Annotated in this window: 117 protein-coding genes, 1 tRNA gene, 1 pseudogene and 1 riboswitch (2 of these 120 cut by a window edge); of the genes and pseudogenes, 57 read left to right on the forward strand and 62 right to left on the reverse strand. The window is 34.6% G+C overall.

Annotated elements, in window-relative coordinates:
• Window positions 1–10 carry the 5' portion of an aminotransferase class I/II-fold pyridoxal phosphate-dependent enzyme gene (locus H602_RS0100290; RefSeq protein ID WP_026976217.1) on the reverse strand. 1,193 nt of this gene lie to the left of the window's left edge, so only the first 10 of its 1,203 coding nucleotides appear in the window; its start codon is at window positions 8–10; the stop codon falls past the left edge of the window.
• A gap of 161 nt (window positions 11–171) precedes the next feature.
• Here H602_RS0100290 and H602_RS0100295 point away from each other — a divergent pair, with 161 nt between their 5' ends.
• Both H602_RS0100295 and lpdA read left to right on the forward strand, forming a co-directional pair.
• Window positions 172–630, forward strand: coding sequence for an Lrp/AsnC family transcriptional regulator (locus H602_RS0100295; RefSeq protein ID WP_026976218.1), 459 nt, complete (start codon window positions 172–174; stop codon window positions 628–630).
• Between the two features lie 78 nt (window positions 631–708).
• Entirely contained in the window at window positions 709–2,112 is a 1,404-nt protein-coding gene (gene lpdA / locus H602_RS0100300) for a dihydrolipoyl dehydrogenase (RefSeq protein WP_026976219.1), read from the forward strand.
• A gap of 70 nt (window positions 2,113–2,182) precedes the next feature.
• Here the strand turns inward: lpdA and H602_RS0100305 are convergent, their stop codons facing one another.
• On the reverse strand, window positions 2,183–3,085 hold the full coding sequence (locus H602_RS0100305) for a DUF4349 domain-containing protein (protein WP_026976220.1): 903 nt from the start codon (window positions 3,083–3,085) through the stop codon (window positions 2,183–2,185).
• A gap of 497 nt (window positions 3,086–3,582) precedes the next feature.
• On the opposite strand from H602_RS0100305, the gene H602_RS0100310 reads away from it, so the two are divergent.
• The 12 genes from H602_RS0100310 (at window position 3,583) to H602_RS0100365 (ending at window position 16,501) form a co-directional block, all read left to right on the forward strand.
• Window positions 3,583–4,050: a hypothetical protein gene (locus H602_RS0100310; RefSeq protein ID WP_026976221.1), complete on the forward strand. Its 468-nt coding sequence runs from the start codon at window positions 3,583–3,585 to the stop codon at window positions 4,048–4,050.
• Window positions 4,051–4,289: 239 nt separating this feature from the next.
• Window positions 4,290–5,849 (forward strand): hybrid sensor histidine kinase/response regulator, encoded by a 1,560-nt coding sequence (locus H602_RS0100315; protein WP_026976222.1) that lies wholly within the window; start codon window positions 4,290–4,292, stop codon window positions 5,847–5,849.
• A gap of 19 nt (window positions 5,850–5,868) precedes the next feature.
• Window positions 5,869–9,429, forward strand: coding sequence for a response regulator (locus H602_RS0100320; RefSeq protein WP_026976223.1), 3,561 nt, complete (start codon window positions 5,869–5,871; stop codon window positions 9,427–9,429).
• A 17-nt stretch (window positions 9,430–9,446) separates the two neighbouring features.
• A complete protein-coding gene (locus tag H602_RS0100325; protein WP_026976224.1) occupies window positions 9,447–9,812 on the forward strand; it encodes a response regulator in 366 nt (121 codons plus the stop codon).
• Window positions 9,813–9,815: 3 nt separating this feature from the next.
• On the forward strand, window positions 9,816–10,625 hold the full coding sequence (locus tag H602_RS0100330) for a CheR family methyltransferase (RefSeq protein WP_026976225.1): 810 nt from the start codon (window positions 9,816–9,818) through the stop codon (window positions 10,623–10,625).
• The gene (locus H602_RS0100335; protein WP_026976226.1) at window positions 10,607–11,197 is read left to right on the forward strand and encodes a chemotaxis protein CheB; all 591 of its coding nucleotides are present in this window, start codon (window positions 10,607–10,609) and stop codon (window positions 11,195–11,197) included. The genes H602_RS0100330 and H602_RS0100335 overlap by 19 nt, the downstream gene beginning before the upstream one ends.
• Window positions 11,198–11,284: 87 nt before the next feature.
• Complete coding sequence (locus tag H602_RS0100340) at window positions 11,285–11,821, forward strand: pyridoxamine 5'-phosphate oxidase family protein (protein WP_026976227.1); 537 nt, start codon at window positions 11,285–11,287, stop codon at window positions 11,819–11,821.
• Window positions 11,822–12,021: 200 nt separating this feature from the next.
• Window positions 12,022–13,152 (forward strand): NAD(P)/FAD-dependent oxidoreductase, encoded by a 1,131-nt coding sequence (locus H602_RS0100345; RefSeq protein ID WP_026976228.1) that lies wholly within the window; start codon window positions 12,022–12,024, stop codon window positions 13,150–13,152.
• Window positions 13,149–13,862 carry a methyltransferase domain-containing protein gene (locus H602_RS0100350; RefSeq protein WP_026976229.1) on the forward strand — a complete coding sequence of 238 codons (714 nt, stop codon included), beginning with the start codon at window positions 13,149–13,151 and terminating at the stop codon, window positions 13,860–13,862. The genes H602_RS0100345 and H602_RS0100350 overlap by 4 nt, the downstream gene beginning before the upstream one ends.
• Window positions 13,859–14,911: a type III polyketide synthase gene (locus H602_RS0100355; protein ID WP_026976230.1), complete on the forward strand. Its 1,053-nt coding sequence runs from the start codon at window positions 13,859–13,861 to the stop codon at window positions 14,909–14,911. The genes H602_RS0100350 and H602_RS0100355 overlap by 4 nt, the downstream gene beginning before the upstream one ends.
• A 74-nt stretch (window positions 14,912–14,985) precedes the next feature.
• Entirely contained in the window at window positions 14,986–16,263 is a 1,278-nt protein-coding gene (locus H602_RS0100360; protein ID WP_026976231.1) for a beta-ketoacyl-[acyl-carrier-protein] synthase family protein, read from the forward strand.
• The gene (locus tag H602_RS0100365) at window positions 16,256–16,501 is read left to right on the forward strand and encodes a phosphopantetheine-binding protein (protein WP_026976232.1); all 246 of its coding nucleotides are present in this window, start codon (window positions 16,256–16,258) and stop codon (window positions 16,499–16,501) included. Before H602_RS0100360 ends, H602_RS0100365 begins: the two co-directional genes overlap by 8 nt.
• Window positions 16,502–16,534: 33 nt before the next feature.
• Here the strand turns inward: H602_RS0100365 and H602_RS0100370 are convergent, their stop codons facing one another.
• Entirely contained in the window at window positions 16,535–17,128 is a 594-nt protein-coding gene (locus tag H602_RS0100370; RefSeq protein ID WP_026976233.1) for a 3'-5' exonuclease, read from the reverse strand.
• A 1-nt stretch (window position 17,129) separates the two neighbouring features.
• Window positions 17,130–19,040: a DUF294 nucleotidyltransferase-like domain-containing protein gene (locus tag H602_RS0100375; protein ID WP_026976234.1), complete on the reverse strand. Its 1,911-nt coding sequence runs from the start codon at window positions 19,038–19,040 to the stop codon at window positions 17,130–17,132.
• A 171-nt stretch (window positions 19,041–19,211) separates the two neighbouring features.
• On the opposite strand from H602_RS0100375, the gene H602_RS0100380 reads away from it, so the two are divergent.
• The 9 genes from H602_RS0100380 (at window position 19,212) to H602_RS0100425 (ending at window position 27,223) form a co-directional block, all read left to right on the forward strand.
• Window positions 19,212–19,721 carry a DUF2911 domain-containing protein gene (locus H602_RS0100380; RefSeq protein WP_026976235.1) on the forward strand — a complete coding sequence of 170 codons (510 nt, stop codon included), beginning with the start codon at window positions 19,212–19,214 and terminating at the stop codon, window positions 19,719–19,721.
• A gap of 835 nt (window positions 19,722–20,556) precedes the next feature.
• On the forward strand, window positions 20,557–20,862 hold the full coding sequence (locus tag H602_RS0100385; RefSeq protein ID WP_026976236.1) for a hypothetical protein: 306 nt from the start codon (window positions 20,557–20,559) through the stop codon (window positions 20,860–20,862).
• Window positions 20,863–20,864: 2 nt separating this feature from the next.
• Entirely contained in the window at window positions 20,865–21,596 is a 732-nt protein-coding gene (locus tag H602_RS0100390) for a DUF2931 family protein (protein ID WP_026976237.1), read from the forward strand.
• Window positions 21,597–21,653: 57 nt separating this feature from the next.
• Complete coding sequence (locus tag H602_RS0100395; protein ID WP_026976238.1) at window positions 21,654–22,166, forward strand: L,D-transpeptidase family protein; 513 nt, start codon at window positions 21,654–21,656, stop codon at window positions 22,164–22,166.
• A gap of 128 nt (window positions 22,167–22,294) precedes the next feature.
• A complete protein-coding gene (locus H602_RS0100400) occupies window positions 22,295–22,906 on the forward strand; it encodes a hypothetical protein (protein WP_026976239.1) in 612 nt (203 codons plus the stop codon).
• A 105-nt stretch (window positions 22,907–23,011) separates the two neighbouring features.
• A complete protein-coding gene (locus H602_RS19200) occupies window positions 23,012–23,665 on the forward strand; it encodes a hypothetical protein (protein ID WP_051224051.1) in 654 nt (217 codons plus the stop codon).
• 40 nt (window positions 23,666–23,705) lie between these two features.
• The gene (locus tag H602_RS0100410) at window positions 23,706–24,773 is read left to right on the forward strand and encodes a DUF6688 domain-containing protein (RefSeq protein ID WP_026976240.1); all 1,068 of its coding nucleotides are present in this window, start codon (window positions 23,706–23,708) and stop codon (window positions 24,771–24,773) included.
• A gap of 297 nt (window positions 24,774–25,070) precedes the next feature.
• Window positions 25,071–25,841 carry a toxin-antitoxin system YwqK family antitoxin gene (locus H602_RS0100415; protein WP_157504781.1) on the forward strand — a complete coding sequence of 257 codons (771 nt, stop codon included), beginning with the start codon at window positions 25,071–25,073 and terminating at the stop codon, window positions 25,839–25,841.
• 281 nt (window positions 25,842–26,122) lie between these two features.
• Window positions 26,123–27,223, forward strand: coding sequence for a hypothetical protein (locus H602_RS0100425; protein ID WP_157504784.1), 1,101 nt, complete (start codon window positions 26,123–26,125; stop codon window positions 27,221–27,223).
• A 382-nt stretch (window positions 27,224–27,605) separates the two neighbouring features.
• Here the strand turns inward: H602_RS0100425 and H602_RS17890 are convergent, their stop codons facing one another.
• The 3 genes from H602_RS17890 to H602_RS0100440 are packed head-to-tail and all read right to left on the reverse strand — an operon-like array spanning window position 27,606 to window position 29,889.
• Window positions 27,606–28,448 (reverse strand): ankyrin repeat domain-containing protein, encoded by an 843-nt coding sequence (locus H602_RS17890; RefSeq protein WP_051224054.1) that lies wholly within the window; start codon window positions 28,446–28,448, stop codon window positions 27,606–27,608.
• A 6-nt stretch (window positions 28,449–28,454) separates the two neighbouring features.
• Window positions 28,455–29,228 (reverse strand): hypothetical protein, encoded by a 774-nt coding sequence (locus H602_RS0100435; protein WP_026976243.1) that lies wholly within the window; start codon window positions 29,226–29,228, stop codon window positions 28,455–28,457.
• 19 nt (window positions 29,229–29,247) lie between these two features.
• Window positions 29,248–29,889, reverse strand: coding sequence for a hypothetical protein (locus H602_RS0100440; RefSeq protein WP_026976244.1), 642 nt, complete (start codon window positions 29,887–29,889; stop codon window positions 29,248–29,250).
• Window positions 29,890–30,374: 485 nt separating this feature from the next.
• On the opposite strand from H602_RS0100440, the gene H602_RS17895 reads away from it, so the two are divergent.
• The 12 genes from H602_RS17895 (at window position 30,375) to H602_RS17915 (ending at window position 40,518) form a co-directional block, all read left to right on the forward strand.
• Window positions 30,375–31,103, forward strand: a complete 729-nt coding sequence (locus H602_RS17895) for a sterol desaturase family protein (RefSeq protein WP_051224060.1) — start codon at window positions 30,375–30,377, stop codon at window positions 31,101–31,103.
• Window positions 31,100–32,968, forward strand: coding sequence for a beta-ketoacyl-ACP synthase III (locus H602_RS0100455; protein ID WP_026976245.1), 1,869 nt, complete (start codon window positions 31,100–31,102; stop codon window positions 32,966–32,968). Before H602_RS17895 ends, H602_RS0100455 begins: the two co-directional genes overlap by 4 nt.
• An 11-nt stretch (window positions 32,969–32,979) precedes the next feature.
• On the forward strand, window positions 32,980–33,867 hold the full coding sequence (locus tag H602_RS0100460; protein WP_026976246.1) for a DUF6999 family protein: 888 nt from the start codon (window positions 32,980–32,982) through the stop codon (window positions 33,865–33,867).
• Window positions 33,868–34,459: 592 nt separating this feature from the next.
• Window positions 34,460–35,719, forward strand: coding sequence for a tyrosine-type recombinase/integrase (locus H602_RS0100470; RefSeq protein WP_026976247.1), 1,260 nt, complete (start codon window positions 34,460–34,462; stop codon window positions 35,717–35,719).
• A gap of 357 nt (window positions 35,720–36,076) precedes the next feature.
• Window positions 36,077–36,256 carry a helix-turn-helix domain-containing protein gene (locus H602_RS0100475; protein WP_026976248.1) on the forward strand — a complete coding sequence of 60 codons (180 nt, stop codon included), beginning with the start codon at window positions 36,077–36,079 and terminating at the stop codon, window positions 36,254–36,256.
• Window positions 36,240–36,608 carry a helix-turn-helix domain-containing protein gene (locus H602_RS19205; protein WP_169516009.1) on the forward strand — a complete coding sequence of 123 codons (369 nt, stop codon included), beginning with the start codon at window positions 36,240–36,242 and terminating at the stop codon, window positions 36,606–36,608. Before H602_RS0100475 ends, H602_RS19205 begins: the two co-directional genes overlap by 17 nt.
• Window positions 36,595–37,566 carry a hypothetical protein gene (locus H602_RS19780; protein WP_169516010.1) on the forward strand — a complete coding sequence of 324 codons (972 nt, stop codon included), beginning with the start codon at window positions 36,595–36,597 and terminating at the stop codon, window positions 37,564–37,566. Before H602_RS19205 ends, H602_RS19780 begins: the two co-directional genes overlap by 14 nt.
• 37 nt (window positions 37,567–37,603) lie before the next feature.
• The gene (locus tag H602_RS19785; protein ID WP_157504790.1) at window positions 37,604–38,158 is read left to right on the forward strand and encodes a primase-like DNA-binding domain-containing protein; all 555 of its coding nucleotides are present in this window, start codon (window positions 37,604–37,606) and stop codon (window positions 38,156–38,158) included.
• The gene (locus tag H602_RS19210; RefSeq protein WP_051224068.1) at window positions 38,139–39,275 is read left to right on the forward strand and encodes a DUF6371 domain-containing protein; all 1,137 of its coding nucleotides are present in this window, start codon (window positions 38,139–38,141) and stop codon (window positions 39,273–39,275) included. Before H602_RS19785 ends, H602_RS19210 begins: the two co-directional genes overlap by 20 nt.
• Window positions 39,276–39,328: 53 nt before the next feature.
• The gene (locus H602_RS20405; RefSeq protein ID WP_281170755.1) at window positions 39,329–39,463 is read left to right on the forward strand and encodes a hypothetical protein; all 135 of its coding nucleotides are present in this window, start codon (window positions 39,329–39,331) and stop codon (window positions 39,461–39,463) included.
• A 19-nt stretch (window positions 39,464–39,482) separates the two neighbouring features.
• Entirely contained in the window at window positions 39,483–40,154 is a 672-nt protein-coding gene (locus H602_RS0100500) for a hypothetical protein (RefSeq protein ID WP_026976249.1), read from the forward strand.
• Between the two features lie 64 nt (window positions 40,155–40,218).
• The gene (locus H602_RS17915) at window positions 40,219–40,518 is read left to right on the forward strand and encodes a hypothetical protein (protein ID WP_051224070.1); all 300 of its coding nucleotides are present in this window, start codon (window positions 40,219–40,221) and stop codon (window positions 40,516–40,518) included.
• A 191-nt stretch (window positions 40,519–40,709) separates the two neighbouring features.
• Here H602_RS17915 and H602_RS0100510 read toward each other — a convergent pair.
• The 3 genes from H602_RS0100510 to H602_RS0100520 form a co-directional block, all read right to left on the reverse strand.
• Window positions 40,710–40,786, reverse strand: a tRNA-Arg gene (locus H602_RS0100510).
• Between the two features lie 584 nt (window positions 40,787–41,370).
• On the reverse strand, window positions 41,371–41,511 hold the full coding sequence (locus tag H602_RS0100515; protein WP_026976250.1) for a hypothetical protein: 141 nt from the start codon (window positions 41,509–41,511) through the stop codon (window positions 41,371–41,373).
• A gap of 108 nt (window positions 41,512–41,619) precedes the next feature.
• Window positions 41,620–43,248, reverse strand: coding sequence for an acyl-CoA carboxylase subunit beta (locus tag H602_RS0100520; protein WP_026976251.1), 1,629 nt, complete (start codon window positions 43,246–43,248; stop codon window positions 41,620–41,622).
• A 183-nt stretch (window positions 43,249–43,431) separates the two neighbouring features.
• Between H602_RS0100520 and H602_RS0100525 the strand changes: the two genes are divergently transcribed.
• The 4 genes from H602_RS0100525 to H602_RS20500 all read left to right on the forward strand — a co-directional run bounded on the left by H602_RS0100525 (window position 43,432) and on the right by H602_RS20500 (window position 45,680).
• Complete coding sequence (locus H602_RS0100525; protein ID WP_026976252.1) at window positions 43,432–44,076, forward strand: DUF47 domain-containing protein; 645 nt, start codon at window positions 43,432–43,434, stop codon at window positions 44,074–44,076.
• Between the two features lie 34 nt (window positions 44,077–44,110).
• Window positions 44,111–45,166, forward strand: coding sequence for an inorganic phosphate transporter (locus H602_RS0100530; RefSeq protein WP_026976253.1), 1,056 nt, complete (start codon window positions 44,111–44,113; stop codon window positions 45,164–45,166).
• 100 nt (window positions 45,167–45,266) lie between these two features.
• A complete protein-coding gene (locus H602_RS0100535; RefSeq protein ID WP_026976254.1) occupies window positions 45,267–45,509 on the forward strand; it encodes a hypothetical protein in 243 nt (80 codons plus the stop codon).
• A 3-nt stretch (window positions 45,510–45,512) separates the two neighbouring features.
• A complete protein-coding gene (locus tag H602_RS20500) occupies window positions 45,513–45,680 on the forward strand; it encodes a PH domain-containing protein (RefSeq protein WP_084404178.1) in 168 nt (55 codons plus the stop codon).
• An 11-nt stretch (window positions 45,681–45,691) separates the two neighbouring features.
• Here the strand turns inward: H602_RS20500 and lpxD are convergent, their stop codons facing one another.
• Window positions 45,692–46,705, reverse strand: a complete 1,014-nt coding sequence (gene lpxD, locus H602_RS0100540) for a UDP-3-O-(3-hydroxymyristoyl)glucosamine N-acyltransferase (RefSeq protein WP_035758605.1) — start codon at window positions 46,703–46,705, stop codon at window positions 45,692–45,694.
• A gap of 179 nt (window positions 46,706–46,884) precedes the next feature.
• Between lpxD and H602_RS0100545 the strand changes: the two genes are divergently transcribed.
• Window positions 46,885–47,778, forward strand: a complete 894-nt coding sequence (locus tag H602_RS0100545; protein WP_026976256.1) for a phospholipase A — start codon at window positions 46,885–46,887, stop codon at window positions 47,776–47,778.
• A 116-nt stretch (window positions 47,779–47,894) separates the two neighbouring features.
• Here H602_RS0100545 and prfB read toward each other — a convergent pair.
• Window positions 47,895–48,993 (reverse strand): peptide chain release factor 2 gene (gene prfB / locus H602_RS0100550; RefSeq protein WP_157504793.1). Its coding sequence is split into 2 segments (ribosomal slippage): window positions 47,895–48,929 and window positions 48,931–48,993, totalling 1,098 coding nucleotides; the frame shifts between segments, so codons are not numbered across the junction.
• Between the two features lie 163 nt (window positions 48,994–49,156).
• Between prfB and H602_RS0100560 the strand changes: the two genes are divergently transcribed.
• From H602_RS0100560 to scpC, 4 genes and pseudogenes are all read left to right on the forward strand, one after another.
• On the forward strand, window positions 49,157–50,179 hold the full coding sequence (locus tag H602_RS0100560; RefSeq protein ID WP_026976258.1) for a threonine aldolase family protein: 1,023 nt from the start codon (window positions 49,157–49,159) through the stop codon (window positions 50,177–50,179).
• A 117-nt stretch (window positions 50,180–50,296) separates the two neighbouring features.
• Window positions 50,297–50,503 (forward strand): annotated as a pseudogene (locus H602_RS20505) (T9SS type A sorting domain-containing protein); the annotation flags it as partial.
• A 274-nt stretch (window positions 50,504–50,777) separates the two neighbouring features.
• Window positions 50,778–51,608, forward strand: a complete 831-nt coding sequence (locus H602_RS17920; RefSeq protein ID WP_035758609.1) for an AraC family transcriptional regulator — start codon at window positions 50,778–50,780, stop codon at window positions 51,606–51,608.
• A gap of 73 nt (window positions 51,609–51,681) precedes the next feature.
• The gene (scpC, locus tag H602_RS0100570) at window positions 51,682–53,187 is read left to right on the forward strand and encodes a succinyl-CoA:acetate CoA-transferase ScpC (protein WP_026976259.1); all 1,506 of its coding nucleotides are present in this window, start codon (window positions 51,682–51,684) and stop codon (window positions 53,185–53,187) included.
• 333 nt (window positions 53,188–53,520) lie between these two features.
• Here scpC and H602_RS0100575 read toward each other — a convergent pair whose 3' ends face one another.
• The 8 genes from H602_RS0100575 to H602_RS0100610 all read right to left on the reverse strand — a co-directional run bounded on the left by H602_RS0100575 (window position 53,521) and on the right by H602_RS0100610 (window position 61,346).
• Window positions 53,521–54,219 carry a thioredoxin family protein gene (locus tag H602_RS0100575; protein ID WP_026976260.1) on the reverse strand — a complete coding sequence of 233 codons (699 nt, stop codon included), beginning with the start codon at window positions 54,217–54,219 and terminating at the stop codon, window positions 53,521–53,523.
• Between the two features lie 11 nt (window positions 54,220–54,230).
• Window positions 54,231–54,746: a TlpA family protein disulfide reductase gene (locus H602_RS0100580; RefSeq protein ID WP_035758612.1), complete on the reverse strand. Its 516-nt coding sequence runs from the start codon at window positions 54,744–54,746 to the stop codon at window positions 54,231–54,233.
• Window positions 54,747–55,011: 265 nt separating this feature from the next.
• Complete coding sequence (locus tag H602_RS0100585) at window positions 55,012–55,746, reverse strand: LytR/AlgR family response regulator transcription factor (RefSeq protein ID WP_026976262.1); 735 nt, start codon at window positions 55,744–55,746, stop codon at window positions 55,012–55,014.
• A gap of 3 nt (window positions 55,747–55,749) precedes the next feature.
• Window positions 55,750–56,787 (reverse strand): sensor histidine kinase, encoded by a 1,038-nt coding sequence (locus H602_RS0100590; protein WP_026976263.1) that lies wholly within the window; start codon window positions 56,785–56,787, stop codon window positions 55,750–55,752.
• A gap of 6 nt (window positions 56,788–56,793) precedes the next feature.
• Window positions 56,794–58,014 (reverse strand): ABC transporter permease, encoded by a 1,221-nt coding sequence (locus tag H602_RS0100595; RefSeq protein WP_026976264.1) that lies wholly within the window; start codon window positions 58,012–58,014, stop codon window positions 56,794–56,796.
• A gap of 2 nt (window positions 58,015–58,016) precedes the next feature.
• Complete coding sequence (locus tag H602_RS0100600) at window positions 58,017–58,760, reverse strand: ABC transporter ATP-binding protein (protein WP_026976265.1); 744 nt, start codon at window positions 58,758–58,760, stop codon at window positions 58,017–58,019.
• Window positions 58,761–58,776: 16 nt separating this feature from the next.
• Entirely contained in the window at window positions 58,777–60,003 is a 1,227-nt protein-coding gene (locus H602_RS0100605; RefSeq protein WP_026976266.1) for an efflux RND transporter periplasmic adaptor subunit, read from the reverse strand.
• An 11-nt stretch (window positions 60,004–60,014) separates the two neighbouring features.
• Window positions 60,015–61,346, reverse strand: a complete 1,332-nt coding sequence (locus H602_RS0100610; protein WP_026976267.1) for a TolC family protein — start codon at window positions 61,344–61,346, stop codon at window positions 60,015–60,017.
• A gap of 318 nt (window positions 61,347–61,664) precedes the next feature.
• Between H602_RS0100610 and H602_RS0100615 the strand changes: the two genes are divergently transcribed.
• The 3 genes from H602_RS0100615 to H602_RS0100625 are packed head-to-tail and all read left to right on the forward strand — an operon-like array spanning window position 61,665 to window position 63,168.
• A complete protein-coding gene (locus H602_RS0100615) occupies window positions 61,665–62,084 on the forward strand; it encodes a MarR family winged helix-turn-helix transcriptional regulator (RefSeq protein WP_026976268.1) in 420 nt (139 codons plus the stop codon).
• 3 nt (window positions 62,085–62,087) lie between these two features.
• Complete coding sequence (locus tag H602_RS0100620) at window positions 62,088–62,510, forward strand: organic hydroperoxide resistance protein (protein ID WP_026976269.1); 423 nt, start codon at window positions 62,088–62,090, stop codon at window positions 62,508–62,510.
• A 22-nt stretch (window positions 62,511–62,532) separates the two neighbouring features.
• The gene (locus tag H602_RS0100625) at window positions 62,533–63,168 is read left to right on the forward strand and encodes an NAD(P)H-dependent oxidoreductase (protein ID WP_026976270.1); all 636 of its coding nucleotides are present in this window, start codon (window positions 62,533–62,535) and stop codon (window positions 63,166–63,168) included.
• 124 nt (window positions 63,169–63,292) lie between these two features.
• Here the strand turns inward: H602_RS0100625 and H602_RS0100630 are convergent, their stop codons facing one another.
• The 7 genes from H602_RS0100630 to H602_RS0100665 all read right to left on the reverse strand — a co-directional run bounded on the left by H602_RS0100630 (window position 63,293) and on the right by H602_RS0100665 (window position 72,560).
• Window positions 63,293–65,287 carry a BCCT family transporter gene (locus H602_RS0100630; RefSeq protein WP_035758617.1) on the reverse strand — a complete coding sequence of 665 codons (1,995 nt, stop codon included), beginning with the start codon at window positions 65,285–65,287 and terminating at the stop codon, window positions 63,293–63,295.
• A gap of 294 nt (window positions 65,288–65,581) precedes the next feature.
• Window positions 65,582–67,162, reverse strand: coding sequence for an efflux MFS transporter permease (locus H602_RS0100635; RefSeq protein WP_026976272.1), 1,581 nt, complete (start codon window positions 67,160–67,162; stop codon window positions 65,582–65,584).
• On the reverse strand, window positions 67,162–68,205 hold the full coding sequence (locus tag H602_RS0100640; RefSeq protein ID WP_026976273.1) for an HlyD family secretion protein: 1,044 nt from the start codon (window positions 68,203–68,205) through the stop codon (window positions 67,162–67,164). The genes H602_RS0100635 and H602_RS0100640 overlap by 1 nt, the downstream gene beginning before the upstream one ends.
• Window positions 68,206–68,214: 9 nt before the next feature.
• Window positions 68,215–69,543: a TolC family protein gene (locus tag H602_RS0100645; RefSeq protein WP_035758619.1), complete on the reverse strand. Its 1,329-nt coding sequence runs from the start codon at window positions 69,541–69,543 to the stop codon at window positions 68,215–68,217.
• A gap of 223 nt (window positions 69,544–69,766) precedes the next feature.
• Complete coding sequence (locus H602_RS0100650) at window positions 69,767–70,711, reverse strand: hypothetical protein (protein ID WP_157504796.1); 945 nt, start codon at window positions 70,709–70,711, stop codon at window positions 69,767–69,769.
• A gap of 117 nt (window positions 70,712–70,828) precedes the next feature.
• Complete coding sequence (locus tag H602_RS0100655) at window positions 70,829–71,809, reverse strand: tRNA dihydrouridine synthase (protein ID WP_026976276.1); 981 nt, start codon at window positions 71,807–71,809, stop codon at window positions 70,829–70,831.
• Between the two features lie 574 nt (window positions 71,810–72,383).
• Window positions 72,384–72,560 carry a histone H1 gene (locus tag H602_RS0100665; RefSeq protein ID WP_026976277.1) on the reverse strand — a complete coding sequence of 59 codons (177 nt, stop codon included), beginning with the start codon at window positions 72,558–72,560 and terminating at the stop codon, window positions 72,384–72,386.
• 367 nt (window positions 72,561–72,927) lie between these two features.
• Between H602_RS0100665 and H602_RS0100670 the strand changes: the two genes are divergently transcribed.
• From H602_RS0100670 to msrB, 6 genes are all read left to right on the forward strand, one after another.
• Complete coding sequence (locus H602_RS0100670; RefSeq protein ID WP_026976278.1) at window positions 72,928–73,623, forward strand: TIGR04282 family arsenosugar biosynthesis glycosyltransferase; 696 nt, start codon at window positions 72,928–72,930, stop codon at window positions 73,621–73,623.
• Between the two features lie 44 nt (window positions 73,624–73,667).
• The gene (locus H602_RS0100675) at window positions 73,668–76,643 is read left to right on the forward strand and encodes a TonB-dependent receptor plug domain-containing protein (protein WP_026976279.1); all 2,976 of its coding nucleotides are present in this window, start codon (window positions 73,668–73,670) and stop codon (window positions 76,641–76,643) included.
• 161 nt (window positions 76,644–76,804) lie between these two features.
• Window positions 76,805–77,797: a phosphotransferase gene (locus tag H602_RS0100680; protein ID WP_026976280.1), complete on the forward strand. Its 993-nt coding sequence runs from the start codon at window positions 76,805–76,807 to the stop codon at window positions 77,795–77,797.
• A 2-nt stretch (window positions 77,798–77,799) separates the two neighbouring features.
• The gene (locus H602_RS0100685) at window positions 77,800–78,762 is read left to right on the forward strand and encodes a nucleoside hydrolase (RefSeq protein WP_026976281.1); all 963 of its coding nucleotides are present in this window, start codon (window positions 77,800–77,802) and stop codon (window positions 78,760–78,762) included.
• 102 nt (window positions 78,763–78,864) lie between these two features.
• Window positions 78,865–79,491: a peptide-methionine (S)-S-oxide reductase MsrA gene (msrA, locus tag H602_RS0100690; protein ID WP_026976282.1), complete on the forward strand. Its 627-nt coding sequence runs from the start codon at window positions 78,865–78,867 to the stop codon at window positions 79,489–79,491.
• 5 nt (window positions 79,492–79,496) lie between these two features.
• Window positions 79,497–80,039 carry a peptide-methionine (R)-S-oxide reductase MsrB gene (gene msrB, locus H602_RS17925; RefSeq protein ID WP_026976283.1) on the forward strand — a complete coding sequence of 181 codons (543 nt, stop codon included), beginning with the start codon at window positions 79,497–79,499 and terminating at the stop codon, window positions 80,037–80,039.
• Window positions 80,040–80,115: 76 nt separating this feature from the next.
• On the opposite strand, the gene H602_RS0100700 is transcribed toward msrB, so the two are convergent.
• The 23 genes from H602_RS0100700 to H602_RS0100810 all read right to left on the reverse strand — a co-directional run bounded on the left by H602_RS0100700 (window position 80,116) and on the right by H602_RS0100810 (window position 100,240).
• Window positions 80,116–80,799 (reverse strand): haloacid dehalogenase type II, encoded by a 684-nt coding sequence (locus tag H602_RS0100700; protein WP_051224076.1) that lies wholly within the window; start codon window positions 80,797–80,799, stop codon window positions 80,116–80,118.
• A 15-nt stretch (window positions 80,800–80,814) separates the two neighbouring features.
• Complete coding sequence (locus tag H602_RS0100705; protein WP_026976285.1) at window positions 80,815–81,831, reverse strand: glycoside hydrolase family 113; 1,017 nt, start codon at window positions 81,829–81,831, stop codon at window positions 80,815–80,817.
• Window positions 81,832–82,144: 313 nt separating this feature from the next.
• Window positions 82,145–82,825 carry a hypothetical protein gene (locus tag H602_RS0100710; protein ID WP_026976286.1) on the reverse strand — a complete coding sequence of 227 codons (681 nt, stop codon included), beginning with the start codon at window positions 82,823–82,825 and terminating at the stop codon, window positions 82,145–82,147.
• 60 nt (window positions 82,826–82,885) lie between these two features.
• On the reverse strand, window positions 82,886–83,587 hold the full coding sequence (locus H602_RS0100715) for an NRDE family protein (RefSeq protein ID WP_026976287.1): 702 nt from the start codon (window positions 83,585–83,587) through the stop codon (window positions 82,886–82,888).
• Between the two features lie 194 nt (window positions 83,588–83,781).
• Window positions 83,782–84,432 (reverse strand): DsbA family oxidoreductase, encoded by a 651-nt coding sequence (locus H602_RS0100720; protein ID WP_026976288.1) that lies wholly within the window; start codon window positions 84,430–84,432, stop codon window positions 83,782–83,784.
• A gap of 4 nt (window positions 84,433–84,436) precedes the next feature.
• Window positions 84,437–84,751, reverse strand: coding sequence for an EthD family reductase (locus tag H602_RS0100725; RefSeq protein ID WP_026976289.1), 315 nt, complete (start codon window positions 84,749–84,751; stop codon window positions 84,437–84,439).
• Window positions 84,752–84,828: 77 nt separating this feature from the next.
• The gene (locus H602_RS0100730) at window positions 84,829–85,395 is read right to left on the reverse strand and encodes a carboxymuconolactone decarboxylase family protein (protein WP_026976290.1); all 567 of its coding nucleotides are present in this window, start codon (window positions 85,393–85,395) and stop codon (window positions 84,829–84,831) included.
• Window positions 85,396–85,463: 68 nt separating this feature from the next.
• Window positions 85,464–86,027, reverse strand: coding sequence for a TetR/AcrR family transcriptional regulator (locus H602_RS0100735; protein ID WP_026976291.1), 564 nt, complete (start codon window positions 86,025–86,027; stop codon window positions 85,464–85,466).
• 161 nt (window positions 86,028–86,188) lie between these two features.
• The gene (locus tag H602_RS20160; protein WP_035758621.1) at window positions 86,189–86,452 is read right to left on the reverse strand and encodes a hypothetical protein; all 264 of its coding nucleotides are present in this window, start codon (window positions 86,450–86,452) and stop codon (window positions 86,189–86,191) included.
• 21 nt (window positions 86,453–86,473) lie between these two features.
• The gene (locus tag H602_RS0100745; RefSeq protein WP_026976292.1) at window positions 86,474–87,058 is read right to left on the reverse strand and encodes a sigma-70 family RNA polymerase sigma factor; all 585 of its coding nucleotides are present in this window, start codon (window positions 87,056–87,058) and stop codon (window positions 86,474–86,476) included.
• Window positions 87,045–88,424 carry a polyprenol phosphomannose-dependent alpha 1,6 mannosyltransferase MptB gene (gene mptB, locus H602_RS17935; protein ID WP_051224079.1) on the reverse strand — a complete coding sequence of 460 codons (1,380 nt, stop codon included), beginning with the start codon at window positions 88,422–88,424 and terminating at the stop codon, window positions 87,045–87,047. Before mptB ends, H602_RS0100745 begins: the two co-directional genes overlap by 14 nt.
• Window positions 88,421–89,902 carry a cellulose synthase family protein gene (locus H602_RS0100755; RefSeq protein WP_026976293.1) on the reverse strand — a complete coding sequence of 494 codons (1,482 nt, stop codon included), beginning with the start codon at window positions 89,900–89,902 and terminating at the stop codon, window positions 88,421–88,423. Before H602_RS0100755 ends, mptB begins: the two co-directional genes overlap by 4 nt.
• A gap of 1 nt (window position 89,903) precedes the next feature.
• Window positions 89,904–90,593: a glycosyltransferase family 2 protein gene (locus H602_RS0100760; protein WP_026976294.1), complete on the reverse strand. Its 690-nt coding sequence runs from the start codon at window positions 90,591–90,593 to the stop codon at window positions 89,904–89,906.
• Window positions 90,594–92,186, reverse strand: a complete 1,593-nt coding sequence (locus H602_RS0100765) for a 4Fe-4S binding protein (RefSeq protein ID WP_026976295.1) — start codon at window positions 92,184–92,186, stop codon at window positions 90,594–90,596.
• Window positions 92,187–92,188: 2 nt separating this feature from the next.
• Window positions 92,189–93,484 carry an NAD(P)/FAD-dependent oxidoreductase gene (locus H602_RS0100770; RefSeq protein WP_026976296.1) on the reverse strand — a complete coding sequence of 432 codons (1,296 nt, stop codon included), beginning with the start codon at window positions 93,482–93,484 and terminating at the stop codon, window positions 92,189–92,191.
• Window positions 93,485–93,520: 36 nt separating this feature from the next.
• Window positions 93,521–94,276, reverse strand: coding sequence for a DUF6503 family protein (locus H602_RS0100775; protein WP_026976297.1), 756 nt, complete (start codon window positions 94,274–94,276; stop codon window positions 93,521–93,523).
• 77 nt (window positions 94,277–94,353) lie between these two features.
• Window positions 94,354–95,046: a TIGR04283 family arsenosugar biosynthesis glycosyltransferase gene (locus tag H602_RS0100780; protein ID WP_026976298.1), complete on the reverse strand. Its 693-nt coding sequence runs from the start codon at window positions 95,044–95,046 to the stop codon at window positions 94,354–94,356.
• The gene (locus H602_RS0100785) at window positions 95,039–95,794 is read right to left on the reverse strand and encodes a DUF547 domain-containing protein (RefSeq protein ID WP_026976299.1); all 756 of its coding nucleotides are present in this window, start codon (window positions 95,792–95,794) and stop codon (window positions 95,039–95,041) included. The genes H602_RS0100780 and H602_RS0100785 overlap by 8 nt, the downstream gene beginning before the upstream one ends.
• Window positions 95,795–95,859: 65 nt before the next feature.
• On the reverse strand, window positions 95,860–96,732 hold the full coding sequence (locus H602_RS0100790; RefSeq protein ID WP_026976300.1) for a sterol desaturase family protein: 873 nt from the start codon (window positions 96,730–96,732) through the stop codon (window positions 95,860–95,862).
• 148 nt (window positions 96,733–96,880) lie between these two features.
• The gene (locus H602_RS0100795; RefSeq protein WP_026976301.1) at window positions 96,881–97,369 is read right to left on the reverse strand and encodes a rhodanese-like domain-containing protein; all 489 of its coding nucleotides are present in this window, start codon (window positions 97,367–97,369) and stop codon (window positions 96,881–96,883) included.
• 488 nt (window positions 97,370–97,857) lie between these two features.
• Complete coding sequence (locus H602_RS0100800; protein ID WP_026976302.1) at window positions 97,858–98,196, reverse strand: cupin domain-containing protein; 339 nt, start codon at window positions 98,194–98,196, stop codon at window positions 97,858–97,860.
• 200 nt (window positions 98,197–98,396) lie between these two features.
• Window positions 98,397–99,470 (reverse strand): carboxypeptidase-like regulatory domain-containing protein, encoded by a 1,074-nt coding sequence (locus H602_RS0100805; protein ID WP_026976303.1) that lies wholly within the window; start codon window positions 99,468–99,470, stop codon window positions 98,397–98,399.
• A 446-nt stretch (window positions 99,471–99,916) separates the two neighbouring features.
• On the reverse strand, window positions 99,917–100,240 hold the full coding sequence (locus tag H602_RS0100810) for a YbaB/EbfC family nucleoid-associated protein (protein ID WP_026976304.1): 324 nt from the start codon (window positions 100,238–100,240) through the stop codon (window positions 99,917–99,919).
• Between the two features lie 70 nt (window positions 100,241–100,310).
• Here H602_RS0100810 and H602_RS0100815 point away from each other — a divergent pair, with 70 nt between their 5' ends.
• From H602_RS0100815 to H602_RS0100830, 4 genes are all read left to right on the forward strand, one after another.
• The gene (locus H602_RS0100815) at window positions 100,311–102,446 is read left to right on the forward strand and encodes a S9 family peptidase (protein ID WP_026976305.1); all 2,136 of its coding nucleotides are present in this window, start codon (window positions 100,311–100,313) and stop codon (window positions 102,444–102,446) included.
• Window positions 102,447–102,522: 76 nt separating this feature from the next.
• Window positions 102,523–103,563, forward strand: a complete 1,041-nt coding sequence (capA, locus tag H602_RS0100820) for a cysteate synthase (RefSeq protein WP_026976306.1) — start codon at window positions 102,523–102,525, stop codon at window positions 103,561–103,563.
• Window positions 103,564–103,692: 129 nt separating this feature from the next.
• A riboswitch (cobalamin riboswitch) is annotated at window positions 103,693–103,887 on the forward strand.
• 141 nt (window positions 103,888–104,028) lie between these two features.
• Window positions 104,029–105,039, forward strand: a complete 1,011-nt coding sequence (locus H602_RS0100825) for a beta-ketoacyl-ACP synthase 3 (protein WP_026976307.1) — start codon at window positions 104,029–104,031, stop codon at window positions 105,037–105,039.
• Window positions 105,040–105,041: 2 nt separating this feature from the next.
• The gene (locus H602_RS0100830; RefSeq protein ID WP_026976308.1) at window positions 105,042–105,428 is read left to right on the forward strand and encodes an acyl-CoA thioesterase; all 387 of its coding nucleotides are present in this window, start codon (window positions 105,042–105,044) and stop codon (window positions 105,426–105,428) included.
• Window positions 105,429–105,472: 44 nt separating this feature from the next.
• Here H602_RS0100830 and H602_RS0100835 read toward each other — a convergent pair whose 3' ends face one another.
• The 12 genes from H602_RS0100835 to H602_RS0100890 all read right to left on the reverse strand — a co-directional run.
• A complete protein-coding gene (locus H602_RS0100835; RefSeq protein WP_026976309.1) occupies window positions 105,473–105,679 on the reverse strand; it encodes a hypothetical protein in 207 nt (68 codons plus the stop codon).
• A 113-nt stretch (window positions 105,680–105,792) separates the two neighbouring features.
• Window positions 105,793–106,083, reverse strand: coding sequence for a chaperone modulator CbpM (locus tag H602_RS0100840; protein WP_026976310.1), 291 nt, complete (start codon window positions 106,081–106,083; stop codon window positions 105,793–105,795).
• Window positions 106,084–106,085: 2 nt separating this feature from the next.
• Complete coding sequence (locus tag H602_RS0100845; protein WP_026976311.1) at window positions 106,086–107,003, reverse strand: DnaJ C-terminal domain-containing protein; 918 nt, start codon at window positions 107,001–107,003, stop codon at window positions 106,086–106,088.
• Between the two features lie 140 nt (window positions 107,004–107,143).
• On the reverse strand, window positions 107,144–107,896 hold the full coding sequence (locus H602_RS0100850; RefSeq protein WP_026976312.1) for a maleate cis-trans isomerase family protein: 753 nt from the start codon (window positions 107,894–107,896) through the stop codon (window positions 107,144–107,146).
• Window positions 107,897–107,982: 86 nt separating this feature from the next.
• Window positions 107,983–108,891 (reverse strand): fumarylacetoacetate hydrolase family protein, encoded by a 909-nt coding sequence (locus H602_RS0100855; RefSeq protein ID WP_026976313.1) that lies wholly within the window; start codon window positions 108,889–108,891, stop codon window positions 107,983–107,985.
• Window positions 108,892–109,080 carry a hypothetical protein gene (locus tag H602_RS0100860; RefSeq protein ID WP_035758624.1) on the reverse strand — a complete coding sequence of 63 codons (189 nt, stop codon included), beginning with the start codon at window positions 109,078–109,080 and terminating at the stop codon, window positions 108,892–108,894.
• A gap of 1 nt (window position 109,081) precedes the next feature.
• Entirely contained in the window at window positions 109,082–110,254 is a 1,173-nt protein-coding gene (locus tag H602_RS0100865; RefSeq protein ID WP_026976315.1) for a retropepsin-like aspartic protease, read from the reverse strand.
• 21 nt (window positions 110,255–110,275) lie between these two features.
• The gene (locus tag H602_RS0100870) at window positions 110,276–111,394 is read right to left on the reverse strand and encodes a cupin domain-containing protein (RefSeq protein WP_026976316.1); all 1,119 of its coding nucleotides are present in this window, start codon (window positions 111,392–111,394) and stop codon (window positions 110,276–110,278) included.
• A gap of 45 nt (window positions 111,395–111,439) precedes the next feature.
• Window positions 111,440–112,423 (reverse strand): carbon-nitrogen hydrolase family protein, encoded by a 984-nt coding sequence (locus tag H602_RS0100875; RefSeq protein WP_026976317.1) that lies wholly within the window; start codon window positions 112,421–112,423, stop codon window positions 111,440–111,442.
• A gap of 123 nt (window positions 112,424–112,546) precedes the next feature.
• Window positions 112,547–112,972 carry an acyl-CoA thioesterase gene (locus H602_RS0100880; RefSeq protein WP_026976318.1) on the reverse strand — a complete coding sequence of 142 codons (426 nt, stop codon included), beginning with the start codon at window positions 112,970–112,972 and terminating at the stop codon, window positions 112,547–112,549.
• Between the two features lie 212 nt (window positions 112,973–113,184).
• Window positions 113,185–114,768 carry an FMN-binding glutamate synthase family protein gene (locus H602_RS17940; RefSeq protein WP_035758626.1) on the reverse strand — a complete coding sequence of 528 codons (1,584 nt, stop codon included), beginning with the start codon at window positions 114,766–114,768 and terminating at the stop codon, window positions 113,185–113,187.
• A gap of 34 nt (window positions 114,769–114,802) precedes the next feature.
• Window positions 114,803–115,343, reverse strand: the end of a protein-coding gene (locus H602_RS0100890; protein WP_026976319.1) for an AMP-binding protein. 1,064 nt of this gene lie beyond the right edge of the window; the window shows 541 of its 1,605 coding nt (coding positions 1,065–1,605); the start codon falls outside the window, past its right edge; the stop codon is at window positions 114,803–114,805.

Consider the following 115,343-nt stretch of genomic DNA (forward strand, 5'->3'; position numbering starts at 1 on the left):
AATTACTCATAATTGTTTTTGTTTTAAATTATGTTTCAAAAAAACACAAAACGATACTTATTTCCAATGGAAAGAGTGATATTTAGTTTATATATCTACAATTATAGATTATGATAGATATTTAGACAAGACAATGGATTTATTTGCTATTTTTACTGAAAATTATTTATTATGACATTTGATGCAATTGACACCAAACTTTTAAAATATTTGCAAACGGATGCTAAACAAACTACTAAACAACTTTCGACAAAATTAAATCTATCGGTTACTGCTGTTTATGAACGTATTAAAAAGTTGGAACGGGAAGGAGTGATTGAAAAGCATGTTGTTTTATTGAATAGAAATAAGATTCAAAAATCATTTGTAGTGTTTTGTCATTTAAAATTAATGCAACATACTAAAGAATTCATTGCCGACTTTGAAAAAGATGTGGTCAAGCTGAATGAAGTATTGGAATGTTTTCACGTAAGTGGCGATTATGATTATATCTTGAAAATTTGCGTTGCAAATATGGAAGAGTACCGCGAATTTATGGTGACAAAATTGACTACTTTGCAACATATAGGAAGCACACATTCTACCTTTATGATTGGTGAAGTAAAAAACACAACGGTTTATACGCTTTAAGTGAGTTGAAACACCTCTTAAATAAAAAAACTTCCGTAAATTTGTTGGGAAAAATTTAAACACACAAAAAAATATATCATGAGTTCATTTGACGTAGTCATTATTGGTTCAGGTCCTGGAGGTTATGTTGCAGCGATTCGTTGTGCACAATTGGGAATGAAAACTGCAATTATTGAAAAATATTCTTCACTTGGAGGAACTTGTTTAAATGTAGGATGTATTCCTTCTAAAGCAATGTTGGCTTCTTCACACCATTATGCTGAAATGAAACATTTTGCAGATCATGGAATTGAAGTGACTGGCGAAGTTAAAGTGAATCTTCAAAAAATGATCGATAGAAAACAAGCCGTTGTAGACCAAACAAGCGGTGGAGTTAAATATTTAATGGACAAAAACAAAGTGACCGTTTTTGAAGGAACAGGTTCTTTTGAAGATGCAACACATGTTAAGATTGATAAAAATGATGGTTCTTCAGAAGTTATTGAAGGAAAAAACATCATCATTGCTACAGGTTCTAAACCGGCAAATTTACCTTTCATTACTTTAGATAAAGAAAGAGTAATGACTTCTACGGAAGCGTTAAAATTACCAGAAGTTCCTAGACACCTTATCGTTATTGGTGGTGGAGTTATCGGTATTGAATTAGGTCAAGTCTATTTACGTTTGGGAGCTCAAGTTTCTGTTGTAGAATATTTAGACCGAATTATTCCAGGAATGGACAGTTCATTATCAAAAGAATTGACAAAAGTATTAAAGAAACAAGGAATGAAATTCTATGTTTCTCACAAGGTACAATCTGTTGAAAGAGACGGAGATGTTGTTACTGTGAAAGCTGAAAATGCTAAAGGAGAAACAATTTCTTTAGAAGGTGATTATGCTTTAGTTTCTGTGGGAAGAAAACCATTTACAAATGGTTTGAATGCAGATAAAGCAGGCGTGAAAATAACAGACAGAGGAATGGTAGAAGTAAACGACCATTTACAAACCAATGTTTCAAATATTTATGCAATTGGTGATGTTGTTCGTGGAGCGATGTTGGCTCATAAAGCAGAAGAAGAAGGTACAATGGTTGCTGAAATAATTGCAGGTCAAAAACCACATATTGATTACAATTTGATTCCAGGTGTAGTATATACATGGCCTGAAGTTGCCGCTGTTGGAAAAACAGAAGAGCAATTGAAAGAGGCTGGAGTAGATTACAAAGCTGGAAGTTTTCCTTTCAAAGCATTAGGAAGAGCGAGAGCTGGAGGAGATTTAGACGGATTTGTGAAAATCCTTGCTGATAAAAAAACAGATGAGGTTTTAGGTGTTCACATGATTGGTGCTCGTTGTGCAGATTTAATTGCAGAAGCGGTTGTAGCAATGGAATTCAAAGCTTCAGCGGAAGATATTTCTAGAATGAGTCATGCACATCCAACATTTGCAGAAGCAATTAAAGAAGCAGCTTTAGCAGCTACAGATAATAGAGCGTTACACGTTTAGTCGAGTATAGTTTAATAATTTAAATCCCAAATTCCAGTTTTATAATTGGAATTTGGGGTTTTTTATTTACTTATTCTTTTTTACTTTTCAATTTTTTGTAGCCAAAATAACCTAGAAATCCGAAAAGTAACAGCGGCCAGATTAAAACAATAAATGAAATTATATTCTCAAGCATAAACCAACCGGTTTTTAAACTATCTAAAAGTTGTAAACCGATATTAGGTCTGTAGGAATTTATGCTTTTTTCATTTGCAACCATTTCTTGATTAGTACTTTCATCTTGATAAATATTTAAAGTAATTGTACTAAAATTGACTTGGTCATTTAGTGAAAGATTTTGAATTTTAGAAGCATCTTTTTGCTCCTTTTTGTTATCCAATTTTTCTTCTGCATCGGTCAGGTCATTCAACTTTTTACCTTTAGAATCAATTGCATTTTCCAAACGTTTCTCTGAAGAAGTACTTCTTTTTTGCATCATTTCATTTGATAACATTTGCAATGAAACATCGTCAGCTTTTATAACTCTATGATTTAGGAAGTGAATTTGTTTTGCAATGGTTTTAAGAACGGTGTCTAAACTAGTATTTGGAACTCGAATTGTGATGTTATTTTCTACTATATATTTAGTAGTTATTAAAGTACTGTCTGGACTGATTTTAGTCCTTTCTTCATTTGAAATAGTGCTTTCTAAGTCGGTAAAAGTGACAAAACCTCCAAATTTAGTGGTAGCGTCTTCAATTGCGTATGTAGATTTCGCGACGTTTTTTACGCTAAATTTTACGTCTGCAGTTCGTATAAATTTTCTAGTACTATTAGTATTCACGGCGGCTGCGGATGAAGAGATAAGTGCTGAATTTTCGGATTTATCGTCCATCACTTCAGTTGTGGATTCTTCTGTCTCTGAATTTTGTTTGCAACTAAAAAAAATTGTAGCAAATAGCGCTAAAAATAGAAATTTTAAGGAATGTCTCATAGTTAATAGTTTTTTAATTAAATTTGGTTAATATTATGATTTGGATTTCTATTGGTCTGATAATTAATGTTTACGAAAAGGTTTTTTTATCTGTTTTGAACAATGGATAATCATGCCAAATTTAGATTTTGAGGTAAATTTGTCCAATATTTGATTGAGTGCTTTAATCTTTTTTAATGTATTGTAATAGAGAACTCGATGATTTTGAAATAGAATTTTAATTGTAAATGGATTACTGTAAACCATAATGATGATTTCACAAACTAAAAGGGTCACTTCACAATGATTAACATTTGAATTGAATATTGATTTGTAATTTAGACAAATCAAAAATTATATGTAGAGGAGTTAGCAATTATAGAAATTAAGATAAGTCATTTGCCGTATGGATTGACTTTCGTTTACTATTTACATTTGATTATAGTGCGGAAAGTTGACTAATGAAGAAAATTAATCGATAATTTGAAATCTAAAATAGTTCTTAAAATGTAGAAAATATGATTAAACTATTATACACAGGAAAAAATCATAAAGTTGAAAATACCGTCAAAAAGGCAAATGAGATTTTGCAAAATGCAGCCTTTTACGATAAGATTGCTTCATTACCTCAAATGTCAAATACAGATATGAGTTCAAGGGCGATTGCTGCAATTCTTAAGGAAAATAATCAAGAAATTTGTGTTCAAAGTTTTTGGAATCCATTTAGTAAATCTACAAAAGTAGTAGAACCGTGTTCATTTAAAGTAAATACGTACAATTTTTGTGGAACTACTTCTTTTGCTGTAAACACAATTATCAATGACACTTTGCTGTCACTTGCCTTAAAATGTGACGCCTTACATTTTGAACCCACAGTTATAAATGAAGAAGATTATGAAAATGTTTTTCCTTGCCGCATTGCCGCAGTAGCTGAAATCTTGACACGGAAGAATAAAATGTCTCGTTTAAAGCTAGAATACAAGTAGATTGTTACAGTGTAGTTTTACAATGTATTATTGGAAAAAAGTAATAATTTTGAATTAAAATATAGTATTTTTGAACAGGAGTAAAATTATCGACTCCCATTGCATATAACTATTTTAGTAAATCGCTTTGTCAATCAATGTACAAAAGCGATTTTTTATTTGAATGTAGTAAAAATATGTAATTGAATGAAAGCTGTTTAGTTTTCAACGGTTCCCAATAATTGCTGTAAATTTTTAGTATGATACTTATTGTAGATGACATAGATGCCAATTTAATTGCTTTAAAGAAAACACTTGAAGTACATGGATTGAGCGTTGAAGTGGCCAATTCAGGTGAAGAGGCTTTAAAGAAAATTCTCAAAACATATTATTCATTAATTATTCTAGACGTTCAAATGCCGGGTATGGACGGTTTTGAAGTAGCTGAAATATTGGCGCAAAGCAACCGAACAAAAGACATTCCTGTGCTATTTCTATCTGCAATTAGTAAAGAGAAAAAATATATTTCTCGTGGTTATGCTTCAGGAGCGGTAGATTACATCACAAAACCTGTTGATCCTGATTTATTGATTTTAAAAGTGAAGTCTTTTTTGAAAATTTCGGAACAGCAACGCGATTTAAAGCGAATTCAAGAAATGCTATCCACTGAGATTGAAATCAGAAAAGCAGCTCAGGACAAATTGTCGTCAGAAATGCAACAGTTGCAATTTGTATTAGAATCCTTACCACAAATGGCTTTTGTACTTTCACAAGAGGGTACTTTAGAATATGTTAATCAACAGTGGTTTGACTACTCGAATGATAAAATGACCTTTCCAAAAAGACACCCGGATGATGAAAAGATTTGGGACAAGTGGAAGGCGAGTTTAAAAAAGGGAAAACAATTTACTTCAGAAATAAGATTGCAGGAATTAAAATCCAGTAATTTCTGCTACTTTATGATGAAAGTGGCTCCAATCCAATCAGCAGGAATAATTACTAAGTGGGTGGGTACTTTTACAGATATTCATCAGCAGAAAACAGCAAATGAACAGTTGGAGAGTTTAGTTCAGGAACGCACTAAAGAAATGATTTTAAAGAATGAAGATTTAGAATTTAGCAATACAGAATTACAGCAGTTTGCTTGGGTTGTTTCACATGATTTGAAAGAGCCCATTCGTAAAATCGAGATGATTGTAAAAATGGTCAAAGACCGTTTTATTGAAAAAGACAGTCCGGCTGTAGATTATATTGATCGTGCAGAAAACTCAGCTCGACGGATGCGACTTTTAATAGATGATTTATTGGTTTATTCACGCTTGTCTGCTGCAGTTAGTTTAGAAGAAACAGACCTAAATATGGTTATGAAGGAAGTGTTGGATGATTTAGATTCGGAAGTACACCCAAAGCAACCTACGATAACGATTTCAAAACTTCCGATAATTCCAGGAATACCAAGTCAATTGCGTCAAGTTTTTCAAAACCTAATTGGTAACGCGCTTAAATTTACCAAGCCTGGAATTCCTCCAATTATCTCTGTTACCTGGACTCAAGTTGCTGACAAATCAATTGATAGTCCGGAAGATCAAAAAGGTAAATTTTGTAAAATTATAGTTAAAGATAATGGGATTGGTTTTGACGAAAGTCTATTACACAAAATCTTTATCATTTTTCAAAGTTTAAATAACCGCAAACTTTACGAAGGTACAGGAATAGGCCTTGCTATTGCAAAAAAAATTATAGAAAAACACAACGGGATTATTACTGCAAAAAGCAAAGTGGACGAGGGTGCTAGCTTCATTGTAATTTTACCTTTATAATATTGTATTCAAGATTGATATGGAAAGTAATTTTAGAAGAAATTTAATTATAAGCTCGGCTATTTCAGTGGTAATATTAGTGATTAGTTCCACTGCGTCATTTTTTAGTATCAATAGTTTGCTAGAAAGTAACAAAGCTGTTAATCACAGTCAGCAAATTATTTATAACTTGAATAATTCGCAGCGTATTATTTTAGATGCACAGTCTGGAGTCAGAGGCTTTTTGGTCACAGGAAATGATAATTTTCTAAGTCGGTACTTGCAAAGTAAAATGGAGCTGGATGAAACGATAAAATCGCTCGAAAGTTTAACGGATGGAAATAAAGAGCAGGAAATTCGAATTAGAGCGATTAAGACGGAGCATCAAAAATTTTATAATTATTTAAAAGAAAAAGTGTATCTCAAACGTCAGGGACTGGCAATTGGGTCTGAAGATCTTAATCAAGGTAAAGAGATAATGGATACTTTACGTTCTCTTTATTTTAATATTGAAAATGATGCTTTAGCCGCTCTTAAAGCCCGAACAGATAGGTCCAAGGATTATGGCGTTTATAGCAGTATTCTAATTATTTTTGCCGCGCTTATTGCAATTTCGCTAAGTGTCTTGTTTTTTGTTCGAATTCTAAACGATTTTAAGAAGCGTTCAGAAATGGCTAAAATGTTACAAGAGAATGAACACGATACCGCCAAACGTATAGAAATGGTAAGTGTTGCTGCTCAGAAAATTACACGAGGTGATTACTCCATAAAGGTAGATGATAGCGATGGCGCTTTGGGAAATATTGGAATTTCCTTAAATCAAATGAGCGAATCGCTACAAGAAAATTTTAATATTTTAGCAAGTCGAGAATGGATTAAAGCGGGTATTGCTTCCTTAAATGAGGTGATGATTGGCGAGAAAGATTTGTCACAATTATCCAAAGACATCATTAATTACCTTGCTGAATATACAGAAAGTAACGCCGGAGTACTTTATTTAAGTGATAAAAACAGCTTGGTGGTAGCCGCTAGTTTTAGCTATATTCCAGATCATGCGCACCAGCGTTTGCAATTTGGCGAAGGCCTGACTGGTCAAGCAGCTATTTCAAAGAAAATGATGGAGCTGAAAAACTTTGATGAAGACCATGTACGAATTACTTATGCTTTGGGCGAGATTAAACCAAAACATATTCTTGCATTTCCAATCATTGATGGCTTTGTTACCGGTGTAATCGAATTGGTTTCTGTCAAAATGTATACAGAATTGGAAATAGAATATCTGAGTAGTGTTGCCAATAATATTGCTATTGCTATCAATGCGGCTGTAAATAGAAAACGAGTGCAAGAACTTCTAGAGGAGACAGAAGCTCAATCTGAGGAATTGAAAGCCCAACATTCTGAATTAGAGGGAATGAATGCGGAACTTGAAACACAAACAGAAAGGTTGCAAGCATCAGAAGAAGAATTGCGTGTTCAGCAAGAAGAATTGCAGCAAACCAATGAGGAATTGTCAGAAAGAGGCACATTGCTTGAGGAAAGAAACGTAGAAATACAGAAGAAATCCGAAGATTTAGAATTAACCACACGATATAAATCGGAGTTCTTGGCAAATATGTCTCATGAACTTCGTACACCGTTGAATTCCATCTTGCTTTTAAGTCGATTGTTGTCTGAAAATAATGACGCAAATATGAATGCAGAGCAGATCGAATTTGCCAAGGTAATTCAAAGTTCTGGAAACGGTCTCTTGGGATTAATTGATGAAATACTCGATTTGTCTAAAATTGAAGCGGGGAAAATGGACTTGGATAATTCAGATATTATGATCAATGATATTTCGACCAATCTATACAATCTTTTTAATGTGGTTGCCAAAGAGAAAAATATTAATTTTAAAATTGTAAGCAATCAAGCACCGCTTTTCATTAAATCAGATCAAGTACGATTGGAGCAAATTTTGAAAAATTTAATTTCTAACGCGATCAAGTTTACAAAAGAAGGATCGGTTACAATGGAAATTGTAAAGTATAAAAACCAAGACCATAACGTTTACTTTAAGGTAACTGATACAGGAATAGGTATTCCATTGAACAAGCAGCCACTTATTTTTGAAGCTTTTCAACAAGCCGACGGTTCTACAAAACGAAAATATGGTGGTACAGGTTTAGGACTTTCCATCAGTAGAGAATTAGCGAAGTTACTTGGTGGCGAAATTACGTTGCAAAGTGAAATTAATAAAGGGAGCACCTTCACTTTAAGTATTCCGATTATTCCTCTAAATTTCCAAAACAATGATAGAGCAGTGGAAGAAATTTCTAATTTTGAAGAGGAAAATCACCAAATAGAAACTGAAAAAATGCAGGATCGTGAACAGTACATCAGTGCTTTTATTCCCGAAGCTATTCCAGACGATAAAGCCAACATCACCGAAAATGATAAAGTAATATTAATTGTTGAAGATGATGTTAATTTTGCTAAATCACTGCTGGAATTTACAAGAGATAAAGGGTATAAAGGAGTTGTAACTGTTCGTGGAGATTACGCTTTAAATTTAGCACTTACTTATAAGCCATTAGGCGTTTTACTAGATATTCAATTGCCTATTAAAAGCGGTTGGGAAGTTATGGAAGAATTAAAAGCGAATCCGTTAACGAGACACATACCTGTTCACATTATGTCTTCGCATAAAATGAAGCAGGAAAGTTTATTGAAAGGAGCGGTCAACTTCTTAGACAAGCCTGTAGCGTTTGAAAAATTACCTGAAATTTTTAAGAAAATTGAACATTATGTCAATCGCGGAAGTCAAAAAGTTTTAATTATTGAGGACAATACCAAACATGCAAAGGCGCTTTCCTCTTTTTTAGATAGTAATAATATAAATTCTGATATTAAAAGTAAGATAGAAGACGGACTTGCAGCACTAGAAAATCCAGAAATGGATTGCGTTATTCTAGATATGGGAATCCCAGATAAGCAAGCCTATGAAATTTTAGATAAAATAAAGAAAAATAAGGGAATGGATCATCTTCCCGTAATTGTTTTTACGGGCAAAAGTTTGTCGATGATTGAGGAGCAAAAAATTAGAAAGTATGCAGATTCTATTGTTGTCAAAACAGCTTATTCTTATCAACGAATGCTGGATGAGGTTTCCTTATTTCTACATTTAATGGAAGATGGGAAGAAAGACAACAATCAAAAGTTGAATAAACTCAATAACATTCTCAACGGTAAAACAGTTTTAGTGGTGGATGATGACGTCCGAAATATCTATTCATTGACAAAAGCTTTGGAATCCGTAAAGATGAATGTGGTTACAGCGATTGATGGTAAAGAAGCCATTAAAGCATTGTATAACGATACTTCAATAGACGTAGTATTGCTTGACATGATGATGCCTAACATGGATGGTTATGAGACTGCTACAATGATTAGGGATAATAAAAAGTGGAAAAACTTACCTGTAATTGCCGTAACTGCAAAAGCTATGACGGGAGATCGGGACAAATGTATCAATGCGGGAGCATCGGATTATATTACAAAACCAGTAGACGTTGATCAGCTATTGTCCTTATTGAGGGTTTGGCTGTATGATAAAGTATAAACTTATAATTTTTTGAAATGAATCGTAAGAAAGTATTAATTGTAGACGATGATTCTAGAAATATTTTTGCATTAATGGCAACCCTGAAAGCGAAATCTTTCACTTGTATTTCATGCTTAAGTGCTCCAGAGGCCATCACTGTTTTAAAAGCAGAAAGTGATTTTGATATCATTTTAATGGACATGATGATGCCTGATATGGATGGTTATGATGCTATTCCGTTAATTAAAAAATTGCCGCATTATCAAAATGTTCCAATAATTGCAGTTACCGCACAAGCAATGGTTGGTGATAAAGAACGCTGTTTAGAAGCTGGTGCAAATGATTATATTTCGAAACCTATAGATGTGGAAAAATTACTGCATATCTTAAACGCATTGTAAATTATGTTGCAAGATCGCGAAATAGCTATTTTAATTGAAGAATTATATAAATACCACGGATATGACTTTAGTGGTTATTCTGCCGCGTCTTTTAGAAGGCGTGTAGAACGTTTGTACACAATGGATGGTTTTACAGATTTTTCGGATTTTTTAAGTAGAGCGCGTTCTGATGAAGACTATTTTAAACATCTTGTAGAAGAAATCACCGTAAATGTTACTGAAATGTTTCGTGATCCTTCCTTTTACAGGACGTTAAGAACAGAAATATTACCTATCTTAGCAACTAAGCCATTTATACGTATTTGGCATGCTGGCTGCGCCACGGGCGAAGAAGTGTTTTCAGTAGCCATTTTATTAAAAGAATTAAACGTATTGCATAAGTCATTGTTATATGCAACTGATTTAAATCCTGCAGTTTTGGAAATTGCAAAAAAGGGATTGTTTCCTTTAAGGACTATCCAACAATATGCTGAAAATTATAGAATTGCCAGTGGTAAAAATGATTTCTCAGATTATTACATTGCCAATTATGGCTTTGCAAAATTCAGCGATGAATTGATTGATCGAATGGTTTTTTCGCAGCATAATCTTGTTATTGATGGTTCATTTAATGAGTTTGATTTGATCTTATGCAGGAATGTACTAATTTATTTTGACAAAGATTTTCAGCGAATCGCATTAGAATTATTTGATCAAAGTCTTTCCAAACTTGGTTATTTAGCGTTGGGTACAAAAGAAACTATTAAATTTTCGTCAATACAACATCGTTTTAAGCAATTTGAAAAAGAGAAAATATGGAAGAAAATGATTTAAAGAAAAATTGCAGTCTGCTCTTAATTGGAGGTTCTGCGGGAAGTCTAGAAGTTTTAATGGCCATTCTCCCCAATTTGAACCCGATTGAGAACTTTGCCATTGCAATAATTTTACATAGAAAAAGCGCAGAAGATTCTACACTAGAAGATTTAATATCATTGAGAACCAATGTTCCTTTAACGAGAGTTGAAGATAAGGTCAACTTGGAGTGTGGTCACATTTTCTTAGCACCTTCAGATTACCATCTTTTATTTGAAAAAGACGGAATACTATCTTTAGATGTATCTGAAAAAGTAAATTACAGTCGTCCAAGCATTGATGTTTCTTTTGAATCTGCCGCTGCCGCTTATGGTTCTAAATGTATCGCTATTTTACTTTCGGGTGCAAATTCTGATGGTACAAATGGTTTAAAAGCTATTCAACGTGAAGGTGGAGTGGTCATTTTACAAAATCCTGAAAATGCAGTTATGCCTTTCATGCCGCAAAGTGCACTTTCATCGATGTCGCCTAGTCATGTTTTTGAGGTGGATGAAATTTTAGATTATATCAATTCTATTGATCAATTGCACTAGCAAAGTTTCATATTTCAAAAACTTTACTAATAATTTTGTAAGACATTGAAGTCAAAATATTTATAATTTTATAAAAAAAATAAAGCTATGAATAGTATTGACAAAAATCAGGAAGAAAAAAACTTCGAAAACTTAACGGGTCAAGAAGGTGTTGAAAAAGTAAAGGAATTGGTGGATAAAGCAGATACGTGCTTATTTTGTACGGCAATTGAGACCGATAAACCTTTCGAAACCCGACCAATGGCGCCACAAAAAGTAGATGATAACGGGACCATTTGGTTTTTAAGCGCAAAAGACAGCCACAAAAATTTAGAATTGCAAGAAAATCCAAAAGCACAATTATTGTTTCAAGGATCTTCTTTTAGCAACTACTTGTCACTTTACGGAAGCGTAAATATTTCTCAGAACAAAACTAAGATTCATGAATTGTGGCAACCTACAATGAAAACCTGGTTTACAGAAGGAGAAGATGATCCACGAATAACAGTATTGGAATTTATTCCTACAGAAGGGTATTATTGGGATACCAAAAATGGTATTGCAGTTGCCACAGTAAAACAACTTTTTGGAGCAATTGTAGGTGAAACTTATGATGATTCCATTCAAGGAAACATTAAAGTATAATTTTACATAATGCTTAATTTTAAGAAGTCTTGATTTTCCAGTCAAGGCTTTTTTAGTGCTATATAAACACTTTATGATGAAGTGCATCCAATTAACACCTAATCGTAGTTTAATTTGACTGCCACAGCTCATAGCGGAATGTGAAATATGATTAAATTTATATATTGTCTAATGTCAGTTTTGTCTATATTTACAACACTATGAAAGTTCCAATTCTCATTCTCGGTGGTGGTTTAGCGGGTTTAACAGCGGCAATTCATCTTTCCAAATTAGGACATGCAGTAACGGTCATTGAAAAAAACACGTATCCCAGACATAAAGTATGTGGCGAGTATATTTCAAATGAAGTACTCGATTACTTTAAATGGCTTGATTTACAGGATATTGTTGATCAAAGTCAGCGCATTAATACATTCCGATTAGAAATGGATAAGTTTAACACATCAGAGGTCATTTTACCCTTGGGAGGATTTGGAATCAGTAGATTTTTATTAGACAATCTTTTATATCGAAAAGCAAAAGCGCAGAATTGCCAGTTCATTCATGAAACAGTAAGTGCCATTCGTTTTCACGACGGTTCCTTTAAAGTGGATCTGAATTCAGGTTTGCAAATTGAAGCGCAAATTGCCATAGGAAGTTTTGGAAAAAGATCTGTAATTGATGTGCAACTGGAGCGCAAATTTATACAGAAGAAATCGCATTGGATGGCGGTTAAGGCACATTTCCAAGGAAATTTTGCAAACAATAAAGTGGGCTTGTTTCCTTTTGAAGGTGGTTATTGCGGTGTTTCTAAAGTAGAGGATAACCAATTGAATATTTGCTATATTGTACAAACAGAAGTTTTTAAAAAGCACAAAACTATACCAGAATTCACAGCATCTGTACTGTATAAGAATAATGGTTTAAAAGATATTTTGAGAAATGCAGAAATGCTTTTTGAAAGTCCATTGACAATCAGTCAGATTTCATTTGATGATAAGAAAGCAGTAGAAAACCACGTTTTAATGATCGGAGATGCGGCAGGATTGATCCATCCTTTGTGTGGAAACGGAATGGCAATGGCAATTCATAGCGCAAAAATAGCTTCAGAACTAATTCATACTAATTTAAATGCAGCTGTGTTTTCAAGAGAAAAATTAGAAATGGATTACGAACGAGTTTGGAAAAAAACGTTCAAAAGTAGATTGAGAATGGGACGCTATTTGTCAGCACTTTTGTTGAATCCTGCTTTGACTAAAGTATGTATGAAGACTATAACGCGGTTTCCAACTCTTTTTAAGTACATCATCCAAAAGACGCATGGCAAATTAATTCCAATACCAAATCAATGACAATAAATACAAAATACCGTACCGATGCGCCTGAAATTATGGATGATTTTGCACTTGAAGGTGAAGAATTAAGAGATGCTTTGGACAAAATTGCAAAAATAAATCAATTGTTAGGGGGGAATAAACTTACTTTAAACGGGCTAAAGGAAATTTTGAATGAGCGTGATAAAAACACCTCTTTTACTATTGCAGATGTAGGTTGCGGAAACGGCGACATGTTGCGTAAAATAGCAGATTTCGGAATTAAAAACGGCTATAATTTTAAATTGATTGGAATTGATGCTAATGCTTTTACCATAAATCATGCAATTAATTTATCTTCTGATTATCGTAATATTAACTATCTCTGCGAAGACATTTTCACGATGAATCTAGCAGAACTACAGTGTGACGTCATCGTTTGTACTTTAACCTTGCATCATTTTAAGGACAGTGAAATAATGGACATCTTGAGCATTTTTAAAAATTCCTCAAAATTGGGTATGGTCATAAATGATTTGCAAAGAAGTGCGGTTGCGTATCGACTGTTTCAAATTTTATGTGTACTTTTTCAACTCAATAGAATGTCTCGAGAAGACGGCCTGGTTTCAATTCTGAGAGGCTTCAAAAAGAAAGAGTTGATTGACTTTTCAGAAAAATTAAAATTTAAAAAATACAACATCCAATGGAAGTGGGCCTTTAGATACCAATGGATTATTCAAAATATATGAGTGTAAAAATCGTACAAGTTGCAAAACAATTGCCCAAATATTCCGTAACTACTGCCGAAGTAATGCCTTTTTTAGACGTTTGGTTGGAGGGACAAGACAGTCGTTTTATTCGTAAGGTGAAGAAGATTTTTCAAGGTGCAGCGGTAGACAAGCGGTATTCCATCATGGATCCAATTGAAGTATTTACCGCAACCACATTTGCAGATAAAAATGATATTTACGCAAGAGAAGTAACCATTTTAGGAGAGCAAGTTCTTGCAAAAGCCTTAGATAAGGCAGGCTGGAAAGGCGAGGAGTTGGATTACATTATAACGGTAAGTTGTACTGGAATAATGATTCCGTCCTTAGATGCTTATTTAATTAACAAGTTAAAATTAAGGCAAGATATCGTCAGACTTCCGGTTACTGAAATGGGTTGTGCGGCTGGAATTTCGGGCATTATTTATGCTCAAAATTTTCTAAAAGCCAATCCAAATAAAAAAGCAGCAGTAATTGCGGTGGAAAGTCCGTCGGCAACCTACCAATTGGACGACTATTCTATGCCCAATATTGTAAGCGCGGCAATTTTTGGAGACGGTGCAGCTTGCGTTTTGCTTTCTTCGCATGAAGATGCTGAAGGGCCCACAATTTTAGATCAATCCATGTATCACTTTTATGATAATGAACACATGATGGGTTTTAAATTGACCAATACAGGTTTGCAAATGATTTTAGATGTGGAAGTACCTAATACTATTGCAGCTCATTTTCCTGATATCATTCATCCCTTTTTGGCAAAAAACAATCTTAAAATTGAAGACATTGATCATCTGATTTTTCATCCTGGAGGAAAGAAAATTGTTCAGACCGTAGAAGAATTATTTTCAGATTTAGGAAAAAATATTGATGCAACCAAAGAAGTACTGCGTTTGTACGGCAATATGTCAAGTGCAACTGTCTTATATGTTTTGGAACGTGTAATGGACCAAAAACCGAAGAAAGGAGAAAAAGGTATAATGTTGAGTTTTGGTCCTGGATTTTCAGCGCAACGGGTTTTATTGGAATTCTAAAACACTAATTGAAGTTTTTTATTGTGCTTTCTGCAAATAAATTTCATTGAGAATAATTCTCATAATTTGTACAAATGAAAAAAAGAGTCGTTATAACAGGGATAGGAATCGTTGCTCCAAATGGAGTAGGGAGAGATGCGTTTCGTGTGGCTTTGGAAAGTGGAACCTCTGGAATTAAATATGATGCACAACTCGCTGCGTTAAATTTTTCGTGTACTGTTTCCGGTACTCCCGAATTATCCGAAGAGTACATCAAGCAATATTTTACCGAATATGAATTGCGTAATTTCAATGCTTCTGGGATTTTATATGGTGTAATTGCAGGTATGCAGGCTTGGAAAGATGCTGGATTAGCAATTGCAGATTCAGAACATCCGGATTGGGACAGTGGAACCATATTTGGCTGTTCTACTTCTGGTATAGAAAAATTTAGAGAGAGCATTTATAAAATTGATGATCTGCAAACGCGTCGACTCGGAACTACAGCAGTGGCGCAAACCATGAATAGTGGCGTAAGCGCTTATTTAGGCGGAAAATTAGGTTTGGGTAATTTGGTTAGCTCTAATTCATCCGCTTGTATTACCGGAACAGAGAGTCTACTTTCCGCTTTTGAAAGAGTTCAATCAGGGAAAGCGTTGCGAATGTTAGCAGGAAGCACAAGTGATTCTGGTCCGTACATTTGGGCTGGATTTGACGCAATAAAAGTATGTACATTTCGGAATAACAAACAGCCGGAAAAAGCGTCCCGACCAATGAGTGAGACGGCTTCGGGATTTGTACCTTCCAGCGGTGCAGGGGCATATGTTGTAGAAGATTTGGAAACGGCATTGGCACGAAATGCAACCATCTATGCTGAAATTTTAGGTGGAAATGTCAATTCAGGTGGCCAACGTGGTTCAGGTACAATGACGGCTCCAAATTCAGAAGCGGTACAAAAATGTATTATAAACGCTTTATTGGATGCAGGAATTGACAGCAGCGAAATTGATGTTATAAACGGGCATTTGACGGCTACGGCAAAGGATGCTACAGAAATTGAAAATTGGTGTATTGCATTGAATAGAAGTGGCAATGATTTTCCTTACATAAATTCACTCAAATCAATGGTGGGACATTGTTTATCAGGAGCTGGAAGTGTTGAATTAGTTGCATCAATTTTGCAAATCTATCATGATTTTATTTTTCCATCTCTCAATTGCGAAGATTTACATCCAGACATTACTGCATTAATATCTTCAGATAAAGTACCTCAAAAATCAATATATCAACCTGTTAATACTCTAATAAAAGCTAGCTTTGGTTTTGGAGATGTAAACGGTTGTGTAATTTTAAAAAAATATAAAAATGAATAGAATAGAACAGTTGACAGAAATAGTAAGACCTTACGTTCCAAATCTAGAATTGTTGAAAACGGTAACTTTAGATACAGATTTTATCAGGGATTTATCTATAAATTCGGCAGATTTGGTGGACATCATTTTGGACATTGAAGAAAAATTTGACATCATTATAGACGATGAAGGTATGCAGAAAATGCTCAATGTAAAGGCTGCTATTGCCATCATTGAGGAAGAACTTGCTAAGAAATAAAGCAATTTTTACATTTAATCAAAACGGGAGCTTTTACTCAATGCGCAAGTATTTTTTCAATTTCAAAAAGCACAACGCCATAGTATACGATTCTTGAATGGTAGAGTCGTAATCTTCATAAGGCAGTTTTAAAGCTTGCGCAATTTCTTCTACAGAAAGCTTTTTGTCGTCGCTCATTTCTTTCCATTTTCGAAACATTATTTCTAGATCAAGCGCTTCATTTTTCAACCTTCCGCACTCTAATTTTTCCAGTGCCTTGTTTATCATTTCCAGATCTAAATCCACTCGATGTCCAATGATAACGGCATTTTGAAGGTAATTCACCAAACGTTCCATTCCTTCTGCTTCCGTTACTTTCGCCATTTTTGATTCGATAATGAAATCATTTGAAAATCCATGGTCGTGGTTGTAAATGTATTGCAGTAAAATTACCTCAAAGGCATCTTTAATTACAATTTCATTATTGTGAATTGCGACACATCCAATTGTTAAAATAATGTCTTTCTGTGTATTCAAACCAGTTGTTTTCAGGCTTAAAGTCACATAACGATTTGAATCTTCTTCTTGCTTTTGCAAATACGATTTCCAAAATTCAGGATATTTTTTATTTTTTAACCAATCAAGCATATTACATAAAATAAGTAAGTTGGAATTTATTCTTTATAATTTCTTCCAATTCCTTCATTGGAATCAATGCATTTTTTAATTTTTCTCTATCGGATTTAGACAGTTCTTCCACCATGATAAACTGGCCATTACTATTATTCTTCAAACCCTCTTTTGTTCTGATTTTCGAAAAAACCATAAAAGCTTCTGCAGCGTTTAAGTAAGTTTCGGCATATTTTGGTTCCGTCATTGCCAACTGTTTAAAACGTAAAAAAGTGTTGGTATTTCCTTTAATTCGGTGGCTCAAACCCAATACTCTCGCGGCATCAACTAGAGGTAAAATAGCGCGGTTTTTAATGTCAAAGGCATTTTTGTGAGCGCCTTCTTCTTCAATATTAAATTGTTTAAAGAAGGTAAGTGGAGCCGGCTTTTTAAGCGTTTCAGCACCTAAATACGCGAAAAATTTCTTTGTATTCTGTAATTTATTAAAAACCGTATCATTTATAGTTTCTTCAATTTCGATGGAACCATACGCCAATTCGTAATCAAAAAATAATGTGGGTAAAACGGTGTTTTTATCACCTGGAAAATTCATCCAAACATTAAATTGCGAAACCCATTCAGACACAGATTTACACCAGCTAGGATTGCTAGCAATGTAAGGTGTTTCAGAATTATAGCCTACAATTTCTAATATTGCAACCACTCGTGTTGCCAATTGAATAAAATAATCCTTTGTAATTTTGCTTTTATCCTCAGCTACATCTTCGTACACTAAGAAACTATTTTGGTTACTGAAAACGAGTTGCTCTTTTCGTCCTTGACTACCTATGCTGAACCATGAAAAATGAACGGGTGGCGAACCAAGATTCAATATAGTCAGTTCAATAGCTCTCTTAATTAATGCATTGTTCACTTCTCCTGCCAATGTATTGATGTGCGAAAGTGGAATTTTCTTTTCGAGAGAATTCTGAATAAAATCTTCAAATTTTAACCGAATTTTATGCAATTCACCCGCATTTGGAGCTCTTTTAATTTCTTTAATTAGAACACCGGGATTACTCGCTTGCGCAAATATCAAATCTTGTTGGGAAATTACTCCAACAATCTTACTTTTATCAGTTCCGTCTGCAGTGACACATAGATGAGTTACATTATTTTGCAACATCAACAATTGCGCTTCGGCTAACGATGTGTTTTCTGGAACCGTAATGACAGGAGCTGACATAATCTTGCTGACTAATGCTGTGATGTAAAATCGACCTGTGGCAATTTTTGACCGTAAATCAACGTCTGTGACAATACCAATGGGAATATTGTTTTCATGAATTAGCGCACTTCCGAGTAATGAATCCGTCATTTTCTGCGCGACGTCTTGAACGGTTTCATTAGCGCCAACCAATAACGGTTTTTTATTATATTCCAATGATTGAAAGAATTGGATTTCCTTCTGAGTTTCATACGTTTTTCCACCTTCATTTGTAAAACCGTTTCCTGAATTGTCAACAGAATCGCCAGAAGATGAAGAAAAATTTTGCAACAGGAAATCTAAAACTTTTGTATTACTAGCAATAAACGGTTTAAATGTGGCCACCGGAATGGCATATAGAATTGAATCTTGAATTGCTTTTGCAGTTGTAGCATAATTATTTTTTGCAAAGAACGGTCGTAATCCGAAAATTTCTCCTGTAGATGGTTTATCAACCAAATTTTCCTCTGCATCAGTGATTAATGAAATATGAATCAATCCAGAGGCTACAATGTAAAATTTGTTTTGTAGTTGGTCTCCGATTTTAAAAACGGTTTCATTTTTGTCAATACTTAAAACATTTACGGACAGACCAATATTGTACAAATCCCTAGTAGAAAGGTCGGAAAATGGTTCGTACTTACTTAAAAAATCGGCGATGTGTGAAGCTAAACTGTTATTCATGGATCAAATAAAGTTTAAAAATACTGAAATTTAATTGTCTTTAAGAGTTTTCAAAGTTAAAAATTACTTATTGGATTTGTAAATTTATAGATTCAAATCTTAAATAAAAACTAAAAAAAGCAGTCAATGGGTTTAAGTAATTAACTTTACGTACAACATTAAAACTTTTTTATGAAAAAAATTAAAAACACATTGTGCATTGCCTTCTTGAGTTTGGCAACTGCATTTTCTGCAACAGCACAAGAAAAGAAAGCGAGTCCTGCAGAAGTGGCTCAAGGTAAAATCAACGGTGCGGCTGTAACTATTAATTATTCAAGTCCAGCGGTTAATGAAAGAGCAATTTGGGGTGAATTAGTTCCTTTTGGAAAAGTATGGCGTGCCGGTGCAAACGAAGCAACAACGATCCAAACGGACAAAGATTTAATCATTGAAGGTAATAAGCTTGCTGCAGGAACGTATTCCGTTTTTGTAATCCCTCAATTAAATGAGGCGACTGTTATATTTAATAAAGTAGCCAAACAATGGGGTGCTTCTAAATACAATGAGGCTGAAGATGCTTTAAGGGTTTCTGTAAAACCAAATATGAGAAAATTAAGGGCAGAACGTTTGGTCTATAACATTTCTTCCAATAAAATTGTTTTAAGTTGGGACAGTTGGGATATTCCTCTAACTGTAAAGTAATTGCTTCAATGTCTTAACCATTAAGTAAATATCGTATACAATACCTTAAAGACCCTAAAAATTTTTCTGATCGATTTTTAGGGTTTTTTTATGCAATTGAATAAAAGAAATAAATCTTAGAAAAGCGTGAGAGATAAATTTTAAGTTGCCTTATAGCACTCATAGTAATTTATTTCATTAACGTAAAAATTGAATGTCTATAAATAGCAGTTTGCTGCAAAAAATTGATCTTTAGTTGGAAACTTGAAACATCTATTTTTCATTAACTATGGTTTTTAAGCAAGTCAGTACTCATATAGTTTTAAATGGTAAGTTCGTTAAATAGTAAAAAAGCTACTTAAAAAAGATATGACTGATGAAATCATATTTAAAAAATATTTTTTCAGTGGGCAAAATATTTATTTACATTATAATCTAATTAATTGCTACATTAGATTTACATTTGATCAGTAGCAGAAATTATAAAATTTACATGCAGCAAGACAGCAGTTTTTCAACAGCAATTGAAGTGAAAAGGTAGGGGTAAATCAGTTTTAATTTTGATTTTTAGGATTCTTTTATTTGATGTAGTTAAGATCATTTTTTAATAATACAAGCTTATTTTTGAACAATTTCTTACATAAGACCAGATGAAATAAGGTTGGATTTATTACTGAATCGCATCGGTGATTGACTAACTTTATAAGAAAGAAGAACTATTCATGATTATTAAGCGAGTAAACAAATCAGCCTGAAAATGAACATATAAATACTACAGCAGATGAAATACGATTTGGAAACGGAAACCACTCATTCTAATAAAAAAAGCGAATTAAAGTCGCGCAAAAATTAATCCATGGAAGCAATCAAAGCATCAAAAATGACAAACAGCCAATTGAGTGTTGCGCTAATTGTGGTCAACTTATTTTTGATCATCATTTTTTCTAAAATCGGAAACGGTACTAATGATCCGGACGGACTTCTGACTTACTTCTATTTTATTGGCGGTTCAATTGTACTTTTAGGCGGATTTGCATTCACTTATCACGGCAAACAGTACAGGTGGGCAAAATGGCTTTTTGGTGTTAGCATAATTGCAGGTGCAATTTGCGTAGCATTTATAATGTACATAACGGCAATGGCAGGAGCCTTTCAACATTAAAGATGAAAATAAATAATTTAAATAAATTTTACCTTGTAATTGCCTTTTGTTTAATGCTATCATCTATTTATAGAACAGCAGTTCACAAAAGTTGGGAGCGTTATTATTACGATTCTACCGTCATGGCACCTAGCAGTTACCCAATTCATGTCAGAGAATGCACCTTTCTTACGGGAGACGATAACGATGATGGATATGTTAGGTATCAAAATGTCAATAAACACACTTCAGAATGGGGAGACAGTGGTGACTTTCTGCAATTATCTGATAAAAGTTTGTTACCAAAAAAACTGGCTATCTCTTATTTTAGTTATAGTGACAAGCATTTTTATAAAGACACATTGGCCTTGCCTACAGCTAAAATAGAGGAATTATTTAAGCAGGCGATAAAAAATAAAAATACGGAAAGATATTACAGTAGTGCTGGAAATTTGAAAGGTTTGTGCTTTACAATTGGGATTGCAAATGATGGTCAGGTACTGGTTTTTCTGCGAGGAATTAATTTAGAAGAATTGGTTTTAAAAGCAAAACTCAAACCCAGTCAACCTGCCGCAGAGGATATGTATTACAGAGAGTCTTTATCAAGAGAACACTATTTTAAATATGCTTTTGAAAATCTATCTGATAGTTTAAAGTTGAAAATTGATAGCGGTTTTGAAATGCATGCAAATTATGCAGATAGCGCAACGCATTATCTTGAACGTAATGTTGAACTTTGGAAATACCAAAAATAAAATGGTTTTATCGATTAAGGATGTTTTGAAATAAAAGGGTTAAATATAAATTGATAGATGAAAAAAACATTTTTAATTGCAGTTGTCTTATTAGGTTGTGCCTTAATTTACAATTGTATTCCAGAGCAAAAATTGCCTGCAAATAGTCAGGTAGATTTATTGGTTGTACATAAATCGCAACATGAATTGATGGCTTATTCCAAGGGTAAACTTCTAAAAACCTATCAAATAGCTTTGGGTGACGCGCCTGTTGGACACAAGGAATTTGAAGGTGATGAAAAAACGCCAGAAGGTTTTTACATTATTGATGCTAAAAATGATAAAAGTGGCTATCATAAAAACCTTGGTATATCTTATCCTAACGAAAAAGATCGTGCTCACGCAAAAATGCTTGGAGTGTCGCCCGGTGGAGATATCAAAATTCATGGTATCAGAAATGGTTTAGGCATCATTGATAAATTTCAACGATTCATTAATTGGACTAATGGTTGTATTGCGTTAACAAATAGTGAGATTGATGAACTTTATGCTTCTGTAGCTGTTGGAACAACGATAGAAATACAACCTTAAAGTAAATAAAATAGTAAACTAATAAAATGTAGTAGTTTAAAATTTTTTTCAGAATCCGTTTAAACAAGATGTTGGGTAGAGTAAATGTGGTTTTAATGTTTGGAAGTTCGACCTATAAATAGAAATTTATGATAAAAATAAAAGATTTTATCCTTCTTTTTGCAATGATTTTTGGCTTTTTGAACCAAGTGTTTGCGCAGGATTTACAGCGAGATTTTAAAAAAAATGGAGTATATCTTGGCGTCTATACTGGAACATGGTTTGGCACTGGAAATAGCTCAAAGTTAGGAAACTCAATAATGGGAGGTTTGCTCATTGAAATTAAAAGTGAAAAAAGTGGATTGGGACTGAATTTTGATTTTTTTGGAAACCTTGGTAAAACCGAGACCATTTATGTAAAGAACGAAGATCAAATTATTCCAAAAGATGGATATTCTGGTGTTCAAATTTCCTTGCAATACAGCCACGAGCTCTATGCATCCAACCGATTTGCGTTGGAAGGCGTTGGCGGCATTGGTTTTGGCGATTTAAGTTTTTCTATTCCGGATAAGGAAAATGGTATAGGTAACAATAGCATATTTATAGATCCGGGTTTAGGCATTCGCTATTATGTAGGTCAAAAAACGTTTCTTCAGTTTAAGGTGCAATATAATTTTGCCAATTATAAACTTAAAGATAATGAAAGTACTACTATCGATGGTAATTTTGTGACTACTAAATTATTATTCGGCTGGCGTTAAATTTTAATATCATGAATTAAAGAGATCAATATTAAAAAATAAGTCAAATTCCACAATTATTTATAGATCAAATTCATTTTAAAATAATTGAAACTCCTTCTAAAGATGAAGATATTTACACTATTTATCCTACTGATTTTTACACTAATTGCCTGTAACGAAGAGAAAAAGCCAACTGCAGTTGATAATGTAGTAGAAGTGGGACAAGTTAAAGACGCAACCTACGATGGGGCAGAAGTTGAAGAGGCATCTAGCGCTTCCACACAAGATACTTTTGCAGCAGAATCAGCAGATAATGATGAAGCATCAGAAGATGATAGTACTGCTCATGACAGTATCAATTTTGAAAAATATGCCGTTGAAGTTCAAAAAGTCGTTCAAAAAGCACCACTTGATTTCAGTAGTTATCCTGATGCAAAATTTTTTAGAACTCGAATTATTGACGGTTATAAAAGTAATGAAATTGATTTTGGTGGACACTATATCGGAACCATTTTTGGCTGTGGTGCAAGTTGTATTATGGGATTTATGGTTGATGTGAGAGACGGGAAAGTATATGATTTGCCTTTGGGCGAACAAAACATGTGTATGTGGGATTTAGGTAAAGCTATAAGTAATCCTGACAGCCGATTATTTATTTCATCGATTTGTAAAAAAGACGAAGAGAGCCAAACTCCTTATTACATTGCCTATGTGTGGAATGAAGAAAACAAGGTTTTTGAAATCGTAAGTACTGATGAATTTATAATAAAGAACTAATTTTAGTTGACTTAAAGCAATGCGAAATGTATAATAACTTATGACAATTATTTTTCTACTTTTAATCGTAATTTCCTTTTTTGGTTATGTAATTTTCAAAAAATCACGTCCAAATGTCCAACTTTCAGTAAAGATTTCTGAATTCATACTTGTCGTTTGTACCATTTTATCTTTCGCATTATTCGCTTTTTCCTGGATGGTCAACTCGGCTGATTATTATACAGCCATTGATATTGTGGATGGTGGCTACACGCCAATTGCTTCGGCTCACGTTCTTACATTGCTTGTGTTTTTTACGTTGTCTTGGTGTGGAATTATTGCATTACGGGTTCGCGGAAATAAATTGCCACCCTTAGTATTTGTACTCGCAATTATTTTTATTTTAATAGGTTGTTTTATAAGTGTCGCCTTTTTATTGCAGTTGATTACCAATAAAGAACCAGCTAAAATGGGTATGGTGTTTTCCATTCTGCCTATCTTTTACCTCATAATTTCTATTTCTTTGTTAGTGAAGATCGCTGAAACTGAAGGTGAATTGGCATCTGAAAAAACGTACAGTAATTCATTTCTCAATGCTTTAAATTCATTTATGGCGAAAAGCAAAGACAAACCGTTCTTGATTTTACTGCTTTGCATTCCAGTTTTTATTATAATTGTAGCAATTTTAATGCTGTTTGGCCAGGATTACAATTCAATTACTAAAGTTTTTACTGAAACCACGGCTTGGAATTTTTCGCAACAATCGCATCCACCGTTTTTAGATCACAAAGGCCATTACTTGTGTACAGTGGCTATTTGTGGTGATGCTGCTGTGGTAAAGCCGCTGCGTTTGGGAAAAAGACACGGTTGTGAAATAGTGGTAAACAGACAACTACTAATTGCCAATGCTTTTGAGGAATTGATTCAAGAACGTTCGCCAAAGTTGCATAAATGGATTCGCAACTGCTACGATACTTACGGCTATCCACTTTCTAAAAAGATTACAACCGCAGCACGTTCTAACTTGGTTTACCGATTAATGAAACCTTTAGAGTATTTATTTCTCACTGTTTTATATTTATGTTGTAGCAAACCAGAGGAGAAGATTAATAAACAATATGCCATTTAGAGTCGATTTTTGCGTTAAGGATTGTAAGGGTTTAGTACCGATTTTTCATCGGTACCGAAGCGCTAGCGAAGCCCTGAAAAGCCTGACCCTTGGGTAACGCCCAGAATGTTAAATTACTGCATTTGATGATTTTAAATACTCCCAAAAATTGACTTTAAGCTACACTATAACCTGGTTTATATTAAATGTAAGATTTTACACTGAAGTCTTAAAAAACAATAATGGAATTTATTGTAAATAGTAAGCGTTAATTTAGATCAAATAATCAATTTTTCATAGATAATTAAATATATTCGTATGATGAAAACAACCTATAAAATCCTGTCCTTTATGCTGATGCTTTTTTTATCTGTATCAGTTTATGCGCAAATACCGGAAGAAATTAAATGGGAATATTTAAAGAAGACTTACGCCAAGGACAGCACTGCTTTACAACTAACCTTAAACGGAAAAAGTCTAAATGGTGCGTATAAAATTCCATTGGATGAAGATTCCTACGCACTTTATACTATTAAAAACGGAATGATTACTGGCGAGGCGTTTTGGTATACAAACGGAGGAACTTTAGAATGCAAACTTCTGTATAAACGGGGAGTTCGCAATGGTTTAAAAGAGAATTACGATCAGAATGGAAAAGTTTGGCTTCGACAAGAGTTTAAAGATGGCAGACAAGATGGCTTAAGTGAAATGTACAGCAATGGGCAACTCAATACTAAATCGGAGTATAAAAAAGGTAAAAAATACGGTAAGCAAATTAGCTACAGCAGTGGGAAAATACTATCAGAAACAGAATATAAAGACAATTTGAGAGAAGGTATTAGTAAAACGTATGATTTCCAAGGCAACTTAATTTCAGAAATTAGTTATAAGCAAGACCGGCAAGATGGTTTATCAGTTATGTACGCTATGGGAAAAAGGAATATGGATTTTATGTTTGTAGCTGGTAAAAAACATGGAATTGGCCACATGTATAAGCCGGATGGTTCGGTTATTTTTACGAGTTATTATCTTAATGGCGAAAAAGTTTCAGAGAACGACTATCAGTTATATATTAACGATACTAAATAATATTTAGATCCCATGTACTTCAATTTTACCAAAAATAAAAATTTGATGGGTAGTTGAGGAAATTTGCAACACGTTGAATCTCAGTTTCAGCGATGTCGAAAAATAGGGAACTTGCAGTTGAAATAATTTTTAAGCATGTCATCGTGGATGCATTTTTCAATAAAGAAGTTAAGATGCAACATTTTATTAGCAGAGTTACAGTACATAGTCACTGTCGCTTTTTTTTGTTACAATTAGCGCAAGACAATTGAATTTCATTATTTAAATATTAAATGAAAAGAATGTTCGTATTTATAGTCCTTTCAGCAGTGATTCTTTTTTTATTGGAATGCTGTACTACATTCAACATATCGCCGAAATTACTGATTAACAAGTCCCAGTATATCCAATTTCCAGAATTGAGCGATGGTTTGGAATGGGGTACATTTAAGATGGAACGGGTTTCTGAAACAGTCAATGTCAATGTACGTTATTTTCCAGAAAATAATTTTTTCATGGTCAACAATTACCAAGGAGAGGTATTTAATCCAATAAAAATAGATCATTTAGGCAAAACAATTTTTCAACTGCATCTGCCTAAAAGTGATGCTTTTCATCTGATTGATGACAACAACAGTTTCATTATAGGAGAAAATTCGGTCTATAATTTTGCTGAAGATCACCCAACTGCAGTGTCTTTTAGCACTATTTTAAACAAAGAAAATACGTTAACTTCAGAAGAATGGATTCAAATATTTGAATCGCATTACCAAAAAGCAGAAATCGTTTTATATGGTTGGGTAACCGATTTAGAAAGTGCAAATTGTGTTTACTTCCAAACTGCAGGTAAATGGACCAAACTTTACACATTTTCACATTCTGGTCCAAGCTTTATTTATTCACAAGGTTCAAAAATAAAGTGTAAAATTAAAAAGAAGGAAGTTCCTGAAAAAGTTCGTGAAGTTCACTTTTTAAAGGATGTAGCTAGAGAAAGCTATTCTAATGAGCATCGTTTTACCGATTCTTATAGTACGCCTTTTAACACAGATCAGTCATTTTTCCCTGATCAGTCACTGCATTACAAAATGGCTGGAGCTATTAATATGCTTGCCTTTTCAAAAGAAAATTCCAGTTCTGACGGATACAATATTGGCATACCTACACTATTTTACGGTACCGCTTTTTATGAAATGAATTTTGACGGAGCTGTTTTACATTTTAAAAACAATGCCATCAAGTCTGTTGGAATTGGTGAAAAGGTGCAATCTGAAACTTATATTTTTGCGCTACCTGAAAAGTTCTTGAATAGGAGTAAAGTTTCTTTTCTTACGTACGATTACGGGATAAATAAGCATAAAAATGGAAAGGAAGGCGTTTATGTCATTCGCAGAAAAGGCAATTAGTAGGACTCTCTAATTTTTAACAGCATTTAAAAATATGTAGAAGCGATTTGTTGCGTTTTTTTATTTAAAATTGCGCTGCTGATTTAATGATTCCGAACGTGTCTAGTAGTACCAGAAAAATCAACTTCACAAACCTTACAAATCTAAATCAGCTTAATGGTTTTCCCGCCTCATCTTTTATTTGACCGTTGCTACAATTTGAATAAAATAGAGCGGTAAATAAAATTACTACATAGTTCATGTTTATGTTGTTAATTTGGGCGTTCCCCAAGGGTCGGGCTATTCACTAAATCTTTTTTATGAAAAATAAAAAAGGATATCGTTCCTATCCCTAACGCAAAATCGTTGAACGAGGAAATTATACTTTTTAATGCCATTACAATCATTGAAGTGTCTCTACTATAGCATCAAATTTATTGGCTTTCGCAATTTCAATAGGCAATCTACCATAAGAGAGATCATCACCACAATCAAAGGTTTCTGGTTTGTTTTTATCTGCACCTTTCTTCAATAAGTATTTAACCATAGCCAAATTATTCTCTTTTATGGCAATTATTAGTGCCGATGTTCCATCGCATTCGTTAGAAGATAGCTCGTCCTTTGACAGTTTTAAAGCATTAAGTACTTCATAATCTGATCTTCGTACCGCTTCGTAAAATACCCATAACTTACCTCTAATATCTCCCGAATTTTGGTCCGCACCTTTTAACAATACATATTTTGCACCTTCATAAAACTGATAAAAACCTGCAGTATTAAACGAACCATTGTCTTTATAAGCACACCCTTTTTCAATGAGATATTTCAGGATTTCCAATCTCTTATGTTCGGCGGCGGCCAAAACTAGATTTTCTTCCTTATCGTTAATGGTGGCTCCTTTGTTCACCAGCAATTTTAATAAACTTAAATTGTCCGAAGTTCGAATCACTGCTTCTACAGGTGATATTTTGTTCTTGGGTTGAAAGTTTGCGGGAAATGTTGTTTCTAGCATTTCCGCAACTTTGTCGGTGTTATTATCGGAAATGGCGTCATAAAATTCATTGACAATTTGCCATGTTGGTTCAGAATGATTCCACTCGCTTGTTTGATTTAGAGCAGGAGGTTGCACATCGTCCAATTGTATCCGATCAATTTTCTGATTTTCTTCGACTTTGTCAATGCAAGAAGTAAAAGAAAATACAAGTAGTAGAAATGTTAATAAAACCTTCAGTTGTAGTTTATTCATAGCTGTTTAATCAATCATTGTTTTCTCAAAATAATCCACTATCGTTTCTTGAAAATCGATAAGTGTTTGTTTTTCAGTTTTTGTTATTTTTCCTTTGCTGTAAATTTCATACTTCCCATTTTCATTGTCGATTGCTAACCAAATTATTCCGCTTTCAATTTTTCCCAACGCGTTCGTTTTTAAATAACCGCTCATTATGGGTTGATTTTTCCTTGCATAGCTACCCAAAAAAACCTTCAACAACGCATCTTCTTGTGAAAAGAATGCGGCAATGGATTCAAAAACAGCATCAATATTATTTAAATCTGTAGAAATAGTTAAGCGTGCAAAAAGTTTATATGTTTTATCAAAATCATAGTTCATAGTAGCATCTAACTCCGTTTTACCAACGTAACTTTCAACTTTGCCCTTTACGATTTGGTTTGAAATGGTGCTGCTTTTCGGCAGATTTTCGAGGTCAAAAGCAATCGCTTCTGTAGAGGAAACCATTTTTTCATTGTAGAAAAGTGTTCTAACTAAATACTTATTATTGAGTGTGATTTTAATAACAGCATTTGGTTCTTGGGCATTGGTAATCACAATCTGATCATTCACTTTAGTAAATGTAAGCGCATTTCCATAATTAACCGCAAACAGTTCCACCACCATACTTTCCAATGTAGCGCCAATATAGTTTTTAGTGGTCTGACCACTTTCAATTTCAACAGTGGTGGATTGTTTAATTTGTGCAAAAGAGGATGAGCTCATAAATAGTAAAATAATAAAAAGTATGTTTTTCATATCGTGCCAATTTCTGTAATTAGTGATGTAACTGTGGCTCTTTTAAAACCGTTATTTTGTTTTTTATCAAGCCTTTCTTATCAATAGTAACTAGCCATTGTTCATGTCCAATAACTCCAATCTCGTCCTGGCTATTTTTAATGAAACCCCAATCTACTTTATCAAAATTAATTTGCTTACTGTTTATAATTTTCATTTTAATAGTATGACTCGTAACGTTAAAATCAGTTGCTGTACCGACGTATAACTTATCAATAAGGTTCAGCTTTTTACCGTGGGTACAAAGGAACATTTGTGCAGAAACGGCACTGTTGTAAAGCATTCCGACAACAATTCCTTCACCCGGATTCAAATCCAATTTTTCTGCACTTACATGTCCTAACGCCTTTATTGTATCTGTAATTTTGGGATAGTAATCGTTCAAATTCGCTTGACTTAATTTTCCATAAATAGGTAATTTTCCAATCTCTTTATTAATAGTGTCAATTGATGTTATCTTATTGTTATTATTATAGTTATGAACGCTAACTTGAAGTGAATCAGTAATTGTTGCTTCTCTTGTATCCTGCTGATATTTATCCACTTTACAACTGATAAATAGTAGAAATACAATTGCAGTATAAAATGATATATTTAATTTTTTCAACTCGTTTGCAGTCATTTTACATTTATATTTCTCCTCATTCTATTTTTTTAATGCTAGGTTAATTTATTTAAAAGTTCCACAGTTCATTATCCTTTTTCTAAAATTGTAAGATTATTTTTAGTTCTCATCAACCACATTTTGATATCGAAAATAATTACGATTAATTATTTCTAGTGGTTAATGGAAATCCTAATTGAGTTGACATTTTATAACCTTCAGTCGTCGCTTTATTGTTACCACAATTCTTGTGAAGATATAAATTTTTTTTCATCTTCAAAATTTTAGTTTACACTAATGTACCATCCGTTTTAATCTAATTGAGCATTAATTTAAATCTACTTTTTACTATTGGCTGCTGAAAGCGAATCATGTGTTGAGGAGATGTTATTTGCCATTATTATACCTCTAAATGAACAACAAAAAAATGCAGAAATCCGTGATAAAAACGAACACTTGGATGCATATTTTTTGGCAACTCCTATTTTTTTCTATCTTTGAACATGATGAAGATTATTTCGGAAGTTGTATTTGCTAATTGGTACCACGCTTTTATAGCGATGTTTCTGTTTTTTAATTTCATTTATTGGGTATTTTCATTCCTTGCAAAGGTTATTTTTAATTATTTTGAAACTAAAAATAAGGTAGCCAAAGTCGATAATCACTTTCTTTATCCTGGACAGCAAAAAAAAGAAATCCTTCAATCCATTCGCTCGATCTTCATTTTTAGTTTGCAGGCAATAGTTTTACAGCAAGGAATAGTACGAGGTTGGTTCCATATTCAGACAGATATGAATTGGTGGGTTGTGCTTCAAATAAGTGTTTTATTTTTATGGAATGAGATTCATTTTTACTTGTGCCACACGCTATTGCATACTAAATTTATGATGCGGAATTTTCACCATGTGCATCATCATTCAAAAGAGCCTACTGTTTTTTCTACTTTTAGTTTTCATTGGATCGAAGCTTTTTTGTTAGGGACTGTAGTGTTTTTCCCGTTAATGTTATATCCATTTCAGCTGTTGGCAATACTATCTTTGCCGATTATGAGTTTACTTATTAACTTATTGGGCCATTGCAATTATGATTTATTTAGCCAATACCATTCAAGTCATATCCTCAAATTTTCTTACCGTCACAGCATGCATCACAAAGGTGGGAAAGGTAATTTAGGATTTTTATTACCTTGGCTCGACCAATTTTTTAAAACCACAGCAAAACAGGATAAATGAAAAAAGTATATATAACAGCAACAGGTAGTTATCTGCCAAATGAGCCAGTTTCTAATCAGGACATGGAAGATTTTTTGGGTTTAATTAATGAAACTCCTTCACGCACCAAAGCTATTTTTTTAAGAAAAAATGGAATCAAAACAAGGTATTATGCGTTAGACAAACAGCAGAATTCAACGCATAAAGCGTATGAAATGGCGGCTTCTGCGATTAAAAATTGTATTGCAAATAGCACTTTAAATAGTAGCGAAATAGAAATGTTAAGTGCAGCAACCACCCAAAGTGATTTGCCCGTTCCAGGTTTTGCCAGTATGGTTCATGCAGAAAGTGGTATTGGACGTTGTGGTTTGGCTTCACATCAAAGCGTTTGTGCAGCAAGTTTAATGGCAATTCAAAATGCTTTTTTACAAGTTAAATCTGGAACGGTAAATAATGCTATTTGTTGTGCATCAGAATTGCCCAGCAGAATGTTCAAAGCAAGACGTTTTGAAGGTCAAGATGCATTTGCAAATGGTGAAACAGCATTAACATTAGAAACTGATTTTCTCCGTTGGATGTTAAGTGACGGTGCAGGTGCGATGCTGATGCAAAATGAGCCTGGACAGCGACTTTCTTTAGCCATAGAATGGGTAGATGTCAAGTCGTATGCACATGCATATGAACTTTGCATGTACACTGGAACTCAAAAAGACGGTGACTCTATTGGAAAAACTTGGCTGGATTATGATAACATCAGCGATGCTAATAAAGCGGGTATGCTGAATTTGAAGCAGGATATGAGTCAAGTGGATAACATAGTTAAACTCGGGATCCAACGATTTTTTGAATTGGTTGATGAAGATCAATTTAATCCGGACGAGTTGGATTGGCTGGTATGTCATTATTCTTCGCATCATTTTAGACCCCAAATAGTCGACCTGCTTAAAAAAGGTGGTGTAGAAATACCTCCCGAAAAATGGTTCACTAATTTGTATACAACAGGTAATATTGGTTCAGCCTCAATTTTTGTAATGTTGGACGATTTGGTTAAATCAGGAAAACTTAAAGTTGGGCAAAAAATTCTGTGCATGGTGCCAGAAAGCGGCCGGTTTATTACAGGTTATATGTTGCTTACCGTAACTGGGGAACATCGCGAAAATGCATTTAAAGAGAACATAGCAGAAATTAAACCTCCTGAAATTAGGATTCAAGATAAGCCGATACAAGAATGGTTGGTACGCCAACTTTCTGGAGTGTGGTTTGATTTTGAGCGCGATTTACAGCAAGTGCCTGTTGTAAAAAAAATATTCAAAGGAACTTTATCTCTGGAAGAATACAAACGCTTATTGGTAAACCTTCGACAGCAAGTAATTGATGGTTCTCAATGGATTGCTAGAGCTGCTTCGAATGTAAGTATCGATTACTTTCCCGTTCGTTCTGCTTTTATCAGACATTCTTCCGACGAACATAAGGATTATCAAATTTTAGAGAAAAACTACGTCAATTGCGGAGGAACTGAAGAAGAAATAGTGACCGGAATTAAGAATATTGGAAGTGAGGCTTTGAGCGCCTACATGTTTCATCGAGCAAGCCAGCCCAATCCTTTTGATCTTTTAGGTGGGATGTTTATTATAGAGGGATTAGGAAATAGGGTCTCTGGTAAATGGGGAAGGGCAATTCAGCAACAGCTGAACTTGAATAAAGATCAAGTTTCATTTTTTATCTACCACGAATCTAGTGATAGTAATGACAACCATTTTGAGCGTTTTGAACAAGCAATTCAATCCGAATTACTGACCAGAGAGATGGCTGAAAAAATAGTTAAAATGGCCAAGGTAGTAGCCAAACTTTACACGCTTCAATTACAAGAATTAGATAACTTTTAAGTACAAAAAACATGTTGCATAAAAAAGAGTATTTCGAAAACATGGTCAACGAACCAAGAAATCCAAGCCATTGGCATGCGATGTTTCTTGATAAAAGTGTTCCGTTTGATGCAGATGCTAAAGCGGCTTTTTTATATGATTCGTCTACCAAAAGCAGGCAATTTCTATATCCAGTGGCAAAAATGTTTGCAAGAGTCTCCATTGTACTCATGCAGTTTTTTAAAATATTTATTCCAAATGTGATTAACGCCCCAAAAATGTTGCACAAAAGTTTATTCTGGGGTATGAAATATTTTATTACACCAGAAGCAAATTTTATTATTCTTCGCCATTTTTATCTCGGTTCAGAAGTCCTTCGTTTTATTAAAGACAATGTAGATGGAGCAGAAGCTATACCAATGAATCCGCTGAAACCGCTAGGCGTTTGTGATGTAAAAGATAATATCTTTTTGGATCATGATCTTAACCTTTATAATTTCATCATCAATTTAAACAAGGCGATGGAAGACCAACATTTAAAAATAGAGAAGAAAGACAAGCCTGATTTTAGTGCTATTACGGACGGAGAAATTCCTTTTAAACCATTTAGAAATGGCTGGACTAATTTTATAGATTTGGCCACAGCTATAGAAATTTTTACACCTGTATATCAATTTTACCTTACCGATAACGATTTCTGGCGGGCTACAAATTCGCTGCAACTTGATGAAGTAATTGGAATATATGCAGCAACTATAATGGATTGTCCCGAAAAACTTACTGCCTTAAATAATAAACACCCAATGATTCCGCTACCTACCGCAGGCGCCGCTTTTAGACTTTTGCTTCACGGCTTTTCTACAGAGGTTTTGCATGCGCTATTAGTTCAAGGAAAACGCGCCACGGCAAACACAACTTAGCGAGAGATGCTTCATCTGATTTTACAAATTGGTTTATTAAGAATAACAGAAAAATACTGGATAAACTTTTAGAAAAGTTTATCCACAAAATAGGTAAGCAATTATGCAGATACAAAGGGTTAAGGCTATATGCGTTCCAACTTTAAAGGCTATTGATTGTACAGATACTAATACCGACCAAAATGAATTTAAACCAATTCAAATAATCATAAAACGTTCTAATGAAAATTCCGCTTTTAAAGATGAAGTCGATAAATTAGAAGCGAAGTATTGAGGTTGAAAAAAACATTCTGCATTAGTCGATAATAGAATAATCGTACAAAAGCTAAAATAAAAAATCCTTAAACTCCTGATTTCCAGTATGTTTAAGGATTTTTTTGTGACCTCGACTGGATTCAAACCAGTAACCTCTTGAGCCGTAATCATAAATAAGCCTATTTGTTAGTTATACGTTTACTACTTAAATAGTAATAAAATCAATACTTTACGGCAAATATACTACTTGTTTGTTAATATCTATTGTGTGTTTATTAATATATTTTGTTTGCAAATCGTTTGCAAATGATTATTTTTGCTTTAAACAACAAAGCAAATGAATTTTACAATCTCAATCATATTAGATACAAGACGAGAAAAAACCAATGGCACGTACCCAATAAAGCTATCCGTATTCAGCAGAATATTAAAAAAACAAAAAAGGTATTCTTTGGATATTGATTTAACTGCTAACGATTTTGAAACAATTTGGATAAATCCAGAAGGTAAAAATTTAAGAGGTACAAATAATGAAATTCGTTTGAAACTTCAAAGTATTATAACTAGAGCAGATGAAGAAGTAAAACAAATGACCGTATTTGACTTTGAAACTTTTGAAAAGAAATTTTTTAGGAAAGTAACCGCCAAGAATAATGTAAAATATTATTTCAATTTATCAATCCAGTCAAATTTGGATAATAATAAAATTGGAACTGCTGAAAGTTATAAATATACTCTCAATTCATTTGCTGAATTTTTAGAACCAAAGGCAAAGTTAAAATCAAAAATAGATAAACTTACTTTTAATGAAATTACGCCCGAATGGTTAAAAAAATATGAAGTGTTTATGTTATCGACTGGTAAGAGTTACACAACGGTTGGAATTTATACAAGAACATTAAGAGCCGTTTTTAATAACGCTATTGCATCAAATGATATAAATAATGATATTTACCCATTTGGCGAAAAGAAAAATAAAAAGTATCAAATTCCCACTTCAAAAAAGGTTAAAAAAGCTTTGACCTCTCAAGGCTTGAAAACGTTATTTGATGCTAGAGCAACTAACGAAAACGAACAGCAAGCAAAAGATTTTTGGTTTTTTAGTTATGCTTGTAATGGTATGAATTTTAAAGACATTGTACTGCTGAAATATTCAGATTTTAAAGAAGATAGTTTCTCATATTACAGGGCAAAGACATTTGACAAATCAAATGAAAAAGAAACGATCACAATTTATTTGACTGATTTTACAAATAGTATTATAGCAAAGTATGGCAACAAAAATAAAAGTGGTTATGTTTTTAATATTGTTTCAAATAAAGACACAAGTCAAATTCAATATTATAAAATCAAAAACTTCACACGATTGACAAATGACCACATTAAACGAATTGCAAAAGCAAACGATTTGCCGACTGATATTAGCACCTATTGGGCTAGACACAGCTTTGCGACTCAATCAATCCGTAAAGGTGCTAGTATGGAGTTTATTAGTGAAGCTTTAAATCATAGTGACCTCAACGTTACTAAAAATTACTTTGCCGGATTTGAAGATGAAGCAAAGAAAACTTTTGCAAACTCTTTACTAGATTTTTAATAAAAAAAAAGTTGTTTTTTGGGGTGCATTTTGTGCATTTCCTACATTAAAAACATTTTAACTGAAATTGTTGATAACTTCTAAATTCTTTAAATCACTTAATTTCAAGTAGTTAAGCAAGTAAAATGAATTATTTTCAATATTCACTATTTATAATCGTTCTAAATAGTGAAAAATGTTGTTTCTTTGTTTGGAGGTTACGATGTAAAAAACTACTCGTTATCTTCAGCTGAAAACAACGAGTGTTTTATAACATAAATGTAAAAATTTCCGAGGTCTTTACATTTGCAAAATTACTAAAAATATTCTTGTGTTTCAGTTAATGAACTTTTATTAACAATTTAAAACATTTACACTATGTTTTTAAACACAAAACAAGTAGCTGAAATTCTTGGCTACACTCAAAGAAATGTTGGTTATCTTATTGCCAAAGGTAAATTGAAACCAATAAACCCAAACCACAAAACAAGCTTTTTATTCACACCGGAAGAGGTGCAGTCGTTTAACTCTAAAAAACGTAATGATGAAAAGCAATAGTATTATTTTGTCAGAGATGACGCCGGAAGATTTGAGCTTATTAGTAGGCAATGTTTTTGATCATAAGATGACCAACTTCGTATCAGAATTTTCGAGCCAGTCGCAATCAGATGCACCTTTATTTATTGATGGATGTGAAAGCCTTACTGGATTTGCTAAAGCGACAATTTACGCTTATTGTCAAAAAAATTTGATGCCACACCATAAGAAAAATGGTAAACTATTCTTTTTTAAATCGGAATTAATAGACTGGATTAAAGAAGGTAAACAGAAAACGCTTAAGGAAATTGAAGCGGATGCAGATGCTTTTTTATCTAACAATAAAAGAAAATCTAGCAATGGAAGAAAATAAAGAAAGTCTTAAAAATCTGATTCTCAACGATGCTATTAAATTGACCGAAAGCATTAAGCCGGTGCAGAAGTCAACAGAAGATATATTGCAAATTCTTACTGATCATATTAGAGAAACTGATTTTATGCTTTTAGCATTTCCTGAAAGCAAGGACATAAAAAGAAAATATGAAGAACTTCATAATCTTTCTACTCAAGAAGCTGAATTGAATGAAACGGATGCAAAGCTTTACAATGAGTTATCCAAAAAAATACGAAAGTTTAAATTATCAAAAAATCATTATTTGGTTCTTTGTATTGAACAACTTCTAAAAATTGCAAAGCTTAACAATTGGGGTTTATGCAAGAAAAACGGATTTATTTATTTGTATAATGGCTCGCACTGGTCGGAAATTGACAAAGAAAGTTTTCAATCTTTTCTTGGAAATGTAGCTTTGAAGATGGGAGTTGAAAAATTTCAATGTAAAATTTATACGTTCAAAGAAGATTTATTTAAGCAGTTTATGAGCGATGCATATTTGCCAACGCCAACGCAAAATAAAAATAACGTACTGATTAATTTACTAAACGGAACTTTTGAAATTGCACCAACGAAAAGAGGATTAAGGACCTTTGAGCGTGAGGATTTTATAACACACCAATTGCCGTTTGAATTTAATCCGGAAGCGACCGCACCTCGTTTTCAAAAATACCTAGATGAGGTATTGCCGGACAAACAAAAGCAGAAGGTATTTGCTGAATATTGTGGTTATATCTTCATTAAACCTAGTATTTTGAAACTTGAAAAGATGCTAATTTTATACGGAACTGGAGCCAACGGCAAATCGGTATTCTTTGAAATCATTAACGCTTTACTAGGAACTCAAAATATTAGTAACTATTCATTACAAAGTTTAACCAACGAAAACGGATACTTCAGAGCTAAAATCGCTAACAAGTTGGTTAAACTATGCCAGTGAAATAAATGGAAGATTAGAAACCGACATTTTTAAACAAATGGCTTCCGGCGAACCGATAGAAGCACGTTTACCATACGGCGAACCATTTATATTAAATGAGTATGCAAAGTTAATTTTCAATTGTAATGAATTGCCAAAAGATGTTGAACACACAAACGCATACTTCAGAAGATTTTTAATAATTGGTTTTGATGTTACTATTCCTGAAGAACGCCAGGACAAACAATTGCCACAAAAAATAATTGCTAGTGAATTGTCGGGAGTTTTTAACTGGATATTGCAAGGACTTGACAGAGTGCTGGAACAAAAGAATTTCAGCAAATGTGATGCCATTGATAACGCTCGAAGTAATTACGAAAAGCAAAGTGATAGTGTGCAAATGTTTATTGACGAACTAGAATACAAAGCTTCGACTGATTACACTACAATAACTGAATTATACCAACAGTACAAAACTTTCTGTATTGAAGATGGATTTAGACCAGTGAATAAGTCAAATTTTATGAAGCGATTGAGCCACCATAAAATAATAGTTAGCAGGATTAGTATTGGTAACGTAGCATATATTTCAAATGGAAAACACCAACTTTAAATATAAACTAGACAATAGTAGTAAGAAGTATGTTTGCCCTAAATGCAATAAGAAAACCTTTGTTTACTATTTGGATTCAGAAACTGGAAACTACCTAAATGCTGACTATGGAAGATGTGATAGGGAGCAAAATTGTAATTATCACAAAGCACCGCCAAAGGGAAAACTTGCCTATATAATTGACATTTTAGCACTGGAAGCAATTAGCGATAAAGCGTATAAATTGACTGAAAAAAATGGATTTATTTTAATTGTTCCAAAGTCGCAAATACTAGAACAAACAGATTTTTCTTGTTGGATAACTGATTGGTTCTTGCAATCTTCAGCAATTGATTATCTAGGTAGTGAAAGTAAATATTTCAATACTGATGAGGTTAATTTTATTAATGAATTGCAACCATTTACCGATGCAGAACAACCTGAAGCGAGTTATCACACACTGGAGCTACTGGATAAATTATATGCAGAAAATCCAACAGAAGATAATTTGACTAAATATTTATTGACAATATTTAGCACTAAAGAAGTTGAGGATGCTATGCAAAATTATCTGATTACTGGAACGGATTACTTTTGGAAAAATTCAACTGTATTTTGGCAAATTGATAATTATGAGAAAATTCATAGTGGTAAGATTATGAAGTATGATAGTGATACTGGTAGAAGATTAAAACAACCATTTAGCCACATTAACTGGATGCATAAAGCACTCAATGAAACTGAATTTAATCTTTGTCAATGCTTGTTTGGACTTCATAGAATTGACGAGGATACACAAAAGACAATCGGAATTTGTGAGAGCGAAAAGACCGCTATTATATTGAGTATTTTTTTACCGGACTTCATTTGGCTTGCAACTGGAAGTAAAAGCAATTTCAAATTTGACTTATTGAAACCTCTCAAGAATAGAAATGTTATTGCATATCCTGACAAAGGCGAATATTTCAACTGGTTAAGTAAATCACAAGAATTGAAAACATTAGGATACAATATTGCAATCAGTGATTTAATTGAAAAAACTGATTTTGAAAACGGTTTTGATTTAGCAGACTATTATTTTAAAATGCACGAAATGCACGAAATGAAGCTAAAACAAAACATTTTATTTTCACATTAAAAACAAGTATAAATTAAATTCAAGGAGTCAAACATTAATAAATAAATAGAATTATGCAAACAGAAATTGAAAAAACAAAAAAGGAAATCGAAGTATTGCAACTGAAATTGCAAGAACTCGAAAGGCCAACGCCGGTAGAACAGGCAAAAATGGAAAACACAATTAACGATATTTTAAAAGATATCTAATCCCACTAAACTCAGAATTATGAAAAAAGAATTGATTTATCAGAACGACAATCTACTGTCAGAAATTATTAGAGATTTATCGCAGTATAAGCCACTATTAGAAGAGGTAAAAGAATGCTATGAGAAACTAGAACTTGGTAACTTTACAAATGAAATCCTCAAAGAAATTACAGAAATCAATATTAATGGAATCGACAAGATGTATCGAGAAAAATGTGAATCGGATTATGCTAAAGTCAATATTTCGAACGCAATTATCAAAGAGAATTTAATGAGAGGATCAGACGAACTATTTAACGGTTTAGTTTTCGCCACCGTTGCACTTCGCAAATTTCGACCTGAAACTTATAGCCGTTCAGCTCGCTTAAAAGCTTCACAAATTTCTTTTATAGATGGAAGATTCCAATGCACTGAATTAGACCAGGAGCATGTACTTGAAGATTATTGTAGAATTTATTTAGAAAATGATAAGGAACGTGATTTGTTCGAAAGTTTGACTAATCTAAAAAAAGTCTATGAAAATATTTATGAAAACCTTGAAAGTATGAAATTTGAATTTAGAGGGCAATTTAAAAACATGGCAACTATCGAGCGTACTTTTTTCAAAACGGACTTTCAAAATGGAACCACAGAAGTAAATGTTGGCGGTATAAAATACGCCTCGCAATTTGAAAAAAGAGAATTGATATAACCTAGTAAGCGAGGGAGCGTAAAGGTTCCCTCGCAAACTATTAATAGTTTAAAAATAGAATACCATGGCAAATACAACAGGAAAAAAATTTGGAGGTAGAAAAGCTGGCGTAAAGAATAAAACTCAATCACAAACAAAGGAATTATTAAAAACAATCCTTGACAAAGAAATTGAAAGTTTAGGTGAAAGGCTTGAAAATCTTGAGCCGCTGGAACGTGTAAACGCAATTGCAAAACTATTGCCGTACATATTACCTAAACAAACCGAGATTAGAGCTGACATAAAGACTGAAAATGCAGAGATGACTAGCGAGCAACGAGAAGCAAGAATTGCCGAACTTTTGGCAAAAGCAAAAGCGATGTAACAAATGCACCAAATGAAGTCTAAAAACAATATTTATTTTTGAACTTTTTTAAGAAAATTTGTTTTGAAAATAGACTAATATTTGAGGATGCAAATAACCGCTAATTTGTCTTAATTCAACAGTCTGTTTGCAAATTGTTTGCAAATAAAAAAACCAGTACTTCCAAAAACGATGGGAAGTACTGGTTTTATTGGTGACCTCGACTGGATTCAAACCAGTAACCTCTTGAGCCGTAATCAAGTGCGCTATTCAGTTGCGCCACGAGGCCATTTGCAGTTGGTTATAATAACCTCATTGCGGGTGCAAATATAAGGATAAATGTATATAGTGCAAGTATAAATTTCTAAAAATATCAAAAAAAATCAATCTTTAAGACTATGTCGGTGATATTCAGTATTTCCCAAAACCATTATTTTTATATAACGACATCACTTTGTAGTTGAAATGCTCAAAAGTGATCCGTTTTTGCTTGGAATATCTACAAAAACAGTTGAAAATATAAAATGTGAAAGGTTGGTTGGTACAGAAAGTTGATGGTTTTTCTTCGGAATCGTATGGTTTAAAACATGAGGAGTATAAATTATGCATCTTTTAATAGCAAATAGTTGTCTTCTCAAGCCACTAGTAAAGTACAAAGACGGTATTTTAGAACGGCACATTTAAGTGTTTATACATCAAATACGTGTTATTAAAAATGCTATTTTAGCTGCAGGATACAAAGTAATTGTCGCTTGTACAAAAACTAGAGCCATTTGCTGGAACACTAGTAGAAATCAATTTCCCACCAGAAAAAGCTTTTTTAAATAGCCGTCAAACGTTGGGGAAATACTTAGATTTTGTGGTGTTGAAGTATCAATCTAAACTGTTTGTTGTAACCCAATATTTGTACGCGATTATCGCTTTTTGAAATTTGCTGGCTTTCGCCAAATCCAAACCTTCCTTGGTGTAGTTGGGAAGGAGAAGTTTATTTAGTTTTGCAAGTAGTTTGAACATCGGTTTTGTTTTAAAGATAAAAAAATTAATCAAGCATTCTGGGTTGCTATAAAAAAAAAATGGTTTTCAATACAAATCGAAAACCATTTTTAAATTATTTACTTAAGATTATACTTGAATGACACCCAAGTTGAATTTCTTTTCAATAGGCGAGTGGTTTGCTGCTTCAATTCCCATTGAAATCCATGTTCTGGTCTCAAGCGGGTCAATGATTGCGTCCGTCCACAATCTTGAAGCCGCATAATAAGGTGAAACTTGTTCGTCGTATCGTGCTTTTATTTTATCAAAAAGTGCTGCCTCTTTTTCTTCATCTACCACTTCTCCTTTTGATTTTAAAGACGAAGCTTCAATTTGGGCCAAAACTTTTGCCGCTTGTGTTCCACCCATAACCGCTAATTCGGCACTTGGCCAAGCAAAAATCAATCGTGGATCGTATGCTTTTCCACACATAGCATAATTTCCTGCACCGTAAGAATTTCCAACAATAACCGTAAATTTAGGTACTACAGAATTAGAAACAGCATTTACCATTTTTGCACCATCCTTAATAATTCCGCCATGCTCTGATTTTGAACCTACCATAAAACCTGTTACGTCTTGAACAAAAACCAAAGGAATTTTCTTCTGGTTGCAATTGGCAATAAAACGGGTTGCTTTATCAGCAGAATCGGAATAAATAGCACCACCAAATTGCATTTCGCCTTTTGCATTCTTTACCACTTTACGTTGATTAGCGACAATTCCAACAGCCCAACCGTCAATTCTGGCATACGCCGTAATCAATGTCTTACCGTAATCTCCTTTATATTCGTCAAATTCAGAATTGTCTACAAGTCGCTTGATGATTTCATACATATCATATTGATCTGATCTCGACTTTGGTAAAATTCCAAATAATTCTTTTGGATCTAAAGCTGGTTTTGTTGCTTTTATTCGGTTAAAACCGGCTTTGTCGTAATCGCCAATTTTACCCACAATACTTTTAATGCGATCCAAAGCATCTTTATCATCTTTGGCCTTGTAATCTGTAACTCCCGAAATTGAGCAGTGTGTTGTGGCACCTCCCAATGTTTCATTATCGATAGTTTCACCAATTGCAGCTTTCACTAAATAGCTTCCGGCTAAGAAAATACTCCCGGTTTTATCTACAATCATTGCTTCGTCAGACATGATGGGCAAATAAGCTCCACCTGCAACGCAACTTCCCATAACTGCCGCAATTTGTGTAATTCCCATGCTGCTCATGATGGCATTATTTCTAAAAATGCGACCGAAATGCTCTTTATCTGGAAAAATTTCATCTTGCAATGGCAAATAAACTCCAGCACTATCCACTAAATAAATAATAGGCAATCTATTTTCCATGGCAATTTCTTGCGCACGTAAATTTTTCTTACCAGTAATTGGAAACCAAGCACCCGCTTTTACGGTAGCGTCATTGGCAACAACAATACATTGTTTACCACTCACGTAGCCCATTTTAATAACTACACCTCCAGAAGGACAACCGCCGTGTTCTTTATACATTCCTTCGCCAACGAAAGCGCCAATTTCAATACTATCTGTTTTCTCGTCTAATAAATACTCGATGCGTTCGCGCGCTGTCATTTTTCCTTCACCGTGCAATTTTGCGATTCGTTTTTCACCACCGCCTAATTTCACTGTGGAAAAACGGTGCTTCATATCAGAAAGTAATAATTTATTGTGATCTTCGTTTTTGTTGAAATTCAAATCCATAGTGGTTTGTGTCTATTTTATAATTGTAAATATGCTTATTTTGTGACCGCTAAAGTACGAAAACGTTTGAAATTTTGAAAGAATATTTCAGCAGCTTCTTCCCGTTGAATTACGTGTATTTGATGTTTACTTAATGATAACTTAACATTGGAGGTTTACTTTTGTCGACGTAAAATTACACTCATGAATATAAATAGCATTTTCCAGTTTTTTGTACCTAAAGATAAAAAATTCTTTCCCTTATTTGAACAAGCCACAAGTAACTTAATTTTAATGGCCACAACATTGCATGACGTGGTCAACTTGCCGGCGTCGCAGCGAAATGAATTGTTCCAAAAGATTGAAGAATTGGAACAAATAGGAGAAGATATTGCCCGCCAAATTAATTTGGAACTGAGCAGTAATTTTATCACGCCTTTTGACCGTGAAGACATTTACTCTTTGAGTACTGCAATTGATAATATCGCTGGTAATATTCATGGAGCGGCAAGTAGAATGAAATTATATCAAGTAGATAAAATTACAAAATCGATTAGAAAACTTACCGAGATTAATTTAGAAGCATGTCTTCAAATTGACATTGCAGTTCGTGAATTACGTAATTTGAAGAAAATTAAGAATATTACGGATGCGTGTGCTCGAATTAATAAATTAGAAAATAAATCGGATACTGTTTATGACAAAGCTGTTGCAGATATCTTTGAATATGAAACTGATGTAAAAAACATTATAAAGTATAAGGAGGTATTGTCTACTTTGGAAACTGCAGCTGACAAATGTAAAAGCGCAGCCAATGTTTTAGAGTCCATCGCTGTAAAACATTCTTAATTAAAAAAGGACGTTTCCTCCTGAAAATTGAACTATGACTTTACTTATTATTATAATTATACTGGCTTTAATCTTTGATTACATTAACGGTTTTCATGATGCTGCCAATTCTATCGCTACTATTGTGGCTACCAAAGTTTTAACACCATTTCAAGCAGTAATTTGGGCAGCATTTTTCAATTTTGTGGCCTACTTTATTTCAAAATATTGGATTGGAGAATTTAAAATTGGTAACACAATTGCCAAATCAGTCAACGAAGACTTTATTACCTTAGAAGTAATTCTTGCGGGACTTATTGCAGCAATTATTTGGAATTTAGCGACTTGGAAACTCGGAATTCCATCTTCTTCATCACATACTTTATTGGGAGGATTTATGGGAGCTGCTTTGGCAAAAGCCGGTGCATTAGCTGTAAATGGTGTAGATGTGGTCAACTATATCAAGGTGATTCCAATTATAGCATTCATCTTTTTAGCACCGCTAATCGGAATGATTATGGCGTACTTTATAACCATCTTAATTATGAATATTTGCCGAAAGGCAAATCCAAGTAAGGCCGATAAATGGTTTAAAAGATTGCAATTGGTATCTTCTGCTCTTTTCAGTTTAGGGCATGGAGCAAATGATGCGCAAAAAGTAATGGGAATTATTGGTGCAGCCGTTATTTACTACCACTTAAAAATTGACTTTGACCCAAACTATGTAAACGCACCGGATACCTTCAAATATTTTGTAGAAGATTATGCATGGGTTCCGTTTGTCAGTTTTACAGTTATTGCTGCGGGAACAATGAGTGGCGGTTGGAAAATTGTTAAAACCATGGGTTCTAAAATTACAAAGGTAACTTCTTTAGAAGGTGTAAGTGCCGAAACGGCTGGAGCGGTTACGTTATTTTTATCTGAGCATTTCGGAATTCCAGTTTCAACAACGCACACGATAACGGGAAGTATTATTGGAGTTGGAATTACTAAAAGAGTTTCGGCAGTCCGATGGGGAGTTACGATTAATTTACTTTGGGCATGGATTTTAACCATTCCGGTTTCTGCTTTACTAGCTGCAATTATTTATTACATTGTAACTTTATTTTAGCCTTAAACTATTATAATATAAAGAGTCCGATTTTTTAATCGGACTTTTTTTATGCTAAAAATTTTTTTTATATTTGAGATCAAGCTAGAAAAGGAATACCATGATAACCGTTTACAAATCTAAAATTGGAGTAGAACTTATCCTAATTCTTGCAGTAGCTTTTGGCTTGATTGCTGTTCCAATGCTTTTTTCTGGAGATTACAAACCTTTAATTTTGAACGTTTTAATACTTGTAGGGATTTTCTATATTTTAAGTAAAACAGCGTACACTATTTCAAACAAAAACTTGAATGTGAAATGTAGTTTTTTAGTCAACAGAGACATTGATATCGACAGTATTTGAAAGATAAAAGAAACCTATAATCCTTTAAGTGCTCCAGCAGCTTCCATAGATCGGTTGGAAATTTTTTATAACAAATTTGACACAATCTTAATTTCGCCAAAAGATAAAGTGGCATTTATCAATCATCTAAAAAGAATTAATCCAACAATTCACATCGATTTTCGCGATTGAGAAATTTTAAATTACGCTTTTTTCGCTCCCGATTCTTTTACCAATCGCTTCAAAATTGCCCATTGTTTTAAAGCGTCTCGCGCGTCAACGGCAGGATAACCTAAAACCACTTTTCCAGCGGCAATATCTCCCGTAACTCCTGAACCTGCGCCAACAGTTGCCCCGTCACCAATAGTTGTATGGTCTTTTATAGAAGCGCTTCCGCCTATAATTACACCATTTCCTAAAGTTACAGAACCGGCTAATCCACTATTTCCAGCCATGATGCAGAACTTTCCAAGAACGGAATTGTGCCCAATTTGCACCAAATTGTCAATTTTACAACCGTCGCCTACTATTGTAGAGCTGAATTTTCCACGATCGATACAAGAATTTGCGCCAATTTCTACCCAATTTCCAATAATGACATTCCCAATTTGTGGAATTTTTGCCAAACCTCTCTCTGGACAAGGTCGGAATCCAAAACCATCTGCTCCAATAGTTGCATTGGGATGAATGATGCAATCAGTTCCAATATGACAACGTTCTCTAACTACGGTTCCCGACCAAATTATTGTTCTATCACCAATAGTAGCTTCGTCCAAAATAGTCACATTTGGATAAATTCGTGCGTTTTTTCCAATTACTGCTTTCGGGCCAATATATACATTTGCACCAATCTCAGCATTTTCGCCAATTTCAGCAGAATCATCAATTACTGCTGTTGGATGAATATTTTGACGGAAAAGAGGAGGCATTTCTGCAAAAAGCTCCAACACTTGCGCAAGAGCCAAATCGGCATTTTTCACTTTAATGAAAGCGCGGTTTTCTCCAGGTTCAATCCCAATATTTTCGTTTACAATAGCAACACACGCTTTGGAATCGTTCCACAAACGCTCGTATTTTTTATTTCCTATAAATGAAATTTCATTACTCATAGCGGTTTCTAATTGTTGTGGCGCAACTATGTTTTGGGAAGTTGATCCTACAATTGTGCCGTTTATAATCCGATTGATTTCTTCTACTGAAAACGATTTTGAACTCATGAATATGGTGGGTTAAATTAGTTTAACAAATAAAGCCTTTAAAAGGTACGTGACAAAATTAAAGGTTCAGATTTTATAACTTTGCAAGCATATTTAACAAAATTTATTTTAAGCGATAGCGTTAAATTTGCAGATTATTAAAAAAGCGATTAATATTAAATCTTTCTAAAAAAATGTTTATGCGACTTTCTCTTTTATTAGTATTCCTTCCTGCGCTTTGTTTCGCTCAAAATCAATCTCTTTTTCAAAAGAAAAACCTTGAACGAAATATGAGTGAACGCTGGGAATTAGATTCTGTTCATAGAAAAGGAACCTTTTTAATTTCTCCTTACAAGCCCATTTATGTACTGCCAATGCGGTGGTCGTCCAATCCCAATGAGCAACCGTATTCTGGTAATGGAAGTGAAGATTATGTTGCAGAACCGGGTGTGAACTATAATAATATTGAAGCTAAATTTCAGCTGAGCTTAAAGATAAAGATTCTTGAAAATGTACTTTGGGGAAAAGCAGATTTATGGGCCGCTTACACGCAAAAATCGCATTGGCAACTCTACAATAACGAACTTTCAAGACCATTTCGAGAAATTAATTATGAACCTGAACTTATTTTAAATTTCCCTGTACATTTTAGTTTTTTGGGCTTTGACGCAAAAATGGTAGGTGTTGCATTCAATCATGAATCTAATGGTAAAAGTTTACCGTTTTCTAGAAGTTGGAACCGAATTATTTTCCATGCAGGATTTGAACGTGGAGATTGGAGTTTTTACGTTCGACCTTGGCTCAAGCTTCGTGCTGAGAAAGATGAAAATCCAGATATTAACAAGTACATTGGAAAAGCAGATCTTAATGTAATCTATACAAAAAATGGAAATGTCTTTTCCTTTATTGGAAGTCACAATTTACAATTTGACACAACACTTCGCGGCGCCGGAACATTTTCTTGGTCGTATCCGATTCAGGGAAATTTAAAAGCACAACTGCAAATATCGCACGGTTTTGGAGAAACCTTAATTGATTATAATAATGTGCAAACTACGATAGGTTTAGGTATTTCACTAGTAGAGTGGTTGTAATTTCCTGCAAAGCTTAGAATAACTTAAAAAAAAATACGGCAACAAAGGTGTAAGAATCATAATATGCAATAGCAAAAAAAAATCCTGCACATTTAAAACGTGCAGGATTTCTAGTTTTATTCTTCTTCTTTTTGACCCATCATCATCAGATAAGCTTTCAGAAATTCATCGAGTTCACCGTTTAAAACATCATCCACATTACTTGTTTCGTGTCCGCTTCTAACGTCTTTAATCAATTTATAAGGATGCAAAACATAATTCCGAATTTGCGAACCCCATTCAATTTTCATTTTATCGGCTTCAATATCGGCACGTTGCGCCATTTGCTTTTTCAACTCAATTTCAAACAATTGCGAACGCAACATTTGCATCGCTCGTTGCCTGTTATCTTGTTGAGAACGCGTTTCCGAACACTGAATTTGAATCCCAGAAGGTTTGTGAAAAAGTTGCACTTTCGTTTCCACCTTATTCACATTCTGACCTCCGGCTCCACTCGAACGCGAGGTAATGATCTCAATATCCGCTGGATTAATGTCAATTTCAATCGTATCATCCACCAAAGGATACACGTAAACGGAAGCAAAAGAAGTATGTCTTTTTCCATTACTATCAAAAGGAGAAATACGCACCAATCGATGCACACCATTCTCGCCTTTTAAATAACCAAAGGAAAAATCGCCTTCAATCTCTAGCGTTACTGTTTTAATTCCAGCAACTTCACCTTCTTGAAAGTTCAATTCGCGTACTTTATAGCCACTTTTTTCAGCCCACATCATGTACATTCGCATTAACATAGACGCCCAATCGCAACTTTCTGTACCTCCAGCACCTGCCGTAATTTGTAAAACCGCACTCATACTATCGCCTTCTTCCGAAAGCATATTTCTGAATTCTAAATTTTCCAAATGAGAATTGGTCGCTTCGTATTGCTCGTCCAACTCCTCTTCTGTCAGTTCGCCTTCCTTGTAAAATTCGTAGGCCAATTGAAGTTCATCGCCAAGCAAAGCCGCTTTGTCGTAATCTTCAATCCATTTCTTTTTAGAGCGCAAAACCTTAATATAAGCTTCGGCTTCTCTAGCATTGTTCCAAAAATCGGGAGCGAGGGTTTTTTCTTCCTCGTTGGTAATTTCTATTAACTTCTTATCAACGTCAAAGATACCTCCTCAACGCACCAAGACGCTCCACAATACCTTTAATTTGTTCGGTATTTGTCATAAATTAGTTTTATTTTTGCGATGAATTTGGAGCTCATCCTGCTGTCCGCTAAATCTTTTTCCCGCTAAAGAAGCGAGAAAAAGGATACCACTTCCATCAGGGCTAAAAAGGTTTCCGGAATTCATCAAATTTAAGTACAAAAATAAGACATCCTTTTCAATATATGGAAATTAATTTAGTTAGCGATACTGTAACAAAACCTACACCCGAAATGCTTCGGTATATGTTTCAGGCTCAAGTAGGTGATGATGTTTACAAGCAAGATCCAACCGTTATTGCACTTGAAACTATGGTTGCTCAAATCTTCGGAATGGAAGCGGCACTCTTTTTTCCGTCCGGAACCATGGCCAATCAAACGGCAATAAAATTACATACACAACCCGGCGAACAATTGATTGCCGATAAATATGCACACGTTTTTAATTACGAAGGTGGTGGCGCATCCTTCAATTCTGGCGTTTCCTGTAAGTTACTTGATGGAAACCGTGGAATGATTACTGCAGAACAAGTTGCCGAAGCCATAAACGATCCCGAATTTTATCATGCGCCATTAACAAGTTTAGTTTGTGTAGAAAATACTACAAATAAAGGTGGTGGCGCTTGCTATGATTTTGAAGAATTCAAACGCATCCGCAAAGTTTGTGACGAAAACAATTTAAAATTTCACATGGACGGTGCCCGAATTTGGAATGCTCTTGTTCATAAAAAAGAAAATCCAACCGAATATGGAAAAGTATTTGACACCATATCTGTCTGTCTATCAAAAGGTTTAGGAGCACCCATTGGATCACTTTTAGTGAGCGATAAGGCAACCATTAATCGTGCATTTCGAATTCGAAAAATTCTTGGAGGCGGAATGCGACAAGTAGGTTATCTAGCAGCTGCCGGAATTTATGCCTTGCAAAACAACGTAAACCGTTTAGTAGATGACCATCAGCGTGCCAGAGAATTAGGTGCGGTTTTAGAAAATTTGCCATGGGTAGAAAAAGTAGAACCTGTGGAAACCAACATCCTGATTTTCTCACTTAAAAAAGGTTTTGACGAAAAACTGCTTATTGAAAAACTGAAACAAAAAAGTATTTTTATCAGTTCGTTAGGACCAGGTAAATTAAGAATTGTAACCCACTTGGATTATAAAGCAGTAATGCACAATTATGTAATAGATACGCTAAAGAAGTTGGTATAAAGCTGTTTTTATACTAACTTATTACTGTAATTATTTTATAATAATTTAAAAAATAAGATATTAATGTTGGTTTTAATTAGTGATTTATAATTTATATTGTAATTTACCGTTTCTGATGCTTTAGGTAAAGAGGTTCAACAAGTAAGCGTAAATGGAACGGCAAATGTACAGCTTGATTTAGAGGGTATTGCTAGTGGTATTTATTTTGTACAGATTACGTCTGGAAATGAAAATGTGGTAAAAAGAGTGATCATTCAATTATATACAAGGTATAATTTAGATGAAAAGCAAAGTTGTAATGGCTTTGCTTTTTTTTTGCATTAAAAAATTAAATACTAGGAAAGTACTCTTTTTAAGTTTGTACGCGTTTTAGATATTACCTGATAACTTCCTATTATTTTGTCCGTTATGTTGATGCGTATTTATTTAATACAGTTATTATTTTACGCGTGTATTTGCATTAAGCGGAATAATCATAGTAAAAAGGAACAGCGGATACAAAGTATTCGGAAACTTTTCATCAAATTCTTCAGCAATAACCTTATTGTTTTAATTGGCTTAATTATATTTGAATGATAAAAATATATTCATTTCAGCCATGATTAATTCAAACAAAGAATATTATTTGACGGAAGTCGATAAACGTCCCAAATCCATTTATTGTATGCACGATTTAATGGGTGAGAGCGATATCGCATTTCACAAACACGAGAAGGGACAATTTTTGTATACCGAAGGTGGAGTAGTACATGTTATCACCGACAGTCAGACCTTTTTTCTTCCTGCACGACATTATATGTGGATTCCATCTGGTATGTTGCACAGCATTCATCCGGGAACAGCGAACGTGATTATGAGAAATCTCTATTTTCCTACAGATAATGATGACGACGCTTTTTATTCAAAGGTTGGCGTTTATCCTATTAATGAGTTGCTTTTGCAAATGATTATTTATACCAACCGCTGGAGTGGAGATAAAAAGCCTGTGGACAAAAGTGCGTGGCATTTTGCACTTTCCATCAAATGTATCTTGCCCGAAATCAGCCAATACAATTTGCCTTTGGCTTTGCCGTATGCGAAAGACAAGCGATTGATTGCTGTAATTAAATACATGGAAAACAATTTGCACGATTCGATTCTGATTACTGATTTTGAGAAGAAAATGGGATTGAGCTCGCGAACACTTTCTAGATTATTTCAAAGCGATGTAGGTATGTCATTCGTTCAATACCTTACCATTCAACGATTAATGCGAGCCATTGTTTTGTTGTTAGAACAACAATTGTCCGTAAAAGAAGTATCTTCATTGGTAGGATACAACAGCATTCCGACATTTAGCAACACTTTTTATAAAATCCTAGGCGTTAGACCGTCCGATTATGTGAAACAAACTTTAATTGTAACTCCAGAAGCATTTTTGGCGGAATAGCGTAATTATTTGGCGCTTTTGGATATGTAAACCATCAATATTGGTAATAAATTTGTTATTCAAATGTAAATTTATGTATTCAGATCGAATTTTAAATGCTGACTTGTCGCAAAAAGTAATAACTTCAGAAGAAGCAGCTTCTTTTTTTAAAGATAAAATGGTGATAGCTTCAAGTGGTTTTACAAAAGCGGGTGATAGTAAGGCCGTATTAGCAGCTTTGGCCGTAAGAGCCAAAATAGACCCACTGAAAGTGACCTTAATAACTGGAGCATCTTTAGGCCATGATACCGATGCAGCACTTGTGGAAGCGGAAGCACTTTCGTTACGACTTCCATTTCAAGTAGACCGCACCTTGCGAAAAGCTATAAATAAAGGAGAAGTACTTTTCATCGACCAGCATTTAGGAGAAACAGCCAATCTTTTAAAGGCGAATAACTTTCCAAAAATTGATATTGCTATTTTAGAAGCCATTCGGATCAATGAAGACGGAAGCATTGTGCCAACAACTTCGGTTGGAAACTCGGCTTCTTTTGCAGAATTGGCTGACAAAATCATTATTGAAATCAATACTAAAGTGCCTTTTTCGTTGTGCGGTTTGCATGATATTTTCTCTACAGGAACGTATCCCAACCGAACTGAAATTCCGATAACTAATGCTTCAACTCGCATTGGAAGTGATTGCATTCCTATTGACATAAATAAAATAATTGGTGTAGTAATTACTGAAATCATCGACAGTCCAGCGGAAATTGCTCCAGCAGATGAATCGACGATGGCTATTTCGAAACATCTTATTAATTACTTTACTGATGAAGTAAAAAAGGGAAACTTGACCAATTCACTCATGCCTTTACAAGCCGGAATTGGAAAAGTTGCCAATGCCGTTTTGAATGGTTTTTTAGATAGTGACTTTGAAAATCTCACCATGTATTCGGAAGTATTGCAAGACAGTACGTTTGATTTATTGGATTCTGGGAAAATGACCTTCGCTTCTGGTTCGTCCATCACAGTTTCAGAAGCGTATTACCATCGCATCTTCAACGATTTTGACAAGTACAAAGACAAAGTAGTTTTACGACCGCAAGATATAAGTAACGCTGCGGAAGTCATCAGGCGATTGGGTGTGATCAGTATTAATACGGCGTTGGAGTGCGATTTGTATGGCAATGTCAATTCAACTCACGTGGCAGGAACTGATATGATGAACGGGATTGGTGGTTCGGGCGACTTTGCTCGCAATGCCTACTTAAGTATTTTTGTGACGCAATCGGTTGCAAAAAATAATACAATTTCGCGCATTGTTCCGATGGTTTCGCATACCGATCACAACGAGCATGACGTAGATATTATTGTTACAGAACAAGGTTTGGCAGATTTAAGAGGTCTGGCTCCACGCCAACGTGCCGTAGCAATTATCGAGAATTGTGTGCATCCTTTGTACAAAGCGCAATTGCAAGATTATTATGACAGAGCTGTAGCAAGGGGAGGACATACACCACATATTTTGGAAGAGGCATTTTCTTGGTATCAACTTCAAAAAGAAACGGGTACGATGCAACGCCTTTGCGAATTGGTTTAATCAAAAGATGCTAAATGCGTAGAGAAATCTACAGCAATATTTCAAGTCTGAATTTGTATTGGAAGTAAATATATTAAATTTTTTCAAGTCGCATTTTTTGAATTTTTGATTAAATGTTACTTTTACGAGGCTGAGCTATTGTATCTTGACGGTGCATTTTCTGCATTATTTTAAAATTATGATAACTTAATTAACAATGAATTTGGCCCGATTTAATAAAAAAAAGCAGAAACTAATGTTTCTGCTTTTTTTCGTACTATATAACCATCAGAAAGGTTTATGACACTCGGATAAAATGTAATATTTAGAAAATATTCATAAGTAGTTCAAATCTTACTTTCCAATTGGCTTCACCGGACATCCAATAGCCTTTGTAAAGTTTGGATTTGGTTTTTCGCCTTTTTGTAATGCATTAATCGCATCTTCTAGGAATTTCACTTTCACATCTTTTGCAGATTTTGCATTGTCGTCAATCGTACCAATGTATTGTACTTTACGTTCCTTATCCAATAAAAACACGTGTGGCGTACGAACGGCACCGTATTGTGGGTATATTTTTTGTCCTTCATCAACCAAGTACGGAAATGTAAATCCTTTTTCTTTGGCTCTTTTTTGCATAGCTGCATAACCTTCTGCTTCATTTTCTGGGCTGTTCGGGTTAATGGCAATTACAGAATATCCTTTTTTAGCATACGCTTTATGCAAAGCAATCAAACGGTCTTCATACATTTTCGCAAACGGACATTCGTTACACGTAAATACAACGATATACCCTTTGGCGTTTTTAATAGAAGATAGAGAAACCATTTTTCCATCTACATTTTTTAAACTGAAATCCGTTGCAACGTCTCCAATTTTGTATCCGCCAATTTCTTCTAACGTTTTCGTTTGTTCGGGACTATGTGCTCCTCCTGAAGGTGGTCCTTTTCGATCGCCTTTCGGTGGGCCTTTTCGTTCTTGAGCATACGTGTTAGAAACAAGAACAGCACCTAATAAAAGCAATGCTGTCAATAAAAGATTCAGTTTTTTCATTTTTCGTTATTTTAATTAATGGTTTTATGTATTTCAATTTCTAATTCTTCGAGACTTTCAAAACTACGCTCGTGGTATGTACGGTTTGTATTGTTAAAAATAATGGTGAAAGGCAAAGCACCCGACCAATTTGGGTCTATTTCGTCAATCCAATGGTTGGCATCTGCGTCATCGAGTAAAACGACTTTTGCAGTGATTCCTTTCTTCTTCAGGAACGGTTTCAGCTTTTTTTCGATGTCTTTAGGGAAATCTAAACTCACAAAAAGCAGTTCCACTTCGGGATGTTGATTGACATATTCTTGAAAGTAAGGCATTTCCATTATACATGGACCACACCACATCGCCCAGAAATTAACGATATACGTTTTGCTGGAATTTGTATAAAGTAAAGGTTCTAATTCGTCAAAATTATAAACGCGAATGTCTTGGTTAACTGGTTCAGCCGCAACTTGTGCACTTATATTGGGACTGTAAAAAAGACCATTGAACGTGGAAAGGAGTACAGTTAGGTATAACTTGATTTTCATTTTAGTTAGAATTAGCGCTGTTACTAAGTTGTAGACTGAAGTAATCCTCAATATTTTAAAACAGTCGTTGTATGTATTGTTATTTCAAAACTACGTACTATATGCTAACTACTGAAAAGAAATAGAAGTTTAGCTATTTTTTACCAACGATTTTGCTTTTTCCATCGACGGTATCGCGAAAATAAGAAGTAATTTATGAAAGGGGATAGACTGTGCTTAGTTTTAGTGGAACATGAATACGTAATAACAGCAATGGCAAATCAAACTAGTGGTTTAGCGAGTTGTTGCTTACAAATTCCAAGAACTTAGGTTTGTATTGTTCGGAAACCGTAATGCGTTCTTTATTGATAACGATCTGACTTCGCTCAATAACTTCAATATTCTTTAAAGAAACGATAAACGACCGATGTACTCGCATGAAATGGGTTTCAGGAAGTTCTTCTTCAAGACTTTTTAAACTCATCAAAGTCAAAATAGGTTTCGGATTGTCTTTCAACCAAATTTTGATGTAATCTTTCAATCCTTCAAAATAAAGCACATCAGCTAATTTAATGCGTAATTGTTTGTAATCCGATTTTACAAAAAGAAACTCTTTTTCTTCCGAAACCACATTTTGCTGTTTTCCCTTTACCAATTCAAACCACGTATTTGCTTTATTGGCTGCTGCCAAAAATTCAGCATAGTCAAATGGTTTCAACAAATAATCTAAGGCTTCGACTTTAAATCCTTCCAAAGCATACTGGTCAAAAGCCGTGGTAAATATGATACGGGTTTCTTTGGGCACCATTTTAGAAAATTCAATTCCCGTTAAGTCTGGCATTTGGATATCCAAAAATAATAAGTCTACAGGTTCTTGCTGTATGAACTCTAATGCTTCAATGGCGCTACTACACTTTTTCTTTAATATCAAGTAGGGTGTTTTTTCCACGTAACTTTCTACTAAATTGAGTGCCATCGGCTCGTCGTCTACAATGATACAGGTGATTTTTAAATTATTCATACGTTAAGCAGTTTTAATTTCTAAATGTACTAAAAATCGATTGTCTTTTATTGTTGTTTTGAAGTTGAATTTATCTGAATACAATAACTCTAAACGCTTATCTAAATTTTGAAGTCCGATACCAGACCCGCTTTTATCTTCTGTTTTTTTAGGAAAATTATTATTTTCAACTGAAAAGAACACGGTAGAATCCTCACAAGTCATATTAATATCAATACTACTTGGTTTAGTGGCCGAAACCCCATGTTTAAAAGCATTTTCAATTAGTGAAATAAATAACAACGGAGCGATTTGAATACCTGTTTCTTTAATCGGAAAACTATAACTCACGGACGTTTTGTCTGAGACTCTTAACTTCATTAAATCTATATACTTTTTAAGGAAATCGATTTCCTTAGTCAGAGGAATAGACTCTACGTTAGTCTCATACAACATATAACGCATCAACTTACTTAAGCTGTGTATCGATGACTTAGCTTGGTCTGGCGAAATATCAACTAACGAATAAATGTTATTTAATGAATTAAAAAAGAAATGCGGTTGCAACTGGTAATGCAGATGTTGTAGTTCAGACTTCAATTTAATATTTGCCGCTTCCTTACGTTCAGCCTCATTTTTAACCCAGCGTTGTGTCGATTTTAATGCTACAGCAAAGAACAAAGGTGCTAAATATGACAATAGCTGAATGTACATGGCTATTTTAAATGGAGGTCCTATTCGTTCTGTGGTTTCAATACGTTTTTTTAAAATATCTTCAAAATAGTTGTCTTCAATGAATTCTTTTAAAAACAAGAATAAGACGATAATTACTGTATTTATTAAAATAAACTCCATCGTTTTTTTAGGAAACAATAAGCGATCTACTAATACAAAATAGTTGAAATAAAAGATGATTGACGAAAAGAATAAAGGAATTAAAAAGTGAGCTATAAGCCTATTAATGTTCTGTTCTTCACCGTAGGAAAGCAAGTATGGCAAACAGAAAAGTGTTAGCCATACAAGCACATGTGAAACTACCGTTATTAGTTTATTTTTGTACATAATTTATTATTCGTAACGTAAAGCAGTTATAGGATCTAATGCCGATGCTTTTCTTGCAGGATACCATCCAAAAAAGATACCTGTTACCGCACAGACTGCAAAAGAAATCACAATAGAATACAAGGCTACGCTTGTAGGCCAATTTAAGAATTTTTCTATAAAAACCGTGGATCCAAGTCCTAATAAAACACCTAAAACACCACCTGTAATGCTTATTAAAATAGCTTCGATTAAAAACTGCATTAAAATATCTGCTCCTTTAGCGCCTACAGCCATACGCAAACCAATTTCTTTAGTTCGCTCTTTTACAGAGACATACATAATATTCATAATACCAATACCACCAATTAACAGAGATATACTGGCTACTGCCACTAATAATAAAGTTAGCATCTCGCTTGTAGAACTAAACGTCGAAATTAATTCTTCCATAGACTGTACACTAAAATCGTCATTATTTCCATTAGATATTTTATGTTGAATTCTCATAATTTCTGAGACTTCAGTAACAGCATTTGGCGCATCGTCTTCACTTACTGCCGAAGCCATAATTTGATTGATATAATCAATAGCCAAAATACGTTTTTGTACGGTTGTATATGGTGCAATAACCACATCATCTTGGTCTTGACCAAAGGTGTTTTCTCCTTTTACTTCTAATACACCAATCACTTTAAATGGAATATTATTAAAACGAATCATCTGTCCAATAGGATCTTGCCCATCAGGAAACACATTGTCCACGACCGTTTGCCCAATAAGTGCCACTTTAGAAGCCGTTTTTACTTCGGAATCTGTGAACATACTGCCGCTTTGCAAATCGACTACTTTAATTTTGAGATAATCTGGATTTACGCCATAAATAGTACTTGGCCAGTTATTTGAACCATTAATTACTTGTCCGCCACCATTTACCAATGGTGTTGCATAACTTAAAAAGGTGGCTTGATCTTTAACGGCTTCATAATCTTTAAGGGTAAGTGTTTGCATCTCAGCTGCACTTGGCCGAACTCCACTACTTGTAGTAGTCGATGGCCTTATAGTAATAATATTAGAACCCATAGCCGAAATACTTTCGCGAATGCTTTCTTTAGAGCCTTCACCAATAGCGAGCATTGCAATTACCGATGCTACACCTATAATGATGCCTAACATAGTTAGTAAAGTTCTCATTTTATTAAGAACGATGGCTTTAAAAGCGATTTTAAATAAATTTAATAGTCTCATAATTAATCGTCTTGTTTAGGTAATTTTGCTAACTCTTCTTTTGCCGATTTTACATTTTCATTTTTGTAATCTTGAATGATATTTCCATCTTTTAAAACAATGGTTCTACTACTAAATGTTGCAATATCTTCTTCGTGCGTTACAAAAGCGATAGTAATACCTTGTTCATTTAACTCTTGAAAAATGGACATAATTTCATAGGCAGTTCGTGTGTCCAAGTTTCCTGTTGCTTCATCGGCAAGTAACATAACAGGATTATTAACTAATGACCGTGCAATGGCAACACGTTGTTGTTGCCCTCCAGAAAGTTGTGAAGGTGTATGGTCTAATCTTTCGCCCAAGCCTACTTTTTGCAACGCTTCAATAGCACGTTTTCTGCGTTCTTCTGTGGAAATTTTACTGTTATATAAAAGCGGTAATTCTACATTTTCAATAGCAGATGTTCTTGCCAATAAATTATAGGATTGAAAAATAAATCCGATTTTTTCATTACGTATGGTTGCTAACTCATTTTTAGTAAGGTCTTTAACCTTAACACCATCAATTTCAAAGTTGCCAGATGTAGGTTGGTCTAAACAACCCAAAATATTCAACATCGTACTTTTTCCAGAACCAGATGAACCCATAATGGTTACAAACTCGCCTTCTTTTATATCAAACGAAATACCTTTTAACGCACGTACCGTTTCGGATCCCATGGTAAATTCGCGTTTTAAATCTTCTATTTTTATAATTGATTTGCTCATAGTATTATCTTTTTCCTCAAACTATTGAGGTTGATGGCATAAATGGATTTTCGCTTTTATCTGTTGTTTTTGTTCCAGAAGCACTTACGCCTTCTAAACTGTACACTAATTTGTCACCTTCAGAAATTCCTTCTAAAATTTGAACGTTAACACCATCACTTGCTCCTAAAGTGACTTCTTGAGATTTTATTTCTCCATTGCTACTGTAAACCCACACAACGATAGCTTTGTCTTCATATTTTGGTCTTTCTGTTGATCTTTCTGTTGATCTTTCATTTGTTTTTTGTGCCGTAAGATTGTGTTGTTCATTATAAGCTGTTAACTCTAGACGTGTTGGTTTAAAGTTAATGGCTTTGGCTTCGGCAGTTAATACATCTTTTAATTCTAAGGTGTAAATAGAAATGATAGCTGTTAAACCTGGTTTTAATTTTAAATCTGGGTTATCTGCTTTAACCACTACCGTATAGGTTACCACATTTGAGGTTACCGTTGGGTTTAATCGTACTTGGGTAACAACGCCTTCAAATTCTTCTCCTAAATAAGCATCAACACTAAAACTAACACGTTGCCCTTCTTTTACTTCTCCTATGTCTGCTTCATCAACATCCGCTTCTACCTGCATTTCTTTTAAGTCTTGAGCAATTGTAAACAAGGTTGGTGTACTTAAACTTGCGGCTACAGTTTGACCTTCGTCGATAGCTCTAGATAATACCACACCATCAATTGGCGAATATATATCGGCATAACTTAAATTGGTTTTCGCTGTTTGTAAATCAGACAAACGTTGAGTCACTGTGCTTTTTGCAGTTTCATAATTGAAGTTTGCTTCATCAAAATCAGACTTACTTATTACCTGACTGTCGTATAATGTTTTTTGACGGTCATAAATAGTTTTGGAGTAGTTTTTTTGATTTACAGCATTATCATAAACAGCTTGTGCCTGCGATAATGTAGCTAACAGATTAGTTTTGTCTAATTCGGCAATTAATTGTCCTTCTTTAACTTCACTGTTATAATCCACATATATTTTTTCGACTACACCAGAAACTTGTGTTCCAACCTCTACTTGGGTTATAGGTTGAATGGTTCCTGTTGCCGTAACACTGGTAGTAACTTTCCCTTTTTTTGCTGTAATAGTTTGTGCTTCTATAACAACATCATTGTCAGATTTTAAAAATTGGTAGGCTACTAAGGCAAGTACTACAAGTACAATGCTGCTTATAATTATTTTTTTCTTATTCATTTTGAGTTAGATTAAAGTTTAATATCGTTTTCTTGGTAAAATTCTAAAAGTTGGTAATATAAAATGTTGAGGTATTTTGCTTGCAAATAATTTTGTTGTGCATTGGTGTACGTGTTTTGACTAATAACTAAGTCGGTTGTACTTAAATCACCAAGTTCGTATTTTTTCTGTGCTAGTTTATACGATTGTTCTGCCGCAGTTTTAGATGCTTGTGAAGCAACAACTTGTTCTTGTGCAGAAACTGCATTTTGGTAAGCGGTTTCCACTTTTTTATAAACCGCCTTTTCTGTAGTTTGCTTTTGTATGGTTGCTTTTTCTATATTTATAGCTGCTTTTTGAACCGCTGCCTTGGTCTGGTTTCTATTGAATATTGGAATAGTTAAAGCAAGTCCCACTCTTTGATTAAAATTTACATCAAACTGATCCGAAAAGGTAGCGTCGTTAACACTAGTATATCCTGAACCGATACTTCCAGTAAGAGATAGAGTAGGTAAGTAAGCTCCTTTTGCAATATCCAATGCTTTTTCATTTACTGCAAGACTTGTTTCGCTTGCTTTTACTTCTGGCAAATAGCCAAATGCGTTTGTGTACAGTTGTGTTTTATCTAAAGTTAATTGTACCAAATTCTGATTTTCTGCAAGGTTTTCTATTGCAAAATCATCCATAGGTGTTAATTCTAATAATTGTTTTAAAGTTAGAATGTATTGTTGGTATTCATTTTTAGCACTAATTACGTTGTATTTATTAGTAGCAGCCTGGCTTTGTGCCTCAGTATAATCGCTTAAAGCAATGGTCCCAGCATCCAGACGAGCTTTGGCACGAAGTACTTCTTTTTCGGAAGCATTTAAGTTATTCTCAGCGATTATGATACTTTCTTTACTATATAAAGTTTGTAAGTAGTTTTCAAGAATATTCAAAATGATATTATTTTTTTCTACTTCTTCCTGAAAAATACTTTGCTCTAATAGTAATTTATTCTGTTTGACTTTGTTATTCAATTGGTTTCCTTGAAACAAAGTCATCGAGCTATTGATTCCAACATTGGTACTATTAATTTGATCGGTTACAAAATTACTTGTAATCGGGTCAATGGAGTTACCGTTCGAAAAGTTTTGAGAAGCACTTCCAAATAAATTTGGCAAACGTTCCGATTTGGATTGGTCATAAGTTACTTCAGCAGTATTTTTATCTAGCGAAGCATTTTTGACGGTGATGTTGTTTTCCAATGCATAATCGATACAATCCTGAAGCGACCATGTTTTCGAGGCCACTTGTGGTACGACTTCTTGCGCAAAGGAAAATTGCATTCCTAGGCATAAGGCTATGGTTACGTATATTTTCATTTTGAGGTGTTTTAAATTAACACTTCAAAGATGCTATTTTAAAGGAAGTTGTGAAACCGTAATAGATGTTTGAGGCAATTGTTGGTACAGAAAACACAATTGTATCGACGAGATTACGGGTAGTAATTTAGTTTTAGTAGTTAAGACTTGTATTTCTTACAAAGTAATAAAAGGTCTTAATGATGATTCATTTTCCACGTGAATGGATGGCTGCGCTAAAGTCATTACTATGCATTTGTTAAATATTAATTAATTTTAAGCAACCAAATTGTGCACAATATAATTGTGTGTTATATTTGTACCGTCAAATTAATGCAAATGAAAGACCTTTTACATCTTAGCGAACAAGTTTGTTTTCCGGTTTATGTTCTGGCAAAAGAAATTATCAGTCATTACAAACCATTTCTTGATGGTTTGGACTTGACTTATCCGCAATATTTGGTGATGCTCACATTGTGGGAAAACGACAAACAAACGGTTAATGAATTGGGTGAAAAACTAACATTAGACAGTGGAACGTTAACACCATTATTAAAGAGAATGGAAGTAAAAGAATTTGTTTCCAGAATCAGAAGTTCAAAAGATGAACGGGTGGTTCATGTTTCATTAACCGATAAGGGCAAATTGCTAAAAGAAAAAGCAGCATGTGTTCCTGGTCAATTAATGGAATCTATGAATGTTTCAATCGAAGATTTGACCATTTTAAAAAATATTATAACAAAAATTTCAAAAAAGTAAGTGATGAAGACATTGTATACAACAAAAGCTACTGCAACAGGTGGCAGAAACGGTCAAGTAAAAAGTGAAAATGGCATACTTGATTTAGCTGTAAAATTACCAAAAGGTTTAGGTGGTGCAAATGATGATTTTGCCAATCCCGAAATGCTTTTTGCCGCTGGATATTCCGCTTGTTTTGACAGCGCTTTAAATTTGGTAATTAAAAATGAAAATATAAAAACAGGAGAAACAACCGTTACGGCACAGGTCAGTATTGGTCAGAATGATGCAGGAGGTTTTGGATTAGAAGCAGAATTGCATGCTAACATTCCTGGTGTATCAATAGAAGAAGCTCAGTCGCTGATTGAGAAAGCACACCAAGTTTGTCCGTATTCAAATGCGACAAGAGGAAATATGCCCGTGAAATTGACGGTTTCAAATAACTAATAATAGATAAAATAAAATAAAGATGGCTTTAATACAAGATTTAAACTGGAGACACGCCGTAAAAGCATACGATTCTACTAAAAAAGTAAGCAAAGAAGATATTGATAAAATTGTTGAAGCAGCACGTTTGGCTCCAACTTCTTCAGGATTGCAACCGTTCAAAGTACTAGTTGTAGAAAATCAAGAATTAAAAGAAAAATTAGTAAAAGGTGCTTTAAATCCAGAATGCATGAGGGATTGTTCTCACGTGATTATTTTTGCAGGATGGGATCGTTATACTGCGGATCGAATTGATAAAGTGTACGATTTTACAACGGATGAACGTGGTTTAGAGAGAGGTCGTTTTGGCAGCTATACCGATAAATTGAAAGAAATTTATTTGGCTCAACCTGCTGCGGAAAATTTTGCACACATTGCCAGACAAACGTATATTGCTTTAGGTTTAGCTCTTGGTCAAGCAGCGGAATTAAAGGTAGATTCTACACCTGTTGAAGGATTTGATAACAGCGTAGTAGATGAAATTTTAGAACTAGATAAATTGGGTCTGAAAAGCGTTTCTCTAATGTATGTGGGTTATGCTGACGCTCCTCAAGATTGGATTGCTCCAATGAAAAAAGTGAGAATTCCGACTAGTGAATTCGTAGTCGAATATAAATAATTTATAGTACTTCGCATCCTATTAATAGAATGGCATTCAAAAAAACCTAAGTCAAAATTTATTCTGACTTAGGTTTTTTCATTTCATCTAAATGAAAATGGGTAGTTTTGCAGTATTTAAAATACTATTTATCATTAGAGTCACTACTTATAAACATTTCGTTCCGTTCCTCTGAGACTATATCCAGGAAGCGGTCGTAATGCTTTAATACATCCGATATCAATTCATTTTTGGTGAAATACTGAATGTCATAACTTTCACGAGTATCACCGAAATAGGCTTTAGGAAAGAACGTTCCTTTTGCGTGAATGTCTGGCAGATTGTTCTCGTCAATCAAATAGTTGGATACTTTCTTGGAGCTGGTTTCCACTCCGTAAATAAAATTATTGATTACATCGTACTTTATTTCGAGCTCTATTTTGCTTGGATTTTCACTTAAGTTGATGCTTGAATCGATTCCGTTTTTTAAAAATTCCGCTTGTAATTCTGAAAAAGCCTCTTGTACCACATTTTTAAGAAATAAATCCACAGATGTGCGGTCTTTTGTAGCTACAATTTGTTTCAATCGGTCTTTCCACAACCTGCCCGACCAAGGGACAGTTGTTTTTGAGAAGTTTCGGTCGTAATACGATTGATCGATACTTAAGCCTTTTAATAAGCTTACAATGAATAAAATCATTATTATAGCAAAAGGTAAGGCAGTAATCAACGTCATACTTTGAAGTGCTTTTAATCCGCCTGCATTTAGCAGTAATAGTGACAGGACAGCGAGTAGGGTTCCCCAAAGGATAGTTTGCCATTTTGGCGATTTTTCAGCATTTTTTGTCGCGATACCATTCATGACAAAAATCCCAGAATCGGCGGAAGTAACAAAAAAGATGATTACAATAAGTATGGTCATGAAACTAGAAATAGTAGAGAAGGGTAAATACTCTAAAAAGCGAAACATTAGCGCGTCCGGATTATTTGATACGGCACTAAGGGCTCCTTCTCCGATATTCATATCAAACCAAATGGCGCTGTTTCCAAAAACAGTCATCCAAATGAAATTAAATAAAGTTGGAATGACCAATACTGCCACAATAAATTCTCGTATGGTGCGACCCTTGGATATTTTTGCAATAAAAAGACCTACATAAGGAGACCACGAAATCCACCAAGCCCAATACAGAATAGTCCAATCGTAAAACCATGGCAGCGTTTCATTATCGTACACGTGCGTTCCAAAGGTCAGGTTAAAGAAATTGTTGATGTAATTCCCCAATCCTTCTGTAAAACTGCCAATTAAGAATACAGTAGGTCCTAATGTAAGTACAAATAAAAGTAGTAATATCACCAATAAAACATTAATGTTACTTAACAATTTAATCCCTTTATCCACTCCTGTAAGTGCAGATGCGATAGCCAAAGATACTAGAACAACAACGATCATAATTTGGTACACAAAACTGGTGTCTGGAACAATATTTAAGATTTGAAGTCCTGAATTTATTTGTACCACTCCAAAACCTAAAGTAGTGGTAATCCCGAAAAAAGTGCTGCATAAAGCGAATACATCAATCATATTTCCCCATTTGCCATTCGTTTTTTCTTTTAGCAAAGGATAAAAACAACTTCGCAGCGACAACGGCAGCTTAAAACGGTATGCAAAGTAAGACAGCGAAAGTCCGACTAGTCCGTAAATGGCCCAGGCGTGAATTCCCCAGTGAAAAAACGAGTAGAGTTGCGCATTTTTGGCTTGATTTACATATTCGTTTACGCCAAAAACTCCGGAGGAGTAATGCTGCATGGGCTCGGCGACGCCAAAATACATCAAGCCGATTCCCATTCCTGCTGAAAATAACATGGCAATCCATGAGAAGAAGCTGTGTTCGGGCCGACTTTCATTATCCCCTAATCTAATAGTACCGTATTTACTGAACAAAAGGTAAAATAGAAATACCACAAAAGAGGTAACTGACCATACATACACCCAATTTAGATTTACAAATATAAAATTCTTAATACCGTTCAGTAAATCATCTGCTATTGTAGGGTAAACGACTGATAGGAAGGAAACAAGGCATATAAATACCATACTTGGTACAAATATACCTTTGTTCAAAGTAGTTTTAAACATAAAAATATTTTCTAGATATGTTGTCTTATATCGGCTTAAAAAGCGAGGCAGACCAGTTTGCAAAAGCCGTTTAAACTAAAACAGCGGAGTTAATTTGTTAACAATCAATAGGATGAAATAATTGCTAGCACGTGTGCAAGTTAGCATTTTATTGTTAAACTATCAAAAGATGGTTGTAAACAAAAGCGCGTGCTAAAATTGTAGGCTGAGAAATGTGCTACAACCTAAGGCTAAAACCCTTATATTTTTAATTATAATACTGTAACTTAATACCACAAGAAGCTTTGCATTACATTACGAGCCCCAGTTTTTATTTCGAAATATATCAAAGGTTTGTTTCAAATGACGGTTTACGGTTATAAACAGGACTAGTGCTAACAACCCAACACCAACAGCAGTAAATATTTCCATATTGGTTAATAGTGCTGATTGTTTACTGGCGTTTGTTACTAATTGTTTTAAAGCGAGCTTATTGGCATCGTCCATAGAAAAACCATTGTTTAAGAATTTGCTTGCGTAGTCAGACAATTGAGTTTGAACTTGAGGGTCTTCCGGGATAATAGTTTGTCGGAAGTGTGTGAAGTGCTCTTGTTGGAAGTAAACTTGTGCATTTTGCATGATTGAAAAACCAATGGTGCTTCCCCAAAAACGACCGCCAACACCGACAGTTCCTGAAAATGGAGCCAATTCATTCGGAACCGACGACACTGTAAAAAGCACTAACGGTACAAACAAAACTCCAACGGCAACACCTTGTAAAATATAGGGTATTAGTATGTCATAATACGCAACGTCAGGGACAAAGAGGAAGGTAAACCAAAGATGATAAATTGCCATTAAGCTAAATCCTAGGATAAAGATGTATTTTGTTGGCACTGTTTTAGACAATAGGATGGCTGCTAATAATACGCCAATTAAATTTCCGGTAGCGTTGAAATATTGAAACTGCGCAACTCGAACGGGTTCCCAATTCCAATTGACGCTCATTGTATTGTGGATTATATTCAAGGTAGCTCTAGAAACATAGAATAATAGAAATAATAAGAGTCCCGTTCTTAAATTTGAATAGCGAAAAACTCTTAAGTTGAAACATGGTCGTTTGGCAATCAGTTGTCTAACAATAAATAATCCGGAGGTAAATAAGGCAATTGTTGTGGTCCAAATAATCAATTCCGATTCGAACCAGTATTTTTTCTGACCGTAAACGAGCACAAAAGACCCCGAAAGAATTGCCGCCAAAACCAATATAAAACTGGACCAATCAATTTGATAGAGCGGCATTTTCTTCTGAAAGCGATTTCCATTGAAGGTCAGCATTACTAAACTCACGCATAGAAACTGAAAGAAAGCAGAACCATACGCCATGAACTTCCAGTTGTAATTTTCTAACAACCAAACGGCTATGTTCACAATGAAAGGCGTTGCTACTAATAACGCACCGTAGGTCAATGAGAACACCGTAATTGTGGCATTTTTAGATTTAAAACGCGTCAAAAGTAGAATTCGCAACGGAATCCAAGGTAGAGCCATTAAAACTCCTTCCATCATCCGCAGCAATAGAAAGGGGATAAAATGGCGCGTATAAGCAGAAATAATAAATGTACAAGCCGCCAATAAGTAAATCGCAATGAAATAATTTCGCGGTGGAAAAAATCTAAAGATGCGGCTTTCAATTAATATTGTAGCTAGAAAAGTACCGTAAGTAATGCTCATGGCATATTGCAAATCCTCTATTTCTATATCTAAATAACTAGCGGCATACGTTAAATTAGACGTGTACAATCCCAATAGAACCATTGAATGGAGCATACAAAAAATAAGAACGGCTTTTATTGCCCAATCGGGCATCCATGTTCGAAATACATTTTCTGACATTAGTTCTCGTGTGGTGCAGTTACAGTTACACTCATTCCGGCTCTCAATAGTTTTGTTTTTTCTTCTGAATCTTTCAATTGAATTCGAATTGGAATTCGTTGTTCAATTTTTACAAAGTTTCCTGTAGCGTTATCTGGTGGTAAAAGCGAAAAACGCGAACCACTTGCCGGCGAAAATGAAGTTACGATACCTTTAAATTCAGTGCCGTCTCCCGCATCCGCTTCAAATGTAACTTCTTGACCAACCTTTATGTGTCCAATTTGAGTTTCTTTGAAATTAGCAGTTACCCATTTTTCTTTACTCACAATTGAGCACAATGTTTGTCCTTCTTTTATTAATTGACCCGGTTGAATGATCCGTTTGCCAATCCATCCATCGTATGGTGCAGTTATTACTGTATAGGAAAGATACAGGGCAGCTTTTGCAGCATTTGCTTTTTTAGCGTCAATATTTGATTGGGTTAACGGCACTTTGGAAACCGCTTCTGCAGTACTCAAAACCGTTGATTTTACACTGTTATTTACTTCTTCGTAATGTGCTAAAGCGGCTTCATAATGGTGTTGCATCAGTTCTAATTGCTGTTTTGTTGCCGCTTCTTCATCATATAAAGCTTGAAATCGTTTATACTCTTGTTGGGTTTGCCACAGACTTGATTTTGCTGCTTGTAATTGTGATTTCTGCACGGCAATATCACTTTTTACTGTTGCTACATTATTTTGAGCAAGACTGCTGCTTTGTGTAGCATTATGTAAATCGGCTTCAGACATGTCTAAAATTGCTTGGTATTCTCGGTCGTCAATGATAATTAAAGTATCGCCTTTATTGACGAACTGATTTTCTTCGAAACGTACTTCGGCAATGTAACCTGAAATTCGTGTGGCAATTGGCGTTACATACTGGTCTACTTGTGCATCATTGGTTTCCTCGTTGTTGTTATAAACTACAAGAAACCAGATGACCATAAAAATGGCCACGGCAGAAATAGAGAAGGCCAATATGGTAAAGAAGGTGTGGAACCTTTTGTGTCTTTTTGAAGTTGTCATTGAATTAAACTATTTAGATTGAAGAAGTCCTGCGGCATATTGTAACTCATAATAATGCATCAATGCGTCAATTTGTGTCGAAATACGGTCGTATTGCGCATCAAGTAATGCGGTATCGGCATCAAGCATATCGGTCATTAAAGCCAACTGATTTTGATATTTCAATCGCACTATTCGGTAATTTTCAGTAGCTTGACGAACTGCTTTTTGGTTCACAGGAATTTTGTCCAATACTTCTTGGTAACGGGTATATTGTGCAAACAACTGATTTGATACTTTTTCAGAAAGTAAAGCGGTATCGAGCAGCACTTCTTCGTGTTTTTGCCGTGCTATAGCCATTTTTGTTTTGTTTTTGCACAATCCACTTAAACTAAAAATAGCTTCGACGCCCACTTTTCCTAAACTATAAATATTTGGATTTGGAGGAAAAAACAAGTAATTGGGATAGTTATAGCCAAATGAAGAATAGAAATTTATTTTCGGATAATAATTGCCTTTTACCATTTTTTGTTCCAGCATGCTGATGTTTTCATTCCCTTTTGCCATTCGCATTTCGTCTTTGTGCAAAGCTGCATTCTGGTAGAATTCATAGTCAGCGACCACTTTTCGTTCTTTTAATACGTTTAAAGTGTCTAATTCTAAACTGTCGTGTTCATGTAAATTCAAAATCGTCTTCAAGTGATGCAAACCAATACTGATGCTTCGTTTGTTGGAAAGCAATTGCAATTCTCTATTGGATAACTGAAGTTCGATACGCAATACCTCGTTATTCGTTACCGTACCGTGTTTTTTGAATGCTTTTACTTCTTTTAATCGGTCTTCCTCTTCGCGGCAGTTGGCAATTAAAATTTGCTGCACTTTCATTAATTTATAAATACCAAGATAATCAGCGATGACTTCAATTTGAATATCATTTGTTTTTTTCTCAATAGTAATTTCTGCTAAAGCTTCAGACTCTTTTGCTTTTTTAATACTGTTATTGATGCGGTTCCCGTTGTACAATGGAAGTGTTGCTGTAAGTGTGGCATCCGCCAAATCAGGAAACATAGCGGTTACTTGACGGTCTTTCAATCCCGATTTGTATTCGGTAAGGTCGCTCATTCTTCCGTAAGAACCGTGAAAACTCACGTCGGGAATTCGCTGTTCCTTTTCTTCTTTATACTCTTCTTCAGAGCGGTTGTATTGTACTTTTGCTTTAGCAATTTCCAAATTATTTTTTGCAGCAAGCTCAAGTGCTTGTGCTAATGAAACCTTCTGCTTTTGTTGTGCCTTTGCTGTTAAAGGATTTGCCACGGTAATAAGTAAAAGGAGGGAAACAGTAAGTAGACCCTTGTCCATCAGTTCTTTTTTTTACAAAGGTCTTGTTATTTCAAATGTCTTAATTATCTTTGAAGGACAATAATGTATTCATTTCAGCCATGATTAATTTGTACAAAGAATTTTCTTTGACGAAAGTCTATAAACAACTCTAATCTGTATGAATGGACGGATTTGAATTAATAAGTACGAGCACTTTTCATTAATAGGATTTAAAGTTGGCAATCCAAGAATCCTTTACTAATTATAATTTTCGAAATCGTTTTTTTGATCGTGAAGACTTAACTGCTTTTTTTCTTAATCGTACAAAGCTAAAAGCAAGGAACATTACTCCAAATGCACCAAAGAAAAGCGTGATTCCAACATTATTGCTGTTGATTGCTTTATTGTAATTTTCGAGCGACAGATAAACAAAATCAACTTCAGCAATTTCAATAATAGAAATAGAATGATAATGAAATATATAGTCCCAAGAACTCAACGCGCTCGTTTTTAAGATTTTCTTCTCGTACTCTTTTCTTTCAATTGCAAATTTGATTTGATCTCCCTTTTGAAAATCATTCATCAAGTTACCACTTGCAGTTTCTCGTAAAATTAATGAACCAATTTTAAATTCATAGTCAGGATATTCCTCGAGTTTTAACACGAAGGATCTTGAACGTCTGGATTTTTTAACTTCTATATTCTCCAGCAAATGACCATTTAAAGTTGAGATTTCAACTCTAGTTATCTGCTCATCTTGAAACGAATTCAAAGCAATCCCTAGAAATAGAAAACCAATTGCAATACAGAAAAAAGTAAACCACTTTTGTTCTTTTTGGTTCCACTGATTCCGCAGAAAGCTGTTTTGAGCTTTGTTATTTTTGAGCTTACTACTTATTAAATGAAAGTTAGTATATAAATAACTACTAAATTTCAATACGCTTTGGTCTGATAAAACAAGATACAAAATTTCATAATCACCATATTTACTCTTCTTTTTTCGAATGATCCAACTATCAATTTGCGTTAAAGAAATCGTTTTTCTGCGTAAACCAAAAGCTTGAATTAATTCAATGCGATTGCTGTAAAAAGTGACTGAAAATACAGTTAAAAGTTGAAACAGCAAATAACAAGACAAGACAAGAAGCGCTATTCCACTGATAAGAAAGGATAAAGTTATGGGGTTTTCAACTTTATATTTGGACAAGAGTTCGATACAAAAACCATAGAGAATTAATACAATAACAAAAGATAAAATTCTATATGTTATTTTAAATTTTGATTTCAAATAAGGTTGTTCCATTGCAATAACTAAGCAATATATTTATAGGCTAAAGCGTTTGGCAGATCGTTCCAACTTCATTTCAGCACTTATAATTTCGGCAACTGCATGTTTGTACTTAAATGCATTTGTTGCCTTTTTAATTGCTTTATACACTTTATGAGGATTGGAAGTTGATTGAGAAAAGAATTCCCAAAAACCGAGCATCTTCATCTGGATTGGCGTTGGACCGCTCAAATATTCGTCGTATTGTTGGTAAATGGTATCGTGAAATGCAGAAAAAGTAGCCCATCGATTTTCCGGATATTCCGTAGTGTTGTTCTTAATCATGCTCGGTAAAAATGGGTCGGCAATCAGACCTCGACCAATCATAAAATGATCGATAGAAGGAAAGCGTTCCTCAATTTTCTTAAAAGCCGCAACACTTGTGATGTCACCGTTGTAATATAATTTATGTTTTGTTCCAGTCAAACATTTTTCAAAAGCTTCTAAATCTACTGGACCTTTGTACAGTTGCTTTCCAATTCGGGCATGAATAGCAATATTTTTAAGAGGATATTGGTTGAGTATTTCAAAGGCACTCAGAATTTCAGTTGGATTATCATAACCCATTCGCATCTTCATTGAAACCAAAATGTCGGTTTCATTGTGAGCGCGATGCAAAATATCATTTATTTTGGTAGTATTGCAAATTAATCCAGAACCCATCCCAGATTTAGCCACCATTGGATACGGACAACCTAAATTCCAGTTCAATTCTTTGTAACCCAGACTCTGAACGTACTTCGCCACAAATAAAAATTCCTCTGCATCATTGGTAATAATTTGCGGAATAACTTCTAAAGTGGTATTGTTTTCAGGCAAAATATCATTCTCGTACGACTGCTTTATTTTTAATTTTCCATTAAGCCGAATGTAGGGCGAATAAAATGTATCAATTCCGCCAAAATAGTGCTGGAATGCATTTCGAAATCTGAAATCAGTAAATCCTTGTAAAGGTGAAGAAAGTAGGGTAGCAGCCATGGTCTTATTTAATGGTGCAAAGATAGTGGAAATCTAAAGTGGTTTTGTTTTTAATTGAAATGAACTTCAATATCTAAAATCGTGTTTGAAATAATTTTTATTTTGCAGATTTATCTACTATAAAATGACAATTCAAATGCGTGAATCTTTAAGATAAATTCCAACGAAAAACAGTTGCATTCCTACCTATAGAAAATAGTATCGCATTATATAAGATCAATATATAGCTCAATTTAAACGAGGAAAGTACTATTTGTATATTGATTTACAACTTAATACTGCAATAAATTTAAAAAATGCTGTAAGTGCACTGATGGAGTTGCTATTTATCTTTGTCAAAAAAAAACAATTAAAAGAAGATTACAATGAATTGGGAAGAAATCATAGCAATCGCAATAATTTTGGTTATGGTCTTGAAGTTTTATAACAGAGATCGCGGACTAATGGAGCGGTAAAAACGTGCTAGTAGTGTAGCTTTTTAAGTTTGAAAAAACAGAATTCTTATGCTACACATAATCAAATTCTATAAAAAAAGCCCTCGAGAAAATTTCCAGAGGGCTTTCTATACTATAATTTATTTTTTAGCTTCTTCTACAGAAACTTTTCTAAATTCTTTTAGCATTTTCTCTAATTCTAGAGTTGATTTACGTGCTCTAGGTCCAGCAGCTTTAACTCCTTTGTCCATTAGCGATGCAGTTTCTGCTTTGAAAGTTTCGAATTCTGCGTTGATTTTTTCAATTAAATCGTTCATATACGTGTTTTTTAAATTTGTGTGCTAAAATAATGGATTTGCATTTAAAAAGGCACTAAATTGGTGTTAAGATTGATGAAATTTTGGAATTTTAATCTGAAGCAATTTATTCAAAATAAATAAGTAGCACTATAAATATTGATTTTTAGTGGTTTACATGACAATAATCTCCGGAACAAACAGGGACAATTTTTTTAAAATGTAGTGCCAACATTATAGATCAGTTTTTTAATTAAATGACGTTTAAATGTGTAAGTTTATATAAATTTTACTGGCAACAAAATCATCTTCTCTTAATCAAGTTTTAAAATAATTAATTATTTTTAAAAATGTGTCAGGAATCACCATTACGTGCGTCTCTCTCTATATGAATAACCCGAAAAAAAGGATTCCAAAAACGGCAGTACTGCTCTTTGCCCAAAGCGAAGAAGTGGAAAGTGCTTTAAAACCAATTGCTTATTCAGCCAAGCAAAACGTTTTATTATGGAAGAAAATGAACAGTCGGGTGCTAAAGACGATTCAGAAAACCAAATTACCTTATTTTACTTCCAACGAAACCAATCAGGTTGGTGCTCATTTTGGCGACAAGTTGAACCATGCTATTGAAGGTCTTTTTGAGAAAGGCTTTGAAAAAGTAATTGTTGTAGGAAACGATTGTATCGCCTTAAAACCGAAACATCTAATTCAAGCGATGCAAGAATTACAGAGCAATAGCTTGGTTTTAGGTGCAGATTATAGCGGTGGAGCCTACTTAATTGGAGTCAACAAGAAGCATTTTGACGCTAATAACTTTAAAAATCTAGCGTGGCAAACGAATCGTGTTTTTGCAGATTTACAAGATTTGTATCAAAACCAACCAATCTCCTTTTTACCCTCTTTAAATGATTTTAATACAGAGGCAGCTTTCAAAAAAGCACTTGAGGCACTCTCTTTTTCTGAAGTAATTAGAAACGTACTTCTTTCGTTTCTTAAAAATTGTATAGATACTTTTGACTTACAAGTTTCATTTTCATCCAATACCCATCCTTTTTCGTATTATAATAAAGGTTCTCCGGTACGGTAACTCGTCTTACTAAACTTTTTATTATCAAATACACTTACATTATTATGAAGTCAATTTACATTTGGACTTTACTGCTTATGGCTGCATCGGTATGGGCTCAACAAGATTTAACGGTGTCTGTTTTGGATGCCTCTACTAATAAACCAGTAGCAAATTTTTCACTTACCTTAGAAAATAAAGACAGAAATTTCCAGTCGGTTCAATTTTCTAACGACCAAGGAAAAGTTATTTTTCGAAATTTAGAAGCATTAGACGGTTACCAAGTTCGCTCGGAAGCCACATTGGAATTTGAGGCAGAATCTTCTGCATTTATAAGCGTTCGTTCCAATCAAAATGGAACTGTAACTTTATTGCTTAGAAGTAGGGGAGAACAACAATTACAGGAAGTGCAAGTTAGCTTTCGGTCTACCTCCAAAATTAATCAACGTGATGCAGAGGTTTCTTCAGAATTGAAAGCAGCTGAAATTCAGGAAATTCCAGTAGAAGGTCGGGATATTACACGCGTTTTGTATCGTTTGCCCAATGTTTCTCAAGCTACGGGTTTTTATCCAGAAGCTCCAAACGTAAGTATTAACGGTGCCAATGGTTTATTCACTTCCTACTTAATTGACGGCATGGATAACAACGAACGCTTTTTGGGTGGTCAAAAGTTTGCTATTCCTTCTGGTTTTGTTAAAGATATTACGGTTTTGACCAGTAATTTTTCAGCAGAATATGGATTAACAGGAAGCGGAATTGTCGATATTACACCTAAATCAGGTTCGAATATTCTTACGGGAGAAGCTTTTTTCATCACTAGACCAGGTCCTTCAATAGATGGAACTTCTTCTTTTGCACAACGGGATTTGTCTGGAAATCAAGTCAAAGATGGTTTTGCTCGGTACCACGCGGGTGGCGGAATTGGTGGCGCTTTTGTAAAAGATAAAACGTTTTATTACATCAATTTGGAACACACCACTGATGTGAAAGACAATTTATTAAATGTGCCTGCTTTAGGAGTCAATGAAACAGTTCGTGGTACGAATACTTTTAATTATTTTTCGACAAAAGTAGACCAAATTTGGACTAAGAACTTTAGAAGTTCGCTTCGTGCGAATGTTGGAATGGTAGAAATTGAAAAACAAGGTGGCGGACTGGATGGTGGTTCGGCTTTTCCTTCCTCTGCAAGTACGCAACAACGCAACAGCATTCTAGTGGCTTTGAAAAATTCGTATAGTTTTGGAAAATTAAGCGGAGAAACCAATATTCAATACAGTCGTTTTAACTGGGATTATGCCAATCCATTAAATGCAAACGACCCGCAAGTTACCGTATTGGGAACCAACGATGAAACTTTAGCAATTTTAGGACATCCTGGTTTTTATTTTAATACCATTGAAAATACGGTTCAATTGCAACAGAAATTCAAGTATTACCTGGACAATCATACTTTTAAATTTGGACTGAATTATATTCGAGGAGAACATGAGCTTTTTGGCGGTGGAAATCCAAATGGAAATTACACGGTAAAATTATCGCAACCTCAAATAGACGCTATTAATGCAAGTGGAATTGGAAGTAATTTGTCCATTAACGATATCCCGTCGGAGGTTTCGGTGGTGAATTATAACGTGGAGTTACGACCTGCCTCTTTTGGAACACACCAAGATATTTATTCGGCTTATGTGGAAGATTTATGGTCGATTACAGATAAATTGAATATTACACTTGGTTTGCGCTATGATTATGATAATTTGTCCAAAGGTGGAGCTACGGAAGGCGATTACAATAATTTGGCTCCCCGATTTAATTTTAACTACAAACTGACCAATAACAGCAGTCTTCGTGGAGGCTACGGAATTGCATACGACAAGATTAATTACAGTGTTTACAGCGATGCTTTGCAGCAAAACACGACTTCGGCAGATTATAAAACCCAGTTGCAAGCTTTTATTGATTTAGGGATTTTACCAGCAGATACCAATTTGGATGCCGTTACTTTTAATGGAAATATTTCTGCAAATTTGGCAAGTGTGACGTATTTAGAAGGACCTACGAGTGATCAATTGCAAGGTCAACGGGAAGGTGCTTTCTCTAATGAACGACGTATTTTAAATCCAAACGGTTACGATAATCCCTATTCACACCAGTTTTCCATGGGATATCAATTGCAAGTGGATGAAAATAAATTGTTTTATGCAGATGTGGTGCACAATCGTGGTGAAAATTTATTTCGTTTGCGCAACTTAAATGCTGCAGCAGAATATACGGTTGACCCCAATAATGTGGTGGTTCGAACACAAGAAGAAGCAGATGCGACACGTCCGGTTCCAATTGTAAATGGTACAGCAACTATAGACGGACAAACCATTACTGGTGTAGCACGAAATGTAATTATGAGTGAAACAGAAGGGAAATCGAGGTATTATGCTTTGAGTTTGAATTATCAGAAATCCCGAGGGACTGACGTATATTCGTATCGCTTGAATTATACTTTATCTTCGCTGGAAAATGATACCGAAGATATCAATTTTAGAGCTATGGACGGCAATAATTATGGTAACGAGTGGGGGCCATCCTTAAACGATAGAACCCATAATATTAATGGAATTTACAGTTATTATCCTTTTGAAGGTACAACTTTAACGCTAGCTGGATTATTACAAAGTGGCCAACCGATTAATCGAATTCCCATTGGTTTTGGAACTACGGATTTAAATGGAGATGGTTCTGGATTTAGTGATGCATACCAAGGAAATAGCGATCGTTTTCCAGGAGAAAGTAGAAACAGCGACCGTTTGCCCTGGAGTACAACTTTTGATGTAGGATTGCAGCATCAGTTTGAGATTTCAGAAAATACAAAGATTGAGTTTAGAGCAGATGTCTTTAACGTTTTCAATGCCGAAAATTTGAGCGGTTACAGTAATAATGCCACACAAAGTAACCAAATTCAAGGAGGTTCTGCCGCAAGTGGCTTGTTTACTCAACGAAATGCATCGCCACCGAGACAGTTTCAGTTTGGAGTTCGTTATTTGTTTTAAAAATTTGAAGATGCGAAATTTTCAATTGGTGGAAGATTTTCAGTGAAAATAGAATTTGCGTTAGGGATAGAAGCGGCATCCTTTTGTGGAGTTTACGGAGCAAAAGATACAGCGAATAGCCCGACCCTTTTGGGTAACGCCCTAATTTAAAAAATAAAAGTATGTTTATATTAAATGCAAATAAGTTGGAAGAATTGACTGCTTATTTATACCAAAAAAACTGGTTGGCACCAGAGGAAGAAGTAGTTGAAATTTCTGTTCCTGGTGATGGAAATATGAATTGTGTTTTGCGAATTAGAACTTCTAACCGAAGTTTTATAATTAAGCAATCTAGGGATTATGTAGAGAAGTACCCTCAAATTGCGGCACCAGAAAAAAGAGTGCTTACGGAAGGTGCTTTTTATAGTAAAATTGCAACCGTGAAAGAAATACAGTCGGTTATGCCTTCGATTTTAGGTATTGATGCCGAAAATAATTTGATTGCCTTGGAAGATTTAGGTCCGTCCAACGACTATACTATTTTGTATGATTTAGAACAAAAAATGACCGACCTAGAGTTGGAACAATTGGTGCATTATTTAAATAATTTACATCATAGTTTTGAGAAAACAGTGGTGGATGAAGAGTTGATGAATACCGAAATGCGGCGTTTGAACTATGAACATATTTTTGAATATCCTTTTAGAATTGACAATGGATTTGATTTGGATACCGTTCAAAAGGGGTTGCAGGATTTAGCTATTCCGTATAAAAAAGATACTATTTTAAAGCGAAAAGTAGAGCAATTGGGAACCCTCTATTTGTCCAAAGGTAAATATTTATTGCATGGCGATTATTATCCTGGGAGTTGGCTAAATACAACGAAAGGGATGAAATTAATTGACCCCGAGTTTTGTTTTTATGGGCTTCGCGAATTTGATTTAGGGGTTTTTTTAGCGCATTTGTATATAACGGAACAAGGCGAAGCTGCTATTTCTTTTGTCAAGGAAAATTATTCGCATTTGGACCAATTGAATAAAAATATACTAGATGGTTTTATTGGAACGGAAATCATTAGAAGGCTGATTGGGCTCGCACAATTGCCTTTAAAAATGGATATACAAACGAAGAGCAGTTTACTAGTTTTTGCTCGAGATTTAATTTTAAAACAATAACAATGAAAAATATACTTTTATTTTTTACCGTATTATTTGCGACGGGAATGCAGGCACAAACGAAAGTTTGGTTTGATACCGATTTGATGATTGGAATGCCAGACAAAACGCCAAGAGAGGTGGATGATGGTATCACATTAATCATGGCTTTAAAGCAACCACAGATTGAAATTGTGGGAATAAGTTCCATTACTTATGTGGATTACAGCTACGACGTGATTCATAAAATTATGGATTGGCATTATGAAGGTCCGGCAATTCCCGTGTATAAAGGTTCGCCAGAAGCAAATGATTTGGGAGTAGAAAATGACGCGACTAGAGCTTTGTATGCTGCATTGAAGAAAGAAAAGCTAACGATTTTGGCTTTGGGACCGATGACGAATATTGCTACTTTAATTCAAAATCATCCCGATATTATCAGTCAGATAGATAAAATATCTATTTGTGCGGCACGAACACCAGGCTTGCCTTTTAATCCAGGAAATGGAAAGTTGAATGTTTTTGATTATAATTATGAGTTGGATACAAAATCGATGGATGTGATTTTAAATTCGTCCATTCCACTTGTTTTTGCAGGGTATGAACCTAGTTCTTATACCCATATTGGTAACATTGATTTTGCAAGTTTGGACTTAAATGAAGAAGCGGATAAGTGGCTTTTTGATATCGTACAACCTTGGATGAAGCAAAACGAGCAGTTTTTTGGTGTACATGGTTTTATTCCTTTTGATTGTTCTACGTTAGGGGTGATTACCCATCCCGAGTATTTTACCTACCATAAAAATATTCCCATAAAAGTAACTTACAAGAAGAACGACGCTTTGGAAGTGCAGCCCGACACTCCTTATAAAAATTTTCTAGAGGTTTCATACAAATTTAAAACGAAGAAAAAAGTGGATTATGCAATTCAGGCGTTGCAAGGTTTTGAGGAGAAAATTTTGGAGACTTTAAGCGTGAAGAACTAACAAAAATTTAGGCTTTGTTTGCAATCCACAATGGGAAAGGAAGCGTATATTTATAAAAAGACTTTTTTAAAGAGTTGAATCAATAATTTTAAATTTAATTAGATGAAAGTAGTAAGTTATATCATTGTTTTATTTACCGTATTAAGCTGTAATGCACAAACAGAAAAGCTGTCATTAACGCCGAAAAATGGTCAAGCAGTTGCTGTTTTTGCATCCGGTTGTTTTTGGTGTACCGAACATGTTTTTGAAGCAGTAGTAGGAGTGAAGGAAGCTGTTTCTGGGTATTCTGGCGGCACTTTAAAAAATCCATCTTACGAACAAGTGGGAACAAACAGGACAGGTCATGCTGAGTCCATTGCTGTTTTTTACGATCCAAAAGTGGTTTCCTATAAAGAGTTGGTTACTGTTTTTTTTGCATCACAAGACCCAACGACCCCAAATCAGCAAGGACCAGATAAAGGTTCGTCGTATCGTTCTATTGCATTTTATAACGATGCTGCAGAGAAAAAAATAATTGAAGATAAAATTAAGGAGCTTACTGCAAATAAAGTTTTTTCGAGACCGATTGTTACCGAAGTAAAACCAGTATCTGATTTTTACGAAGCAGAAGCGTACCACCAAGATTACGTAAAAAATAATCCCAATCAGTCCTATGTTAGAGGGGTTTCTATACCAAGATACAATGCATTTAAAAAGAACTACAAAGGAAAATTAAAACCTAATTCTTAAAAATTATGAAATTATATACACAAATAGCGCTTATTTTTCTGGCGGGATTCAGTTTTACAGCTTGTAAAGACGCCGCTAAAAATACTGATTACCTTGCGGAATCAGACGTGATCACACAAGAGCAACCGAAATTATCACTGACTGATATTTCGCTTAAAAAAGTAGTCAAAACTGAGGAAGAATGGAAAAAAGAACTTACCTCCAGTCAATATGCGATTTTGAGAGAAAAAGGCACTGAACGTCCTTATGACAACAAATTTGATGACAATCATAAAAAAGGAAATTACTTTTGTGCAGCGTGTAAATTGCCTTTATTCTCATCGAAGACAAAATTTGATTCAGGTACAGGGTGGCCAAGTTTCTACGATGTCATCGACGAAAATAGAGTAAAGGAAGTGGTGGACAAAAGCTTAGGAATGGTTCGCGGAGAAATTGTTTGTGCTCGTTGCGATGGGCATTTGGGGCATTTATTTGACGACGGTCCAAGTCCTACAGGATTGCGATATTGTATGAATTCAGCATCTATGTTATTCCAAGAAGCAAAATAGTTTAACTTATTTACTCATTCAAAAAAGAGCGTTTGTTGCATTGACAATAACGCTCTTTTTTTGTACTCTATTTTTATTATTGGTAATGTGCCACTAAAAGATGTGCCATTTCCAAAATATCTTTAGCTACATAATCAGGATTGCGAGCTAAATTGTAGAGTGACTGTCCTTCACGAGCGATGAAACCAGTTGCCAAACCCGCATGAGAAGCTCCTGCAATATCCCAACCGTGTGCTGCAATAAGCATCATTTCTTCAGGAGCTACAGCTAGTTTTTTGGCTGCCCAATGGTAGGTTTCTTTCGCGGGTTTGTATTTTCTAACGGTATCAATACTTAACGCTTGTTCGAAATAGTGCGTCAAATTAGAATTTTCCAACTGTTTTTGCAATGCTCCGTCGGGCGAATTTGTCAAAGTAATCAATCGGAAACCATTTTCTTTTAAAAGGTGCAAACCTTTTGCAACGTCGGGATATGTTTGTAAAGAGGTGATTATAGCTAATGTTTCTTTAATTTGTGCTTCACTAACGTTTACATCAAGTGATGTTGCCGCCATTTGAAGTGTTGTTGCAGCAATGGTTGTGAAATCATGGTATTGCTCAATTTCATTAGAAACTGTTGAATAATGCAGCAACATTCCGAACCAAATCCGAAAACCTTGTTCTTGATTTAGTAGTAAATTGATGGCTTTTTTTAATGGTGTCATGTCCAATAAAGTTTCGTTTACATCAAAAACGAGTACCGGTTTTTTTTGAGTCATCATTCTATAAAATTTAAATTATTTGTACCAATTTCGAATGGTTTCCAATGCAGGTTTATCTTGAGGTGTGTAGTCTACGCTATTTTTTTCCTCTCGATGGTAGTCATCGGCATACCATTTCCATGCAAAACCACCTACAAACCAATCTTTAGTAGTCAAGACTCGAAATAAAGCTTCGTAAGCATTTACTTGAGCCTGATTATTTTTGTTGTTTTTATGTTCCGTCCAAGGCTCTTCTGCAGCAAAGTCTGCGTTTCGGTATCCAAACTCAGTGAACATAATTTTTTTATTGAATTTTTTTTGAGTAGCCTCTATCTTATCAATGTGCTTTTTCCAAGCTAGAGTTAATTCATCAACGGTGGGATTTGCAGCCTCAGATAAAGGAAAATACGCATCAATCCCTATGTAATCCAGTTCGTTCCAAAATGGGACTTTATCAAAATCATCCCAATTTGCGGCATAAGTTAGTTTCCCGTTATACACTTTCTTTATTTTGGCAATCAGTTGCATCCAATACTCTGGGCGTTTGGCAACTGCATTTCCCAGTTCAGTTCCAAAACAGAAAAGTTCAATTTGTTCTTTTTGGGCCAATTTAGCATAAATTAGAATGTATTCTTCGTAATCTGCTTCCCATTTTTGCCAATCTAAATCTGAGGCAAAGTCTAAATTTCCGGTATAAAAATTATGATTGACCCATAAATGAGGTTTTAGCATTACCGTCATTTTCTGCCCATGAGCTAAACGCGTACTTGCCAGAATTCCCTCAGTTCTTTCGCCCCACCATTGCCTCTTATTGTTGTAGCGAACTGCTGCGTTTTCAACATCTACAAAGGCATAGGGAATTAAAGAAACGGAATTGACATGCTGTGCTTTTAACTCATCGAACGTACTACTTTTTAGCCCTTTAATTGGTGCTACCAAATTCATTCCCTTGAATTCCATTTTTACTAGAGGAACAGAATTGAGTTGGTAATAGGCCGAAACACTACCAATTATCAAAAGAGATAGGGTGGTCAAAAAAAGTTTTTTCTTCATACTTGTAAAGTTACTTATTAAAAAAAGGTATTCTAAATTTCAATAAAAAAATTAAGGTTTATTTGAGAATTATAATGGACGTATTAGCTAAAAAAAGTTTATTAAAGAGCAAAATTTTTATAAACAATGATCCGATTTAGATGGAATAATTACCTTTCCATTTTGACATGGTATTTTTCAGATTATGAAATTATAGGCTGTAATCTGTAGTTATAAAACGTTCTTTTTTTTAAATAGAAAATAATAGTATGCTGGTTATATTACTGGATAAATAAGTGCTACAATAAAAATTTATTTTACTTTACTAAAGAAATTAAACAACTCTTCTGTTGGATGTAAAATTCAGTTTAACAGTTATTTTAATTGCTTTAACTAAAGCTAAGGTTAAGAAAAGCACACTGAAGAATAGATTCATAAAGTTACTCAAATTTATCTTGCTACTCATCAGAATGAAGTTCCCAACATGAGCAAAAAACAGCATTCCTAACGTAGTTCCTAGCACTGCACCAAAGATAAATCTCGTGTTACTTTTCTTGGTTTTTAGTAGTATTTCTGACCTAAAAAGATAACTGTAAATTCCGGCCCAGTAAGGCCATTGGATGAAGTTAAGTCCATTTAAAAATACCGCAAGAAAGAATGGATATTGTGCCAATTTGAAATCAGAAAGAGTGGAGGATTTGTTATTATTTATTGTATCAGTTAAGAAATAAATCCCAACAAATAGTAGAAAAACGAACGTAAATAAATCAATCGCTGTTAGAAGTTTTTTCTGATTGACAAGCCACAATGCCATTTTACTAACAAAATTTAGAACGAAAAATTGAATCGTGATTATTCCAGCAATAAAAAAAAGCGAAGCCCATTTCCCTTGTTCAGTCAAAACTTGCAAACTAATGACGTTGATGTATCCCAAGGGAAGTGAACCCATTAAGCTAATACCCATTCCTAAAAGTAGTGGGCGATCTTTAGGTGCATATTTACGTAGTAATTTCATGTAATTCTAATGCATTAATAATGGAATAAACGTCTCTTATAATACTGCATTTTGCTCTATTTATGTTAGCGTTTTTTCTGTAAAATCGCTGTTTATTAAGTCTTTATAGGTCATTTTAATCGCACAGTTTTTTATCAATAATTGTGTAATACTCACGGTTTTAATAGTGTCTTTACGGTTGATTATCAATCCATATTCTGCATTTTTTTCTTCTGTGGACGAATGAAAATGAAGTATTTTTTCACTAGAAAGAGGGGTATTGTACCTGCAAAATTCTTCAAACCAAAGTTTTCTATAGTTTTTCTGCTTTCGAGAATAGAGCGAGGCTGATTGCCAAATATGTGGTTTAGTAATTGATTTGTCAAACTCGTGCTTTTCAAAGCCGTCCCACTTTACTTCTGTTAATCGCTCATTTTGAAAAATGATCAATGTAAAAGGCTCAATGTCTTGTAGATCTATCGTCTGAAAGTAAGTTAAAGGAAATTTTTGTCTGATGAGCTCCAACATAATTAAACCCCGACTTTTCCGGTAGTGCAATTGACGTTGATGTTTGATAAAAGCGCCGTTTAACAATACAATGCACGTTCCATCATTTCGTGCTACGATCCAGGAACCGCCTGCCTTTTCGTCCTTCGGAAACACTAATTGCATTTCATTCTCTGCATAGATTTCAGGTGGAGTAGTGGGACGGTGGCTATTTTCATCTCTGTTTGAGGTGAAAAGAACTCCTTTGTGGATTGGAATAAAACTAACGGTACACATAAATTTTGGCAATTGATAGCAATAGGTTTAACAATTATACGCTTTACACTACTAGACGATAACAAGCGTATTTCCTGACAGTATTGTTACTATTAATAGATAAAACCAATACAGAAAAGGTATTGGTTTTAATTCAAACTAGTGATTTGGTACGATTTAAAAACGATTTTCATCGAATTGTAAGCTGTACGTCTTTATTCATTTTCAGCTAATAATTCAGTCAACGCTTGTTTGAAAACGGCTACCGGTTGTGCTCCAGTAAGTGCGCTTTTTCGATTAAAAACAATGGTTGGAACAGAACTCACACCCATACTTTGCCAGAAATTTTCGGCTTTTTTAACCTCTTCCCTCGCTTCTGGATTATCCAGTAGGTCCATTCCTTCTTGTACATTTAAACCTACCTCTGATAAGGCTTGTTTTAGAATGTCTCTTTTAGAAACATCTTTTCTTTCACTAAAAAAGGAAGCTGTTAAACGCATTTTTAATTCGGTTTGTTTACCAAATTTTTTCGCATATTCTAATAAAACATGTGCGTCAAAAGTGTTTACCATTCTCATATCGTCAAAATAATCGAAGGTAAAACCAAGCTCTTTTCCAGCATCTGCCATTCGCTCTTGCGATTCCTTTTGCTGTTCTACTGTTGAGCCGTATTTTTCCGCAATGTGTTCGGTAATATTTTGACCTTCAACAGGCATTTTTGGATTCAGTTCAAACGGCTGCCACTCCAGTTCGATTTGGTCTTCAACACCAAGTTCCGAAATCGCTTGCTCTAAGCGTTTGTAGCCAATGGTACACCATGGACAAACTACGTCAGATACAATATCTATTTTTAATTTCTCTTTCATCTCTTTAAAGTTCTATAAGTTCACTAATTTGTAGTTCACCTTTTACGTTGCTGTAATTTACAATATCTGCGGCAAACATTTCGGCATGTGGGCCGAAAGATGCTTGAAAAGAAGCAATATCGTCAAATTTTAAATGTGCAATAGCGACGTAAGGTGCAGGTTGACCAGGAATTCTACTTCCTATACCTAAGTCTAATTCTATTCCTTTCAAGGCTGTTCCAACAGCTTTGACAATCATTGGTAAATGACTTTCTTTGTAATACGTTGCATCAAATTGAACGTCTTTTCCGTTTGGATACAGTACCGATACTTTTATCATCTTTAGTATTTTAAATGATAACTAAACCTTTCGTATTATGTACGAAAGATTTAGCAATCAAGATTATTTTCAATGGATTATTTTGAATTTGTATCTTCTTTAGACCAAGCAAATTTTTGAAAAGGAGCGTCCACAGGTGTATTGGCAACGTGATTGGTATAGTTGCTAATTACTTTCTGAGACAAACCTAAAATCACCTCTAAAACTTGTCTTTCTTCGTAACCTGCTGCATAAAAAGCATTCAATTCTTCTGGAGTAATTTGACCTCGAGAACGCACCATTGCTAATGTAAAATTATGTAAGGCTTGTAATTTCTCTGTTGGCAATGCAGTTCCATTTCTTAAAGCTTCTGTGATGGAAGCGTCCACTTTCATCATTCCTGCAATTGCTGTATGGGCTGGTACACAATAATGGCATTCGTGTTCTACGTTAATCGTTTGCCATACTACGGTTAGTTCATCTTTATCAAATGAAGATTCCATAAATAACTTATGTAGTACTTGATAACCTTCCAATAATCCAGGAGCACCTGCTAAAACACCATGTAAGCCAGGAATCATTCCGTTTGTTTTAAGCGATTGCTCTAACAATTCTTTACTTTTCTCTGGTGCTGATTCGATGTTGTGAATTTTTAATGTAGTCATAATTTCAATTTTAATTTAATTTTTAATAATAGCTAAACAACTGTTTAGTTTTAGGGTAAAAAAAATGCTTAGAATTTTGTAAAAAGCATTTCGATATAATTTTCTATTTCTTCTCTACTGTTTACTCTCGATGCGGCTGCTAAACCATGTTTTGCCAAAAGTAAAAAATCTGCGTATTTGAGTAGTTCTGCATCTGATTTTGTAGCGTTGCTTCGCAATTTTTCTATAAAAATCAGTTTTAAATTCGCCATGAAGGCACGCATTTGTTCTTTTATCAGTTCATCCTCCGATTCTGAAAATTCATTATACGTATTAGTTACAAAACAGCCCTTTTGCTCGTCTTCTGTATAGTTTGCACTTACCGAATCGTAGAAGAATTGCTTAATATCGGCTATACCGTTCGAAGCCTTTTTTAGTTTTTCTAACACACTATTTACTTTGCTTTTGTAACATTGTAAACTTTCCAGAAAAACACCTTGTTTGCTTCCAAAACTGGCATAGATTGAAAATTTATTGATTCCCATTTCGCGTTCCAGCATTTGCATGGACGTACCTTGGTATCCGTTTCTCCAAAACAATAGCATTGCTTTTTCGATTACTTCTTCTTCTTTATATTCTTTCGTTCGTGCCATATCTTCTTAAATACTGTGCAAATCTAAACAATCGGTTAGTAATAACAATGCTCTTTAACAAAGCTTTAAACTTATAGATTTAGGAATATTCTATTTATAACCAATTGGACAAAAAAAAACACCGCGAATAATGCAGTGTTTATCAGGTATATTCTAGAACCTTATAATTTATTTATTTCATCAATAATTTTATTCTTCTTTTCTTCTTCCAGTTTTGATTTAGAAGCATCCTTCCCAAACCAACTGCCTATGAAACTATCAATTAATTTGGATTGATTTTCATAAGCACTGCAAGTTTTACACATCGCTTTATGTGCTTGTAACTGCATTTTTTCCTTGAAAGTCAAGGGAGTTAGCAACTGCTTGTCAATTAACTCCGTTGTTTTTTTACAAGTTTCCAACATACGTTTCATTACATTCTGCATCTGGTATGAATTTTCAATTTATTAATCCCATTTTAAATCCAAGCATTTCTTCATCAGCAATTTGGATCTGTGTACGATCTGCCAATAATTGGACGGAGTGATGTCTAAGTCCTGACAAATTTCTTCCGTCTTTTTTACGGTTAAATATTTAGACGTAACTGCAAGTTTCCACTTTGTAGGTAAGTCTTCTAAACATTCTTCCATAACGTCGTTAAACTCCGGGTTATCTAACAGCTCCACCTCATTATTGTTCCAACTTTCCTTTATTTCAGTACTCTTCCAGCAACCGTAGCTACTAAAAAGTCCTTCGGATAATTCATTACCACTTGACTCTGTTAAGCTAAAATTTTTCTTCGTCGTTCGCGCACTTAACCGGTAATAGTCAATAATTTTATTATTAAGAATGGCAAATAACCATGTTTTCGGTTGGCTTTTGCCTTCAAAACTGTCTATTTTATGAAAGGCCACCAAAAAGGTATCTTGGACCAAATCTTCTGCAACTTCCTTTGAAGAGGTTTTAAAAAACGCCCAAGAATAAAGTTCATCACTAAATTGATGCACCCATTTTTCTAGAATCGTTTTTGAATTGTCTTTAATCAGGGCCATATTTGGTGCCGTTTTTATGTTGTAAATGCAAAGATACTGCATTTTCCGACCTCAAAATCTTAGCTTTTTCATAAAAAATAAATAGCAGTACCATGCCATACTCTATAAAAATCAGCAAATAGTTCTCGCCAAATACCACTTTAGAATAAGCACTGTAACTTAAAATTACGGTTAAACTCCACACGTAAGGATATTTGTATTTTGTAAAAACAGCAAGTAACACTAGGTTGATTACGTACCAAGGATGGACTGTGGTAGAACTAAACAGATAAACAGTTAACACTATTAAGAAATTTTGAAACAAGTCAACACTGCTTTCATTTTTGGTAAAAAAACTGCGGTACAATATAAATCCAATAATTAAGAAAGGCGTTATTTTTCCTGTAGTATGAATGATATTATATCCTGTAAAATAAAATCCAATTTCACGAATGAGGTAGTAAAAACTGGCATTGAATTCAAAATTAGTAAACCATAAAGCAATAGTTTCCGTATAGTTTTGAATGAAATCTGTTGAAACGAAAGGTAAAAATAGCACAACGTTTACCGCTATCACAATTGAATAAAACGATACGGCTTTTTTCCAACCTAAGTATTTCAGGAAAAGCGGCAACAATAATAAAGGCAGCAATTTAACGGAGATGGAAAACGCGAGTAATACAGCAGCCCATTTCCATTTATCTTGTTGCAAAAGGTACATCGACCAAATAAAAAAGAAAAGCATGACACCTTCAAAATGCAAGTTTCCCGTAAGTTCTATCAATACCAACGGATTTAAAATATACCAAAAAATGCGGTGTTTTTCAAAACCTAATCGCTCTAGTAATTTACTTCCAAAGTACAACGTACCAAAATCGGCTGCAATGATGATGATGCGTAAAACTATGGCAGCACCTACTATTGAATGGGCACTGAAAAGTCCTGCGATTACAAAAATGAGTTGGTTTACGGGAGGATAATTGGAATAATGGGAAGCACTTAAATTCCCCATTCCTTCAATTAATTCTTGTGCTTGAGGCAACTTAAAAATAGTAGTGCCAATTAAGTCATTTGGAAGTGACGTAAATGGATTTATTCCTTCTAAAATTAGTCTGCCGTCCCAAATAAAACGGTAGAAATCTTGCGATAAATTGGGTAAACTGATTATGAAAAGCAGTCGGAATACGAGTGCAATTAAAATCAGAATTGTAAAATTATTCTTTTGTAATTGAACGATTTGATAGGAAAAGAAAAATAGCAGTCCAAACGAAATTGTCAAAGGTACAAAATCAGTTCGCTCTAAAAAATAGGCAATATAGCCATAAATAAAAGCAGCCAATAGGGCATAAGCTGTAGTTTTGAAAGAATTTGAACATTCAATAATCATCGCGTTCCTTGAATTGATTTCACAAAAACAAAACCATATCCCAGAAAAAGCATCACGTGAAACGGCATCAATCCAAAATCATCCAAACGAATACCGCTGTAGATTCCGAATAAAAAGTAAAGCATTAACAAGCCTTCCACGACTACAAATTTCGAAACTTTTTTAGAGATGTAGGTGTTTTGCTTCCATTTTTCTTTTAGGCTTTCCACATTAAATTTTGGAGTCCGGATGAAGTCGCTTTTTTTACCCCAAAGACCTTCTAAAACAGCTATGCTGTTGTGGAATGAAAACCCCATTGCAATGGTGTAAAAAGCAAAAAAGAGACCGATATACTTGATAAAATTTTTAAATCCACCGCCATGAACTTTCTTGTAGGTAAACCAATAACACACAAAAAAAATAAGAGAGGTGACAACAAAAAACAATAGAATATCAAAGAAAAGCTCCAGATGGATGTAGTATTTTTTGATGAATAAAACAGGCACACTTAAAACTGCCATCATGAAAACGAACAGAAACATGAAGCTGTTGAGCAAATGCATTAAACCATGCAACTTCGTTTTTAAGGAAATCGTCTTGGAGGTTATGACGCGCCAATTCATTTTTTTAAAATTTTCGGCACCCCCTTTATTCCAACGAAATTGTTGCGAACGAGCGGCACTTATGATTACCGGTAACTCCGCTGGCGTTACTACATCTACCAAGTAGGTAAATTTCCATTTTTTAAGTTGGGCACGGTAACTCAAATCTAAATCCTCGGTGAGTGTTTCACTTTCCCAATTTCCCGCATCTATAATGCAGGTTTTTCTCCAAACACCAGCGGTTCCATTGAAATTAATAAAATGAGATTGGGAATTTCGCCCCACTTGTTCCAATGTAAAATGAGCATCCAAAGCAAAAGCTTGAATCTTGGTCAATAAGGAATAATTTCTGTTCAAATGTCCCCAACGCGTTTGTACCACGCCTGTATTTTCGTTTTTAAAGTACGGAATGGTTTGCAGTAACCAGTCGCTTTGCGGCACAAAATCAGAATCGAAAATAGCAATAAATTCTCCTTTTGCCGTCACCAAACCTTCTTTTAAGGCACCCGCTTTAAAGCCAATCCGGTTGACTCTTGTTAGATGTTTGATGTCTAACCCTGAAAGTTGTAACGCATTAATAATTGTTTTAGTAGCTATCACACTTTCATCGGTACTATCATCTAAAACTTGGATTTCCAATTTTTCTCTGGGATATTCTAGCTTAGAAATAGACAATAGCAGTCGTTCTACCACATATTTTTCGTTGTAAAGTGGAAGCTGAATGGTTACAAAAGGTATTTCGTTAGGATTTTTGAAATCAAATTTAGGAGCATTGTCCTGTTTCTTTTTACTTCGCAAATAATTGATAAGCAAATTCAATTGTGCCAAACCGTATAAAAAAATCAATACAATAGACAGGCTGTAGAGAAACAGGATGAAGTAAGAAAGTACTAACATATTATTTAAAAGCATATTTAAAAATCCAACCTATAATTTTTATTCCTGCCATGACGGTCCCTTTTAAAGTTCCAGACACCTTTGAAACACCAATACGATTTTTATAATGGACTGGAATTTCTGCGTAAGCCATTTTTTTCTTCAAAACCTTTAATTGCATTTCCACGGTCCAGCCGTAGGTTTTGTCCTGCATTTTTAGCGCTAAAAGCGTGTCGTATTTAATGGCTCGAAATGGACCTAAATCAGTGAATTTAGAACCAAAGAACAATTTCATTAAAACGGTTGCTAATTTATTTCCGAAAATTTGTTGTGGCGTCATTGACCCTTCTTCTCTTAAAGCAGCCACCCTCGCTCCAACCACAAAATCAGCAGTTCCGTCGAGAATAGGTTGAATAATTTTAGTCAATTCTTCAGGGTAATCTGAATAGTCTCCGTCCAAGAAAACAATGATATCAGGTTTGATTTCTTGTTTCGAAATGTAATCCATACCTTTTAAACAAGCATATCCATAGCCTTTTCTCTGTTCAGAAAGTACAGTAGCACCGTATTCCAACGCCACTTTTGCCGTAGCATCCGTCGAGTTGTTGTTTACAATAATAACCTCGGAAACTAATTGAGGTATTTCTTGAATTACCTTGCCGATCGATTGCTCTTCGTTAAAGGCTGGAATGATTACTTTTATACTTGTCATTTACTTTTTGTTTAGCAAATCCAACAAATTTACGTCATTTCCGAGTAAAATTTCATTGGAATTGATTCTTCCGTCTTCGCTGCCGTTCTCCAATTTCAAAACTCCTCTTGGACAAACAGCCGAACAAACACCGCAACCTACACAGGAAGAACGAACTATGTTTTCGCCTTTTTCTGCGTAACTTCTCACGTCAATTCCCATTTCGCAGTAGGTAGAACAGTTTCCGCAGGAGATGCATTGACCGCCATTGGTTGTAATTCGAAATTTAGAAAATAAGCGTTGTTGCAACCCTAATATCGCTGCCATTGGACAACCAAAACGGCACCAAACTCGATTCCCTAAAAGCGGATAAAAACCTACACCCACAACACCACTAAATGCAGCACCAATTGCAAAACCATACCATTGTTTTAGTGCACTACTGTCGATAAAAAGAATATTCTGATTCCCTGAAAAGTAGTTAATCAATAACGAAATGATAATTATAGCAACTAAAGAAAGCATTGTATACACTGCATCGGCATCCAAATCTTTGCGTTTAAAAACGTATAAAGCGCCTGTAAATACGGTTAAGAAACCAACAATTCCCCAGATAAAATGGTCTTTGGTAATAAAGCTCATTTCTGGATTATTAGATAAAAAGGTAAATACAACGGCAATGGTCATTACAAAAGAAAATACCAGAACCAAATGAATCATCCAGCGTTCAATTTTCCAAGCAGTATCTGATTTATTGGACAAATGGCGGTAGCTGTCTCCGGCAGTTTCAGCTAAACCTCCACAACCGCAAACCCATGAACAATACCAGCGTTTCCCGTACAAATAGGTCAGGATAGGCGAAATAATAAATATCATCGCTATACCGAAAACCAACATAAACATCCCTAAATTTCCTCCATTCAGCATGTTTGTCAAATGCCAATCTTCAAAAAAGTAGTAGTTCAAAGGCCACATATTTTTTATATCTTTTGCAAAGTAGGCTTGTTCTGGATTCAGTTTGGCTAGGATTTCAGGTATTAAAAATGCAAAACCCAACTGAAAAAACATGACCGAAATCGTTCGGACCAATTGGTATTTGTTGTGTCTGTATTTTAAAATGAATTTATAACCGAGACCTACAATTGCAATTGTATAAAGCGTTCCATACACAAACCACTGGCTTGCTGCTTTTCCATTTAAAATATAACTTAACGGGTCGAAAAAACCAACAATTCCTGTATTTGTACCGCCGTCTTCATTGAGTCCAAGGTATTTTGGAAACCAATACAAAACAACATAAAAAGCGGTAAGAATAATTCCAATCATCCAAGCCCAGCTCCCTCTATTAGTGAAATCTTTGTGCCAAACTCCATTATTTTTTATTCCTTCTGGTTGGTTGAGATAGGTTCTGTTGGCATATACCACAATTCCTACTAAAATGGAGACGATTGCACCACCCAGCCAAATCCCTTTGTGGGGAAAGGAAACGTTAAAAAGTGCCAGTGCCATGATGAACAAACCGAGTAACCCCAATGCAATTCCTAATTTTTGGATGCCATCCATTTGCAAGTTTTCGTGCGAGGCAATGGATTTATTTTCTACTTGTTTACTCATATTTATGTTTTTTTTACACCTACAAATTGGTCGGCGAATTGTTTTTGGATTTCGGATTCATAAGAGGTAAAAAATTCTGGGTCGAAGTTGGCGTCTTTCAAATGAGAAATAACAAAATCTACTGTTTGTTTGTCCGTTAAAACCTTGTCAAAAAAGGCGTGACGCATTCGAATGCCAAAAGTATTAATTCCTAAAAAAGTGCGGCTTTCTTTATCAAATGAAATTCGGATGGCTTTCTTGCCTTTGTGGTGTTCCCAATAAAAATGAACTTCATTTTCCTTTGGATTTGCCCAAACCCAACCGTAAGTCTGGTATTCTATGTCTAGAAATTTTGCCGAATTGAACCAATGTCCCGGTTTATATTCCGTTGGATTTCCCGTTAATGTTTGAGCCAGTGTTTCTCCCATCATTCGTCCGGTATACCAAACGGCTTCAATTGGACGTCGTAAATCGATCCCTTCATGTTGTTCTGCACAATCACCAATGGCATAAATATCTGCAATATTAGTCTCCAAGTAACGGTTTACCTTAACACCTTTATTTAACTCAATACCAGAATCTTTCAAGAAGTCAATATTTGGAGAAACCCCTGCTGTTAAACCTACTATTTCACAATCGATGGTTTCTCCTTTATCGGTAACGATGCCTTTTACATGTCCCTTTTCATCCGATAGAATTTCGACCAGATTGGTTCCTAATCTTAAATCGATATGGTGTTCCAAGATGTGTCGGTTAATCATTTGGCTTTCGCCGAAAGGCAAAACACTTCCCCAAAACGTTTTCTCACGGACTAAAAAAGTTACTGGAATATCGCGGGAACGAAGCATCTCTGCTAGTTCAATACCAATCAAACCACCGCCAACAATAACCGCTCGCTTGGTTTGTGGAGCCCATTCTTCCAGATTTTCTAAATCTTTTTTATGATACAGTCCCGTAACACCTTTCAAATCTTGTCCTGGCCAACCGTATTTATTTGGTTTTGAACCTGTAGCCAGTACTAATTTATCAAACTTAATGGTGTCGTTATTTGATAAAACAATTTCTTTTGAAGCTGTGAGAACGGTCGTCACTAAACCTTGAAGCAGATTTATTTTGTTTTTTTTCCAGAAATCATTCTCATACGATTGGGTATGTTCAAATTTCATATGTCCCATGAACACGTACATCAACGCGGTTCGGGAGAAGAAATACTCATTTTCAGAAGATACAATTGTAATTTTTGCGTCCGATTTTTTTCGAATGTGACGTGCCAATGTAACTCCTGCAATTCCGTTACCTACGATGACGATATGTTCCATAATAAAAGCTTTTTGTACGTTATTAAAAAAACGAAATTACTTGGTTAAAAAGTCCGCTCCAGCTGTAAAATAAGCTGCATCCGCTTTGATAAATTGGATGTTGCTTAATGTTGCATGACCCAAATCTTCCGTTAATCCTTTTCCTTCTTCCCACCCCCAAAAAATCCATTTCGTTGCCATCGGAATTCCATCAACGTCTTTGTATTCTAAATACTGAATGGCATGCGGATTTTTCTCAGCAGCTTCTTTACCAGCCTTAAGAGTCACAATATAAGCCGCTTTTTCAATTAAATTTGTTTTTGCATCGGCATAAACTACATACCAATCGTCTGGTGCGTCTCCTGTTCCTGATTTGAACGTAAGTTTTTCAGTCAGGTAATTCGCTGCATCTTTTTCTTTGTTATCGTAAGCATTCCAAATTGTTCCTGGGTCGCTTAATTTATTCGGAAATAAGAAAAAGTAGCTCCATGTAAAAGCATCAAAACGAACGGCCTCTTCATTTGGAATAGTAGGAGCGTACGACACTTTCGCGTTATCAAATACTATTTTTGAACCGTTTTCAAATTCAATTGCTCCTTTGGAAGAATTGGTTAAAAGTGTGAATTTAGCATTCATTCTTTCGCTTCCGCCAAATTCTAATTTTAAATCAAATTGTACCGCTTCTTGGGCTAAAAAGGCTTCGGTATGATGTGCTTTTTCTACTTTATCAGTAAAAGTTAGTTCTTTATCAGTTGGCTTGCAACCTATAGTTGTTAAGAATAACGCGGTTAAAGCAAGTGTCATTTTTTTCATTGTGAATTATTTAGGTGTTCTATTAATATTAGTGTTTCTCGGGGTAATTAGTAGTAGTAAGTTACTACTTGCAATTTTCAACGGACGTATTTTTTATAATATTCAAGCATATTTTCTGCAGAATGGCCTAATCTACGTTTGAGATGAATAATACTGAAATGGTATTGTAAATTCCAAACACCGTTCACCTTATACCTTCTAGCTGATGTAATTACATATTCAGGAAGTACTACAAATTGCTTTCTATCATATAATTTAGACGCGATTTCATTGTCCTCATAAATGATGTACTGTTCGTTAAAACCATCAATTTCATTAAACAAATGCTTGGAAATGAACAACGACTGGTCGCCACCTCGGCAAGAAATATGATTGAATCGCGTGAACCATTGCGAAACCATCAAAACGGGATGTACTAAATCAAATTTCATTCGGAAACAACCTGCTAAGTTTCCTTTATCAACGGCTTCCTTAATCAAACGGTCAAAATGCTTGGGTGGATAACTGTCACAATGCAAGAAATAGAGTAGGGAACCCTTCGCCATTTTTGCTCCTGCATTCATCTGTGTTGCTCGTCCTTTTTCAGAATGAATAATTCGTAAGTTTTCGCCTTCTTTTATTTTGTGTTTTAAGTCGTCTGTACTTCCTCCGTCAACAATTAGGATTTCTACCTTTTCTAAATTGCTGCTGTTGTTTTTCAAGTAGTCTATAAAGTTTTCTATTCTATTTGCTTCATTAAAAACGGGTATGATAATGGAAATGTTAGTCATTCAAACTCCAATTGTAGTCTTTGTAACTTACTTTTGCTTTACTATTTATTTTTACTGTACTGTACTGATTTAAATAATCAATTACAGAACCTTTCGTTTCGAAATCACCTTCAAACCAATCGAATATCTTCGAAATTTCTATTTTGTTTGCTGTAATAGTATTTTTGGAAGCATCGTTCACAAAACGCTTTGCGACCGTTGTTAATTGCTGTTCAAGTTTAGCATCAGAATATGCTTCGTTTAGTAAGTTTGGACATGAAAATGAAGCACAATTAATGGCGAAATGGATTCTAGGTTCATTCATTTTTCTCAAAATCTCATGCTCAACTTCTTCTAAGCTGTATTTTTTAGTTCCCAAGGTAAAGAACTTATTTCCCCAAGGATCTTTAATGTCTTTGATGCTTTTGGTCGGATAATTATTTAAAATTAATTGAACCGTATAAGCGTTATAAGTATTGATCCAATACGCAAGTGTGGCATTTTTAGACCAAGATTTGTTGGGTACATTCGATGCTAATTCTGATAAATATACTTGCAGTTGTTTTTGGTCTTGCTGAAATGCTTTGTAATTTACATTTCCATTTTGAGAAACATTTTTTTGCAACAATGCATTCCATTTTGAATGGTCCATGTTTGCAACAGTTGTAGTACTATTTTGATAAGCTTCCGTTGGAATTTCACCAGCGTTTTTATTGTTTCCACAAGAAAGCAAAGGCAATAAAAGCAGACTTAAGATATATTTTTTCATCAATGTAATTTTAAATTATATACGTATAGACCGTTAACAAAGTCATTCCTGACACAAAAAAGCATTTATTTTTTAAACGGATAGAATTCTTGTTGCACAAAATCTTCCGGAAACTCGTTCTCGTCGTGAAAACCCAATTCAATATCGCGACCATCAGACGGAATGTAATTGGTTCTAAACAAGTAATCCCACAGACTTAAAGAGATTCCAAAGTTGACACCGTATTTGTTTGGTATTTCTTTACTATGGTGCCAAATGTGCATTTTAGGATTGTTGAAAATGTATTTCAAATACCCGTAATCCCAACCAATATTAGCATGGTTTAAATGTCCAATGGCAATGGATATGAAATGTACAATAAAAACATCTTCGAGGTTTACGCCACCAACTAAAATAATAGGAATATAAAGCAGAGATTTATACACAATCGGTTCCATCCAATTGTATCTAAAATGAGCGGCAAAACCCATTTCCTTTACACTGTGGTGCGTTTTATGAATTTTCCACAAGAACGGAATGGTATGAAGCAAACGATGCACATTCCACTGCAGAAAATCGCTGACGAGGAAAAACACCAATAATGCTATAGGTTTTGGCAATTCAGAAATGGAAAAGAGTTGGATGGAAGTCAATTCAAATCCAAATACGTTCAATAAATTGTTTAAAAACTGTTGCACTACATTCGATAAAGCAATGAGTAGAATTAAATTCAGTAGGAAAAAATTAAAGAACAAATAGAACAAATCCAGCCAGAAATCTTTACGGAAAATAGCTTGTTGTTTTCGCCATGGAAATAAAATCTCAAGCAACCATACTACTAATGATATGGCAATCAATCCATAAAAATAGTTGTCCCATTTCCAATATAAAATCTCGCTGATTAAATAATTAAAATATCCGCTGTAAGAATTTGTAATGGTTTCTAGATATTCTGTCATAATAGATCAAAAATTTATAATGCTTATTTTTCAAACGATCATAAGCTGTTATTTTTATTCAGGTTTTCTAAAATTTAACCATCTAAATCAAAACCTTTCTAATAAAAACGGATTAAAAATTTTGTTTAAAATTAGAAGATCATTTGTCTTAATACACCTTAATTCCTCGTTTTAAGTAGGAACCCCATCTTTTGTTAAAGGTGTGGATACTATCAGTTACGTTATTTTTACTGTTGTAGACTTTTCCGCCACTATCTTTCCATTCAAAAATACCTCCGTATAGATTTAAAACATTTTTATAACCCAACTTTTGCAACTTTTCTCCAATGTTTTCACTTCGAACGCCAAGCGAACAATACACTACGATTGTAGCCGCTTTATCAGGAACATTTGCTACAAATTGATCACTGTCAAATTTATTATAACCAACAAACATTGCATTTTTAATATGACTGACGGCATATTCTTCAGGTTCTCTCGAATCTAGGATCACATAGGATTTCATGGATTTTAATTTCATTGACGTAACGTAGGGCACTGTCTTTTTATTCAATTTTTCTAAAACCTGTGGAATGCTTTTTTGAGCCAAACAAAGGCTTGCAGTCAATAGTAGGATAAGTTGAAATAGATGTTTCATAGCAGTTCTTTAAATTAGTTGACGATGCAAATCTTCATTCCTGACAGATATTATTTTATTTTTAGAGAATACTAGCTTCTATAATTAGAGATTCAAGGAGCAGGATTTAAAATAAAAAAAAATCAACCGACAAAATGTAAAGGTAATTCATTTCAATTTTTGTTAACATTTTTTAGGATAAAAATAAGAGTATCTAGAACGCCTTGATTGATGCCGTTATTGCGTAAGAATAGGATTTAAAATAGTAATTTGCCGCAATAGCACAATGTTAAAAAACTCTATTTGTTTAAAAATTATGTTGCTATAAAGGTTTCGCTATAAGAGGACAAATTAAAATGTTATTTGATGCAAAGAGGCTTACTACCCAAATTGCCGCAGTTTAGGTTGCACGATAAAAGCGATTTAAATTTCAATTGAGGTTGAATTTAGATCGCTTATTAAATATTTTTTTTTTTAAAGTGTGCACTTTAGATAGCTAGTTGTAATCGCTATTCAATCACTTTTTTCACGCGATCTACTGTGTCTAATTTTGACAAAGTCAATCGGACAATACTGTCTTCCTTCGCCAGCAAATCATGTGGAACATTTGCATCCAGCGAAATTAAATCACCCGCAATTAAATGCATCTTTTCGCCATTTACGCCAAATTCAATGGCACCTTCGTGGATTTCAACTGTAATTGGAAAACCGGCTTTGTGCTCCTTCATCAGTTGTCCTTTTTTAAATAAAATGCGGATTTCTTTTGAAGTAGCTGTTTCCATCAGCACTGTAATGGTAACTTTATCTTCGTTATAGTTGAGATTTGTTCTTAATGAGGCTGTTATCATGATTTCAATATTTTAATTTGATGCTCAATTTACCTCTTTTTATTGAATAATTCTGCTTAGCGGTATATTATTTGAAAATACAATATATGATCGCTACTAGAGTAGGAGTGGAACTTACTTTGAATCCTGTAACTTGCAAAAATCAATATTATTGGCATTTAATTACATAGAATAGTAACTTTCTAAATTTGAAAATGCTCCTAATATTTAAAATAAAATCCTGTTCTGCTTTTAGAATTTACAAAAACATATTTCTTATTTCTGCTGGAAGGTTTAAAATCAATAATTTTTGGAGCGTCAAAAGAATTCGTGCTATTTTTTGGTGGATAAATTTTGGTAATGGGAAGTAATTCTGCTTTTGAATCGGGAAAAGGAGTTTGACTCAACTTATAATCTGCTGTGCCTAAAAAGCCGTCTTCATTTTGCGCTTCAAAAAGACCGCTGCTAAAATTTGGTTCAAAAATCAGAAACCGTACTATAGAATCATTTTCAATTTTAAATTCTTTAGCGTTTTTGGGATAATAAAAATCAGTGATGTTATAGGCGAAATTTCCACCCCAAAGTACACTTCCAATTTTTTCTTCTGATTTATAAATAAGTTTTGCTTTTGGCAAAGCAATATATTTACCCTCTTTTAAAACATAAATTCCTGATTTCTGGCTGGTTTCTAACAACGTAATAGATTGTTTTTCCTTCTCGTAATATTGCTGGTTTATTTGAAATTTTCTAAATCCTTGTTTTTCAATAGCGATTGCATTATCAAAGATTTTAAACTCAAAATGACCTTCACCTTTCATACTATATGTTTCTACGGTTGAATCAATTAAAGTAAGATTCACGTCTTTTAAAGGTTGTCCAAACGAATTTAGTACCGTTCCATAAAACTTTAAATTTAAAAATTTTGAATCTGTATTTAACGAAATATCTTTATAAAGAGTTGTTGAAGAAGTTATTTTGTTTAAAGTAATAGTATTAAAATTGTAGAATGCATCTTCAGAAAAGTTGTTTATTTTTGTGGATAAAGTCTGATAACCTTCCTTTTTAAAATCTATAAACAGCGTTCTCGGTTGATTGAATTCAAAATTACCAGCAACATCGGTTTGAGTTGTTATCAAAGAATTTCGATAGGTTATAATTACATCTTCTAACGGATTTCCAAGTTCATCTTGGATCCGACCGCTGATGCAACTTTCCTTATTCTGGTCGGAAATGCACGAGGATAAAGATAAAAACCCGATTAAAAGGAGAAGTGTAATGGTAATTTGCTTTGACATTTGGATTGGATCTGTTGAAAGAGTACACGATTATTTTAAAAGTTATATTATTTTTTAAAGGTAGTGTGGAAATAGGCATGAAATGCAACTCTATCTTGTCAATTTTTAAAGATGACAGAATTGACTTTGGAATGAAGTTATAAAGAAATTTATTGTAAAAAATATTTTCCATCGTAAGAACACATCCCGCGTGAAGGATGCTAGAGGAGCTCTTTATTGCTTGGGGGAAAGCAATAAAAGCGGGAACGGACAGCCTGACGTTTTATGTTTTCTTCCTGTCCTGAAAGGCGGGAAGAAAACATAAAAGGGCACGCCCAGAAAGAATTATGAAATATGATTTATGAACTGTGATTATATAAATTTAAAGGGCTCTATAATCCTAATTAAAAAAATCCTAAATCCTACGCATCAAGCCCTAAATCATAACTCAAAAATCCTAAATCCCACTACTTAAACATGTCCATTCCAGGAAGATCAGGCATGCCGTCTTTTGCAGCAGCAGCCAATTCAGCTTCATTAATAGCACTTGCTTTTTCAATTGCTTTGTTCATAACTAATAGAAAGTAGTCTTCCAATTGCTCTTTATCTTCCAATAAACTATCGTCTATGCTTACTGATTTGATCACGCGATTTGCGGTAAGCGTTACTTTAAAAAGACCGTCGTTGCTTTGCTCGTCTATCAATACGGTATTCAATCGTTCTTTTGTTTCTGCCACTTTTTGTTGTGCTTCTTGCAGCTTGCCCATCATTCCCATTAAGTCTCCAAACATTGTTTATAATTTTTAAATTTTTGTAATTACAAATTTATTAAATTGCATTGTTATAACACCTATTAAATTTATGAAAAACGCAACTGTTTTAGCCAGTCTTTGTTTTATTTTTGCAACTTCATGCAATAAAAAAAACGACTCAAAAATGTCTGATAATATACAGCCACCTGTGGCAAAAATGATTCCCAAAACATTAGAAAAATTTGGCGACGTCCGAACTGATAATTACTACTGGCTCAACGATCGTGAGAATCCAGAGGTTATTGATTACCTGAACAAAGAAAACGAGTATTACCAAAAAATGACGGCTCATACGCAAACACTTCAAAAAGAATTGTTTGACGAGATGAAAACTAGGATTAAGGAAGATGATTCTTCTGTTCCTTATTTCTTAAATGGATATTTTTACCTAACGCGTTTTGAAACTGGAAAAGATTATCCCATCTATTCTCGAAAGAAAGGTTCGATGGATGCCAAAGAAGAAATTCTTTTTGATTGTAATGAATTGGCAAAAGGGCAGTCGTATTTCAATTTAGGAGGAATGAGCATCAGTCCAGATAATAAAATGGCTCTTTTTTCTACTGATGTTGTAGGAAGAAGAATTTATACGATGCAAGTTAAAAATTTGGAAACTGGTGAATTGTTATCTGATAAAATTGACAACGTTAGTGGCAGCGGCGTTTGGGCCAATGATAATAAAACGTTTTTTTATGTAACTCAAGACAAAAAAACGTTGCGTTCTGATAAAGTATACCGACACCAAATAGGTACTGCAGACAAAAAAGATCCATTGGTTTTTGAGGAAAAAGACGATACTTTTAATGTAGGTATTGGTAAAGAAAAATCTAAAAAATATATTATCATTGAATCGAGTAGTACATTAACTACAGAGTATCAAACGTTATTGACAGACAATCCAACTGGAAGTTTTAAGGTTTTTCAACCAAGACTTCGTGGATTGGAATATGCGATTTCTCATTATGGAGACAGTTTCTACATTTTGACCAATAAGGATAATGCTACGAATTTCAAAGTCATGAAAACGCCTGAAAATGCGACTTCGAAAGACAATTGGAAAGATTTGATTCCACATAGAAAAGAAACTTTGGTAGAAGATATTGACATCTTCAAAGATTACTTGGTTGTTTCTGAACGTACAAATGGTTTAAGTAAAATTCGTATTATGCCTTGGAGCGGTAAAGACGAATATTATTTGCCTTTTGAAATTGAAACATACACCGCTTCACCAACAACAAATGTTGATTTTGATACCGATATTTTGCGTTACAGTTACCAATCTATGGGAACGCCTTCATCAGTTATTGATTTTAATATGAAAACCAAAACGAAGGAGGTAAAGAAGGAGCAAGCCGTATTAGGAGGTAAATTTGACAAAAACAACTACACAGAAGAACGAATTTGGGCTACCGCAACGGATGGTACAAAAGTTCCGATGTCTATTATTTATAAAAAAGGACTAAAAAAAGACGGTAAAAATCCATTATTGCTTTATGCTTACGGTTCTTACGGTGCCAATATGGATCCTTATTTTAGTTCTACACGTCTTACTTTATTGGATAGAGGTTTTGTGTATGCAATTGCTCACATTAGAGGTGGAGAAGAATTGGGAAGAGAATGGTACGAGAATGGAAAATTATTAAAGAAGAAAAATACGTTTACGGATTTTATTGATTGTTCTAAATATCTAATTGATCAGAAATTTACCTCTGCGAAACATTTGTATGCTGAAGGCGGTTCTGCTGGAGGTTTGCTTATGGGAGCTGTTGTAAATATGGCACCTGAATTATATAATGGTGTCATTGCACAAGTGCCTTTTGTGGATGTAATGACTACTATGTTAGACGATACAATCCCGTTAACTACTGGAGAATACGATGAATGGGGAAATCCGAATGAGAAAATTTCATACGATTACATGCGTTCTTATTCACCTTACGATAATGTGAAAGCGCAAGCTTACCCAAATATGTATGTTTCTACAGGTTTACACGATTCGCAAGTACAGTATTTTGAACCTGCAAAGTGGGTGGCCAAGTTAAGAGCGATGAAAACAGATAAAAATGTTTTGTACCTTGACACTAACATGGACGCGGGTCATGGCGGGGCTTCAGGACGTTTTGAAGCACTGAAAGAACTTGCCAAAGAGTTTGCATTTTTATTAGATTTAGAAGGAATCGATAAGTAATTAGATTTTTTTTGTTAAATTTGCACCGTTGTGAGGTTGATTAACACGATTGAAAACCTCAAATAACAATTTTTTTATGAAAGAGGAAATAAAAGCTTACGATAATGTACTGGGTTTAATCGGTAATACACCACTTATTAAAATTAAAAAAGTTACCGAAGGTTTAATTGGTAATTTTTATGCTAAAGTAGAAGCATTCAATCCCGGACATTCAACAAAAGACCGAATCGCGCTATATATTATTGAAGAAGCGGAACGAAAAGGAATTCTTACACCTGGAGATACTATCATTGAAACTACTTCTGGAAACACTGGATTTAGTTTAGCAATGGTGAGCATCATTAAAGGATACAATTGTATTCTTGCGGTAAGTTCAAAATCATCTAAGGATAAGATTGACATGTTGCGTAGTTTGGGTGCCAAAGTTTATGTATGTCCGGCTCATGTTTCTGCAGATGATGAACGTTCTTACTACAATGTAGCAAAGCGTTTGCATGAAGAAACAAAGGGTTCGGTTTACATCAATCAGTATTTTAATCAATTGAATATTGATGCGCATTACTACAGTACTGGGCCTGAAATTTGGGAGCAGACAGGTGGACAAATTACACATCTTATCGCTTGCAGCGGAACAGGTGGAACTATTTCTGGAACTGCAAAGTACTTGAAAGAGCAAAATCCAGCTATTAAAATTTTAGGAGTTGATGCTTTTGGTTCGGTATTGAAAAAATACCATGAAACAAGAGAATTTGACAATGCTGAAATTTATCCGTACCGCATTGAAGGTTTAGGAAAAAACTTGATTCCATCTGCAACTGACTTTGATCTAATAGACAAATTCATGAAAGTTTCTGATGAAGATAGTGCACATGCTGCAAGAGAAATTGCCAAGAGAGAAGGTTTATTTGTAGGATATACTTCAGGAGCTGTTTTACAAGCCATCAGACAGTATGCAGAAGAAGGCGAATTTGATGAAAATAGTAATGTAATAGCCATTTTTCCAGATCACGGTTCACGTTATATGAGTAAAGTATTTAGTGATGATTGGATGAGTGACCAAGGATTTTTTGACAGTGTCAATATAGAAGAAACTCAGAAAATTGAGCTTATTAAATAGAAATATCTGTTCACTATATTATTTAAAATACCGTTTCATTTTTTGAAACGGTATTTTTTTTACTCTAAAAGTTAAATAACATTAGTCCTAGTGCGGTTTCTTGTTATCTTTGCTTTTAAGTTCTTTGCTTATTTATATCAATAAAAAGGTCTTCGGTTTTTACCGAAGATAATAGGGAATCGTGTGTAATTCACGAACTGTCGCGCAACTGTAAACAGCTATATAGTTTTTATCAACAAAATCCACTGAAGACAAATTTTAGTTTTTGGGAAGGAAGATAAAAATGCTGTAAGTCAGGAGACCTGCCTTTTTTCATTTGACAATGCTTTCGCGATTTGAGGTTATTGGTTTATTTTGCGGGATACTTGTATTCATACGCAACGTAAATTTATTTATCATTCGGCTAAGTGTTTTTAATAAGTCAGTACATTTTTAAAAATTAAAAACTACCAACTCTAATCACGAATGATTACTAAAAAAAATGCCACAATTACCGCAGTCGGAGGTTATGTTCCCGACACTATTTTGACCAATAAGATGCTTGAAAGCAAAGTAAATACTAGCGACGAGTGGATAACTTCTAGAACTGGAATTAAAGAAAGGCGTATTCTCAATGACGTCAACTTGGCTACTTCTGATATGGCAGCGTTCGCAGTTAAAAACCTTTTGCAAGAATCAGGAATAGATCCCAAATCTATAGATTGCGTAATTCTAGCTACATCAACACCGGATCATATTTTAGCACCTACCGCACCTTTAATTTGCGAGAAAGCAGGACTTATTAATGCTTGGGGATTTGATCTCAATGCTGCTTGCTCTGGATTTTTATATGCACTTTCTGTTGGCGCGAGCTTTATTGAAAGTAACCGATATAAGAGAATTATAGTTATTGGAGCAGATCAAATGAGTGCAATTGTCAATTATGAGGATAGAGATACATGTGTCCTTTTTGGTGATGGTGCAGGAGCAGTTCTATTAGAATCGTCAACTGATGAAAATGGTTTGATTGATAACATATTTAAAGTGGACGGGAAAGGAAATGCGTTTCTATCGGTTCCTGCTGGAGGGTCATTATTTCCTGCATCTGCATTAACTATAGAACATAAAAAACATTTTATACAGCAAGATGGAAGAACTGTTTTTAAAAGTGCTATTTTAGGAATGACTTCTACTTGTATCGAAATCATGGAGCGAAATGCTTTAAAAACGGAAGATATTGACTGGATTATTCCGCATCAGGCGAATTTGAGAATAATAGAGGCTGTCAGTAATAATTTAAATTTTCCAATGAATAAAGTAAAAGTCAATATAGAAAAGTACGGCAATACTACAGCCGCTACAATTCCGCTTTGCATGTGGGATTTTAAAAAAGATTTTAAAGAAGGAGACAATTTATTAGTAACTGCATTTGGTGCTGGATTTACCTACGGAAGCACATTTTTAAAATGGGGCAAACAACATACTCAAAAACTATAATTATGACCTTAGAAGAAAAAATTAGCGCATCGGAAACGCATATTTTTAAAGCTGTTTTTCCCAATACCACAAATCATTACGATACTTTATTTGGAGGAACTGCAATGCAATTGATGGATGAAGTAGCATTTATTACCGCAACACGTTTCAGTAGACAACGGATGGTAACAGTAAGTAGTGACCGAATTGACTTCAAAAAGCCAATTCCAGCGGGTACTTTTGCAGAATTTATTGGAAAAGTGACCTACATTGGTAATACAAGTCTTAAAGTTCACGTAGAAATTTATGTAGAAAAAATGTATTCATTGGAGCGGGAAAAAGCCGTTTCAGGCGATTTTACTTTTGTAGCTCTAAACGAAAATAAAGAACCGGTTTCTGTAATTAAATAGTATAAAAAAATGCCTCAACTTTAAATTGAGGCATTTTTTATTCCTTATTTCTTTTCTTCATTGTTGAGTTTATCGTCCCAATCTGGTTTTTCTTCTCCCTTGAACTTCTGAGTGTCTACGTCAAAATTTTCATCGTTGGTTAATACCTCTTCGTGGTCTTTGTATTCGTGTTTTCTCATATCACTTCTGTTGTCTCCTCCTTTATTATTAGAATTTGACGTGTTCGGGCTTTGTGGTTGATTCGATTTCATAGCTCTAATTTTTATGATTATTAATTAATTTAAAATTACAATAAGATTAGTCATTTCGATTACAACATCTGACGTATGATTTACAAAATTAAAATATTGATGCAGAAAGCTATTTATTCATACAGTTTCAGCTTCATTTCCAAATAATTCAATTTAGTATTTTGCTGTTCAATGCGGTCCATTAAATTTAGTACTATTTCAATTCCTTCTTTATTAATGTTTAAATCGTTGTGAAAGCGAAGAATCTTTTCAACTCTTGGTAAATGTTCTGTATGTATATATTTTATTCCATCGACATGCTGGAGTTGTACCAATCCAAATTCTTCGAGTTCGTCTATTAATGTGCGTTCTACTTCGCAAATAGTGCAAAATACTTCTACTACTATTAAATCTTCTGATTCCATATTTAATTGATTTTTGAAAGTTGTGCCAACTCGTTAAACAATTCTTTTTCTTTTTCGGTCAATTGTGTGGGAATTTTCACAACATAGGTCACGTATAAATCGCCAAACTGATCGTCTTTTTTGTAAACGGGAAAACCTTTTCCTTTCAGTCTGATTTTAGTGCCACTTTGCGTTCCTGCAGTCACTTTTAATTTTAACTTGTTAGATTCAAAATCTGTAACGGTAATATCTCCTCCCAAGATTGCGGTGTATAAATCCAAATCATAATCCACGTACAAATCATTTCCAACCCGCTTAAAGGGTGTATTATTTACTATTGAGAAAGTGATGTACAAGTCGCCTTTCGGCCCATTGTTTGTACCTTCATTACCAAAGCCTTTGATTTTAATGGTTTGTTGGTCTTCAATTCCAGCGGGAATAGTGATGCGGATATTTTTACCATTAACCGTAAATTCCTTTTTATGGGTTTTGGAAACTTCCGTAATATCGATGGAAAGTTGTGCATTTAAATCCTGCCCCCGAAATTGCTGTTGGCTCCGCTGACTTTGTCGACCGCCACTTTGACCAAACATCGAAGAGAAAAAATCTGAAAAATCTTCTCCTTCATAATTTCCATAAGACTGTTGCCCTGAATTAGCATGCTGTTGTCTCTGTTGGCCTTGGTTTTGTTGCTGGTATTTTTCATATTCTTCGCCGCGTTCCCAATCTTTCCCGTATTTATCGTATTTCTTCCTGTTTTCAGGATTACTTAAAACGGTATTGGCTTCATTGAGTTGCTGAAATTTGACATTCGCTTCTTTGTCATCAGGATTTAAATCGGGGTGAAGCTTTCGAGCTAATTTGCGATACGCCTTTTTAATATCGGCTTCCGAAGCGCTTTTTGTAAGACCTAAAACCTTGTAATAATCAATAAATTCCATAAGTTTTGTTTGGTTGTTTTATTAATGTTAAGGTAGTGAAAATTATGCTTTACTGATTTATTTGCACTGTTAAATAATTTGAACAAAAAAATGGCAACTAAGTAATTACCTAATTGCCATTATTTATAACATTTTAATTATTAATATTTTCCTGAAAGTAAGCTTCCGCCAATAGCTGATTTTGCTTCAATACCTAACTTTTTCATCATTTCATAAGTGGTACAAACGGCTGCTGAAGTCACAGGAATTCCGATTTCTTTTTCAATCAAATCAATTGCTTCCAAAGATGGCATTTGTACACAAGCGGAAACTACTAATACATCGATATCAGTCAGATCCAGTTGTTTATAAATTTCCAATAAATTCATTGGGTTTTGAGCTGCAACTTCTAAATTATCAGGAATTTCAAGCGCAATACTTTCTTTTACTTCAATTCCTTGATTTTCGATATAATCAACCACCATGTCAGTCAAAGGTCGCATGTAAGGTGTGATGATTGAAATCTTTTTTGCACCTAAAACTTTTAATCCGTTAATTAATGCTCCAGCTGAAGTTACAATTGGAGTAGGGAAGTCGTTTGCTACTGTTTCTTGGTGTAAATTTACTTCTGAAACACAATGATAACCACGACCCATGCTCATTATGGCAACCAAACAAGCGTAACCCATAACATCTACATGCGCGTCCGAAAGTTCTTGAGCACATTTTAAACTCATGGCATCCATAGCTTCCAACTCTTCTTTGGTCACTTTCTTCATTCGCATTCTACTGGAATGAAACGTAAAGCGTTCGGGTAAAATAGATTCACGACTTCTGAAAATCGCTGGAATTTCGGTTTCCATCGTTACGTTCGAAGAGGGTACAATCTGGCCGATTCTATATTTTTTAGTCATTTGATTATTTATTTGGAACGGAGATTTAAAAATTTTTACAATATCTTAAATCAGTGTTGTCTTTAAATTATAGGATTTGTAGCAAATTAAATTTCGCGAACAGTGTTTATCAAAGTTCCAATTCCTTCAATAGTCAATTCCATCAGGTCGCCGTCTTTCATCCATTCCTGCGGATTTCTTCCAGCTCCAACGCCTGCGGGAGTTCCTGTGGCAATAATGTCTCCTGCTTCTAAAGTAAATACGGTACTTAAATCTTCAATCAATGCATTGATGTTGAACAATAGTAATTTTGTGTTGGAATTTTGTTTTTCAATACCATTTAACCTCAATGTTAAATTCAAATTGTGTGGATTTTCTATTTCATCTTTAGTCACCAAATAAGGTCCCATTGGTGCAAAAGTATCTTGCCCTTTTGAAACAATCCATTGACCTTCGCGGCGGCAATCTCTTGCAGAAATATCGTTGATTATAGAATAACCAAAAACATAATCTAATGCATTTTCAGGTGAAATATACTTCCCTTTTTTACCCATGATCACTGCTAATTCCACTTCGTAATCCAATTGTTGGGTTAATTTTGAATTTAAAATAACATCTGTATTTGGACCTGTAACTGCTGTTGGAGGTTTTGAAAAAATAATTGGTTGCTGCGGCAGTTTTCCAGTTGTATCTAACGTTCTTGCACTTTCGGCGACGTGTTCGGTATAATTTAAGCCAATTCCGATGATGTTTTTTCTTGGTTTTTCTATTGGTGCCAAAAGCGTGATTTCATCTAAACCGTACGAGACTTCGTCCAAATCTTCTTGCGAAGTATTGGCAATAAGGTCGTTGATTTCAGCGATGACCTCGAACCCCATGTCGATTAATTCCAACATGTCGTTTGGCAAAGGAAAGTTGGAAATTTCTCCAAAATCTTCCATGTCCACAAGACAGTCCTTGTGCAAAAATCCCAATCTAGGTTCTGAATCTGTTGTTTTATAAGTAGCTAATTTCATTTATTGGTGGTTGGTTTTTTTAGTTGTTATTTTTTTATAAATAGCGAAAATTAGTACGATGCTCCAGAAAGCAATAGTACTATAACCTACAATTACTTTATATTCTTCGTCTTGTTGTATCAAATAAATTCCGAGAACGAGAAAGCCAATTGCAAGTAAAATTCCAAATAATGGTTTGAAGTTGTTCATGTTAATTTTCAATTTTTAAGGATACTATTTTATTTTCTTTATTTTTAATTTCTATTGTATAATTTGTTTTATTTTTAAATGTACTACGTAAATCCATAATTTCGCAAGGAGACAATTCATTTACTTTTTTAGAATCAATACTTATAATTTCATCGCCCGACGTCATTGATTTCGCTAAATTTTGATCCCAAACCATTCCAATAACAAATTTATTGTCAATCATGGTTGGAATGTATTTTGGTACTTTATCTTCTAACAGTACGGTATCACGTGTTTCAAAATAGACCTCTTTATGTTTGAAATCTAAAATTAAATCGCTGTGGTCTAAAAATGCTAAACCAATTCTTGAATTCATATCATCTGTAGTCTCAATGATTAGATTTTTAAAAACGATAGTATTCACTATAGCATTTTCTACTTTCAATAATCGTTGAAGATTAGAAGGTCCTGCGCCAAAAATCCCTATTCCGGATACACCTGTTGATTCACCTACAATTTCAAAAATTCCACTTTCGCTGAAATAATTAAAATTTAGATTTGCCATATCATAATAGCCGTCCATTCCGGTGTCAATTAAAACCAACTCACTGGCTTTATTATTGTTTTTTCCCACGAAATTAAATTTTACATAAGGCGCTTTCTGACTTCCCACCAATTCCATTTTTGACGGCTTTGTCTTTGGACTTAAGTTTTTAACGTTGTTCGTAATATAAATTTTTTGTTGGCTTGGACTTACTTTTAAGATTGATTTTCTAAATAAATTACTGCCGATAAATCCATCAATATTGTAACAGCTCAACAAGTTATTGCTGTGTATATCATAAATTAATGCAATCTGATTTTTAAAATTTAAAGTTCCAATTTTTAAATTAGGAATTTCAGTAGCGTGCATCGATTGCGTTAAATTATTAGCATCATTAATATTTAAGGAAGTACTTTCAACTAAACCTAATGCATCAAAAAGTCTTTTTGAAATTATATTCGGCGCTCCTGTATCAAGTAAAAATCGGAACACTTGTCCGTTAATCGTTACAGGAACAATTATTTTATCTTTAACTAATTCATATCTAATCTCTTCAAAATATTTCTTTTGACTTGTGGAACCCTTGTCAAAGTCAACATTTTGCGAAAATAATTGAGGAGAAACGCAAAGAAATAGTAGTAGAAATCTCATCTTGAAACTATTAATTGATATTTATTCCTGATATTTAACTTTTTGATGTCCATTATTTTCTTCGTAAACTCTATCTTGATAAAAGCCTAATTTTTCGATTACAGGTAAATCATTGAATGAGAATAAACATGCGTCTTCTGAATCTGAATCATTGTGATGTTCGTGCCAAGCCCAAGATGGAACACAAAAAATATCTCGCTCTTTCCAGTCGAAACGAATTCCATCAATTATAGTATAACCTGAACCTTTAGCACATTGGTAAACAAAAGAGCCAGTATGTTTGTGCGCTTTCCCGTGATAGTTTGCGGGTAATAATTGCATTGAAGCTCCCATTGTTGGCATCACATGGCCTCCTGTTAATGGATTAGAATATTGCATTATAATTCCGTCGAACGGATTTAATTCGCTCACATTTGCCGTTTCCAAGAGTGCTGGATATACTTTTTTCCATTCAAATTTGAATAATGGTGAATAATTTTTATTCCAAATATTATCCGTCATTAAAAGCCCTGATGTTCCGTAAGTTATTGGTGAATGATTAACAGGTGAGTTTAACTTTTGTTTTCCGTCCAATACAGCATAATCATTTGCTTCTAAAGCATTCGCTAATGGAATATCAAGTCCATCTTGCCAAATACACGTTTTTCCATTTGCATCCACACCATGTTCGTGCCAACTGGAATTGGGTGTAATAACAAAATCATTGACTTCAAACGTAATTTTATTTCCGTCTACTACCGTATAACCGCCTTCGCCTTCCATGATAAAACGTAAGGCAGATGCTTTGTGTTTATGAGCCGATGTACTTTCTCCAGGACGCGTAACTTGAATTCCGGTGTACAACCAACCTACAGCTGCGGAAACGTCTTTTCGATTGTCATTTACCAAATAAACCACGCGACGTCCCGCCTGTTCTGGTGTAACCAATTCAGAAGATTGAAGTACTAAATCTCTTAACTTGTCGTATTTCCAAAGCATTGGAATGGATGAACTTCGAGGTTCCCATGGTTCAATATCATTGGCAACGGTCCATAAAGCTCCAGCTCCAAGCGATTCTAATTCCTTATAATATGCTTGTAATTCTGGAGAATCTTGCACTCTTGCTCTTCCAATTTGGTCGTCTGAATGGTTGGTGTTCATGGTTTTTTATTTTATTGAATCTTACTACTTGATAGATTTATCTTCCTACAACCTCTTATTAAACTCCTCATGACTATCCACAAAAGTAATTTTTCGAGTAGGAGCGATATTCACTCGTAAATCGAAAATATCAAATCGATTGTAATGGCCAAGAATGTCATGCATTTGTTTAGGCTGAATGCATTTCTCTAAATCAATTTCCGCATACACCATTCCTTCTTCGTCTATCAAAGGTTCGCCGATTACAGCGCCATTTGGTCCAATGAAACCTGAAAATGCAGAATTTTTGCGGGTTAATAACTCTTCAACATTTGGGACTTCTACTTTTAAGGCGTCCATAATTTCCTGCGAAATGGTAGAGCACGAAACAATTGTAAATAACTTTCCTTCAAAGGAATGTGCAGCAGCGCGAATTTTAATTGCTTCTGCCATGTTGTAATCGGGTGGTGCTACGGGAAGCGAAATATAGTTGGCTATGTGAACCAGTTCGCCTTGAGCGAGAAGCGTGAAACGTGCTAATGTATTAGTGTTTTCGCCACAAGCCAATGTTCCAATTGGTCCTACTTCGGTATCGTACACTTTTAAGGAAGATCCATCGCCTGAAGTCCAAGTCAATTTTTCAGCCCAGGTGGGTACTAATTTCCTGTGTTTTCCAATTATAACTCCTTTGTTGTCAATAATTAAATTGGTATTGTAAATCTCGCCATAACTGTCTCCGCGTTCATTGACTCCAATTACTATGTGACAATTATAATCGATTGCCGCTTGAAAGAGAGGTTGCATCACTTCATCTTCCACTTTCACGGAACATTTATACAATTTTTCGTACCATTTACTTCCTTGAACGGGTGTCATTATCCAATTCCAATACGGATATCCGGCTATAAAAACTTCTGGAAATGCAATTAAAGTGGCGCCATTTTCTGATGCTTCTTTGATGAATGCAATCGCTTTGGCAACTGTTGCTTCTACGTTTAAAAAAACGGGTGACGTTTGAACTGTTGCTGCTTTAAACTTTTTGAATTTCATCGGTTTATTATTTTTGAACACATTTTTGAGAAACTAAAGAATTAAATTAAATCAGTGCTGATAGAAATAGACAATTATACTACTGAAAATTAGTAAATACAATGGTTATTGCAGTTAGAACAGCTATTGCAACTGATATTTTTCTATTTCACTTTTCATCTGTTGATTGAATGGAGCCGACTTAATTTGATCGCGACCTTCAATGAATTCAACATTAACAAGAGTCACTTCCCCTTCTAAACACGTTTTTCCATCCCGCTCTAAAAATTCAAATCCACATTGGACTGAGGAACCTCCAAGTTTAATGACCCATAAATTTTTAGTTAGGAGTTCGCCTAAACGCGCGGCCTTTTTAAATTGTACTTTTAAATCGACAGTTGGAATTCCATTCGTTTCATGAATTGTGGAAAATGGTCGATCTAGTGCTTCTTCAAACCAGTCTTCTACAAGGTCGTTTAGCATTTCGAGAAAGCGAGGATAAAATACGATTCCCGCATAATCCACGTGTTTAAAACGGACTTTTTCTTGTTTTGTAAAAATGTAATTCATATTTTATGTTTTGTCTGGTTTGATTCGTGTATAGAAAAGAATATTGAATTCAGCATTGACTATTATAATGGTCCAGTTCGGAATTTGTAAAGCTTATTCATTTATAACCAAAAAGCGCGACCTAAGCAAGTTCCATTTGGGCTATGTAAAATTGCTTTTTAATGCTTCTATACCTATCGATATGCATTGTAAAGCTGCAAATAGTTTCAAACTTAAAAGCTTTCGAAACTTGCTTTTTTCCAAAAGGGTTTAAACTTTTTAGGAACAGTATCTTCATTAAGTAGACAACCTTTGTCCAATTCAGGATACGTTTCTGCAAATGTCTGAATTGTAGTACGATCTACTCGCATACTTACCACATGTCGGTCCACTTGATCAGGATGGGCAATTCCAGCAGAAGCAATCAGATCCATGGCACTTTTTACAGTTTCAAATTGAAAACGTGCAACACGAACACTTTTTTGCTCAGGCACAAGACCTTTTGTTAAGCGTGGGTTTTGCGTTGCAACTCCTGTCGGACACGTATTTGCATGACATTCCAAAGCTTGAATACAACCCAAAGCAAACATCATCCCTCGAGCAGAATTGCATAAATCAGCTCCTGTAGCCAAGGTTTTAATGATGTCAAAACCAGTAACTACTTTTCCGCTGCAGATAATTTTAATTTGATCTTTGATGTCAAAACCGTTTAAGCAATCGTAAACAAATGCCAGAGCATCGCGAAGTGGCATTCCCACGTGATCAGAATATTCAAGTGGTGCAGCACCTGTTCCACCTTCGCCACCATCAACGGTGATGAAATCAAAATAGGTTTTGGTATGCACCATTGCTTTACAAATAGAAATAAATTCGGACTTGTTTCCAATACAAATTTTCATACCAATGGGTTTTCCGCCCGAACCTTTCCGAAGTAATTTGATAAATTCCATTAACTCCAACGGATTGGTAAAAGCAGAGTGGGATGGAGGTGAAACAATGTCATGACCCTTTGTTACTAAGCGGATTTCGGCAATTTCATCCGTCACTTTTTCCTTAGGTAAAATTCCACCGTGACCTGGCTTAGCACCTTGAGAAAATTTAATTTCAATCATTTTAACTTGTTCATATTGAGCACGTTTTGTGTACTGCTCAAAATTGAAGGTTCCGTCGTCGTTTCGGCAACTGAAATAACCTGTTCCAATATTCCAAACCACATCGGCTCCATATTGCAAGTGATAAGGAGAAAGTCCACCTTCACCCGTATTGTGGTAAAAACCACCTTGTTTGGCACCTGAATTTAAGGCCATAATCGCATTTTTACTCAAAGAACCGTAACTCATGGCACTGATATTATACAAACTTGCGTCGTATGGTTTCTCACATTGGGATGAGCCAATTCTAACCCGTGGATTTAAATCAACTTCCGAAAATGGAATTGCTTTAATGCTGTGATTGATCCACTGATAGCCCACTTCATATAGATCAAGTTGTGTTCCAAATGGCGTGGTATCATTTTCATGTTTACTTCGTTGATACACCAAGCTACGCTCTAATCTGTTGAATGGTTTTCCATCTAAATCGGTTTCAATAAAATATTGACGTGCTGCTGGACCAACGGATTCTAGAAGATACCGCATTCTTCCAAGCAGTGGAAAATTTCTTCGGATGGTCCTTTTGGATTGGTACATGTCAAATAATCCCATTCCGACTAACGGAAGTAAAATCAACAATAGAAATACAGATTTCCAATTGACGTAAGTCATCCATCCAACAATACACAATAACGTAAAACTAACTACTAAAAATACTTTTCTCATTTCAATTTTTTGATGACATCAAAGTCATTACTATTTAATTTTTGAGCTTATAACGCTGAATTTTGCCTGTTTCCGTTTTTGGCAATTCGGCTACAAAATGAATAATGCGTGGATATTTATAAGGAGCGGCAACTTTTTTGAACCAATTTTGCACTTCCAAAGCAAATTGTTCCGATGCGATCGTGCCTTCTTTGAGGACAATGTAAGCACAAACTAACATACCTCGTTCCTCGTTTGGAGCACCAACAACGGCACATTCTAAAACGGCATCATGTGTTAGTAAAACACTTTCTACCTCAATAGCTGCAATATTATAACCGGAAGAAATGATCATATCATCTCCTCGAGCTACAAACCAGTAATAGCCATCTTCGTCCTTTCGAAAAACATCACCCGTAATATTCCATTTATTTTCCACATATTCTTTCTGTTTTTCTATGGAATTTAAATATTTACAACCGGTAATTCCTCTCACTGCAAGTCGGCCAGGTTCATGATTTATAATTTCTTTTCCATGCAAATCCACAATTTTTGCTTCGTAACCGCGAATGGGTAATCCGGTGGCTCCTTTCCGC

Origin of the sequence: Flavobacterium tegetincola DSM 22377, from assembly GCF_000425485.1 — a bacterium.
GTDB classification, from domain to species: Bacteria; Bacteroidota; Bacteroidia; order Flavobacteriales; family Flavobacteriaceae; genus Flavobacterium; species Flavobacterium tegetincola.

Excerpts from the sequence above, each read along its gene's own strand:
- H602_RS0100600 (WP_026976265.1), bottom strand. The coding sequence starts at position 58,760 with ATGAGCAAATCAATTATAAAAATAGAAGATTTAAAACGCGAATTTACC.
- H602_RS0100680 (WP_026976280.1), top strand. The coding sequence starts at position 76,805 with ATGTTTATATTAAATGCAAATAAGTTGGAAGAATTGACTGCTTATTTA.
- H602_RS0100720 (WP_026976288.1), bottom strand. The coding sequence starts at position 84,432 with ATGAAAGAGAAATTAAAAATAGATATTGTATCTGACGTAGTTTGTCCA.
- H602_RS0100535 (WP_026976254.1), top strand. The coding sequence starts at position 45,267 with ATGATAACCGTTTACAAATCTAAAATTGGAGTAGAACTTATCCTAATT.
- H602_RS0100545 (WP_026976256.1), top strand. The coding sequence starts at position 46,885 with ATGCGACTTTCTCTTTTATTAGTATTCCTTCCTGCGCTTTGTTTCGCT.
- H602_RS0100410 (WP_026976240.1), top strand. The coding sequence starts at position 23,706 with ATGACAATTATTTTTCTACTTTTAATCGTAATTTCCTTTTTTGGTTAT.
- scpC (WP_026976259.1), top strand. The coding sequence starts at position 51,682 with ATGTATTCAGATCGAATTTTAAATGCTGACTTGTCGCAAAAAGTAATA.
- H602_RS0100675 (WP_026976279.1), top strand. The coding sequence starts at position 73,668 with ATGAAGTCAATTTACATTTGGACTTTACTGCTTATGGCTGCATCGGTA.
- H602_RS0100385 (WP_026976236.1), top strand. The coding sequence starts at position 20,557 with ATGGAAGCAATCAAAGCATCAAAAATGACAAACAGCCAATTGAGTGTT.
- H602_RS19780 (WP_169516010.1), top strand. The coding sequence starts at position 36,595 with ATGGAAGAAAATAAAGAAAGTCTTAAAAATCTGATTCTCAACGATGCT.
- H602_RS0100525 (WP_026976252.1), top strand. The coding sequence starts at position 43,432 with ATGAATATAAATAGCATTTTCCAGTTTTTTGTACCTAAAGATAAAAAA.
- H602_RS0100610 (WP_026976267.1), bottom strand. The coding sequence starts at position 61,346 with ATGAAAATATACGTAACCATAGCCTTATGCCTAGGAATGCAATTTTCC.
- H602_RS0100350 (WP_026976229.1), top strand. The coding sequence starts at position 13,149 with ATGACAATAAATACAAAATACCGTACCGATGCGCCTGAAATTATGGAT.
- H602_RS0100590 (WP_026976263.1), bottom strand. The coding sequence starts at position 56,787 with ATGTACAAAAATAAACTAATAACGGTAGTTTCACATGTGCTTGTATGG.
- H602_RS0100605 (WP_026976266.1), bottom strand. The coding sequence starts at position 60,003 with ATGAATAAGAAAAAAATAATTATAAGCAGCATTGTACTTGTAGTACTT.
- msrA (WP_026976282.1), top strand. The coding sequence starts at position 78,865 with ATGAAAGTAGTAAGTTATATCATTGTTTTATTTACCGTATTAAGCTGT.
- lpdA (WP_026976219.1), top strand. The coding sequence starts at position 709 with ATGAGTTCATTTGACGTAGTCATTATTGGTTCAGGTCCTGGAGGTTAT.
- H602_RS0100310 (WP_026976221.1), top strand. The coding sequence starts at position 3,583 with ATGATTAAACTATTATACACAGGAAAAAATCATAAAGTTGAAAATACC.
- H602_RS0100850 (WP_026976312.1), bottom strand. The coding sequence starts at position 107,896 with ATGACTAAAAAATATAGAATCGGCCAGATTGTACCCTCTTCGAACGTA.
- H602_RS19210 (WP_051224068.1), top strand. The coding sequence starts at position 38,139 with ATGGAAAACACCAACTTTAAATATAAACTAGACAATAGTAGTAAGAAG.
- H602_RS0100475 (WP_026976248.1), top strand. The coding sequence starts at position 36,077 with ATGTTTTTAAACACAAAACAAGTAGCTGAAATTCTTGGCTACACTCAA.
- H602_RS19205 (WP_169516009.1), top strand. The coding sequence starts at position 36,240 with ATGATGAAAAGCAATAGTATTATTTTGTCAGAGATGACGCCGGAAGAT.
- capA (WP_026976306.1), top strand. The coding sequence starts at position 102,523 with ATGAAAGAGGAAATAAAAGCTTACGATAATGTACTGGGTTTAATCGGT.
- H602_RS17895 (WP_051224060.1), top strand. The coding sequence starts at position 30,375 with ATGATGAAGATTATTTCGGAAGTTGTATTTGCTAATTGGTACCACGCT.
- H602_RS0100305 (WP_026976220.1), bottom strand. The coding sequence starts at position 3,085 with ATGAGACATTCCTTAAAATTTCTATTTTTAGCGCTATTTGCTACAATT.
- H602_RS0100345 (WP_026976228.1), top strand. The coding sequence starts at position 12,022 with ATGAAAGTTCCAATTCTCATTCTCGGTGGTGGTTTAGCGGGTTTAACA.
- H602_RS0100735 (WP_026976291.1), bottom strand. The coding sequence starts at position 86,027 with ATGGCACGAACGAAAGAATATAAAGAAGAAGAAGTAATCGAAAAAGCA.
- H602_RS0100725 (WP_026976289.1), bottom strand. The coding sequence starts at position 84,751 with ATGATAAAAGTATCGGTACTGTATCCAAACGGAAAAGACGTTCAATTT.
- H602_RS0100595 (WP_026976264.1), bottom strand. The coding sequence starts at position 58,014 with ATGAGACTATTAAATTTATTTAAAATCGCTTTTAAAGCCATCGTTCTT.
- H602_RS0100615 (WP_026976268.1), top strand. The coding sequence starts at position 61,665 with ATGAAAGACCTTTTACATCTTAGCGAACAAGTTTGTTTTCCGGTTTAT.
- H602_RS0100785 (WP_026976299.1), bottom strand. The coding sequence starts at position 95,794 with ATGAAAAAATATATCTTAAGTCTGCTTTTATTGCCTTTGCTTTCTTGT.
- H602_RS0100825 (WP_026976307.1), top strand. The coding sequence starts at position 104,029 with ATGATTACTAAAAAAAATGCCACAATTACCGCAGTCGGAGGTTATGTT.
- H602_RS0100760 (WP_026976294.1), bottom strand. The coding sequence starts at position 90,593 with ATGACAAGTATAAAAGTAATCATTCCAGCCTTTAACGAAGAGCAATCG.
- H602_RS0100830 (WP_026976308.1), top strand. The coding sequence starts at position 105,042 with ATGACCTTAGAAGAAAAAATTAGCGCATCGGAAACGCATATTTTTAAA.
- H602_RS0100835 (WP_026976309.1), bottom strand. The coding sequence starts at position 105,679 with ATGAAATCGAATCAACCACAAAGCCCGAACACGTCAAATTCTAATAAT.
- mptB (WP_051224079.1), bottom strand. The coding sequence starts at position 88,424 with ATGATTATTGAATGTTCAAATTCTTTCAAAACTACAGCTTATGCCCTA.
- H602_RS0100400 (WP_026976239.1), top strand. The coding sequence starts at position 22,295 with ATGATAAAAATAAAAGATTTTATCCTTCTTTTTGCAATGATTTTTGGC.
- H602_RS0100460 (WP_026976246.1), top strand. The coding sequence starts at position 32,980 with ATGTTGCATAAAAAAGAGTATTTCGAAAACATGGTCAACGAACCAAGA.
- H602_RS0100530 (WP_026976253.1), top strand. The coding sequence starts at position 44,111 with ATGACTTTACTTATTATTATAATTATACTGGCTTTAATCTTTGATTAC.
- H602_RS0100580 (WP_035758612.1), bottom strand. The coding sequence starts at position 54,746 with ATGAAAATCAAGTTATACCTAACTGTACTCCTTTCCACGTTCAATGGT.
- H602_RS20405 (WP_281170755.1), top strand. The coding sequence starts at position 39,329 with ATGCAAACAGAAATTGAAAAAACAAAAAAGGAAATCGAAGTATTGCAA.
- H602_RS0100515 (WP_026976250.1), bottom strand. The coding sequence starts at position 41,511 with ATGTTCAAACTACTTGCAAAACTAAATAAACTTCTCCTTCCCAACTAC.
- H602_RS0100560 (WP_026976258.1), top strand. The coding sequence starts at position 49,157 with ATGGAAATTAATTTAGTTAGCGATACTGTAACAAAACCTACACCCGAA.
- H602_RS0100775 (WP_026976297.1), bottom strand. The coding sequence starts at position 94,276 with ATGAAAAAAATGACACTTGCTTTAACCGCGTTATTCTTAACAACTATA.
- H602_RS0100340 (WP_026976227.1), top strand. The coding sequence starts at position 11,285 with ATGAATAGTATTGACAAAAATCAGGAAGAAAAAAACTTCGAAAACTTA.
- H602_RS0100630 (WP_035758617.1), bottom strand. The coding sequence starts at position 65,287 with ATGTTTAAAACTACTTTGAACAAAGGTATATTTGTACCAAGTATGGTA.
- H602_RS0100395 (WP_026976238.1), top strand. The coding sequence starts at position 21,654 with ATGAAAAAAACATTTTTAATTGCAGTTGTCTTATTAGGTTGTGCCTTA.
- H602_RS0100665 (WP_026976277.1), bottom strand. The coding sequence starts at position 72,560 with ATGAACGATTTAATTGAAAAAATCAACGCAGAATTCGAAACTTTCAAA.
- H602_RS0100710 (WP_026976286.1), bottom strand. The coding sequence starts at position 82,825 with ATGAAATTACTACGTAAATATGCACCTAAAGATCGCCCACTACTTTTA.
- H602_RS0100875 (WP_026976317.1), bottom strand. The coding sequence starts at position 112,423 with ATGAAATTCAAAAAGTTTAAAGCAGCAACAGTTCAAACGTCACCCGTT.
- H602_RS0100645 (WP_035758619.1), bottom strand. The coding sequence starts at position 69,543 with ATGGACAAGGGTCTACTTACTGTTTCCCTCCTTTTACTTATTACCGTG.
- H602_RS0100320 (WP_026976223.1), top strand. The coding sequence starts at position 5,869 with ATGGAAAGTAATTTTAGAAGAAATTTAATTATAAGCTCGGCTATTTCA.
- H602_RS0100520 (WP_026976251.1), bottom strand. The coding sequence starts at position 43,248 with ATGGATTTGAATTTCAACAAAAACGAAGATCACAATAAATTATTACTT.
- H602_RS0100745 (WP_026976292.1), bottom strand. The coding sequence starts at position 87,058 with ATGGCCCTGATTAAAGACAATTCAAAAACGATTCTAGAAAAATGGGTG.
- H602_RS0100860 (WP_035758624.1), bottom strand. The coding sequence starts at position 109,080 with ATGAACAACTTCAAACCATTATTTGGAATTTTACTTGCAATTGGCTTT.
- H602_RS0100765 (WP_026976295.1), bottom strand. The coding sequence starts at position 92,186 with ATGAGTAAACAAGTAGAAAATAAATCCATTGCCTCGCACGAAAACTTG.
- H602_RS0100870 (WP_026976316.1), bottom strand. The coding sequence starts at position 111,394 with ATGAACACCAACCATTCAGACGACCAAATTGGAAGAGCAAGAGTGCAA.
- H602_RS0100355 (WP_026976230.1), top strand. The coding sequence starts at position 13,859 with ATGAGTGTAAAAATCGTACAAGTTGCAAAACAATTGCCCAAATATTCC.
- H602_RS20160 (WP_035758621.1), bottom strand. The coding sequence starts at position 86,452 with ATGCAGAATGTAATGAAACGTATGTTGGAAACTTGTAAAAAAACAACG.
- H602_RS0100810 (WP_026976304.1), bottom strand. The coding sequence starts at position 100,240 with ATGTTTGGAGACTTAATGGGAATGATGGGCAAGCTGCAAGAAGCACAA.
- H602_RS0100325 (WP_026976224.1), top strand. The coding sequence starts at position 9,447 with ATGAATCGTAAGAAAGTATTAATTGTAGACGATGATTCTAGAAATATT.
- H602_RS0100365 (WP_026976232.1), top strand. The coding sequence starts at position 16,256 with ATGAATAGAATAGAACAGTTGACAGAAATAGTAAGACCTTACGTTCCA.
- H602_RS17940 (WP_035758626.1), bottom strand. The coding sequence starts at position 114,768 with ATGAGAAAAGTATTTTTAGTAGTTAGTTTTACGTTATTGTGTATTGTT.
- H602_RS19785 (WP_157504790.1), top strand. The coding sequence starts at position 37,604 with ATGGCTTCCGGCGAACCGATAGAAGCACGTTTACCATACGGCGAACCA.
- H602_RS0100770 (WP_026976296.1), bottom strand. The coding sequence starts at position 93,484 with ATGGAACATATCGTCATCGTAGGTAACGGAATTGCAGGAGTTACATTG.
- H602_RS0100380 (WP_026976235.1), top strand. The coding sequence starts at position 19,212 with ATGAAAAAAATTAAAAACACATTGTGCATTGCCTTCTTGAGTTTGGCA.
- H602_RS0100790 (WP_026976300.1), bottom strand. The coding sequence starts at position 96,732 with ATGACAGAATATCTAGAAACCATTACAAATTCTTACAGCGGATATTTT.
- H602_RS17890 (WP_051224054.1), bottom strand. The coding sequence starts at position 28,448 with ATGAATAAACTACAACTGAAGGTTTTATTAACATTTCTACTACTTGTA.
- H602_RS0100640 (WP_026976273.1), bottom strand. The coding sequence starts at position 68,205 with ATGACAACTTCAAAAAGACACAAAAGGTTCCACACCTTCTTTACCATA.
- H602_RS0100845 (WP_026976311.1), bottom strand. The coding sequence starts at position 107,003 with ATGGAATTTATTGATTATTACAAGGTTTTAGGTCTTACAAAAAGCGCT.
- msrB (WP_026976283.1), top strand. The coding sequence starts at position 79,497 with ATGAAATTATATACACAAATAGCGCTTATTTTTCTGGCGGGATTCAGT.
- H602_RS17920 (WP_035758609.1), top strand. The coding sequence starts at position 50,778 with ATGATTAATTCAAACAAAGAATATTATTTGACGGAAGTCGATAAACGT.
- H602_RS0100805 (WP_026976303.1), bottom strand. The coding sequence starts at position 99,470 with ATGTCAAAGCAAATTACCATTACACTTCTCCTTTTAATCGGGTTTTTA.
- H602_RS0100815 (WP_026976305.1), top strand. The coding sequence starts at position 100,311 with ATGAAAAACGCAACTGTTTTAGCCAGTCTTTGTTTTATTTTTGCAACT.
- H602_RS0100685 (WP_026976281.1), top strand. The coding sequence starts at position 77,800 with ATGAAAAATATACTTTTATTTTTTACCGTATTATTTGCGACGGGAATG.
- H602_RS0100315 (WP_026976222.1), top strand. The coding sequence starts at position 4,290 with ATGATACTTATTGTAGATGACATAGATGCCAATTTAATTGCTTTAAAG.
- H602_RS0100670 (WP_026976278.1), top strand. The coding sequence starts at position 72,928 with ATGAATAACCCGAAAAAAAGGATTCCAAAAACGGCAGTACTGCTCTTT.
- H602_RS0100780 (WP_026976298.1), bottom strand. The coding sequence starts at position 95,046 with ATGACTAACATTTCCATTATCATACCCGTTTTTAATGAAGCAAATAGA.
- H602_RS0100730 (WP_026976290.1), bottom strand. The coding sequence starts at position 85,395 with ATGACTACATTAAAAATTCACAACATCGAATCAGCACCAGAGAAAAGT.
- H602_RS0100625 (WP_026976270.1), top strand. The coding sequence starts at position 62,533 with ATGGCTTTAATACAAGATTTAAACTGGAGACACGCCGTAAAAGCATAC.
- H602_RS0100655 (WP_026976276.1), bottom strand. The coding sequence starts at position 71,809 with ATGGCTGCTACCCTACTTTCTTCACCTTTACAAGGATTTACTGATTTC.
- lpxD (WP_035758605.1), bottom strand. The coding sequence starts at position 46,705 with ATGAGTTCAAAATCGTTTTCAGTAGAAGAAATCAATCGGATTATAAAC.
- H602_RS0100705 (WP_026976285.1), bottom strand. The coding sequence starts at position 81,831 with ATGAAGAAAAAACTTTTTTTGACCACCCTATCTCTTTTGATAATTGGT.
- H602_RS19200 (WP_051224051.1), top strand. The coding sequence starts at position 23,012 with ATGAAGATATTTACACTATTTATCCTACTGATTTTTACACTAATTGCC.
- H602_RS0100575 (WP_026976260.1), bottom strand. The coding sequence starts at position 54,219 with ATGAAAAAACTGAATCTTTTATTGACAGCATTGCTTTTATTAGGTGCT.
- H602_RS0100755 (WP_026976293.1), bottom strand. The coding sequence starts at position 89,902 with ATGTTAGTACTTTCTTACTTCATCCTGTTTCTCTACAGCCTGTCTATT.
- H602_RS0100635 (WP_026976272.1), bottom strand. The coding sequence starts at position 67,162 with ATGTCAGAAAATGTATTTCGAACATGGATGCCCGATTGGGCAATAAAA.
- H602_RS0100795 (WP_026976301.1), bottom strand. The coding sequence starts at position 97,369 with ATGAAACATCTATTTCAACTTATCCTACTATTGACTGCAAGCCTTTGT.
- H602_RS0100715 (WP_026976287.1), bottom strand. The coding sequence starts at position 83,587 with ATGTGTACCGTTAGTTTTATTCCAATCCACAAAGGAGTTCTTTTCACC.
- H602_RS0100865 (WP_026976315.1), bottom strand. The coding sequence starts at position 110,254 with ATGAGATTTCTACTACTATTTCTTTGCGTTTCTCCTCAATTATTTTCG.
- H602_RS0100620 (WP_026976269.1), top strand. The coding sequence starts at position 62,088 with ATGAAGACATTGTATACAACAAAAGCTACTGCAACAGGTGGCAGAAAC.
- H602_RS0100800 (WP_026976302.1), bottom strand. The coding sequence starts at position 98,196 with ATGATAACAGCCTCATTAAGAACAAATCTCAACTATAACGAAGATAAA.
- H602_RS0100440 (WP_026976244.1), bottom strand. The coding sequence starts at position 29,889 with ATGACTGCAAACGAGTTGAAAAAATTAAATATATCATTTTATACTGCA.
- H602_RS0100470 (WP_026976247.1), top strand. The coding sequence starts at position 34,460 with ATGAATTTTACAATCTCAATCATATTAGATACAAGACGAGAAAAAACC.
- H602_RS0100855 (WP_026976313.1), bottom strand. The coding sequence starts at position 108,891 with ATGAAATTAGCTACTTATAAAACAACAGATTCAGAACCTAGATTGGGA.
- H602_RS0100295 (WP_026976218.1), top strand. The coding sequence starts at position 172 with ATGACATTTGATGCAATTGACACCAAACTTTTAAAATATTTGCAAACG.
- H602_RS0100880 (WP_026976318.1), bottom strand. The coding sequence starts at position 112,972 with ATGAATTACATTTTTACAAAACAAGAAAAAGTCCGTTTTAAACACGTG.
- H602_RS0100435 (WP_026976243.1), bottom strand. The coding sequence starts at position 29,228 with ATGAAAAACATACTTTTTATTATTTTACTATTTATGAGCTCATCCTCT.
- H602_RS0100585 (WP_026976262.1), bottom strand. The coding sequence starts at position 55,746 with ATGAATAATTTAAAAATCACCTGTATCATTGTAGACGACGAGCCGATG.
- H602_RS0100840 (WP_026976310.1), bottom strand. The coding sequence starts at position 106,083 with ATGGAATCAGAAGATTTAATAGTAGTAGAAGTATTTTGCACTATTTGC.
- H602_RS0100330 (WP_026976225.1), top strand. The coding sequence starts at position 9,816 with ATGTTGCAAGATCGCGAAATAGCTATTTTAATTGAAGAATTATATAAA.
- H602_RS17915 (WP_051224070.1), top strand. The coding sequence starts at position 40,219 with ATGGCAAATACAACAGGAAAAAAATTTGGAGGTAGAAAAGCTGGCGTA.
- H602_RS0100500 (WP_026976249.1), top strand. The coding sequence starts at position 39,483 with ATGAAAAAAGAATTGATTTATCAGAACGACAATCTACTGTCAGAAATT.
- H602_RS0100455 (WP_026976245.1), top strand. The coding sequence starts at position 31,100 with ATGAAAAAAGTATATATAACAGCAACAGGTAGTTATCTGCCAAATGAG.
- H602_RS0100360 (WP_026976231.1), top strand. The coding sequence starts at position 14,986 with ATGAAAAAAAGAGTCGTTATAACAGGGATAGGAATCGTTGCTCCAAAT.
- H602_RS0100390 (WP_026976237.1), top strand. The coding sequence starts at position 20,865 with ATGAAAATAAATAATTTAAATAAATTTTACCTTGTAATTGCCTTTTGT.
- H602_RS0100415 (WP_157504781.1), top strand. The coding sequence starts at position 25,071 with ATGATGAAAACAACCTATAAAATCCTGTCCTTTATGCTGATGCTTTTT.
- H602_RS0100335 (WP_026976226.1), top strand. The coding sequence starts at position 10,607 with ATGGAAGAAAATGATTTAAAGAAAAATTGCAGTCTGCTCTTAATTGGA.
- H602_RS0100425 (WP_157504784.1), top strand. The coding sequence starts at position 26,123 with ATGTTCGTATTTATAGTCCTTTCAGCAGTGATTCTTTTTTTATTGGAA.
- H602_RS0100700 (WP_051224076.1), bottom strand. The coding sequence starts at position 80,799 with ATGATGACTCAAAAAAAACCGGTACTCGTTTTTGATGTAAACGAAACT.
- H602_RS0100375 (WP_026976234.1), bottom strand. The coding sequence starts at position 19,040 with ATGAATAACAGTTTAGCTTCACACATCGCCGATTTTTTAAGTAAGTAC.
- H602_RS0100370 (WP_026976233.1), bottom strand. The coding sequence starts at position 17,128 with ATGCTTGATTGGTTAAAAAATAAAAAATATCCTGAATTTTGGAAATCG.